Source organism: Streptomyces malachitofuscus (assembly GCF_055571035.1).
In genome coordinates this window covers 1-115,343 of the sequence record NZ_JBVIGA010000001.1, presented here as the reverse complement: position 1 = coordinate 115,343, position 115,343 = coordinate 1, and the positions used below count along the sequence as shown (strand labels likewise).

93 protein-coding genes, 2 tRNA genes and 1 pseudogene (1 of these 96 running past the window's edge) are annotated in these 115,343 nt (G+C 71.5%); 34 read left to right on the top strand and 62 right to left on the bottom strand.

The annotated features are described in order from the left end of the window. Together nadD and ACZ44S_RS00475 are read right to left on the bottom strand one after the other, a co-directional pair. On the bottom strand, positions 1-576 hold the 5' portion of the coding sequence (nadD, locus tag ACZ44S_RS00480) for a nicotinate-nucleotide adenylyltransferase (RefSeq protein ID WP_466922620.1). Its footprint begins 63 nt before the window's first position; the window shows 576 of its 639 coding nt (coding positions 1-576); its start codon is at positions 574-576; the stop codon falls past the left edge of the window. 67 nt (positions 577-643) lie between these two features. Then, on the bottom strand, positions 644-808 hold the full coding sequence (locus tag ACZ44S_RS00475; protein ID WP_164555723.1) for a hypothetical protein: 165 nt from the start codon (positions 806-808) through the stop codon (positions 644-646). A gap of 271 nt (positions 809-1,079) precedes the next feature. On the opposite strand from ACZ44S_RS00475, the gene ACZ44S_RS00470 reads away from it, so the two are divergent. After that, positions 1,080-2,195, top strand: a complete 1,116-nt coding sequence (locus ACZ44S_RS00470; RefSeq protein WP_466922617.1) for a M48 family metallopeptidase — start codon at positions 1,080-1,082, stop codon at positions 2,193-2,195. A 21-nt stretch (positions 2,196-2,216) separates the two neighbouring features. Here the strand turns inward: ACZ44S_RS00470 and ACZ44S_RS00465 are convergent, their stop codons facing one another. From ACZ44S_RS00465 to proB, 5 genes are all read right to left on the bottom strand, one after another. Beyond that, positions 2,217-3,290 carry an SCO2583 family membrane protein gene (locus ACZ44S_RS00465; RefSeq protein ID WP_466922614.1) on the bottom strand — a complete coding sequence of 358 codons (1,074 nt, stop codon included), beginning with the start codon at positions 3,288-3,290 and terminating at the stop codon, positions 2,217-2,219. Positions 3,291-3,377: 87 nt separating this feature from the next. After that, a complete protein-coding gene (locus ACZ44S_RS00460; protein WP_466922611.1) occupies positions 3,378-3,944 on the bottom strand; it encodes an SCO2584 family spore wall biosynthesis protein in 567 nt (188 codons plus the stop codon). Between the two features lie 98 nt (positions 3,945-4,042). Further along, on the bottom strand, positions 4,043-5,329 hold the full coding sequence (locus tag ACZ44S_RS00455; protein WP_466922608.1) for a glutamate-5-semialdehyde dehydrogenase: 1,287 nt from the start codon (positions 5,327-5,329) through the stop codon (positions 4,043-4,045). A 64-nt stretch (positions 5,330-5,393) separates the two neighbouring features. Beyond that, entirely contained in the window at positions 5,394-5,852 is a 459-nt protein-coding gene (locus ACZ44S_RS00450) for a hypothetical protein (protein WP_466923606.1), read from the bottom strand. A gap of 141 nt (positions 5,853-5,993) precedes the next feature. Then, positions 5,994-7,121 (bottom strand): glutamate 5-kinase, encoded by a 1,128-nt coding sequence (gene proB, locus ACZ44S_RS00445; RefSeq protein ID WP_466922605.1) that lies wholly within the window; start codon positions 7,119-7,121, stop codon positions 5,994-5,996. 216 nt (positions 7,122-7,337) lie between these two features. Here proB and ACZ44S_RS00440 point away from each other — a divergent pair, with 216 nt between their 5' ends. After that, entirely contained in the window at positions 7,338-9,458 is a 2,121-nt protein-coding gene (locus tag ACZ44S_RS00440) for a hypothetical protein (RefSeq protein WP_466922602.1), read from the top strand. Positions 9,459-9,500: 42 nt separating this feature from the next. Here ACZ44S_RS00440 and galE read toward each other — a convergent pair whose 3' ends face one another. After that, positions 9,501-10,469, bottom strand: a complete 969-nt coding sequence (gene galE / locus ACZ44S_RS00435; protein ID WP_466923605.1) for a UDP-glucose 4-epimerase GalE — start codon at positions 10,467-10,469, stop codon at positions 9,501-9,503. A 338-nt stretch (positions 10,470-10,807) separates the two neighbouring features. Between galE and ACZ44S_RS00430 the strand changes: the two genes are divergently transcribed. Beyond that, a complete protein-coding gene (locus ACZ44S_RS00430) occupies positions 10,808-13,039 on the top strand; it encodes a bifunctional glycosyltransferase/CDP-glycerol:glycerophosphate glycerophosphotransferase (RefSeq protein WP_466922600.1) in 2,232 nt (743 codons plus the stop codon). A 25-nt stretch (positions 13,040-13,064) separates the two neighbouring features. Continuing rightward, positions 13,065-16,628, top strand: a complete 3,564-nt coding sequence (locus tag ACZ44S_RS00425; protein WP_466922597.1) for a bifunctional glycosyltransferase/CDP-glycerol:glycerophosphate glycerophosphotransferase — start codon at positions 13,065-13,067, stop codon at positions 16,626-16,628. 90 nt (positions 16,629-16,718) lie between these two features. Here the strand turns inward: ACZ44S_RS00425 and ACZ44S_RS00420 are convergent, their stop codons facing one another. The 9 genes from ACZ44S_RS00420 to ACZ44S_RS00380 form a co-directional block, all read right to left on the bottom strand. Then, positions 16,719-17,855 (bottom strand): glycosyltransferase family 2 protein, encoded by a 1,137-nt coding sequence (locus ACZ44S_RS00420; RefSeq protein ID WP_466922594.1) that lies wholly within the window; start codon positions 17,853-17,855, stop codon positions 16,719-16,721. Positions 17,856-18,036: 181 nt separating this feature from the next. Beyond that, on the bottom strand, positions 18,037-19,482 hold the full coding sequence (gene obgE, locus ACZ44S_RS00415; RefSeq protein WP_466922591.1) for a GTPase ObgE: 1,446 nt from the start codon (positions 19,480-19,482) through the stop codon (positions 18,037-18,039). Between the two features lie 103 nt (positions 19,483-19,585). After that, positions 19,586-19,840, bottom strand: a complete 255-nt coding sequence (gene rpmA, locus ACZ44S_RS00410) for a 50S ribosomal protein L27 (protein WP_006132816.1) — start codon at positions 19,838-19,840, stop codon at positions 19,586-19,588. Positions 19,841-19,854: 14 nt separating this feature from the next. Continuing rightward, positions 19,855-20,175: a 50S ribosomal protein L21 gene (rplU, locus tag ACZ44S_RS00405; protein ID WP_006132815.1), complete on the bottom strand. Its 321-nt coding sequence runs from the start codon at positions 20,173-20,175 to the stop codon at positions 19,855-19,857. Between the two features lie 194 nt (positions 20,176-20,369). Beyond that, the gene (locus ACZ44S_RS00400) at positions 20,370-21,431 is read right to left on the bottom strand and encodes an iron-containing alcohol dehydrogenase family protein (RefSeq protein WP_466922588.1); all 1,062 of its coding nucleotides are present in this window, start codon (positions 21,429-21,431) and stop codon (positions 20,370-20,372) included. Further along, on the bottom strand, positions 21,419-22,171 hold the full coding sequence (locus tag ACZ44S_RS00395; RefSeq protein ID WP_466922585.1) for a phosphocholine cytidylyltransferase family protein: 753 nt from the start codon (positions 22,169-22,171) through the stop codon (positions 21,419-21,421). The genes ACZ44S_RS00400 and ACZ44S_RS00395 overlap by 13 nt, the downstream gene beginning before the upstream one ends. Positions 22,172-22,343: 172 nt before the next feature. Next, on the bottom strand, positions 22,344-26,681 hold the full coding sequence (locus ACZ44S_RS00390; RefSeq protein ID WP_466922582.1) for an Rne/Rng family ribonuclease: 4,338 nt from the start codon (positions 26,679-26,681) through the stop codon (positions 22,344-22,346). Between the two features lie 261 nt (positions 26,682-26,942). After that, complete coding sequence (locus tag ACZ44S_RS00385; protein WP_466922579.1) at positions 26,943-27,719, bottom strand: TIGR03936 family radical SAM-associated protein; 777 nt, start codon at positions 27,717-27,719, stop codon at positions 26,943-26,945. 48 nt (positions 27,720-27,767) lie between these two features. Beyond that, positions 27,768-28,835, bottom strand: a complete 1,068-nt coding sequence (locus ACZ44S_RS00380; protein ID WP_466922576.1) for a hypothetical protein — start codon at positions 28,833-28,835, stop codon at positions 27,768-27,770. Between the two features lie 264 nt (positions 28,836-29,099). Here ACZ44S_RS00380 and ACZ44S_RS00375 point away from each other — a divergent pair, with 264 nt between their 5' ends. Then, positions 29,100-29,879, top strand: a complete 780-nt coding sequence (locus tag ACZ44S_RS00375; protein WP_466922573.1) for a hypothetical protein — start codon at positions 29,100-29,102, stop codon at positions 29,877-29,879. A gap of 88 nt (positions 29,880-29,967) precedes the next feature. Here ACZ44S_RS00375 and ACZ44S_RS00370 read toward each other — a convergent pair whose 3' ends face one another. The 12 genes from ACZ44S_RS00370 to ACZ44S_RS00315 form a co-directional block, all read right to left on the bottom strand. Then, on the bottom strand, positions 29,968-31,947 hold the full coding sequence (locus ACZ44S_RS00370) for a TIGR03960 family B12-binding radical SAM protein (RefSeq protein WP_466922570.1): 1,980 nt from the start codon (positions 31,945-31,947) through the stop codon (positions 29,968-29,970). A 73-nt stretch (positions 31,948-32,020) separates the two neighbouring features. Next, a complete protein-coding gene (locus ACZ44S_RS00365) occupies positions 32,021-33,583 on the bottom strand; it encodes a CYTH and CHAD domain-containing protein (protein ID WP_466922567.1) in 1,563 nt (520 codons plus the stop codon). 77 nt (positions 33,584-33,660) lie between these two features. Continuing rightward, on the bottom strand, positions 33,661-34,863 hold the full coding sequence (rodA, locus tag ACZ44S_RS00360; protein ID WP_466922563.1) for a rod shape-determining protein RodA: 1,203 nt from the start codon (positions 34,861-34,863) through the stop codon (positions 33,661-33,663). After that, positions 34,860-37,193 carry a penicillin-binding protein 2 gene (gene mrdA / locus ACZ44S_RS00355; protein ID WP_466922560.1) on the bottom strand — a complete coding sequence of 778 codons (2,334 nt, stop codon included), beginning with the start codon at positions 37,191-37,193 and terminating at the stop codon, positions 34,860-34,862. Before mrdA ends, rodA begins: the two co-directional genes overlap by 4 nt. Before the next feature lie 114 nt (positions 37,194-37,307). Continuing rightward, entirely contained in the window at positions 37,308-37,976 is a 669-nt protein-coding gene (mreD, locus tag ACZ44S_RS00350; RefSeq protein ID WP_466922557.1) for a rod shape-determining protein MreD, read from the bottom strand. Between the two features lie 13 nt (positions 37,977-37,989). Next, on the bottom strand, positions 37,990-38,931 hold the full coding sequence (gene mreC, locus ACZ44S_RS00345; protein ID WP_466922554.1) for a rod shape-determining protein MreC: 942 nt from the start codon (positions 38,929-38,931) through the stop codon (positions 37,990-37,992). 171 nt (positions 38,932-39,102) lie between these two features. Next, positions 39,103-40,122 carry a rod shape-determining protein gene (locus ACZ44S_RS00340; protein WP_006133575.1) on the bottom strand — a complete coding sequence of 340 codons (1,020 nt, stop codon included), beginning with the start codon at positions 40,120-40,122 and terminating at the stop codon, positions 39,103-39,105. 328 nt (positions 40,123-40,450) lie between these two features. Further along, positions 40,451-40,864: a nucleoside-diphosphate kinase gene (gene ndk, locus ACZ44S_RS00335; protein WP_466922551.1), complete on the bottom strand. Its 414-nt coding sequence runs from the start codon at positions 40,862-40,864 to the stop codon at positions 40,451-40,453. 82 nt (positions 40,865-40,946) lie between these two features. Next, complete coding sequence (locus ACZ44S_RS00330) at positions 40,947-41,297, bottom strand: DUF4233 domain-containing protein (RefSeq protein WP_466922548.1); 351 nt, start codon at positions 41,295-41,297, stop codon at positions 40,947-40,949. Between the two features lie 6 nt (positions 41,298-41,303). Beyond that, entirely contained in the window at positions 41,304-42,824 is a 1,521-nt protein-coding gene (folC, locus tag ACZ44S_RS00325; protein ID WP_466922545.1) for a bifunctional tetrahydrofolate synthase/dihydrofolate synthase, read from the bottom strand. A 55-nt stretch (positions 42,825-42,879) separates the two neighbouring features. Further along, the gene (locus ACZ44S_RS00320) at positions 42,880-43,929 is read right to left on the bottom strand and encodes an acyltransferase (protein ID WP_466922542.1); all 1,050 of its coding nucleotides are present in this window, start codon (positions 43,927-43,929) and stop codon (positions 42,880-42,882) included. Positions 43,930-44,076: 147 nt separating this feature from the next. Next, entirely contained in the window at positions 44,077-46,701 is a 2,625-nt protein-coding gene (locus ACZ44S_RS00315; protein ID WP_466922539.1) for a valine--tRNA ligase, read from the bottom strand. 137 nt (positions 46,702-46,838) lie between these two features. Between ACZ44S_RS00315 and ACZ44S_RS00310 the strand changes: the two genes are divergently transcribed. Both ACZ44S_RS00310 and ACZ44S_RS00305 read left to right on the top strand, forming a co-directional pair. Continuing rightward, positions 46,839-47,795, top strand: coding sequence for a hypothetical protein (locus ACZ44S_RS00310; protein WP_466922536.1), 957 nt, complete (start codon positions 46,839-46,841; stop codon positions 47,793-47,795). Positions 47,796-47,831: 36 nt separating this feature from the next. Next, positions 47,832-48,731: a hypothetical protein gene (locus tag ACZ44S_RS00305; RefSeq protein WP_466922533.1), complete on the top strand. Its 900-nt coding sequence runs from the start codon at positions 47,832-47,834 to the stop codon at positions 48,729-48,731. Between the two features lie 73 nt (positions 48,732-48,804). Here ACZ44S_RS00305 and clpX read toward each other — a convergent pair whose 3' ends face one another. The 5 genes from clpX to ACZ44S_RS00280 form a co-directional block, all read right to left on the bottom strand. Next, positions 48,805-50,091, bottom strand: a complete 1,287-nt coding sequence (gene clpX / locus ACZ44S_RS00300; RefSeq protein ID WP_073931885.1) for an ATP-dependent Clp protease ATP-binding subunit ClpX — start codon at positions 50,089-50,091, stop codon at positions 48,805-48,807. Positions 50,092-50,273: 182 nt separating this feature from the next. Beyond that, positions 50,274-50,954, bottom strand: a complete 681-nt coding sequence (locus ACZ44S_RS00295; RefSeq protein WP_466922530.1) for an ATP-dependent Clp protease proteolytic subunit — start codon at positions 50,952-50,954, stop codon at positions 50,274-50,276. A 110-nt stretch (positions 50,955-51,064) separates the two neighbouring features. After that, positions 51,065-51,670, bottom strand: coding sequence for an ATP-dependent Clp protease proteolytic subunit (locus tag ACZ44S_RS00290; protein WP_024887530.1), 606 nt, complete (start codon positions 51,668-51,670; stop codon positions 51,065-51,067). Between the two features lie 353 nt (positions 51,671-52,023). Further along, on the bottom strand, positions 52,024-53,424 hold the full coding sequence (gene tig / locus ACZ44S_RS00285) for a trigger factor (RefSeq protein WP_466922526.1): 1,401 nt from the start codon (positions 53,422-53,424) through the stop codon (positions 52,024-52,026). Positions 53,425-53,589: 165 nt separating this feature from the next. Continuing rightward, a tRNA-Pro gene (locus ACZ44S_RS00280) sits at positions 53,590-53,666 on the bottom strand. A 167-nt stretch (positions 53,667-53,833) separates the two neighbouring features. Here ACZ44S_RS00280 and ACZ44S_RS00275 point away from each other — a divergent pair. Then, positions 53,834-53,907 (top strand) — tRNA-Gly (locus ACZ44S_RS00275). Between the two features lie 94 nt (positions 53,908-54,001). On the opposite strand, the gene ACZ44S_RS00270 is transcribed toward ACZ44S_RS00275, so the two are convergent. Together ACZ44S_RS00270 and ACZ44S_RS00265 are read right to left on the bottom strand one after the other, a co-directional pair. After that, positions 54,002-54,412 (bottom strand): VOC family protein, encoded by a 411-nt coding sequence (locus ACZ44S_RS00270; RefSeq protein ID WP_466922524.1) that lies wholly within the window; start codon positions 54,410-54,412, stop codon positions 54,002-54,004. 60 nt (positions 54,413-54,472) lie between these two features. After that, positions 54,473-54,667, bottom strand: a complete 195-nt coding sequence (locus ACZ44S_RS00265) for a hypothetical protein (protein ID WP_030217669.1) — start codon at positions 54,665-54,667, stop codon at positions 54,473-54,475. Positions 54,668-55,291: 624 nt separating this feature from the next. Between ACZ44S_RS00265 and ACZ44S_RS00260 the strand changes: the two genes are divergently transcribed. Further along, a complete protein-coding gene (locus tag ACZ44S_RS00260) occupies positions 55,292-56,485 on the top strand; it encodes an acyltransferase family protein (RefSeq protein WP_466922520.1) in 1,194 nt (397 codons plus the stop codon). A 13-nt stretch (positions 56,486-56,498) separates the two neighbouring features. On the opposite strand, the gene ACZ44S_RS00255 is transcribed toward ACZ44S_RS00260, so the two are convergent. Both ACZ44S_RS00255 and ACZ44S_RS00250 read right to left on the bottom strand, forming a co-directional pair. Further along, on the bottom strand, positions 56,499-56,960 hold the full coding sequence (locus ACZ44S_RS00255; protein WP_466922516.1) for an HD domain-containing protein: 462 nt from the start codon (positions 56,958-56,960) through the stop codon (positions 56,499-56,501). Between the two features lie 17 nt (positions 56,961-56,977). After that, entirely contained in the window at positions 56,978-58,156 is a 1,179-nt protein-coding gene (locus ACZ44S_RS00250; protein ID WP_190164425.1) for a PP2C family protein-serine/threonine phosphatase, read from the bottom strand. Between the two features lie 163 nt (positions 58,157-58,319). Between ACZ44S_RS00250 and ACZ44S_RS00245 the strand changes: the two genes are divergently transcribed. Then, a complete protein-coding gene (locus ACZ44S_RS00245) occupies positions 58,320-59,573 on the top strand; it encodes a GNAT family N-acetyltransferase (RefSeq protein ID WP_466922512.1) in 1,254 nt (417 codons plus the stop codon). A gap of 6 nt (positions 59,574-59,579) precedes the next feature. Here the strand turns inward: ACZ44S_RS00245 and ACZ44S_RS00240 are convergent, their stop codons facing one another. Together ACZ44S_RS00240 and ACZ44S_RS00235 are read right to left on the bottom strand one after the other, a co-directional pair. After that, positions 59,580-60,407 carry an Fpg/Nei family DNA glycosylase gene (locus ACZ44S_RS00240; protein ID WP_466922509.1) on the bottom strand — a complete coding sequence of 276 codons (828 nt, stop codon included), beginning with the start codon at positions 60,405-60,407 and terminating at the stop codon, positions 59,580-59,582. 44 nt (positions 60,408-60,451) lie between these two features. Then, the gene (locus ACZ44S_RS00235) at positions 60,452-60,937 is read right to left on the bottom strand and encodes a ribose-5-phosphate isomerase (RefSeq protein WP_190164422.1); all 486 of its coding nucleotides are present in this window, start codon (positions 60,935-60,937) and stop codon (positions 60,452-60,454) included. Positions 60,938-61,037: 100 nt separating this feature from the next. Here ACZ44S_RS00235 and ACZ44S_RS00230 point away from each other — a divergent pair. After that, positions 61,038-61,265: pseudogene (locus ACZ44S_RS00230) on the top strand (amino acid transporter); the annotation flags it as partial. Here the strand turns inward: ACZ44S_RS00230 and ACZ44S_RS00225 are convergent. Beyond that, positions 61,252-63,363, bottom strand: coding sequence for a protein kinase domain-containing protein (locus ACZ44S_RS00225; RefSeq protein ID WP_466922506.1), 2,112 nt, complete (start codon positions 63,361-63,363; stop codon positions 61,252-61,254). The pseudogene ACZ44S_RS00230 and the gene ACZ44S_RS00225 sit on opposite strands and share 14 nt — an antisense overlap. 221 nt (positions 63,364-63,584) lie before the next feature. Between ACZ44S_RS00225 and ACZ44S_RS00220 the strand changes: the two genes are divergently transcribed. Further along, positions 63,585-64,316, top strand: a complete 732-nt coding sequence (locus tag ACZ44S_RS00220) for an LPXTG cell wall anchor domain-containing protein (protein ID WP_466922503.1) — start codon at positions 63,585-63,587, stop codon at positions 64,314-64,316. 66 nt (positions 64,317-64,382) lie between these two features. Here the strand turns inward: ACZ44S_RS00220 and ACZ44S_RS00215 are convergent, their stop codons facing one another. Further along, complete coding sequence (locus ACZ44S_RS00215; RefSeq protein WP_466922500.1) at positions 64,383-64,967, bottom strand: biotin transporter BioY; 585 nt, start codon at positions 64,965-64,967, stop codon at positions 64,383-64,385. A gap of 372 nt (positions 64,968-65,339) precedes the next feature. Between ACZ44S_RS00215 and ACZ44S_RS00210 the strand changes: the two genes are divergently transcribed. Beyond that, positions 65,340-66,719 (top strand): amino acid permease, encoded by a 1,380-nt coding sequence (locus ACZ44S_RS00210; RefSeq protein ID WP_466922497.1) that lies wholly within the window; start codon positions 65,340-65,342, stop codon positions 66,717-66,719. A gap of 231 nt (positions 66,720-66,950) precedes the next feature. Beyond that, positions 66,951-67,193: a hypothetical protein gene (locus ACZ44S_RS00205; RefSeq protein ID WP_466922494.1), complete on the top strand. Its 243-nt coding sequence runs from the start codon at positions 66,951-66,953 to the stop codon at positions 67,191-67,193. A gap of 3 nt (positions 67,194-67,196) precedes the next feature. Here the strand turns inward: ACZ44S_RS00205 and ACZ44S_RS00200 are convergent, their stop codons facing one another. Then, a complete protein-coding gene (locus ACZ44S_RS00200; protein WP_466922491.1) occupies positions 67,197-67,844 on the bottom strand; it encodes a mycothiol-dependent nitroreductase Rv2466c family protein in 648 nt (215 codons plus the stop codon). A gap of 137 nt (positions 67,845-67,981) precedes the next feature. Here ACZ44S_RS00200 and pepN (ACZ44S_RS00195) point away from each other — a divergent pair, with 137 nt between their 5' ends. Both pepN (ACZ44S_RS00195) and ACZ44S_RS00190 read left to right on the top strand, forming a co-directional pair. Then, positions 67,982-70,564: an aminopeptidase N gene (pepN, locus tag ACZ44S_RS00195; protein WP_466922488.1), complete on the top strand. Its 2,583-nt coding sequence runs from the start codon at positions 67,982-67,984 to the stop codon at positions 70,562-70,564. A 235-nt stretch (positions 70,565-70,799) separates the two neighbouring features. Beyond that, the gene (locus ACZ44S_RS00190) at positions 70,800-71,852 is read left to right on the top strand and encodes a hypothetical protein (RefSeq protein ID WP_466922485.1); all 1,053 of its coding nucleotides are present in this window, start codon (positions 70,800-70,802) and stop codon (positions 71,850-71,852) included. A 159-nt stretch (positions 71,853-72,011) separates the two neighbouring features. On the opposite strand, the gene ACZ44S_RS00185 is transcribed toward ACZ44S_RS00190, so the two are convergent. Continuing rightward, on the bottom strand, positions 72,012-72,470 hold the full coding sequence (locus ACZ44S_RS00185) for an NUDIX hydrolase (protein ID WP_466922482.1): 459 nt from the start codon (positions 72,468-72,470) through the stop codon (positions 72,012-72,014). A 102-nt stretch (positions 72,471-72,572) separates the two neighbouring features. Between ACZ44S_RS00185 and ACZ44S_RS00180 the strand changes: the two genes are divergently transcribed. Both ACZ44S_RS00180 and ACZ44S_RS00175 read left to right on the top strand, forming a co-directional pair. Continuing rightward, complete coding sequence (locus tag ACZ44S_RS00180) at positions 72,573-73,124, top strand: CGNR zinc finger domain-containing protein (protein ID WP_466922479.1); 552 nt, start codon at positions 72,573-72,575, stop codon at positions 73,122-73,124. Positions 73,125-73,346: 222 nt separating this feature from the next. Next, complete coding sequence (locus ACZ44S_RS00175; RefSeq protein ID WP_466922476.1) at positions 73,347-76,670, top strand: S8 family serine peptidase; 3,324 nt, start codon at positions 73,347-73,349, stop codon at positions 76,668-76,670. A 73-nt stretch (positions 76,671-76,743) separates the two neighbouring features. Here the strand turns inward: ACZ44S_RS00175 and ACZ44S_RS00170 are convergent, their stop codons facing one another. Next, positions 76,744-77,934, bottom strand: coding sequence for a hypothetical protein (locus ACZ44S_RS00170; protein WP_466922473.1), 1,191 nt, complete (start codon positions 77,932-77,934; stop codon positions 76,744-76,746). Position 77,935: 1 nt separating this feature from the next. After that, on the bottom strand, positions 77,936-78,469 hold the full coding sequence (locus ACZ44S_RS00165; protein WP_466922470.1) for an RNA polymerase sigma factor: 534 nt from the start codon (positions 78,467-78,469) through the stop codon (positions 77,936-77,938). 334 nt (positions 78,470-78,803) lie between these two features. On the opposite strand from ACZ44S_RS00165, the gene ACZ44S_RS00160 reads away from it, so the two are divergent. Next, the gene (locus ACZ44S_RS00160) at positions 78,804-79,820 is read left to right on the top strand and encodes an aspartate-semialdehyde dehydrogenase (protein WP_466922467.1); all 1,017 of its coding nucleotides are present in this window, start codon (positions 78,804-78,806) and stop codon (positions 79,818-79,820) included. Between the two features lie 69 nt (positions 79,821-79,889). Here the strand turns inward: ACZ44S_RS00160 and ACZ44S_RS00155 are convergent, their stop codons facing one another. Next, positions 79,890-80,381 (bottom strand): DUF1203 domain-containing protein, encoded by a 492-nt coding sequence (locus ACZ44S_RS00155; protein ID WP_466922465.1) that lies wholly within the window; start codon positions 80,379-80,381, stop codon positions 79,890-79,892. A 174-nt stretch (positions 80,382-80,555) separates the two neighbouring features. Between ACZ44S_RS00155 and pepN (ACZ44S_RS00150) the strand changes: the two genes are divergently transcribed. Further along, positions 80,556-83,138: an aminopeptidase N gene (gene pepN, locus ACZ44S_RS00150; RefSeq protein WP_466922462.1), complete on the top strand. Its 2,583-nt coding sequence runs from the start codon at positions 80,556-80,558 to the stop codon at positions 83,136-83,138. Between the two features lie 64 nt (positions 83,139-83,202). Here pepN (ACZ44S_RS00150) and ACZ44S_RS00145 read toward each other — a convergent pair whose 3' ends face one another. The 3 genes from ACZ44S_RS00145 to ACZ44S_RS00135 form a co-directional block, all read right to left on the bottom strand. Beyond that, the gene (locus tag ACZ44S_RS00145) at positions 83,203-83,745 is read right to left on the bottom strand and encodes an NUDIX hydrolase (protein WP_466922459.1); all 543 of its coding nucleotides are present in this window, start codon (positions 83,743-83,745) and stop codon (positions 83,203-83,205) included. 9 nt (positions 83,746-83,754) lie between these two features. Continuing rightward, positions 83,755-84,738 (bottom strand): adenosylhomocysteinase, encoded by a 984-nt coding sequence (locus tag ACZ44S_RS00140; RefSeq protein ID WP_466922457.1) that lies wholly within the window; start codon positions 84,736-84,738, stop codon positions 83,755-83,757. A gap of 849 nt (positions 84,739-85,587) precedes the next feature. Further along, complete coding sequence (locus ACZ44S_RS00135) at positions 85,588-86,190, bottom strand: TetR/AcrR family transcriptional regulator (RefSeq protein ID WP_466922454.1); 603 nt, start codon at positions 86,188-86,190, stop codon at positions 85,588-85,590. A 69-nt stretch (positions 86,191-86,259) separates the two neighbouring features. On the opposite strand from ACZ44S_RS00135, the gene ACZ44S_RS00130 reads away from it, so the two are divergent. Continuing rightward, on the top strand, positions 86,260-87,153 hold the full coding sequence (locus ACZ44S_RS00130; RefSeq protein WP_466922451.1) for an NADP-dependent oxidoreductase: 894 nt from the start codon (positions 86,260-86,262) through the stop codon (positions 87,151-87,153). A 153-nt stretch (positions 87,154-87,306) separates the two neighbouring features. Here the strand turns inward: ACZ44S_RS00130 and ACZ44S_RS00125 are convergent, their stop codons facing one another. The 7 genes from ACZ44S_RS00125 to ACZ44S_RS00095 form a co-directional block, all read right to left on the bottom strand. Next, complete coding sequence (locus tag ACZ44S_RS00125; RefSeq protein ID WP_466922449.1) at positions 87,307-87,819, bottom strand: hypothetical protein; 513 nt, start codon at positions 87,817-87,819, stop codon at positions 87,307-87,309. A 3-nt stretch (positions 87,820-87,822) separates the two neighbouring features. After that, positions 87,823-88,707: a hypothetical protein gene (locus ACZ44S_RS00120; protein ID WP_466922447.1), complete on the bottom strand. Its 885-nt coding sequence runs from the start codon at positions 88,705-88,707 to the stop codon at positions 87,823-87,825. Positions 88,708-88,866: 159 nt separating this feature from the next. Continuing rightward, the gene (locus ACZ44S_RS00115) at positions 88,867-89,730 is read right to left on the bottom strand and encodes an alpha/beta fold hydrolase (RefSeq protein ID WP_466922444.1); all 864 of its coding nucleotides are present in this window, start codon (positions 89,728-89,730) and stop codon (positions 88,867-88,869) included. A 66-nt stretch (positions 89,731-89,796) separates the two neighbouring features. Beyond that, entirely contained in the window at positions 89,797-90,885 is a 1,089-nt protein-coding gene (locus ACZ44S_RS00110; protein WP_466922442.1) for a peptidoglycan recognition protein family protein, read from the bottom strand. Further along, on the bottom strand, positions 90,885-91,151 hold the full coding sequence (locus ACZ44S_RS00105; RefSeq protein ID WP_466922440.1) for a hypothetical protein: 267 nt from the start codon (positions 91,149-91,151) through the stop codon (positions 90,885-90,887). Before ACZ44S_RS00105 ends, ACZ44S_RS00110 begins: the two co-directional genes overlap by 1 nt. 278 nt (positions 91,152-91,429) lie before the next feature. After that, a complete protein-coding gene (locus ACZ44S_RS00100; protein ID WP_466922438.1) occupies positions 91,430-92,977 on the bottom strand; it encodes a PQQ-dependent sugar dehydrogenase in 1,548 nt (515 codons plus the stop codon). 237 nt (positions 92,978-93,214) lie between these two features. Beyond that, entirely contained in the window at positions 93,215-94,147 is a 933-nt protein-coding gene (locus tag ACZ44S_RS00095; RefSeq protein ID WP_466922436.1) for an EamA family transporter, read from the bottom strand. Positions 94,148-94,298: 151 nt separating this feature from the next. On the opposite strand from ACZ44S_RS00095, the gene ACZ44S_RS00090 reads away from it, so the two are divergent. Then, a complete protein-coding gene (locus ACZ44S_RS00090; protein WP_466922433.1) occupies positions 94,299-94,811 on the top strand; it encodes a MarR family winged helix-turn-helix transcriptional regulator in 513 nt (170 codons plus the stop codon). 13 nt (positions 94,812-94,824) lie between these two features. On the opposite strand, the gene ACZ44S_RS00085 is transcribed toward ACZ44S_RS00090, so the two are convergent. Further along, on the bottom strand, positions 94,825-96,303 hold the full coding sequence (locus ACZ44S_RS00085) for an FAD-dependent monooxygenase (protein WP_466922431.1): 1,479 nt from the start codon (positions 96,301-96,303) through the stop codon (positions 94,825-94,827). 254 nt (positions 96,304-96,557) lie between these two features. On the opposite strand from ACZ44S_RS00085, the gene ACZ44S_RS00080 reads away from it, so the two are divergent. Then, positions 96,558-97,142, top strand: a complete 585-nt coding sequence (locus ACZ44S_RS00080) for a TetR/AcrR family transcriptional regulator (protein WP_466922428.1) — start codon at positions 96,558-96,560, stop codon at positions 97,140-97,142. 143 nt (positions 97,143-97,285) lie between these two features. Here ACZ44S_RS00080 and ACZ44S_RS00075 read toward each other — a convergent pair whose 3' ends face one another. The 3 genes from ACZ44S_RS00075 to ACZ44S_RS00065 all read right to left on the bottom strand — a co-directional run bounded on the left by ACZ44S_RS00075 (position 97,286) and on the right by ACZ44S_RS00065 (position 100,055). Beyond that, positions 97,286-97,561 (bottom strand): hypothetical protein, encoded by a 276-nt coding sequence (locus ACZ44S_RS00075; RefSeq protein WP_466922425.1) that lies wholly within the window; start codon positions 97,559-97,561, stop codon positions 97,286-97,288. Between the two features lie 115 nt (positions 97,562-97,676). Further along, positions 97,677-99,779 (bottom strand): 4-alpha-glucanotransferase, encoded by a 2,103-nt coding sequence (gene malQ / locus ACZ44S_RS00070; RefSeq protein ID WP_466922422.1) that lies wholly within the window; start codon positions 99,777-99,779, stop codon positions 97,677-97,679. Then, the gene (locus tag ACZ44S_RS00065) at positions 99,780-100,055 is read right to left on the bottom strand and encodes a hypothetical protein (protein ID WP_466922419.1); all 276 of its coding nucleotides are present in this window, start codon (positions 100,053-100,055) and stop codon (positions 99,780-99,782) included. It abuts the gene before it with no gap. Between the two features lie 300 nt (positions 100,056-100,355). Here ACZ44S_RS00065 and ACZ44S_RS00060 point away from each other — a divergent pair, with 300 nt between their 5' ends. The 4 genes from ACZ44S_RS00060 to ACZ44S_RS00045 all read left to right on the top strand — a co-directional run bounded on the left by ACZ44S_RS00060 (position 100,356) and on the right by ACZ44S_RS00045 (position 105,962). Next, positions 100,356-103,247, top strand: coding sequence for a beta-N-acetylglucosaminidase domain-containing protein (locus tag ACZ44S_RS00060; RefSeq protein WP_466922417.1), 2,892 nt, complete (start codon positions 100,356-100,358; stop codon positions 103,245-103,247). Positions 103,248-103,369: 122 nt separating this feature from the next. Then, positions 103,370-103,903, top strand: coding sequence for a PadR family transcriptional regulator (locus ACZ44S_RS00055; RefSeq protein ID WP_466922415.1), 534 nt, complete (start codon positions 103,370-103,372; stop codon positions 103,901-103,903). Then, on the top strand, positions 103,900-104,598 hold the full coding sequence (locus ACZ44S_RS00050; RefSeq protein WP_466922412.1) for an ABC transporter ATP-binding protein: 699 nt from the start codon (positions 103,900-103,902) through the stop codon (positions 104,596-104,598). The genes ACZ44S_RS00055 and ACZ44S_RS00050 overlap by 4 nt, the downstream gene beginning before the upstream one ends. Beyond that, positions 104,595-105,962: an FtsX-like permease family protein gene (locus ACZ44S_RS00045; RefSeq protein ID WP_466922410.1), complete on the top strand. Its 1,368-nt coding sequence runs from the start codon at positions 104,595-104,597 to the stop codon at positions 105,960-105,962. Before ACZ44S_RS00050 ends, ACZ44S_RS00045 begins: the two co-directional genes overlap by 4 nt. A 270-nt stretch (positions 105,963-106,232) precedes the next feature. Here the strand turns inward: ACZ44S_RS00045 and ACZ44S_RS00040 are convergent, their stop codons facing one another. After that, a complete protein-coding gene (locus ACZ44S_RS00040) occupies positions 106,233-106,769 on the bottom strand; it encodes an HNH endonuclease (protein ID WP_125506459.1) in 537 nt (178 codons plus the stop codon). A 314-nt stretch (positions 106,770-107,083) separates the two neighbouring features. Between ACZ44S_RS00040 and ACZ44S_RS00035 the strand changes: the two genes are divergently transcribed. The 7 genes from ACZ44S_RS00035 to ACZ44S_RS00005 all read left to right on the top strand — a co-directional run bounded on the left by ACZ44S_RS00035 (position 107,084) and on the right by ACZ44S_RS00005 (position 115,059). Further along, a complete protein-coding gene (locus tag ACZ44S_RS00035) occupies positions 107,084-108,172 on the top strand; it encodes a mechanosensitive ion channel family protein (protein ID WP_466922408.1) in 1,089 nt (362 codons plus the stop codon). Positions 108,173-108,380: 208 nt separating this feature from the next. Next, entirely contained in the window at positions 108,381-109,595 is a 1,215-nt protein-coding gene (locus tag ACZ44S_RS00030; RefSeq protein WP_466922406.1) for an ROK family transcriptional regulator, read from the top strand. A 49-nt stretch (positions 109,596-109,644) separates the two neighbouring features. After that, positions 109,645-110,991, top strand: coding sequence for an ABC transporter substrate-binding protein (locus tag ACZ44S_RS00025; protein ID WP_466922403.1), 1,347 nt, complete (start codon positions 109,645-109,647; stop codon positions 110,989-110,991). A gap of 6 nt (positions 110,992-110,997) precedes the next feature. Beyond that, positions 110,998-111,942, top strand: a complete 945-nt coding sequence (locus ACZ44S_RS00020) for a carbohydrate ABC transporter permease (RefSeq protein ID WP_466922400.1) — start codon at positions 110,998-111,000, stop codon at positions 111,940-111,942. After that, a complete protein-coding gene (locus ACZ44S_RS00015) occupies positions 111,939-112,829 on the top strand; it encodes a carbohydrate ABC transporter permease (RefSeq protein ID WP_466922398.1) in 891 nt (296 codons plus the stop codon). Before ACZ44S_RS00020 ends, ACZ44S_RS00015 begins: the two co-directional genes overlap by 4 nt. 2 nt (positions 112,830-112,831) lie before the next feature. Further along, a complete protein-coding gene (locus ACZ44S_RS00010; RefSeq protein WP_466922395.1) occupies positions 112,832-114,097 on the top strand; it encodes a 6-phospho-beta-glucosidase in 1,266 nt (421 codons plus the stop codon). After that, entirely contained in the window at positions 114,088-115,059 is a 972-nt protein-coding gene (locus ACZ44S_RS00005) for an N-acetylglucosamine kinase (protein WP_466922393.1), read from the top strand. Before ACZ44S_RS00010 ends, ACZ44S_RS00005 begins: the two co-directional genes overlap by 10 nt. Positions 115,060-115,343: the final 284 nt, after the last annotated feature.

Sequence of the window (115,343 nt, the reverse complement as noted above, 5' to 3'; positions counted from 1 at the left end):
CCAGACGGGTTCTCCCTTGGCGACTCTCGCACGGCAGTCCGTGGAGGAGATGGCGAGGGCGGGCACCTCCACCAAGGAGACACCGCCTTCGGGAAGGCCGGCGTCGGTCAGGTGGTGGCCGGGCCGGGTCACGCCGATGAAGTGTGCCAGGGAGAAGAGTTCCTCGCTGTCGCGCCAGGTGAGGATCTGGGCGAGGGCGTCGGCGCCGGTGATGAAGAACAGGTCCGTGTCCGGGTTGAGGGCGCGCAGGTCGCGCAGGGTGTCCACGGTGTAGGTGGGGCCGCCGCGGTCGATGTCGATGCGGCTGACCGAGAACTGCGGGTTCTCGGCGGTCGCGATGACCGTCATCAGATAGCGGTCCTCGGCGGCGGAGACCGCGCGGTGGCTCTTCTGCCACGGCTGGCCGGTGGGGACGAAGACCACCTCGTCCAGGTGGAACTGGGCGGCGACCTCGCTGGCCGCCACCAGGTGCCCGTGGTGGATCGGGTCGAAGGTGCCGCCCATCACACCCAGACGGCGCTTGCCCTGCTTGGCCGGGCCGCTGCCGGGACCGGTAGGCATGTCCTGCTCTCCCATGCGTGCAGACCCTACCGGCCCGGCCCGGTCGCCCCGTCCGCCAGTGCCCTGCCGGGCAGCGGCGGGATCAGCGGTCGCGGTTGAAGCGGGTGGTGATCCACAGCAGGAGGAGCAGGGCGAACAGGGCCCCGCCACCGGTGAGGTAGGGGCTCAGGCTCTCGTGGTTGCCGCCGTGCTCTCCGCCCTCGGCGGCGAGGGTGACCAACTGGGCAGCGGTGCTGGGGAAGCTCATCTTCGGCAGAACCTATCGCGTGTGGGCGGGATAAAGACGTCCGCTCATCGTAAGCGGGAGCTTCCGCGGCGATCACGCCGACTCCGCCGTTGCGGGCGCGAGCGGTCACGGCCCCGCGGCGCCGGGCAACCACACGCGGCCCCCGGCCGTCCTTCCCGCTGTACCGTCCGCACTGCCCGTCCGAGGCGTCTGCGCCTAGGCTGGGCTTCGCCGCGGGGGAGCAGAGGGCCGCAGGCGGCCCTCGAAGGTCACAGACGCCCATGGGGGAAACATGTCCGACGGCCATCAGCACAACGGGCACGAGAGCGTGCCGAGCAGGCAGCGCAGGCGCTTCCCCGGAATCTCCTCGCGTGCGTACGAACATCCGGCCGACCGCTCCGCGCTGGTGGCGCTGCGGAAGCTGAGCGGCTTCGACACGGTCTTCAAGGCCCTGAGCGGTCTGCTGCCCGAGCGCAGTCTGCGGCTGCTGTTCCTGTCCGACTCGGTGCGGGTCTCGGACCGGCAGTTCGCGCACCTCAACGACATGCTGCGGGACGCCTGCTACATCCTGGACCTGGAGAAGGTCCCGCCGATGTACGTCAACCAGGACCCGAATCCGAATGCCATGTGCATCGGCCTGGACGAGCCGATCATCGTGGTGACCACGGGTCTGGTGGAGCTGCTCGACGAGGAGGAGATGCGGGCGGTCGTCGGGCACGAGGTCGGGCACGCGCTGTCCGGGCACTCGGTGTACCGGACGATCCTGCTGTTCCTGACGTCGCTGGCGGTCCGGGTCGCGTGGATCCCGCTGGGCAACTTCGCGATCATGGCGATCGTGACGGCGCTGCGCGAGTGGTTCCGCAAGTCGGAGCTGTCCGCGGACCGGGCCGGACTGCTGGTCGGTCAGGACCTGACGGCGTCGATGCGCGGCCTGATGAAGATCGCGGGCGGCAACCACCTGCACGAGATGAACGTGGACGCCTTCCTGGAGCAGGCCGAGGAGTACGAGGCCGGGGGCGATCTGCGCGACTCCGTGCTGAAGATCCTCAACGTGATGCCGCGCTCGCACCCGTTCACCACGGTGCGCGCCGCCGAGCTGAAGAAGTGGGCGGCCTCCCGCGACTATCAGCGGATCATGGACGGCCACTACCCGCGCCGTGACGAGGACAAGGACGCCTCGGTGCGGGACTCCTGGCGGGAGTCGGCGAGCAGCTACGCCGGTGAGGTGAAGAACTCCAAGGACCCGCTGATGAAGCTGGTCAGCGACATCGCGGGCGGTGCCGGTGATCTGGGCGGCCGGGTGCGCCGCGGCTTCGGCGGCTTCACGTCGGCGCCGAAGCCGGGACCGCGGGAGCCGGGTGCGCCGTCGGACACGGACGGCGGGGAGCCCCCGCGCGACGGTGCCTGAGGTCCGCCTGCCGGGCGTCGTTCACGGGGTCGGCTGCGCGTCCGCCGCCAGCGCGCCGCACAGGGCCGGGGCGCTGTCCGTGGCGTAGGGGTCGGTGCCGGCCGGCCCGCCCTTCTCGGCCGTCTGTCCGGCGAGCAGGGGGCGCATCCGGGCGGCGGCGTCCTGTGCGCAGGACAGGGGTCCGGCCTGGACGTGGGCGGTGACGAGTTCCGCCTGGTGCAGGCGCAGGTCGTCGCGGTCGAAGCGGAAGTGCAGTTCGCGGCGGACCGTGAACAGTGACACCTCGGCGTCCTGTCCGGCGCCCGCCGGGCGCAGTGCGTAGACGAAGGTGTGGTCGGCGGTGACCTCGAGGGTGGCGGAGTCGGCCTCGGCGGCCTGCAGGGTGCCGTGGGCCCGGATCTTGTCGTCGGCCAGTTCCACGCGGGAGGGGTCGAAGCGGACCAGCCATCCGGTGGGCGCGTGCCGGCCGTCGGCGACGGGCCGGTCGAAGCTCCGGTCGAACTGTTCCAGCTGGCCGGAGTCGAGCAGCACCCGCACGGAGCGCGTCTCGCCGCCGGTGAGCACGCCCGGGTCCAGGGAGGACCGCACGACGTAGTCCTTCGCGGTGAGCAGGGCGGTCACCACCTGGCCGTCGGAGAAGTGCGCGGTGCGCCGGGACGCCGGGAGCGGCACCCCCTCGGCACCGGTGCGGAACTGCGCCGCGGGGCTGTGCGCGTACAGCCGTTCGACGTCGGCGGTGCCGGGCACCTCGCCCCGCGGGGCGAGCGGGACGACGGTCATCCGCAGGGGCTCGGCGGGCGCGTCGGCGGCCGGGGTCCGGTAGGGGTTCCGGATGCCCATGTAGACGGCGGTGCCGAAGGCCACGGCGATCAGCAGGACCAGGACCAGCGCCTGCCGGGACAGGCCGCCCTTGCGCCGTGGCGGGCGGCGGCGCACGGCCGGGGCATGGTCGGTGATGCGCTCCTGGGCGGAGTACTCCTGGAGCCGGGCAGCGCGGACGAAGGACTCGTCGAAGACGACGGACCTGTACTCGTCCTCTCCGCCTCCGGGGGCTCCCTCGGGCGTCCCCTCGGGCGGGTCCGAAGGCCCTCCCATATCTTCAGGGTAGGTTCGGCGGACGCCCGGTAAACGCCCGCACGGACCGGAACTTCTGACAGGTCCTCACCAAGCGGACGCCGGCTCTCAGGGGGTGGCGCGCGGGATCACCGGGACGGTCGGCCGGGAGTAGTCGGCCGACGCGGAGGGGGTCGCCGCACCGCCCCGGTCGACGCCGGTCGTGGCCGGCGGCGGGACCGGGTCCTGACGGTTGGAGGAGGAGCCCCGGTAGACCGCCGAGAAGGCCAGCGCGACCATGCCTATGCCCATCACCAGGGCGAGCATCCAGGCGACGGGGCGGTGCCAGCGCACCGGCCCGCCGTAGGCGCCCGGGGAGCCGCGCTCGTCCTCCAGGACGTCGGCGTCGTCGTCCGGGTCGTCGTAGCCGGGGTCACCCCGGTAGCCGCCGTACCCGTCGTCGTAGCGCTCACCGCGCGCACGGGCCCGGCGGGCTTCGGCCTCGGAGGCCTCGGCTCTCGCCTCGGCGGCGGCCAGGAGACGTTCGACGGCGGTCGGCTCATGCACCTCGGCCGCACGCACGAAGGCCTCGTCGAAGACCACGGAGGCGAACTCTTCGTCCGACACCCCGCGGTCGTGGTCGTCGTCGGGCTCCCAGCCGTCAGGGAACGGCGTGCCCCCCACGTCCTCCGGCACGGATCCAGAGTAGACCTGGGGGGTCATTTTGGGCAGACGGTATGGAAATTCATCCGTCTGCTGAGACGCGCCCGGCGGCCGCTCCCCCGGTGTGCGCTTCAGCGCCGTACGTGGCCGTCGCCGGTGACGATGTACTTCGTGCTGGTCAGCTCGGGCAGGCCCATGGGGCCGCGGGCGTGCAGCTTCTGCGTGGAGATGCCGATCTCCGCGCCGAAACCGAACTGGCCGCCGTCGGTGAAACGGGTGGAGGCGTTCACCGCGACCGTGGTGGAGTCCACCAGCTGGGTGAAGCGGCGGGCGGCCTGCTGCGACGTGGTGACGATGGCCTCGGTGTGCCCTGAGGTCCACAGCCGGATGTGCTCGACGGCCCGGTCGAGGGAGTCGACAACGGCGGCGGCGATGTCGTGGGAGAGGTACTCGGTCTCCCAGTCCTCCGTGGTGGCCTCCACGACGGTGGCGCGGGAGTCCTTGGCGTACGCCATCACGCGTTCGTCGGCGTGCACGGTCACCCCGGCGTCGGCGAGGGCGTCCAGGGCGCGCGGCAGGAACTGGGCGGCGATGTCCTGGTGGACCAGGAGGGTCTCGGCGGCGTTGCAGACGCCGACCCGCTGGGCCTTGGAGTTGATGAGGATCTCGACGGCCGTGTCGAGGTCGGCCTGCGCGTCCACGTAGACGTGGCAGTTGCCGGTGCCGGTCTCGATGACCGGGACGACGGACTCCTGGACGACCGTGTTGATCAGGGAGGCGCCGCCGCGCGGGATGAGCACGTCGACCAGGCCGCGGGCGCGCATCAGCTCGCGCACGCTCTCGCGGCTCTCGCCGGGGACCAGCTGGACGGCGTCGGCGGGCAGGCCCGCGCCGTGCACGGCGTCGCGCAGCACCCGCACCAGCGCGGTGTTCGACCGGTACGCCGAGGAGGAGCCGCGCAGCAGGACCGCGTTGCCGGACTTCAGACAGAGGGCGGCGGCGTCGACGGTCACGTTCGGCCGGCCCTCGTAGATGATCCCGACGACACCGAGCGGCACCCGGACCTGGCGCAGGTCGATGCCGTTGGGCAGCGTGGAGCCGCGGACCACCTCGCCGACCGGGTCGGGCAGCGCGGCCACGTCCCGTACGTCGGCCGCGATGGCGCGCACCCGCTCCGGGGTGAGGGTGAGCCGGTCGATCATGCCCTCGCTGGTACCGGCCTCGCGGGCCTTGGCCACGTCCTGGGCGTTGGCCTCGACGATCTCGCTCGCACGGACCTCCAGCGCGTCCGCGATGGCGAGCAACGCGTCGTCCTTCGCGGCACGCGGCAGCGGCGCGAGGGTGGCGGCGGCGCCCTTGGCCCGGTAGGCGGCCTGGTTGACCGGGGACATCGAGTCGTACGGCGAGAGCGTGGTCATGTGGGGAAGGGTAGTGCGGCCGGCGGGCACCACCGGCCGTCATCCCGAACCATGAGACACGGGTTCAAAACGGGTGGACACCGACAGGGGTGGCCAGGACCGGTCCGTATCCCGCGGCGACGCGCTGTTGGTAGGTGGGCCGGTCGATGACCTCCAGGCCGACGATCTCCCAGGGCGGCAGGCCCGCGGTCTGCCGGTGCTCGCCCCACAGGCGCAGCGCCACGGCGGCCGCGTCGTGCAGGTCGCGGGCCTCCTCCCAGTAACGGATCTCCGCGTGGTCGTCGGCATAGCGGCTGGTGAGCAGGAACGGGTGGTCGTGGGCGAGCTGCTCCAGGGCCCGCCGCACCTCGGTGACCGGGGCCGGCGCCCCGGAGACACTGAGGGTGACGTGCCACAGGCGCGGGAGGTCGCCGGGGTCCCCGCCCGGGAAGCGGTCGCCGGCCGCGACGCTGGTCAGGGCGCGCTCGTCGCCCGCCGCACGGGAGCCGGAACCACCGTGAGACGCCGTCGTACCGGGGCGCACTCGTCTCACGACGGCCTCCTCCACACGCGGACCACCCGGGGGTCGGGCGGGCTTGTCCCTGCGACAAAGTTGAGCAGGCCGCCGGGGATCGCGGGGCGATTTTGCGGAACGTCCACCACCGCGGGCGGACGTTTCGGCACATTACGGATGCAGGACCACCAGATCGTCCCTGTGTACGACCTCGCGTTCGTACTCCGGACCGAGATCCCGGGCGAGCTCGTGGGTGGAGCGGCCGATCAGCAGGGGGATCTCCTTGGCGTCGAAGTTGACAAGACCCCGGGCCACGGCCCGTCCCTCGCGGTCCCGCAGCTCCACCGGGTCGCCCGCGCTGAACTCCCCCTCGACGCCGGCGATCCCGGCCGGCAGCAGGGACTTGCGGCCTTGGACGACCGCGTGGACGGCACCGTCGTCCAGGGTGAGCGAGCCCCGCGGGGTGGAGGCGTGCTGGAGCCAGAGCAGGCGGTCGGCGGAGCGACGGCCGGTGGGGTGGAAGTAGGTGCCCGTGTCGCCGCCGGAGAGGGCTTCGGCCGCGTGGACCGCGCTGGTCAGCACCACCTGGATACCGGCGGCGGCGGCGATCCGGGCCGCCTCGACCTTCGTGACCATGCCGCCGGTGCCGACGCCCGCCTTTCCGGCGCTGCCGATCTCGACGTGGGCGAGGTCCTCGGGGCGCCGGACCTCCGCTATGCGCGAGGTGCCGGGGCGGGCGGGGTCGCCGTCGTAGACGCCGTCCACGTCGGACAGCAGCACCAGCAGGTCGGCGCGGACCAGGTGGGCGACGAGGGCGGCGAGCCGGTCGTTGTCACCGAAGCGGATCTCGTCGGTGGCGACGGTGTCGTTCTCGTTGACGACCGGGAAGGCACCCATCGCCAGCAGCTTGTCGAGGGTGCGGGAGGCGTTGCGGTGGTGGGCGCGGCGGCTCATGTCGTCGCTGGTCAGCAGCACCTGGCCGACCCGTACGCCGTAGCGGGCGAAGGAGGCGGTGTAGCGCGCGACCAGCAGGCCCTGGCCCACGCTGGCGGCGGCCTGCTGGCGGGCGAGGTCCGTGGGGCGGCGGCGCAGCCCCAGCGGGGCGAGCCCGGCGGCGATGGCACCGGAGGAGACCAGCACGACCTCGCGCTCGCCACCGCTCCTGGTCTTGGCCAGCACGTCGACGAGCGCGTCCACCCGGTCGGCGTCCAGACCGCCCGCCGCGGTGGTCAGCGACGAGGAGCCGACCTTGACGACGATCCTGCGTGCCTCGCCCACGGCCTGCCTCGCGCCTGCCACCTTGCCGCCCGTCCCCTCGTGCCGATCACTTCACCCGTCAGGCAATCTACGCGAAGCGGAGCGAAGGACGCTCGGCGGTCCAGGGTCCAAGACGACGAGCCGCGGCACATAGCAGATCCGCGCGCCGAGGCTTCCCGGACACGCGCGTGTCGTACGGAGGTCGGCGGGCGTTAACCCGGGCGCACGCCCACGCACGACGACCCTGGAGTGACCGCAGTGCCCGATCCCACGTCCCGTCGGCGGTTCAGGGCGGGATTCCGCCGCCACCGCTCCCCACTGCTCCGTCCGCCCGGCCGTACCGTCCTCGCCAAGGTCCTGGTGGCGGCCGTCCTCGTCGGCGCCTGCGCGGTCCAGGCCGTCGCGGCCCTGTCCCCGCACGTGCCGTCGCTGGTCGCCGCGACCGCCCTGTCCCTGGTCGTCGAGGGTGTGCTGTACCGCTGGCAGCGGGGTGTGCTGTCGGTGTTCGCGAAGGCCCACGCGGACATCACCGTGCGCCATGTGGTGCGCGATCTGCTGCTGGTCGTGGGTCTGCTGCGGCTCGGGGAACAGGACCGGGAGACGGGGTACGCGGTGGTCGTCGCGGGGCTGCTGGCGTTCTACGTCCTGCACTGCGCGGTCCAGGCGGTGTCCGTGCTGGTCCGCCGCACCCGCACGCTGCCGGTGGTGACCCGGAACATCGACGCCTCCGCGCTGCGGCTCTCCCCCGCCCCTCCGGTGCTGCTGCGCCGCCCCGGCCACCGGCTGCTGGTGTTCGGCCTGCCCGCGACGGCAGGACTGGCGGCGACGGCGGTGACCGACGAGACCCGGTGCGCGGCGGCCGGTGTCGCGCTGTCACTGGTCCTGACCCTGGCCGGGCTGGGCATCCTCCTGCTGCGGCTGCTGCCCGGGCGGCGCCCGGCCGGCGAGCAGGAGGTGCTCGACTGGTTCGACGCGTGGCTGGCGGAGTACCGGCCGACGGTCGGGCTGTACTTCTCGGGCGGGGTGTCCTCCGCCTACCAGGCCGACATGTGGCTGGAGCCGCTGGCCCGGCTGGACGCCCGGCCGGTGATCATCCTGCGGGAGCGGTTCATGGTGCCGAAGATCGCGGCGACCGACCTCCCGATCGTGTGCCTGCCGAAGGTGCCCACGCTGATGCGGCTCGAGCACTCCACGTTGCAGGTGCTGCTCCACCCCTCCAACTCCGGCAAGACCTCACAGGTGCTGCGCATTCCGACGATCAAGCACGCCTTCGTCAACCATGGGGAGAGCGACAAGCTGTCGTCGTGCAATCCGTACGCGAAGGCGTACGACGAGGTGTGGGTGGCCGGTCCGGCGGCGCGCGAGCGGTACGCGCTGGCCGAGGTGGGGGTCGAGGACAAGGACGTGGTGGAGATCGGCCGCCCGCAGCTGGACGCCGTGCGCCCGTACGCGGGCCCGCCGGCCGGGCGCCGCACGACCGTGCTGTACGCGCCGACGTGGGAGGGCTGGGACGGCAACCCGGGCAACACCTCGGTGATCGCGGCCGGTGAGAACGTCGTGCGGGCGCTGCTCGCGGACCCGGACGTGCGGCTGCTGTACAAACCGCACCCGCTGACCGGCTCGGTGGACCCGCGGGCGGGCGCCGCGGACCGCCGCATCCGGGAGCTGATCCGGGCGGCCAACCGCTCGCGCTGCTCCGCGCCGTCGGCGGAACTCGTCCGTCTCACCGCGGAGTTGGACCGTCTGACCACCGCCGAGTTCCGGGCGGGCGCCGACCAGGCCGAGCGGATGCTCGCCCAGTCCGCCCCCGCACCGGGCCGGGCGGAGGCGGTGGCGCGGGCGACGGCGGCCTGGGAGGAGGCCTACTGGGCGTCGTTCCCCGAACACGAGCACCGGATCATCGACGACGCCCGCCCCTCGCTCTACGCCTGCTTCAACGTCGCCGACCTGCTGATCAGCGACGTGTCCAGCGTCATCACCGACTTCCTGGCCGGCGGCAAGCCCTACGCGGTCGCCAACACCGGCGACCTCCCGGAACCGGCGTTCCGCGCGGCCTTCCCGACGGTGGCGGCGGCGACAATCCTGACCCCGGACGCGACCGGGGTCCCGGCCCTGCTGGAGTCGGTGCGCCACCCGGAGAAGGACGAACTGGTCGCGGCGCGCGCGGAGTTGAAGCTGCGGCTGCTGGGACCGGCGGAGCCCGTGTCCCAGCAGCGCTTCGCGGCGGCGGTGCGGGCGCTGTGCTCGGCCGCCCAGGGACACCGCGGGCGGATGACGGTGCGCCAGGAGGCCGAAGTCCCGGGCCAGCGGCGCGAGTACGACCCGCGCGTCACCGCTCCGCCCGCCGGTCTGCCGTCCGGAGCGGCACCGCGGGGATAGGGGGTGTCGGACACCCCCTGGGTCCGTTCCGCTCCGTTCCGCCTACCGCCGGTGCCGCCACCCCTGCCAGGCCGACTCGATCATCTCGTCCAGGCCGTGCCGGGCCGTCCAGCCCAGTTCCTCGCGGATGCGGTCCGCCGAGGCCACCACACGGGCCGGGTCACCGGCGCGGCGGGGGGTCACCTCGGGGGCGACGTTCTCGTTGCCGGTGACCTTGAGGATGCGGTCGACCATCTCCCGTACCGAACTGCCCTCGCCGCGGCCGATGTTCAGGGTGAGGGCGGTGCCCTTGGGGGCCGCGTCGAGGCGGCGGGCGGCCGCGAGGTGGGCGGAGGCGATGTCCTGGACGTGAATGTAGTCACGGACGCAGGTGCCGTCGGGGGTCGGGTAGTCGTCGCCGAAGATGCGGGGCGCCTCCCCGGCCTCCAGCCGCTCGAAGACCATGGGGACGAGGTTGAAGACGCCGGCGTCGGACAGCTCCGGGGAGGCCGCGCCCGCCACGTTGAAGTAGCGCAGGGAGGCGCCGCGGACGCCGTACGCGGTGGCCGCCGCCTTGATCAGCCACTCGCCGATGAGCTTGGTCTCGCCGTACGGGCTCATCGGCGCGCAGGGGGTGTCCTCCGTGACGAGGTCCACATCGGGCATGCCGTAGACGGCGGCGGAGGACGAGAAGACGACCTTGTCGACACCGGTGGCGGACATGGCTTCCAGCAGCGTCTGCACGCCGGTGACGTTCTCGCGGTAGTAGTGGAGCGGTCGCTCCACGGATTCGCCGACCTGCTTCTTGGCGGCGATGTGCACGATCCCTGTCACAGCATGGTCACGAATTGCCTGCTCCAGCAGGTCACGGTCCACGACGCTGCCGACGACGAGAGGCACGCCGTCGGGCACCCGGTCCCTGCTGCCCGTGGACAGGTCGTCGTAGACGACCACGGACTCGCCGCCGTCGCGCAGGGCACGCACCACATGCGCGCCGATGTATCCGGCTCCACCGGTGACCAGCCAGCTCATGCTCATGCCTCCAAGGTCGCAGTCACTGCATGCAGAGTGTTCCGCGGGCCCCGGAAAATCGAATCCGGCCATTCGTGCACAGGGGGACCAACAGGTCGGATCGGGCGGCGGTCCACATGCTCAGCATGCGCACAGCGGCGAACAAGAAGCTCCTGGAATCGGTCGATTCCGTCACCGGGCGGTCGCCGGGCGACGGACCACCTCGCCCACGGAAACTTCGCATGAATCCTTTACGCTGATGCGGCGACGCCCTCCAGGTCCATGGATGCCCGGAGCGCGGCCAGGCCCCAAGCCCAAGCCAAAGCGCACGCGGTCAGTTCTCGGAACAGGTTGTAAGGATGCCCAGACTCTCCCTCGTTGTCCCTGTGTACAAGGTGCAGGGCTATCTGCCCGAGTGCCTGGATTCCCTACTCGGGCAGGACTACACGGACTTCGAGATCATCGCCGTCGACGACTGCTCGCCGGACGGGTCGGGCGCCATCCTGGACCAGTACGCGGCCAGAGACCCCCGCATTCATGTGATTCACCTCACCGAGAACGTGGGGCTGGGGCGCGCGCGCAACGCGGGCCTGGAGCGCGCCGAGGGCGACTACGTGCTGTTCCTGGACAGTGACGACACGCTGTCCGACGGTGCGCTGGCGGCGATATCCGACCGCCTCGACGCCACCGGGGACCCCGAGATACTCGTCTACGACTACGCGCGCACCTACTGGGACGGTGAGGTCCGCCCCAACCAGCGGGCGGACCTGCTCAAGAGCGAGGGTCCGGACGTCTTCCGCCTCGCCGACCGCCCCGAGCTGCTCAATCTGCTCCAGATCGTCTGGAACAAGGCCTACCGCCGCGACTTCATCGCCCGCACCGGCCTCACCTTCCCTCCGGGGTACTACGAGGACGCCCCCTGGACGTTCTGCTCGATGATCAGCGCCGAACGCATCGCCGTACTGGACCGGGTCTGCGTCCTGTACCGGCAGCGCCGCGAGGGCGGCAACATCCTGAAGACGGTCAGCCGCAAGCACTTCGACGTCTTCGACCAGTACGGCCGGGTCTTCGACTTCATCGCGGCGCACCCGGAACTCGACGAGTGGCGCGGGCCGTTGTTCCGCAAGATGGTCGACCACTATCTGACCGTGCTGGAGCGTCCGGGCCGGCTGCCGCAGTCCGCCCGCGCGGAGTTCTTCCACCGCGCCTCGGCCGACTACCGCGCCCACCGGCCCGAGGGCTTCCAGCGCCCGGCGGGCGGCCGCGGCCACAAGTACGCGATGCTCGAGCGTGACGCGTACGCGGCCATGGCCGGTGCCACCGCCGCCGTGAAGTTCCGGCGGAGGGTGCGGAACCGCGCGGCGGCCGCGATCAGCCGGTCCAAGCGCAGCGCGGTCGGCATGTTCTACCAGTCGCAGCTGCGGCTGCCCCTCGACGAGAACCTCGCGCTGTTCTCCGCCTACTGGAGCCGCAGCGTCTCCTGCAACCCCGCGGCCATCGACGCCGAGCTGGCCCGGCTCGCCCCCGGGATCCGCCGCGTGTGGGCCGTCCGGGCGGACGCCGTGGACAGCGTGCCCAAGGGCGTGGAGTACGTCCGGGTCGGCTCGCGCGAGTACTGGGCGGCCGTGGCACGTGCCAAGTACCTCGTGAACAACGTGAACTTCGCGGACTCCGTGGTGAAGCGGGAGGGCCAGATCCACCTGCAGACGCACCACGGCACCCCGCTGAAGACGATGGGCCTGGACCAGCAGAAGTACCCGGCGTCCACCCACATGAACTTCACCAAGCTCCTCGAGCGCTGCGACCGCTGGGACTTCAGCCTCAGCTCCAACCGCTTCTCCACCGCCGTGTGGGAGCGGGTGTACCCCTGCTCGTACACCACGCTGGAGACCGGCTACCCGCGCAACGACTTCCTGGTGAACGCCACGGCCGACGACGTCCGCCGGGCCCGTGCCGCGCTGGGACTGTCCGCCGGCACCAGGGCCCTGCTGTACATGCCCACCCACCGCGAGTACCAGCCCGGCTTCACCCCGGCCCTCGACCTCGCGCGGCTCGCCGACGAGCTGGGCCCCGACGTGACGCTGCTGATCCGCGGCCACTACTTCTACGGCAGCTCCCCCCACGTCGACGAACTGCGCCGCAGCGGCCGCATCGTCGACGTGTCGGGCCACGGCCGGGTGGAGGAGCTGTACCTGGCCGCGGACGCGCTCATCACGGACTACTCGTCGGCGATGTTCGACTACGCGGTGCTCGACCGGCCGATCATCATCTACGCCCCCGACTGGGACATCTACTCCGCGGTCCGCGGCACCTATTTCAACCTGCTGGAGGAGCCGCCCGGTTCGGTGGCCACCACCCAGGCCGAGCTGATCGGACTGCTCGGCTCGCGGGAGTACGAGGGACCGGACGCCGCCGAGCGCCGCGCCGAGTTCCGGCTCCGTTTCTGCGAGTTCGACGACGGTCACGCAGCCGAAAGGGTGGTGCGGCGCGTCTTCCTCGGCGAGGAGAGCACGTTGCCGTTCGTCCCGTTCGCCGAACGCCCCCACGCACCGACCCCCGACCAGGCGCTCGAACTGGTCGAGCGGGCCTGACCCCCAGGAAGGAGACCACCAAGCCATGGCCCCTCGGCTCAGTGTCATCGTCCCCATCTACAACGTCGAGCGCTATCTGCCCGCGTGCCTGGACTCGCTCGCCGCGCAGACCTTCCGGGACATCGAGGTCCTGATGGTCGACGACGGCTCCCCCGACGGCTCCGCCGCCATCGCCGAGGCGTACGCGAGCCGCGACGAGCGCTTCAAGCTGATCCGCAAGGAGAACGCCGGACTCGGCGCGGCCCGCAACACGGGCATCCAGCACATGTCGGACGCGTCGGAGTACCTCACCTTCGTCGACAGCGACGACCTCATCCCGCCGGACGCCTACCGGCAGATGCTCGCCAGCCTGGACGATTCCGGCTCGGACTTCGCCACCGGCAACGTCTTCCACCTCAAGGGGGAGAAGACGTGGCAGGTGCCGCTGCTGAAGATGCTCGCCGGTGAGGCCCGCAAGGGCACCCACATATCCAGGTACCCGAAGCTCATAGCCGACCGCATCGCCTGCAACAAGATCTTCCGGCGGAGCTTCTGGGAGAAGGAGGGCTTCGTCTTCCCCGAGGGGATCCTCCACGAGGACATCCCCGTCGTGCTGCCCGCCCACTACCGGGCGGAGGCCGTCGACATCATCGGTGAGCCGACGTACTTCTGGCGGCTGCGCGAGGGCGAGTCGGCCCCCTCGATCACCCAGCGCCGCAAGGAGCCCCAGGCCATCCGCGACCGGGTCACCGCGGTGAGCATGGTCAGCGACTACCTGGCCCAGCAGTCGGGCCCCGAGTTCGCCGAGTACAAGCGCCAGTACGACGACCGGGTGCTCCGCGACGACCTGCGGCTGTTCATGCGGGTGCTGCCGGACGCCACCGTCGAGTTCCACGAGGCGTTCCTCGAGGCCGCCAACCGCTACCTCGACATGGTGGACCCGAAGATCGTCATGGCACTGCCGACGGATCTGCGGGTGCAGTGGCTGCTGGTCCGCAAGCACGCCATGCCGGAGCTGATCGCCCTGCTGGCCTCGCAGCGCCGCAAGGAGCCGGTGGAGGTCTCCGGCACCTTCCGCAAGTACGCGAGCTTCCGCACGCTGGAGGAGAGCGGCTTCGACCTGCCGAAGTCGGCGCTGCGCATCGACGGCGACCTGGACCTGCGCGCCCCGCTGCGCTCGGTGACCTGGCAGGACGGCAAGCTGGTGCTGTCCGGCGACGCCTACATCGACAAGATCGACGTGTCGACCAAGCGGAGCAGCGTCAAGATCGTCCAGCTGAAGCGCAACGGCTCGCGCCGGCGCGTCTTCCTGCCGGCCAAGAACATCCACCGGCCCGAGTGCACCACCGACTCCGGTCAGCAGCGCTACAACTACGACTGGGCGGGCTGGGAACTGGCCCTCGACCCGGCGAAGCTGCGCAAGGGCGGCACCTGGCAGGAGGGCCTCTGGCACGTCGGCATCAACGTCTACGCCTCCGGTCTGGTGCGCCGCAGCGGCATCTGGACCCGCGGCGGTTCGGCCGCGAACTTCCCGCCCTACCAGTGGCTCGACGAGGACTTCCGGCTGCTGCCGACCGTCGAGCGCAGCGCGCTCAAGCTGCGCGTCGAGAAGGTGCGCGCCCTGATCACCGACCGCCGGCTGGACGGCGACGCGGTGGAGATCAGCGGTGACATCCGCGTCCCGCTGAAGACCGGGGAGACGGTGACGTTCCGTCTGAGTCACGGCAAGAGCGGCGAGGTGCGCACGTACCCCGTCGAGGTGGCGCAGCAGGGCAGCACCACGACCTTCCGTACGAGGGTGCCGCTGGCGGACGTGGCCCTGCTGAGCACCAGCACGGTCGACGACCAGGCCCAGCCGGACCGCCGCCGGTGGAGCACGGTGCTGGTGGCCACCACCGGGGACGGCACGGAGCGCCAGTTCAGCAGTGTGGTCCGGGAGGGCCTGGAGGACCTGTCCTTCGATCTGCCGGCCTCCTTCGGCGAGGAGGGCGCCCACCGCGAGATCGCCCTGACGTCCGGCCACAACGGCTATCTGAAGATCACCGGCCGGACCCGCCGGGCCGTGATCACCGACGTCCGCCTGGAGAACGGCAAGCTCGTGGTGGACGGCCGCGGCAGCCGGGAACTCGTCGGCTCCGACCTCGTCCTCAAGGCGACCAACCGCTACGACGAGCGCACGGCGCCCGCCGACTGGTCCGAGGACGGCACGTTCACCGTGGCCTTCGACCCGTCGGTGATGGGCGGCTCCGGTCAGGTGCCGCTGAAGGCGGGGCGCTGGAACCTGCTGCTCCGCTCCTCGAACCCGGACGTCCCGGACGCCCAGTTCGTCATCGACCGGCTGGCCCTGCCCCGGTTCCCGCTGCACAGCGTGCTGGGCGGCCGCCGCTACTGGTTCGAGAACCGCTGGAGCGACTACCCGCAGCTCAACTGCCGCTCCGAGCTCAGCGACCTGGAGCGCGGCCCGTACCGCCAGCTCCAGCTGCGCCGTGAGGTGTACGAGCCCGGCCGCCGCCAGCCGCTGCGCGACCAGGTGTTCTTCCTCAGCTACAACGGCAAGCAGTACTCCGACAGCCCCCGCGCGATGCACGAGGAACTGCTGCGCCGCGGCAGCGACATGAAGTTCCTGTGGGCCGTGCGCGACGGCCAGGTGGTCCTGCCGCCCACCGCGGACAAGGTGCGCATGTGGGGCCGTGAGTGGTTCGAGGCGCTGGCCACCTCCCGGTACATCGTCACCAACGGGCACCTGCCCGAGTGGGTGGAGCGCCGGCCCGGTCAGGTCATCGTGCAGACCTGGCACGGCACGATGCTGAAGAAGATCGGCCACGACATCGAGACGCTCTACTTCGACCGCGAGTACCAGAACCGTCTGGCGCTCGAGGCGAAGAACTGGAGCCTGCTGGTCTCCTCCAACCGGTTCTCCACGCCGATCCTGAAGCGGGCCTTCTCCTACGACGGGGAGATCCAGGAGGCCGGTTACCCGCGCAACGACTACCTGTACTCGCCCGACCGCGACAAGATCGCGGAGAAGGTGAAGGAGACGCTCGGGATTCCGAGCGGCAAGAAGGTCGTGCTGTACGCGCCGACCTGGCGGGACGACCAGTCGCACAGCGCCGGCCAGTACCTGTTCGACCTGCGGATCGACCTGGAGGACGCCCGTCGCCGGCTGGGTGACGACCACGTGCTGCTGATCCGGCGGCACTCCAACGTCGTCGACGCCGTGCCCGGCGCCGGCAACGGCTTCGTGTGGGACGCGTCGGAGTACCCGGACATCGCCGACCTGTACCTGGCGGCGGACATCATGATCACGGACTACTCGTCGGTGATGTTCGACTACGCCCACCTCAAGCGGCCGATGCTGTTCTTCACGTACGACCTGGAGCACTACCGGGACACGCTGCGGGGCTTCTACTTCGACTTCGAGAAGGACTCGCCCGGACCGCTGATCTCCACCTCCGAGGAGCTCGTCACGGCGATCCGCGACATCGACCAGGTGTCGGCGGAGTACGAGGAGCGCTTCGCGCGGTTCCACCACCTGTTCTGCGACCTCGACGACGGCGAGGCATCGAAGCGGGTCGTGGACCGGATGCTCGAGCAGGCCAAGGAGGTCTGAGCGGGCCCGCTCCCGGGAGCGGAGAAGAGCGACGGCCGGACGCGATGCGTCCGGCCGTCGCCGTTTCCCGCTTCCCCGGGCCCTGGCGTCTCAGTGCCCGGCCTTCCCGGCCGGACGCGTGCGGCCGGCCAGCGCGACGGTCAGGGCGCGGATCCGGCCTCGCAGACGCGGGCGCGTGTGCGGTACCGGCGTGACGGACGGGCACTCCGCCGCCGGTCGCGGCCTGGGCACCAGGGCGCACAGCGCGGTGAGCTCCTCCACCGCTCCCTGGGAGAGCAGCAGGCAGCGCAGCCGGGAGAGCGGCGGCAGCTCGGCCACCAGTTCCGGCGGGGCGTACTCGCGCACCAGCTGCCCGGCGAGCTCCACATGCAGGGCCCGTGTCTCGTCCGGCAGGTCGGCGAAGGACTCCTTGAAACGGCCGAGTATCTCCAGGGTGAGCCAGCGGTACAGCAGGCTGTTGCGCCGGCTGCCGGGTGGCACATGGTCCACCACCACGCCCAGTACGTCACGCAGGTTGGCGTAGAAGGGGGCGGGGTCGGGGACCTCGTGGGTCAGGTGCGGGAAGCCGTCCCGGTGGATCAGGTGGTAGCAGTCGTAGTCGGCCACCACGGAGATCGACCGGGCGTGCAGATAGGCCGGGACGACGAACATCTGCTCCTCGGCCAGCCGGACCCCCTCGGCGAAGCGCAGCCCGTGCTCCTCGACGAGGCTGCGACGGAACAGCTTGTGCGCGGTGAGGGTCCACACGGCCTTGCAGGAGAAGAGGTCCCCGCCCTCGACGTTCTTGCGGAACGGTGTGACCGGCGCCTTGCGGCCCACTCCCCTGATGCGTCCGAGCACCACGTCGGAGTCGCCCCGCCGGGCGGCCCCCACCATCCGTTCCAGCGCCTCGGTGCCGAGGCGGTCGTCGGGATCCGCGAAGAACAGGAACTCGCCGGTGGCGTCCTCGATGCCGCGGTTGCGCGGCCCGCCCGGGGCGCCGGTGTTCTCCTCCAGCCGCACGACGCGGACGCGCCCGGGGTGCCGTGCCGCCCAGGCGTCCAGTAAGTCCGCGCTGCGGTCCGTGGACGCGTCGTCCACGGCGACGATCTCGAGGCGGTCGAATCCCAGGGACTGGTCCGCGATCGACTGCAGACATTCCTCGAGGTGATCAACCGCGTTGTAGACCGGGATGACCACGGATACGGTGGGCCCCGGTACGGGCTCGGTGTTCAAAGTGCCCCCCACGAGCAGCGTTTCTGATCACCGTAACTCCCGATTTCTCCCGTCCCGTTTCGACGACCCGTCGGCCAGTGCAAGATCTCGTAACAGTTGACGCTCCGTCAATTCCCGTGTGTGCGGCCGGACATGGAGGTGCCCCGGGCCGATGACTCGTCCCGGGGCACCTCCCGCACGGAGCGTCCGGGATCTAGAACGGCTCGAAGTCGTCGTACTCCCGCTCGGACTCGTCCCGTTCGGCCTGGCGGTCGCGGCGGCGCTGCGCGGCCGGGCGGGGCGCCTCGAAGCGGTGGTCCTCGCCGCGGCGGCCGAGCATCTCGGCACCGGCGGTGACGGTCGGCTCCCAGTCGAAGACGACGGCGTTCTCCTCGGGTCCGATGGCCACACCGTTGCCGGTGCGGGCACCGGCCTTCATCAGCTCCTCCTCGACACCGAGGCGGTTCAGCCGGTCGGCGAGGTAGCCGACGGCCTCGTCGTTGTTGAAGTCGGTCTGGCGGACCCAGCGTTCGGGCTTCTCGCCGCGCACCCGGAACAGCGGCTCCCCGCCGACCTCCTCGCGGGTGACGGTGAAACCGGCGTCGTCCACGGCCTTGGGCCGGATGACGATCCGCGTCGCCTCCTCCTTCGGCCTGGCGGCACGCGCCGCGGCCACCAGCTCGGCGAGCGCGAAGGACAGCTCGCGCAGCCCGGTGTGGGCCACGGCGGACACCTCGAAGACGCGGTAACCGCGCGCCTCGAGGTCCGGCCGCACCATCTCGGCGAGGTCCTTGCCGTCGGGTACGTCGATCTTGTTGAGGACGACGATCCGCGGCCGGTTGTCGAGACCGCCGTACTGCCGCAGCTCCTCCTCGATGATGTCGAGGTCGGAGACGGGGTCGCGGTCGGACTCCAGGGTGGCGGTGTCCAGCACGTGCACCAGCACGCTGCACCGCTCCACGTGCCGCAGGAACTCCAGGCCGAGACCCTTGCCCTGGCTGGCGCCCGGGATCAGTCCCGGCACGTCGGCGATGGTGTACACGGTCGAACCGGCGGTGACCACACCGAGGTTGGGCACGAGCGTGGTGAAGGGATAATCGGCGATCTTCGGCTTGGCGGCGCTGAGCACGGAGATCAGGGACGACTTGCCGGCGCTCGGATAGCCCACGAGCGCCACGTCCGCGACGGTCTTCAGCTCCAGGACGATGTCCTGGAGGTCCCCCGGCTCACCGAGGAGCGCGAAGCCGGGCGCCTTGCGCCGCGCCGAGGCGAGGGCGGCGTTCCCGAGCCCGCCGCGTCCGCCCTGGGCCGCGACGTACGAGGTGCCGTGCCCGACGAGGTCGGCGAGGACGTTGCCCGCCTTGTCGAGCACCACGGTGCCGTCCGGCACGGGCAGGACCAGGTCCTGGCCGTCCTTGCCGCTGCGGTTGCCGCCCTCGCCGGGCTTGCCGTTGGTGGCCTTGCGGTGCGGCGAGTGGTGGTAGTCGAGCAGGGTGGTCACGGACTGGTCGACGGTGAGGATCACATCGCCGCCGCGTCCGCCGTTGCCCCCGTCGGGGCCGCCGAGCGGCTTGAACTTCTCACGATGGACGGAGGCACAGCCGTGACCTCCGCTACCCGCGGCGACATGCAGTTCGACGCGGTCCACGAAGGTGGTCATGGAATGTGCCTCCAGTTACTACGGGGTTGTCTCTTGGGTAACACGCGAAAGGCGGACCCGCTTCCCGTCGGGGAAGTGAGGTCCGCCTCGCGAAAGTGTCCGATCAGGCGACCGGAACGATGTTCACGACCTTGCGGCCACGGCTGGTGCCGAACTGCACCGAACCGGCCTGCAGCGCGAACAGGGTGTCGTCGCCGCCACGGCCGACGCCGGCGCCCGGGTGGAAGTGGGTGCCGCGCTGGCGGACCAGGATCTCGCCCGCGTTGACGACCTGACCGCCGAAGCGCTTCACGCCGAGGCGCTGAGCGTTGGAGTCACGACCGTTGCGGGTGGACGATGCGCCCTTCTTGTGTGCCATCTCTCCTCAGTCCCTTACTTCGCAGCCGCGGGGATCTCAGTGACCTTGATCGCCGTGTACTGCTGGCGGTGGCCCTGACGACGGCGGTAGCCGGTCTTGTTCTTGTAGCGCAGAATGTCGATCTTCTGGCCCTTGTGGTGGTCCACGACCTCGGCCTGAACCTTGATGCCGGCCAGCACCCACGGGTCGCTGGTCACGGAGTCGCCGTCGACGACGAGCAGGGTCGAGAGCTCGACCGTGTCGCCGACCTTGGCGGTGGAAATCTTGTCAACCTCGACGATGTCGCCGACAGCAACCTTGTGCTGGCGACCACCGCTGCGCACGATGGCGTACACGCGGATCTCACTCTCTCACTCGTAGAACGGCACCCCCGCAGGCCAGCCGCCCACGCACACACGCGGACGACCTCTCCCGATCGCGGTCCGCGTCCGGGAGGAAGAGGTTTACGGGGATGTGGCGGTCCCGATGGACACGCCGACGGTCAAGGTTACGGGGCCCGGCCCACGGGGGTCAAACCGGACCCCCTGCGTCAGCCGCCGACCGACGCGACGTAGTCCGCGTACGCGTCCTTGATCTGCGCCGGCGACAGCTCCAGGTGCTCCAGGATCGTGTAGCGGCCCGGGCGGGTCTCGGGGGCGAACCCGACGGCGCGGACGAACTCCTCGTCGTCGAAGCCGATCTCCCGCGCGACGACCGGCAGCCCGTGCCGGCGGAGCGCGTCGGCCATCATCCGGGAGCTCTCGTGGTCGCCCCGCAGATGCATCGCGAACGCCGCGCCGATGCCGACCTGCTCGCCATGGCTGGCGGCACGCCGGGGATACAACAGGTCGAGCGCGTGACTGATCTCGTGGCAGGCCCCCGAGGAGGGCCGGGTGTGCCCCGCGATCGACATGGCGATGCCCGACAGCACCAGGCCCTCGGACAGCACGGTCAGGAAGCCGTCGTCGCCGCAGCCACCGGGGTGGCGCAGCACGGCCTCACCGGCCTGCCGGGCCATCGCCGCGGCGAGGCCGTCCACCTTCTCGCCGTTGACGCGGTGGGACAGTTCCCAGTCGGCGACCGCGGAGATGTTGGACAGCGCGTCCCCGATCCCCGACCGCACGAACCGGATCGGCGCCTCGCGTATCACCGAGAGGTCGATGAGCAGCGCGATGGGCGTGGGCACACCGTACGAGCCGCGGCCCGCGTCGTTGTCCAGGATGGAGACGGGCGAGCAGATGCCGTCGTGCGAGAGGTTGGTGGCCACGGCGACCATGGGCAGCCCGATGCGCGCCGCGGAGTACTTCGCGCAGTCGATGACCTTGCCGCCGCCGAGTCCGACGACCGCGTCGTAGCGGCCGGACTTCATCTTGTCGGCCAGCCGCACCGCGTCGTCGATGGTGCCGCCACCCACCTCGAACCAGTCGGCCCCCGGCAGGGCGGGCGACAGCCGCTCCCGCAGCCGGGCCCCGGAGCCGCCGCTGATCGCCACCGCGAGTCTGCCCGACTGGGAGATCCGCTGGTCCGCGAGGACGTTCGCCAGGTCGTCGAGGGCGCCCGGGCGGATGTCGACGACGACCGGCGAGGGGATGAGCCGGGTCAGTACTGGCACGCGATCTCCCGTCCGCGGGCGAGGTCGTCGTGGTTGTCGATCTCGACCCACTTGACGTCGCCGATCGGCGCCACGTCGATCCGGAAGCCGCGGTTCACCAGCTCCTGGTAGCCGTCCTCGTAGTACAGCTGCGGGTCGCGCTCGAAGGTCGCCTTCAGCGCGTCCGCCAGCTCCCCGGCCGCCTCGCCCTCGATCAGCGTGACACCGATGTACTCACCGGTCGCCTCCGCCGGGTCCATCAGCTTGGTGATCCGCGTCATCCCCTTCTCGGGGTCGACGACGACCTTCATCTCCTCGTCGGCGAGCTTCTTCACCGTGTCCAGCGCGAGGATGATCCTCCTGCCGTCACCGCGCGCGGCCAGCAGGGTCTTCTCCACCGACACCGGGTGCACCGTGTCGCCGTTGGCGAGGATCACACCGTCCTTGAGGGCGTCACGCCCGCACCACAGCGAGTAGGCGTTGTTCCACTCCTCGGCCTTGTCGTTGTCGATGAGCGTCAGCTTCAGCCCGTACTTCGCCTCCAGGGCCGCCTTGCGCTCGTACACGGCCTCCTTGCGGTAGCCGACGATGACACCGACCTCGGTCAGCCCGATCTCGGCGAAGTTGGCGAGGGTCAGGTCCAGGACCGTCACCCCGTCCGGGTCGCCCTCCGCGCCCACCGGCACCAGCGCCTTGGGCAGGGTGTCGGTGTAGGGGCGCAGACGGCGTCCGGCGCCGGCCGCAAGCACGAGGCCTATCATCGCGGTTGTCTCCTTACGTTCCCCGGGTCCGACCGAGTCGGGGATGTGTCATCTCGGCGGCAGAACTGTCTGACGGGCACGTCCGCGCGCTGTGGGCGCAGGTGGGCGCTGCCCTTGGGAAAGGGTGTGGTCCTGTCCACGGGGGACAGGACCACACAGCGTAGACGGCCGCTCAGCCCTCGTCGGTCACGGCCGTGACCGAGGACGGCGGCTGCTGGTCCGCGGCCGCGGTCTTCTTCGGCGCCGCCTTCTTCGCGGTCGTCCTGGCGGTCGTCGTCTTGGTGGCGGCCGCCTTGGTGGTCTTCGCCGCCTTCTTGGCCGTCGTCTTCTTCGCGGCGGTCTTCTTGGCCGTCGTCGTCTTCTTCGTGGCGGCCTTCTTCGCCGTGGCCTTCTTGGCCGCCTTGCGGGCGGTCTTCTTGGCCGGAGCGGCTTCCTCGGCGGCCTCGCCCTCGGCACCCTCGCCGGCGGGCTCCCCGGCCGGCTCCTGCGCCGGGGCCGACGGGACGACCGTCACGGCCGCGTCCTCGGAAGCGGTGGAGGTGCTCGGCTTGCGCACCGCGCGACGGCGCGGACGGGCCGGGGCCTCGGGCTCCGCCGGGGCAGCCGCCTCGGCCGGGGCGCTCACCTCGGCCGGGGCCTCCTCGGCCTGAGGCGTCTCCTCCGCCTTCGCGGTCTCGGTGACCGTCACCACCGCGGCCTCCGCTCCCGCCGGGGAACCGGCCGGCGCGGACACCTTGCGGGTGGCCCGACGACGCGTGCGGCCCTTGGGGGCGGCCTCCTCGGCGGCGGGCTCCGGGACCACCGCGTCCTCGACGGCGGCGGGCTCGGCCAGCGCCTCGGCGGCCGACTCCGGCTGCACCGGACGCGCCACCTCCTGCGCGGCGGTCACGTCCTGGGCCGTCGGGACGGCCTCGGGCTCGGTCTCCACGGCCGGCGCGGGCTCCTGTGCCTTGTGCCGGCCGGCCTTCTCGGCCTCCCGCTTCGGGGCCCCCGCCGGGGCGGACACCCGTCGGCTCGCCCGGCGGCGCGTACGCCCACGGGTGGCCGCGGCCTCCGCCTCGGCCGCGCTGCTGTACAGCTCCTCGTCCGGGGTGAACTCGGGGGCCGGAAGCGCGACGGGCTCCGCGGCCTCGGCGGCGACCTCGGCCACCGACTCCGCCTCGGCCTCCTGCTCGGGCGTCTCGACGGCCACGGCGGCCTCGTGCTCGTGCGGCTGCTCCGCCGCACCGGCCCGCGCCCGCTTGCGGCGCTTGCCGCCGCCACCGACGGCGGACGGCTGGTCCAGGTGCACGATGACACCGCGCCCGTTGCAGTGGACGCAGGTCTCCGAGAACGACTCCAGCAGGCCCTGGCCGACCCGCTTGCGGGTCATCTGCACCAGGCCCAGCGACGTCACCTCGGCGACCTGGTGCTTCGTACGGTCCCGGCCCAGGCACTCCAGCAGGCGCCGCAGCACCAGGTCCCGGTTGGACTCCAGCACCATGTCGATGAAGTCGATGACGATGATGCCGCCGAGGTCGCGCAGCCGCAGCTGACGCACGATCTCCTCGGCCGCCTCCAGGTTGTTCCTGGTGACCGTCTCCTCGAGGTTGCCGCCCTGGCCGGTGAACTTGCCGGTGTTGACGTCGATGACGACCATCGCCTCGGTCCGGTCGATCACCAGCGAACCGCCGCTGGGCAGCCAGACCTTGCGGTCCAGCGCCTTGGCGAGCTGCTCGTCGATCCGGTACGTGGCGAAGGCGTCGACCTCGCTGGTCCACCTCGACAGCCGCTCGGCCAGGTCCGGCGCCACGTGCGACACGTACCCGTGGATGGTCTCCCAGGCCTCGTCACCGCTGACGACGACCTTGGAGAAGTCCTCGTTGAAGATGTCCCGCACGACCCGGACGGTCATGTCCGGCTCGCCGTACAGCAGCGTCGGCGCGGTGCCGCCGTTCTTGGACTTCTTCTTGATCTCCTCCCACTGCGCCTGGAGACGCTCGACGTCGCGGCGCAGTTCGTCCTCGCTGGCGCCCTCGGCGGCGGTGCGCACGATGACGCCCGCGTCCTCGGGGACGACCTTCTTGAGGATGGTCTTCAGCCGGGACCGCTCGGTGTCGGGCAGCTTGCGGCTGATGCCGGTCATCGAGCCCTCGGGCACGTACACGAGGTAGCGGCCCGGGAGGGAGACCTGGCTGGTCAGACGGGCGCCCTTGTGGCCGATCGGGTCCTTGGTCACCTGGACCAGGACCGACTGGCCCGACTTCAGCGCGGACTCGATGCGGCGCGGGCCGCCCGACATGCCGAGCGCCTCGAAGTTGACCTCACCGGCGTAGAGCACCGCGTTGCGGCCCTTGCCGATGTCGATGAAGGCGGCCTCCATCGACGGCAGCACGTTCTGCACCTTGCCGAGGTAGACGTTGCCGACGTACGACGTCGCCTGCTCCTTGTTGACGTAGTGCTCGACGAGCACCCCGTCCTCCAGGACGCCGATCTGCGTGCGGTCGCCGTGCTGGCGCACCACCATGACGCGCTCGACGGCCTCACGGCGGGCCAGGAACTCGGCCTCGGTGATGATCGGCACGCGCCGGCGGCCCTGCTCGCGGCCTTCGCGGCGGCGCTGCTTCTTCGCCTCCAGACGCGTGGAGCCCTTGATGGACTGCACCTCGTCCGACGGCTCGGACGCCTTGCGCGGCTCGCGCACCTTGACGACCGTGCGCTCCGGGTCGTCGCCGGAGGACTCGCCCTCGGCGGCGCCGTCACCGGCCCGGCGACGGCGGCGGCGACGGCGACGGCTGCTGCTGGAGCCACCGGAGTCCTCGCGGTCCTCGGCGTCCTCCTCCGCCTGCTCGGCGGTGTCCTCGGCGTCCTGGGCGGCCTGCTCGGCGGAGATGCGCTCGGTGTCGGCGTCCCCTTCGCCGGACTCGTCGCCCTCGGCCTCCGTCTCGGCGGACTCGCCGCGACGGCGGCGACGGCCACCGCGGCGACGGCGACGGCGGGAACCGGAGGACTCGCTGTCGTCCTGGTCCTCGGTGTCGGCGTTCGCGTGGTCCTCGGCCGGCTCCTCGGCCTCCTCCGCCTCGTCCTCGGCACGAGCCGCGGGGGCTTCCTCGGCGGCCGGGGCGGCCTGCGCGGTCTCCTCGGCGTCACCCGCGCCCCGGCGCCGGCGACGGCGGCGGGAGGCTGCGGGCTGCTCCTCCGGCAGCTCCTCGGTCTCCTGCGGCTCCACCGGCTCGGCAACCTCGGCCGCCGCCTCGGCGGCGGCACGCTCGGGGGTCTGGAAACGGGGCTCGGTGAACACCGGCGGCTGGAACACGGCGACGGCGGGGCGCGCGGGGCGCCGCGGCGAGTTCTCCGCCTCCTCCGCCTCCTCGACCTCGGCGGCCCGGGCGGTGCGCGCGGGTTCGGCGAACCCGGCGGCGGCCTTGCGGACGACGCGACGGCGACGGCGCGGCGCGGCCTCCTCGGCGGGGGCCTGCCCGGCCTCGGGAGCTTGGGCGGCGGGCTGCTCGACGGGGGTCTCGTCCTGCTTGTCGTGCTCGGTCACCAGGGCCTCCTCGGCGGTCGGGGCGGCCTGCTCGGTCTCCTCGGCGCCGCCCTCCGCCGTCGCGGCGGTCACCGGCGCGCCGGCCGGAGCGGACGCACTGCGCGAGGCGCGGCGCCGGGTGCGGCGGGGAGCGGTGTCTTCGCCGGCCTCGGAGGCTTCGGCGGCGACGGGGGCCTCGGATGCCTCGGCGGGCGCGGCCGTGGTCTCCGCGGGCGCGGTCACCGTGCGGGTGGCCCGGCGACGGGTACGGCGCGGAGCGGCGTCGGCCTCGGCGGCCTCGCGGGCCTCGGGGGCGTCCTGCGTCCCAACGGTCTCGGCGGCCTCGGCGCTGTCCGCGGGCGCGGTCGTGGTCTCCGCGGGCGCGGTCACCGTGCGGGTGGCCCGGCGACGGGTACGGCGCGGAGCGGCGTCGGCCTCGGCGGCCGGGTCGGCCTCGCGGGCCTCGGGGGCGTCCTGCGTCCCAACGGTCTCGGCGGCCTCGGCACTGTCCGCGGGCGCGGCCGTGGTCTCCGCGGTCTCCGCGGTCTCCACCGGCGAGGTCACGGAGCGCGTCGCCCGGCGACGGGTACGGCGCGGAGCGGCGTCGGCCTCGGGGGCGGGCTCAGGGACGGCCTCGGCCGCCGGAGCGGTCCCGGACGCGGCCGGAGTCGTCGGCACGACCGTCTCCGCGGCCTCCGCGGACGCCGGTGCCCCGGCGGGCGCGGCCGCACGGCGGACCACACGACGACGCCGAGGCGCGGCGGCCTCGGTCTCCTTCTCCGCGCTCTCCCGGTCCTCCACGAGCTCAGCGGGCTCGGGCGACTCAGGGACGTCGGCACTCTCCGCGGCCGGTATGGCCGGCTCGACGGTCTCGGCCGTCGTACCGGCCGTGGCGGCGGGCGGACCCGCCGGGCGGGACGCGGCACGGCGCCGCCGCCTCGGCGGCAGGGTGTCGCTCGGAGTGTTCGGTTCGGAGCCCTCGGTGGGCTCGATCGGTTCGAGCATGCGGGCGTTTCTCCCGTCAGGCTCCCGGGCGCCGCACCTGGTCCGGCGATGCCGGTGACGTCCGCGGCTCGCGCGATGCGCGGTTGCCGCCGTCCGGGGCGCGGGCGCCGCTCGGGAGCTCTCTGTGTCCTGTCTCGCCGGTTCCGTACGCCGAATGCGTACGGCCTGGCGAAAGTCTTCTGGTCGGTGCGCTGCCCGACCCAGGTGGCTCCCGAGTTCAAGGGCGGCGCTTACGACGTACGTCCCTGCGCGGGACCTTCCTTACGCCGGCGCCGGCGCGGCGGCAGTGGCGCCGGCCGGATGCGGCTCGGTCGCTGCTGCCTCGCGGTCGGGCGCGAGCGGGTCGGTCACCGTGCCGGTCTCTTCATCGAACAGCCCCTGCGCCAGCCTGGTCACCGCTGCGGGGACCGGCGGCGCCAGGTCGGCCACGGCGCGGAGACCGGACAGGACGTCGTCGGGTCGTACGGCAGGCGTCACGTGCCGAACAACCAGGCGCAGTATCGCACAGGGCTGGTCGGTCGGCCTATCAGCCGGCGACGAGTGCGTTTCCACGCTCTCCAGGTGGGCCACCGCCGAGCGGGCGTCGAAGGTGCGGACGCCGTTCTTGGTGCGGCGCTGGACCTCCACGGCCTGGGCCGCGTTGAAGACGTCCACCGCGCGGCGGGCGTCCTCGGGGGCGACGCCGTCCAGCCGCAGCTCCCACACGGAAGCCGTGAGCCGGTCGGCGAGACCCGACGAGCGGGCCTCGACCGCCTCGACGATGTCGAGCCCGGCGGGCATCGACTCGTCGAGAAGGGCCCGGAGCCGCTCGGGGTCGCGCGGCTCGGTGAGCGCGATCTCCAGGTACTCCGCCTCACTGCCCGTGCCGGTGGGTGCGGCATTGGCATACGACACCTTCGGGTGCGGCGTGAACCCCGCCGAGTACGCCATCGGCACCTCGGCGCGGCGCAGCGCGCGCTCGAAAGCACGCTGGAAGTCACGGTGGCTGGTGAACCGGAGGCGGCCGCGCTTGGTGTAACGCAGTCGGATGCGCTGCACCGCGGGTGCGGGCGGCGGGCCTTCGGGCTGTCGCTTGCCCAGTGTTCTTCAGTCCTTCGTGAGAGCGGTCGTACTGCTACCAAGAGTACGTGCCTCCCGGCCGGTAGGTTCCCGCCGGTGCGCGAGCTGCGGTTCCTCCCGTCCGCCCAGCAGCATCCGGCGGAAGTCGGCACGGGCCTGGCGGACCGAGGCACGGGCGGACTGAAGCGCCTGCCGGGTGGCCCGGCCCACGGCACGCGCGGCCTGGCCGGCGGGCCGCAGCACGGCGTCGCGCACCGCATGTCCCACCGGGGTCAGCACACTGCGGTACACCCAGCGCGCCGGCTCCACGAAGATCCACCGGAAGAGGGCCGCGAGGGCCCGCCCCACGGCGAGCGAGACATACCCGGCGACCCGCCAGGCGTGCCCCAGCGCCGCCCCGATCTCCCGCGCGACCACACCGAGCACCCGTCCGGCCGGCGCCAGCACCCAGCGCCACACCGCGAGCGCGGGCAGCACCAGCAGGATCCGCGCGATCCAGTACAGCCCCGTGCCGATCCCGACGGCGATCACCGTCACCAGCCACACGCAGCCCCGGCCGCACCACACGAGCCCCCGGCCGCACCAGGCGAGCGCTTGCCCCACCGGTGTCAGCACCCACCGGTACACCCACACCGACGGCACGACGAGGAGATGCCTCCCCAGCCACACCACTCCCGCCCACAGCCCTGCCCCGGCGGCGGCGAGCGCGTGCCCGACCGGCGTCAGCACACGCGCGTACACCCATGTCGCGGCATGCCCGAGGGGAGTCAGCACATATCGGTAGAGCCACACGGCCGGAAGGACGAGAAGCACCCTCCCCAGCCACGCCACTCCCCTGCCCAGCGGCACGAGCACATACCGCCACAGCCCCACCCACGGCCACACGAACACCGCGCGCCCCACCCACAGCAGCGCCCGCCCGACCGGCCTCAGCACCGTGTCGTTCAGGAACCGCCCGGCGACCACCAACGCGTCCCACAGCATCCGTACGGGCACGACCAGCACCAGCACCAGGATCCGCAGGGGAACGCGGATCGCCACGACGAGGCACCCCTCACCGCCCGCGGGCCGCTCCGACGACTTCTCAAGCTCCATACCCGCAAGGACGCCGCAGCCGCCCGCGCGGATCCCGCAACGCCGGAAAAGTATTTCTCATATGCTGAACGCCAGTCGAAAAACCGCAATTACGAGGCTTATACAAAGCAATTGTCACCACGGCCGTTCACTCATTCGCCGCGCATCCAAGTGAAACAGCCGCCGTTAGTCGCTGTATGAAGGAAAGCAGGTCAGGGCCGCTCCAACTCCACGTCGCAGAAACGCTGTTGACCGTCGCCACCGGCCCGACGAATCAATCCTGACATGAATGATGAACGCTACGACCATCTCTGGTACGGCGCCGACGTCCCGGACCAATTCCCCGAAGCGGGCACCGGACGGCACCGGGCCGGAGCCGTCTACGCGGATCCCGTGGAACCGGCCGTGCCCCCCTGGGACCCGGCCGAGGAGCTGGCCTATCTGCTCCAGGAGGCCCGCAGCGAGGAGTACGGCAGAACCGTGCCACCCCCGCGCGAGGAGGCCTCGGTCACCGCGCCCCCTGCCGGCAGCCCCATGGGCAACCTGCAGGAGATCACCGCCGAACTGCCACCCCTGCGCGCCCCGCGCGGACACCGCAAACCCCCGCGCAAACGCCCCGACGCACTGCGCGTCGCCAGCTATGTCATCGCCGCCATGGCAGCGGTCACCGTGTCGATGGTGAGCGTCTTCAGCGGCGTGGTCACCTACGAGCCCCTGCTGCTGGTCACCACGGCCCACAGCAGCGGCAGTTCGTCGGCCTGGTGGCCCATCCTGGTCTACGGCCCCTGGCTCGCGGGATCCCTCTCCATCCTCCGCGCGGCACTCCACCAACGCCGCGCGCTGCACTCCTGGTTCGTCGTCCTGCTCTTCTCCTCCGTCGCGGTTCTCCTCTGCGTGGCCCAGGCCCCCCGCACCATCACCGACACGGCCGCGGCGGCCCTGCCGGGCGTCGCCGCCCTGGCCTGCTTCCAGCAGCTGGTCCGCCAGATCACCCTCACCCGCCCGCCCCGCCGCACGGTCGCCCCCCGCCACCGCATCCGCCCGTACGGCCACGAGACCCCGTAGCGCCGGCCCCGGCCACGAACACGAAGAAGCGGCCCCCGCCATCGGCGGGGGCCGCTTTCTGTGGGGCCGCTTTCAGTGGCAGCCGCTTTCAGTGGGAGTGACCACTCGACGCGGGCGTGGGAGCGGCGTTCTTGACCGTCAGCGGCAGCAGCTTCTTGCCGGTCGGGCCGATTTGAATACTGGTGTCCATCTGAGGACACACCCCGCAGTCGAAGCACGGGGTCCAGCGGCAGTCCTCGACCTCCGTCTCGTCGAGGGCGTCCTGCCAGTCCTCCCAGAGCCAGTCCTTGTCGAGGCCGGAGTCGAGGTGGTCCCAGGGCAGGACCTCCTCGTAGGTGCGCTCACGGGTGGTGTACCAGTCGACGTCCACGCCGAACTCGGCCAGGGCCTTGTCCGCGCACGCCATCCAGCGGTCGTAGGAGAAGTGCTCGCGCCAGCCGTCGAAGCGGCCGCCGTCCTCGTAGACCGCGCGGATGACCGCGCCGATGCGGCGGTCGCCGCGGGAGAGCAGGCCCTCGACGATGCCGGGCTTGCCGTCGTGGTAGCGGAAGCCGATGGAACGGCCGTACTTCTTGTCGCCGCGGATCTTGTCGCGGAGCTTGCCGAGACGCTCGTCCGTCTGCTCGGCGGAGAGCTGCGGCGCCCACTGGAAGGGGGTGTGCGGCTTGGGGACGAAACCGCCGATGGAGACCGTGCAGCGGATGTCGTTCGAGCCGGAGACCTCTCGGCCCTTGGCGATCACGCGGGTGGCCATGTCGGCGATCTGGAGGACGTCGTCGTCGGTCTCGGTGGGCAGGCCGCACATGAAGTACAGCTTCACCTGGCGCCAGCCGTTGCCGTAGGCGGTGGCGACGGTCCGGATCAGGTCGTCCTCGGAGACCATCTTGTTGATGACCTTGCGGATGCGCTCCGAGCCGCCCTCGGGGGCGAAGGTGAGGCCGGAGCGGCGGCCGTTGCGGGTCAGCTCGTTGGCCAGGTCGATGTTGAAGGCGTCGACGCGGGTGGAGGGGAGGGAGAGGCCGATCTTGTCCTCCTCGTAGCGGTCGGCCAGGCCCTTGGCGATGTCGCCGATCTCCGAGTGGTCGGCGGAGGACAGGGAGAGAAGGCCGACCTCCTCGAAGCCCGTGGCCTTCAGGCCCTTGTCGACCATCTCGCCGATGCCGGTGATCGAGCGCTCGCGGACCGGGCGGGTGATCATGCCCGCCTGGCAGAAGCGGCAGCCGCGGGTGCAGCCGCGGAAGATCTCCACGGACATGCGCTCGTGGACGGTCTCGGCGAGCGGGACGAGGGGCTGCTTGGGGTAGGGCCACTCGTCGAGGTCCATCACCGTGTGCTTGGAGACACGCCACGGGACGCCCGACTTGTTCGGTACGACGCGGGCGATACGGCCGTCGGGGAGGTACTCGACGTCGTAGAAGCCGGGGACGTACACCCCGCCGGTCCGCGCGAGGCGGAAGAGGAGTTCCTCGCGGCCGCCGGGGCGGCCCTCCTCCTTCCAGGCGCGGATGATCCGCGTGACCTCGAGGACGGCCTGCTCGCCGTCGCCGATGACCGCGCAGTCGATGAAGTCGGCGATCGGCTCGGGGTTGAAGGCGGCGTGGCCGCCGGCCATGACGATCGGGTCGTCCAGCGTCCGGTCCTTGGCCTCGAGGGGGATGCCGGCCAGGTCCAGGGCGGTGAGCATGTTGGTGTAGCCGAGCTCGGTGGAGAAGCTCAGGCCGAACACGTCGAAGTTCCGGACCGGGCGGTGGCTGTCGACGGTGAACTGCGGGACGTGGTGCTCGCGCATCAGCGCCTCGAGGTCCGGCCAGACGCTGTAGGTGCGCTCGGCGAGGACGCCGTCCTGTTCGTTGAGGACCTCGTAGAGGATCATGACGCCCTGGTTGGGCAGTCCGACCTCGTAGGCGTCGGGGTACATGAGCGCCCAGCGGACGTCGCAGGAGTCCCAGTCCTTGACCGTGGAGTTGAGCTCTCCGCCGACGTACTGGATCGGCTTCTGCACATGCGGGAGCAGAGCTTCGAGCTGCGGAAACACTGATTTCACAGACTCGGCGGCTTCGGCAGGCATCTCGCGAACCTTTGTGTGCTGACAGGGGTGACCATCCAGCGTAACCCGGCCGGAGGGGTCCCCCGTACGCCGTTCAGAGGGCGGTGCTCTTCCTGATCGAGGTCCAGGCTTCGGGGAGGGCGGCCTCGGCGACCTGTGCGCGGTGTTCCTCGCGGCCGTGGAGGACGCCGTAGGTGAAGGTGTTCTCCCCTGCCGCGTGGGCGACGGCGGCGAGCTCGCGCAGGGTCTGTCGGGCCATGACGCTGTCCTGGTGGTCGCCGAGCAGGCCCTGGAGCGACTTCATGGCGCCGACGAGGTCCTTCGCGGGTCCGCCGAGTGCGGGGGCGGCGGCCTCGGCGGCGTAGCGGGTGCGCTTGGTCTTCTTGCGGGCCTCGTGCAGGGCGACGTCGCGGTCGGTGCCGGGTGGGAGGTCGAGGGCCCGGGTGACGAGGCCTGTGAGCTTGTCGAAGTCCTTGCGTACGGCCTTGGTGAGGGTCTTCGCCGGCTTGGTTCCGGCCTTCTTGTCCAGGGGCGGGTCGGCGAGGAGGGCGTCCAGGGTGTCGAGGAGGGTGAGGTAGCGGCGGGAGTCGAGGATGCCGGTGATGCGGCCGTGGGCTCCGCTGTGCCGGGCCCGGGACCAGGCGGCGAGGCGGTCGGCGACCGGGCCGTGGACGAGGGTGCCGGGCAGTTCGCCGAGGGCGGTGGTGAGGCGTTCGGCGAGGACTTCCTGGTCGCGCTCCAGGCCGAGCTCGCCGGCCAGCCATTTCAGGTCGGTGGCGACGGGGTCGGTCGTCTCGCGGTCGAGGACGGTGCGGTAGGTGCGGAAGGTGCTGCGCAGGCGGCGGGTGGCGACTCTCATGCGGTGGACGGAGTCGGGGATGTCCTGGCGTACGGCGGGGTCGAGCTCGACGAGGGCGTCGCGCTGGGCGCGGACGTAGGCGAGGACGTGGTCCGCGGCGGTGACGGGCTGTCCGGCCGGCCGTGAGCGCCGTTTCTGTTTCGGGGCCGCTTCGGGTGCGACGGCGGGGGTGGGTGCGGTCGCGGGGGTCGTGGTGCCGTCCGGGGCCGTCTCGGCCAGGGCCCGGGCCAGTTTGGAGGCCGATGCGGAGGGGCGTACGCCGGCCTTGCGCAGGCGTTTTTCGACCTTGTCGAGGAAGGCGGGGTCGCCGTCGTCGGCGAGTTCGACCTCGATCTCGGTCCACCGGGCGGTGCCGCCGTCGCCGGTGAGGCGCTGGGCGTGGACGGTGTCGACGCTGACCTCGGCGAGGAGCCGTCCGTCGGTGTCGAGGAGGTGGCGTACCGCACGGTCGGAGCGGAGCCGGACCACGGGCAGCAGTGCGTGGTCGCGGACGCGGGAGCGGACGAGGGCGGCGAGTTCGTCCGGGAGGGTGTCGGAGAGCGGGGCGCGGATCTCGTCGCGTACTCCGGGGGCGACGGGGAATTTCAGGTGCCAGCCGGCGTCGGAGCCGCCGGTGCGGCGGCGGAGGGTGACGGCGGACGCGGCGAGGCGTTCGTCGGCGGTGTCGTGGTAGGTGGCGTCGAGGTGGGTGACACCTCGGTCGAGGACGGATGCGACGCCGGGGACGCGGGTCAGGTCGGGCAGGCCTTCCTGGTCCGACTCGTATTTCCGCTCGATCTCGCGCTTGGTGTCCGCCATGATTCGAATCTAGCCGCCAGGGGTGCGGAGCGGCAGTGGGCCGCTCCGCACCGGTGATGTGCGGGCCGGGCGGGGTGTTACGCGGACATCGGGCGTTGTATCCGGATCGATTGCAGCAGGCCCACGGCCAGCCAGACGGCGAACATGGAGGAGCCGCCGTAGGAGACGAACGGCAGGGGCAGTCCGGTGACCGGCATGATGCCGAGGGTCATGCCGATGTTCTCGAAGGTCTGGAAGGCGAACCAGGCGACGATGCCGGCGGCGACGACGGTGCCGTACAGGTCGGTGGTGTCGCGGGCGATGCGGCAGGCGCGCCAGAGGATGATGCCGAGCAGGCCGATGATCAGTGCGCCGCCGACGAAGCCGAGTTCCTCCCCGGCGACGGTGAAGACGAAGTCGGTCTGCTGCTCGGGGACGAACTGGCCGGTGGTCTGGGAGCCGTGGAAGAGGCCGGAGCCGGTCAGTCCGCCGGAGCCGATGGCGATGCGGGCCTGGTTGGTGTTGTATCCGACGCCGGCGGGGTCGAGCTCGGGGTTGGCGAAGGCGGCGAACCGGTTGATCTGGTACTCGTCGAGGATGCCGAGCTGCCAGACGGTGACCGCGCCGGCGGCGCCCGCTCCGAGCAGCCCGAAGACCCAGCGGTTGGAGGCGCCGGAGGCGAGCAGCACCCCGAGCACGATGACGACCATGACCATGACCGAGCCGAGGTCGGGCATGAGCATCACGATCAGCATGGGGACGACGGCGAGGCCGAGTGCCTGGAGGACCGTGCGGTGGTCGGGGTAGGGCTTGTCGCCGGCGTCGACTCGCGCGGCGAGCAGCATCGCCATGCCCAGGATGATCGTGATCTTCACGAACTCGGAGGGCTGGAGCGAGAAGCCGCCGGGGAGTTTGATCCAGCTGTGGGCGCCGTTGATGGTGGAGCCCAGCGGGGTGAGGACCAGCAGGATCAGGAAGACCGAGGCGCCGTACAGCAGGGGGACGGCGGTGCGCAGGGCGCGGTGGCCGAGCCAGAGGGCGCCGACCATCAGGGCCAGTCCGATGCCGGTGTTGAGCCAGTGCCGGACCAGGAAGTAGTAGGGGTCGCCCTGGTTGAGTTCGGTGCGGTTGCGGGTGGCCGAGTAGACCAGGAGCGAGCCCAGCAGGGAGAGCAGGATCGCCGAGAGCAGTATCGGCCAGTCGAGGCGGCGGGCCAGGGAGTCGCGGGCGAAGACCCGTGTCCAGCCGGCCCGCTCGGGTCCGTATCCGGAGACCTGGAAGCTGTTGACGCCGCCGGTCATGACGCCGCCCCGCGTGACGCGGTCCTGCCGGACCGGTGGCGGGAGCGGGCGCGGAGGCGCCCGTCGCCGCGGCGCGGTCCGCCGCCCCGTCGTCGCTCGCGGCGGCGGGTGTCGCGGTTGGTGTTCTCCGGTGAGGGGACGGTGCCGGCCTGCTGCGGGTCGGCGGGGTCGCCGTCCTGCGGGGTGGTGGCGGTGGCGCCGGGCGAGGGGGTCGCGCGGTCCTTGGCGGGGTCCTTGGAGACCTTCGGGGACTTGATGGTGCCGTCGGTGCGGACCTTGGGGAGGGTCTTCTGCGGGGTGGGCAGCAGTGCCTTCTTCTTGTCGATCTCGCCGTCCTCGGAGACGCCGTACAGGGCGTTGTAGATGTTGCGCACGGCGGGGCCCGAGGCGCCGGAGCCGGTACCGCCCTGGGAGATCGTCATGACGATCGAGTAGTCCTTGGTGTAGGTGGCGAACCAGGAGGTGGTCTGCTTGCCGTACACCTCGGCGGTACCGGTCTTGGCGTGCATCGGGATCTCGTCCTGTGGCCAGCCCCCGAATCGCCACGCGGCCGTACCGCGGGTGGCGACTCCTGCGAGGGCTTCGTCCATCTGGGCGAGGGTCTTCTTGCTCGTCGGCAGCTTGCCGTGCGCCTTGGGCTCGATCTCGGTGACGGTCTTGCCGTCGGGGCTGATGACGGCCTTGCCGATGGTGGGGTCGTAGAGGGTGCCGCCGTTGGAGATGGCGGCGTAGATGGTGGCCATCTGGATGGGGGTGACGAGGGTGTCGCCCTGGCCGATGGAGTAGTTGACGGAGTCACCGGCGCGCAGCCGGTTGCCTTCGAGGCAGTTCTCGTAGGCGATGCGCTCGGCGTAGCTGCCGTCCTTCTTGCCGGTCTTGCACCAGGCGTCCTTGTTGGCCTGCCAGTAGTCCTTCTTCCACTGGCGGTCGGGGACGCGGCCGGTGACCTCGTTGGGCAGGTCGATGCCGGTCTTCTCGCCGAGGCCGAACTGGTGGGCGGTCTTGTAGAACCAGTCGTTGGGGTCCTTCTTCGGCTTGTTGCCGCCGTCGCGCTTCCACTCCTCGTGGGAGAGCCGGTAGAAGACGGTGTCGCAGGAGACCTCCAGGGCGCGGCCGAGGCTGATGCCGCCGAAGCTCTGGGACTCGAAGTTCTTGAAGACCTGCCCGCCGATGGAGTACGAGCTGGAGCACTCGTAGGGGCCTTCGAAGGAGTAGCCGGCCTGTATGGCGGCGGCGGTCGGGATCACCTTGAAGATGGAGCCGGGTGCCGACAGGCCCTGGGTGGCGCGGTTGAGCAGCGGGTAGTTGGACTTCTTGCCGGTGAGGGCCGCGTAGTCCTTGGCGGAGATGCCGCCGACCCAGGCGTTGGGGTCGTAGGTGGGGTTGGAGGCCATGGCGACGACGCGGCCGGTCTTGGCCTCCATGACGACGACGGCGCCGGAGTCGGCCTCGTAGTTGCGGTTGGTGTTGCGGTCGTGCTGTTTGCGGGCTTCCTTCATCGCCTCGTTCAGCTGGTACTCGGCGATGCGCTGGACGCGGGCGTCGATGCTGGTGACGAGGTTGGCGCCGGGCTGGGCGGGGTCGGCCTCGGCCTGGCCGAGGACGCGGCCGAGCTTGTCGACCTCGTAGCGGGTGACGCCCGCCTTGCCGCGCAGCTGCTTGTCGTACTGACGCTCGATGCCGGAGCGGCCGACCATGTCGGAGCGCAGGTAGGGCGAGTCGGTGTCCTGCGCCTTCTGGATCTCCTCGTCGGTGACGGGTGACAGGTAGCCGAGGACCTGGGCGGTGTTGGCCTTGCCCGGGGAGGTGTAGCGGCGCACGGCCTGGGGTTCGGCGGTGATGCCGGGGAAGTCCTCGGCGCGCTCGCGGATCTGCAGGGCCTGCTTGGGGGTGGCCTCGTCGGTGATGGGGATGGGCTGGTACGGCGAGCCGTTCCAGCAGGGCTGGGGGGTCTCGGCGTCGCAGAGCCGGACCTTCTCCCTGACCTCCTTCGGCGACATGCCGAGGACGCCGGCGAGTTTGGTGAGGACCGCCTTGCCGTCGTCCTTCATCTTCAGCAGCTCGGTGCGCGAGGCGGAGACGACCAGCCGGGTCTCGTTGTCCGCGAGGGCCACTCCGCGGGCGTCCAGGATGGAGCCGCGGACGGCGGGCTGGACGACCTGCTGGACGTGGTTGCCGGAGGCCTCCTTGGCGTACTGGTCGCCCTCGCGGATCTGGAGGTACCACAGGCGCCCGCCGAGGGTGCCGAGGAGGGAGATGACGAGGACCTGGATGACGACGAGGCGGATCTGGACCCGCGGGCTGCGGCCGGTCTCGGGGATGTTGGTCACGCGGTTTCCTCCTCTCTCAGAGCGCGTGCGGGTGTGCGGGTACGAGGGATGAACGGCCGGTACGGGTCCCGGCGTTCCGTCGACGTTCACCCGTTCTGGTGAAGTTCCGCCAGGTCACAGGCGCTTGACCCCCTTGATGCGTCCGGCGCGGGCCATCCGGGCCCGGGCCGCCTTGACGCGCAGTCCGCTCTTCTGGCCGCCGATGCGCAGTCCGGTGCCGCCGGAGAGCCAGCCGGAGGAGATGTCGCCGGACTTGGCGGAGCCCGTCTCGGCGAGCGGATCGTGCTCGGCGCGCCGGGCCAGGGCCATGACGCCGGGGACGACGAACGGCGCGAGCAGCAGGTCGTACAGCGCGGCGGTGAACAGCAGCGAGCTCAGGCCCACATGGCGGGCGGCGGTGTCGCCGACGAGGGCGCCGACACCGGCGTAGAGCAGGGTGGAGCCGACGGCGGCGGCGACGACCACGACCATGGGGCCGGTGGCCGACTTCACCTGGCCGCTCTCGGGTTTGACGAGTCCGGCGAGATAGCCGATGACGCACAGCACGAGGGCGTAGCGGCCCGCGGCGTGGTCGGCGGGCGGGGCGAGGTCGACGAGGAGACCGGCGGCGAAGCCGACGAGGGCGCCGCCGACATGGCCGTAGACCAGGGCGAGGCCGAGGACGGTGAGCAGCAGCAGGTCGGGGACCGCGCCCGGGAGGTGGAGGCGGGCGAGGACGCTCACCTGGATCACCAGGGCGACGACGATCAGCGAGCTGGAGAGCAGGATCCGGTTGACGCGCATGGGGTGACAGCTCCTACTGCTCTTGCTGGTACTGGCCGTCGGCAGGGGCCGAGGGAGTGACGGTCACCGTCACGGTCGGCGTGGGGGTCGGCTCGGGCTTCTTGGGCAGCACCGTGTCGCGCGGGTCCTTCTCGGGGGCCTGGACGACGACGCCGACCACGTCGAGCTTGCTGAAGCTGACGTACGGCGTGACGTAGACGGTGCGGGTGAGGTCGCCGCCGGAGGGGTCGACGCGGGAGACGACGCCGACGGGGACGCCGGGCACGAACGGCTTGTCGGCCTGCGAGCCGAAGGTGACCAGGCGGTCGCCCTTCTTGATCTCGGCCTTGCCGTTGAGCAGTTCGACGCGCAGCGGGCGGTCGCCCTGGCCGGAGGCGAAGCCGAGTTCGTCGCCGGCTTCCATGCGGGTGCCGACGGTGAAGTCGGGGTCACTGGCGAGCAGCACCGTGGCGGTGTTCGGGCCGACGGTGGTGACGCGGCCGACCAGTCCGTCGCCGTTGAGTACGGTCATGTCGCGCTGGATGCCGTCGTTGGCGCCGGCGTCGATGGTGATGGTCCAGGAGAAGCCCTGGGCCGCTCCTATGGCGATGACCTGGGCGCCCTTGATGCCGTACTGGCCCTTGCCGGAGATCTTCAGCAGCTTGTCGAGCTGGTCGAGGCGGCTGCGGTTGCGGTCGTCGCTGCCGAGCTCGGCCTTGAGCGCGGTGTTCTCCCGCTCCAGGTCGGCGAGCCGGTCGTGCCGGTCGCCGGACTCACGGACGGCGGTGACCGCGTTGCCGATCGGGTCGACCGCGCTGGACACGCCGTTCTCGATGGGGCCGAAAACGGTCGCCGCGGCCTGCCGGGCACCGTCGACCGGCGAATCCTCCCCGCCGCGGATGTCCACCGTGATCAGTGCGAACGCGATGGCGATCAGCAGCACCAGGAGCAGCCGGCTCTCTTTCGTGTCCCTCACGTGCGGCGGCCGTGCCTTCCTCGTCGAGAACGGGTATGAGGTGTCGTCTTGTTCAGGTGTGGGGTGGCGTGTTCAGGGGCTTTCGGGGCTTGTGGGGGAGCCTATGCCCCTATGCCAGCGATCCGCCGTACGAGAGGGGAACATCCCGTACGGCGGAGTCGAAGAGCCGGGTCATCTGCGGGGCTGGGCGTCCAGCACCTGCTGGAGCGCCTCGAACTCCTCGACGCACTTGCCGGAACCGAGCGCCACGCTGTCCAGCGGGTCCTCGGCGATGTGGATCGGCATGCCCGTCTCCCGGCGCAGCCGCTCGTCGAGGCCGCGCAGCAGGGCGCCGCCGCCGGTCAGCACGATCCCCCGGTCCATGATGTCGCCGGAGAGCTCCGGCGGGCACTTGTCGAGGGTGGTCTTGACCGCGTCGACGATGGCGTTGACGGGTTCCTCGATCGCCTTGCGTACCTCGGCCGCGGAGATGACGACGGTCTTGGGCAGTCCGGACACCAGGTCCCGGCCGCGGATCTCGGTGTGCTCGTCGGTGTCGAGGTCGTACGCCGAACCGATCGTGATCTTGATCTGTTCGGCCGTCCGCTCACCCAGCAGGAGGGAGTACTCCTTCTTGATGTGCTGGATGATGGCGTTGTCCAGTTCGTCGCCCGCGACACGGATGGACTGGGCGGTGACGATGCCGCCGAGGGAGATGACCGCGACCTCCGTGGTGCCGCCGCCGATGTCCACCACCATGTTGCCGGTGGCCTCGTGGACCGGCAGCCCGGAGCCGATGGCGGCGGCCATGGGCTCCTCGATGATGTGCACCTGGCGGGCGCCGGCCTGGGACGACGCCTCGATGACGGCGCGGCGCTCGACGCCGGTGATGCCCGAGGGCACGCACACGACGACCCGCGGACGAGCCAGATACCGCCGCTTGTGGATCTTCAGGATGAAGTAGCGGAGCATCCGCTCGGTGATCTCGAAGTCGGCGATCACGCCGTCCTTCAGCGGACGCACGGCAACGATGTTGCCGGGCGTGCGCCCGATCATCTTCTTCGCTTCGGCACCGACCGCGAGGATGCCACCGGTGTTGGTGTTGATCGCGACCACGGACGGCTCGTTGAGTACGATCCCGCGACCCCTGACGTACACCAGCGTGTTGGCGGTCCCGAGGTCGACAGCCATGTCACGGCCGATGAACGACATTGAGTTCCCCATCAGGATTCGTCTGGCCTTCCCACGAGCTTTTGAGGGCTTTTCAGGTTGGCGAGGTGGGTGCGGTGACGTGAAGGCTTCCATGGTAGACGCGCCTTCGCGAACACTGTGCGAGGGTCTTCGCCATTGTCATCAGATGGCGTGTCGCCCTGCTTGTGGAGACGGGCCATCGGGGGCATCCGTTCCCCCGAACGCCGCGCATATGCCAAAAAAAGGTCCGGGGGCAAAGCCCCCAGACCATCAGGCACACGGCAAACGCCGCGTATGCGGCCGCGATGTGATCGTTATGCGCGGGATACCCGCGGCCTGCTGTACGCGCTCACGCGCGGCCCGGGAAGAAGATCTTCACCTCGCGCTCGGCGGACTCCTCGGAGTCGGAGGCGTGGATCAGGTTCTCCCGGACGATCACACCGAAGTCGCCGCGGATCGACCCGGGCTCGGCGGCGATGGGGTCCGTGGGACCCGCCAGCTTGCGCAGCCCCTCGATGACCCGCTCGCCCTCGACGATCATCGCCACGACCGGGCCGGACGCCATGAACTCCACCAGCGGCTCGTAGAAAGGCTTGCCCTTGTGCTCGCCGTAGTGCTGCTCCAGCGTGTCCTGGTCCAGGGTGCGCAGTTCCAGCGCGGTGATCTGCCAGCCGGCCTTGCGCTCGATACGGCTGATGATCTCGCCGGTCAGGCCACGACGGACGGCGTCGGGCTTGAGGAGGACGAGGGTGCGCTGGGTCACGACGGAGCTCCTTGTGCGTGAAGTGCTGAAGTGCGTGAAGTGATGCGGAGTGATGAGGTTACCGGGCGTGTCGCGGCATCTGTCACGCAGCGTCAGGTTGGTCGGCCCGGGCGGCGAAACGCTCCTTCGCTTCGTCCACCTTTCGCCCGAAGTGCACCGAGGCCCACCACAGCAGCGCGAAAATCGCACCCATGAAGAACATCATCGGGACGAAGACCCCGGAGGCGATGAGGGCGATCTGCAGCGCCCAGCCCAGGGCCACTCCGCCCGGCCGCGTGATCACCCCGCACAGGGCCACGCACAGGAACATCGCGATGCCGCAGACCGTCCACACCGTGCCGGTGGACAGGTCCGCGTCCTTCATCGCGACCAGTCCGGCGAAACCGATGATGAAGAACTCGCCGATCAGCGTCGAAGCACAGAGCGTACGCACGGGAACTCAGCCCCTCCTCAGGAGCAGTCGGGCCTCGCCGACGGTGATGACGGAACCGGTGACGAGGACACCGCCGCCCGTGAACTCGCCCTCCTCCTCGGCCAGCGTGATCGCGGCCTCCAGCGCGTCCGGCAGCCGCGGCTCGACCTGGACGCGGTCCTCGCCGAACACCTCCACGGCGACCGCGGCCAGTTCGTCGGCGTCCATCGCGCGGTGACTGGAGTTCTGCGTGACGACGATCTCGGCGAAGACCGGCTCGAACGCCTCCAGCAGCCCGCGCACGTTCTTGTCGCCGCTCGCGCCGACCACACCGATGAGCCTGCTGAACTGGAACGCCTCCCCGATCGCCTCGGCCGCCGCCCGCGCACCCGCCGGGTTGTGCGCGGCGTCCAGGACGACGGTCGGCGAGCGCCGTACGACCTCCAGCCGGCCCGGGGAGGCGACGGCGGCGAACGCCTTGCGCACGGTGTCGATGTCGAGCGGCTCGACGCGCTGCGCGCCGACGCCGAAGAACGCCTCCACGGCGGCGAGCGCCACGGCCGCGTTGTGCGCCTGGTGGGCGCCGTGCAGCGGGAGATAGACGTCGGTGTACTCACCGCCCAGCCCGCGCAGGGTCACCTGCTGGCCGCCCACCGCGACCTGCCGGGCGACGACGCCGAACTCCAGACCCTCACGGGCCACCGTCGCGTCCACCTCGACGGCCTTCTTCAGCAGCACCTGAGCGGCGTCCACCGGCTGCTGGGCCATGATCACCGTCGCGTCCCGCTTGACGATGCCCGCCTTCTCGGTGGCGATCTCCGCGGGTGTGGTCCCGAGCCGGTCGGTGTGGTCGAGGTCTATCGGCGTCACCACGGCGACGCCGGCGTCGATCACGTTGGTCGCGTCCCAGCTCCCGCCCATCCCGACCTCGACGACCGCGACGTCCACGGGAGCGTCGGCGAAGGCGGCGTACGCCATGCCGGTGAGCACCTCGAAGAAGGACAGCCGGTACTCCTGCTGGGAGTCGACCATCTCGACGTACGGCTTGACGTCCTGGTACGTCTCGATGAACCGCTCCGCGGAGACCGGCGCCCCGTCGAGGCTGATCCGCTCGGTGACCGACTGGACGTGCGGGGACGTGTACCGGCCGGTACGCAGCTCGAACGCGCCGAGCAGCGCCTCGATCATGCGGGCGGTGGAGGTCTTGCCGTTGGTACCGGTGATGTGGATCGACGGGTACGAGCGCTGCGGCTCGCCCAGCACGTCCATCAGCGCGGAGATCCGGGCGACCGACGGCTCCAGCTTCGTCTCGCCCCAGCGGGTGGCGAGCTCCCCCTCGACCTCGCGCAGGGCCCGGTCGACCTCGGGGTCCTCGGGCCGCGCGGGCGCGTCCGCCTGCGGCGGGCCGCCCTGGGTGCGCAGGGTGCGGCTGCCGGCCTCGATCACCGCGAGATCGGGGTCGCGGCGGGTCTCCTCCTCCACGAGCTCCGCGAACTCGTCAAAGGTGTCGTCCGGGTCGGGACCTGCTGATTCTGGGCGCTCGCTCACGGTCCCCAGTCTACGGAGCCGCCGGGCCCGCGCCGGGCAGGCCCCGGCTCCCGCGTCAGCCGAGCCATTTCCGCAGCCCGAGCCTCCCCCACAGGACACTCACGGCGAAGGACAGCACGGCGGCGGCGACCGCCGTCACAGCGAGCGCCGCGGGCGCCCACCACCCCGCCGGGAGCCCCTCCGCGACCGGCCCGGCCAGCAGCATCACCCACAGCAGATGCACCAGATACGTGCCGAACGAGGCATCCGACAGCCGCACCAGCACCCCCCGCGCCCGCTCCGGCACCCGCACCCCGGCCACCGCCCCGAGCACCGCAAAGGTCAGCGCGGCCACCGCCGCACTCCCATACGCGGCGGGATGCCGCACCGTGAGCTGGTACACGGTGAGGGCGGCCAGGCCGGCCGCCGCGCCCGCGAGCCACAGCGGGCGCGGGCCGCGCCGCCGGGCGGCGAGCAGGGCAGCGCCCGCCACGGCGTACCCCAGCGAGGACAGCGACACACTCCACTCCCAGGAGGGCAGCGCCGGCCCGGTCAGCGTCCGCAGGTCCCCGGTGGCCGCCGGTGCGACGGCGAAGGCGACGAGCAGCACCAGCGACCGGCGGGGCACGGCGCGCTGCCGCAGGACGAGCACGGCGCAGCCGAGGAGCAGCAGGAGCGGTACGTAGGTGTAGAGGTACCAGAGGTGGAAGGCGGCCTCGACGGAACCGAAGAGCGCCCGCAGCGCCTCCCAGGGGCCGCCGTCCGGGGGCGGCCCGGTCACGTACTGCCAGAGGAGGTAGAGCACCGTCCACACCGCCATCGGACGCAGGATCCGTCCGAGCCGGGTGAGGAGCCGGCGCTCGTCGGGCACCGGCGAGCCGGCGAGGGCGGCCCACCCGGCCATCGCGAAGAAGGCGGGCACGGCGAACCGGCCGGCCGAGTCGCCGACGACGCCGGTCGTGCGGTGCCCCGCGTCGAGGAACTCGGCGGAGGTGTGCACCAGGACGACGGCGGCGGTGCACAGGACGCGCAGCAGGTCGATGTCGAACCGCCGGTCGGCGCCGGGGCCGTCCCGCGCGGTCGGCTCGGCGGGCAGCGGCGCGGCGGAGGGCGCGGTTCGGGGCATGGCGGGCGTGCTCCTGACGGCGGCGGCCAGTTCGGCCTGGCGGTGGGCGAAGCCGCAGGTTCCCGCGGGCGGGTTACACGCCCCCCACAACGACGTGAACGGCCCCCGACCGGAGGGGTCGGGGGCCGTGGGCGCTGTGAACCCGTGTCAGGCGGCGGGCAGGCGGTCCAGCTGGGAGCCGATGCGGACGATGTCCTCCTCCGCCTTCGCCAGCCGCGTGCGGATCTTGTCCACGACGTGGTCCGGGGCCTTCGCCAGGAACGCCTCGTTGCCGAGCTTCGCCGTCGCCTGGGCCTTCTCCTTCTCGGCGGCGGCGAGGTCCTTGGCGAGCCGCTTGCGCTCGGCGGCGACATCGATCACGCCGGACAGGTCCAGCGCGACCTCGACACCGGCGACGGGCAGGGTCGCCGTCGCGGTGAAGGAGTCGCCCTCCGGCTGCAGGCGCAGCAGCTGCCGGATGGCCGGCTCGTGCGGGGCGAGCGGCGTGCCGTCGAGCGTCAGCCGGGCCGGAACCCGCTGGCCGGGCTGCAGCCCCTGGTCGGCACGGAAGCGGCGGACCTCGGTGATCACCGACTGCAGTGTCCCGATCTCCCGCTCGGCGTCGGCGTCCCGGAAGCCGCTGTCGGCGGGCCAGTCGGCGACGACGACCGACTCGCCGCCCGTCAGAGTCGTCCACAGCGTCTCGGTGACGAACGGGACGACCGGGTGGAGCAGCCTGAGCGTGACGTCGAGGACCTCGCCGAGGACCCGCTTGCTGACCTCGGCCGGCTCGCCGCCCGCCTGGAACGTCGTCTTGGACAGCTCGACGTACCAGTCGAAGACCTCGTCCCAGGCGAAGTGGAACAGCGCGTCCGACAGCTTGGCGAACTGGAAGTCGTCGTAGTACGCGTCGACCTCGGCGACGACCGAGTTCAGCCGGGAGAGGATCCAGCGGTCGGTCGGCGACATCCTCGACGCGTCGGGCAGCGGGCCCTCGACCGTCGCGCCGTTCATCAGGGCGAAGCGGGTGGCGTTCCAGATCTTGTTGGCGAAGTTGCGCGAGCCCTGGACCCAGTCCTCGCCGATCGGCACGTCGACGCCCGGGTTGGCGCCGCGCGCGAGCGTGAAGCGCAGGGCGTCGGAGCCGTACTTGTCCATCCAGTCCAGCGGGTTGACCGCGTTGCCGAAGGACTTCGACATCTTCTTGCCGAACTGGTCGCGGACCATGCCGTGCAGGGCGATGGTGTGGAACGGCGGGGTGCCGTCCATCGCGTAGAGGCCGAACATCATCATCCGGGCGACCCAGAAGAAGAGGATGTCGTAGCCGGTGACCAGGACGGAGTTCGGGTAGAACTTCGCGAGCGACTCGGTCCGCTCGGGCCAGCCGAGGGTGGAGAACGGCCACAGGCCCGAGGAGAACCAGGTGTCGAGGACGTCGGTGTCCTGGTGCCAGCCCTCACCGGCCGGCGGCTCCTCGTCCGGGCCGACACAGACGACCTCGCCGTTCGGCCCGTACCAGACCGGGATTCGGTGGCCCCACCACAACTGCCGCGAGATGCACCAGTCGTGGAGGTTGTCGACCCAGTCGAAGTACCGCTTCTCCATCTCCTGCGGGTGGATCTTGACGCGGCCGTCGCGGACGGCGTCACCGGCCGCCTTCGCCAGCGGGCCGACCTTGACCCACCACTGCATGGACAGCCGCGGCTCGACGGTGGTCTTGCAGCGCGAGCAGTGGCCGACCGAGTGGACGTACGGCCGCTTCTCGGCGACGATCCGGCCCTCGGCGCGCAGCGCGCCGACGATGGCGGAGCGGGCCTCGAGCCGGTCCAGGCCCTGGAAGGGGCCGTGGGCGGTGATGACCGCGTGCTCGTCCATGACGGCGATGGCGGGCAGGTCGTGCCGCCGGCCGATCTCGAAGTCGTTCGGGTCGTGTGCCGGCGTCACCTTGACGGCGCCCGTGCCGAACTCGGGGTCGACGTGCTCGTCCGCGACGACCGGGATGGAACGGTCGGTCAGCGGCAGCTTGATGAGCTTGCCGACGAGGTGCTTGTAGCGCTCGTCGTCCGGGTGAACGGCGACGGCGGTGTCACCGAGCATGGTCTCCGCGCGGGTGGTGGCGACGACGATGGTGTCGTCCCCGTCGCCGTACTTCATGGAGACGAGCTCGCCGTCGTCGTCCTGGTACTCGACCTCGATGTCGGAGATCGCGGTCAGGCAGCGCGGGCACCAGTTGATGATGCGCTCGGCGCGGTAGATCAGCTCGTCGTCGTAGAGCCGCTTGAAGATGGTCTGGACGGCCTGGGACAGGCCCTCGTCCATCGTGAAGCGCTCACGCGACCAGGCGACGCCGTCGCCGAGGCGGCGCATCTGACCGCTGATCTGGCCGCCGGACTCGCCCTTCCACTGCCAAACGCGCTCGACGAACGCCTCACGCCCGAGGTCGTGACGGGACTTGCCCTCCTTGGCGAGCTCCCGCTCGACGACGTTCTGCGTGGCGATGCCGGCGTGGTCCATGCCGGGCTGCCACAGCGTCTCGAAGCCCTGCATGCGCTTGCGGCGGGTGAGGGCGTCGATGAGCGTGTGCTCGAAGGCGTGCCCGAGGTGCAGGCTGCCGGTGACGTTCGGCGGCGGGATGACGATGGTGTAGGGCGGCTTCTCGCTCTTCTCGTCCGCCTCGAAGTAACCGCGCTCCACCCAGCGCTCGTACAGCGGCCCCTCTACATCGGCCGGCGCGTACTGGGTCGGCAGTTCGGTGGTGGGCGCTGGTGGCTGCTGCTGAGCGTTCTCGGTCACGCGGCTCAGTTTAGAGGCGTCACGGGCCTGTCCCGAAACGCGTTTCGTTTGTAACGGTGCGACCCCCGCCGACCTGAACGTGTCACTCCTGAGTCAGGATGTCAGCAACGCATAAGCATCTGGAGGGGAACCCAGAGATGAGCTACAACCAGCCGGGCCCGTACGGCGGGCAGCCCCAGCAGCCCGGACCGTACGGCCAGCCGGGTCCTTACGGCCAACCGCCGCAGGCTCCGGGGCCCGGCTACGGCTACCCCCAGCAGACGCCCCCGGCCGGCCAGCCCGGATACGGCTATCCGCAGCAGCCCGGCCAGCCCGGGGTCCCGCCCCAGCAGCCCCCCTACGGCCAGCAACCGCCCTACGGCCAAGCCCCGTACGGCATGCCGCCCCAGCCGCCGGCCCCGGGCGGCGGCGGCAAGAAGGCCGCGATCATCGTCGGCGCGGTCGCGGTCGTGGCGGCCATCGGTGTGGGCGCGTACTTCGTGATCGGCGGGGGCGGCGGCGCGGGCGGCCTGGAGGACGACGGACCGCACAAGCTGTCGACGCCGCAAACGCTGATGAGCGAGTACACCCGGGTCGGTGAGGGCGGCGAGGACGCCAGCTCCAACACGGTGGACGACCTGGCCAAGGGCGGCGTCAAGGACGGCAAGTCCGTCGGCGCCTCCTACTCGACGGCCGACTTCAGCGGCTACGACCCGCAGGACCCGACCACGCTCCCGGACCAGTCCGAGCTGCTGACCGCGCGGGGCGTGTCGTTCATCGGCGCCTACGGCGAGGTCACCGACCCGGAGGCGGCACTCGACAAGATCTTCGCGTCCCTCAAGAAGGAGACGGACAAGGGGTCGAGCAACGAGCTGATGTCCGAGCTGGTGGGCGAGCCGGAGTCGGTCGACATCGACGGCGCGGCGATGAAGTGCCAGGCCGCCAAGGGCACCAACAACCTCACCAAGAAGGAAACGACCAACTGGTTCTGCGCCTGGGCCGACTACAGCACGATCGCTATCGTCTCGCCCGGTGACAACACCAAGGACATCACCAAGAGCGCCGCCTCGGACATCACGACCAAGATCCGCAACGAGGTCCGCGTCAAGGCCTGACCGCCGGCGCATCGCCACCTGGAGGGGAATCCAGTAATGAGTCACAACCAGCCGGGCCCGTACGGGGGACAGCCCCAGCAGCCGGGGCCGTACGGACAGCCGGGTCCCTACGGCGGCCAGCCGCCGGGGGCACCGCAGCCCGGCTACGGCTACCCGCAGCAGGCACCCCCGCCCGGGCAGCCCGGCGTTCCGCCGCAGCAGCCCCCGTACGGCCAGGCGCCGTACGGCATGCCGCCCCAGCCCCCGGCCCCGGGCGGCGGCAGCGGCAAGAAGACCGGTCTGATCATCGGCGCGGTCGCGGTCGTGGCGGCGATCGGTGTGGGCGCGTACTTCGTCTTCGGCGGGGGCGGCGGTGCGGACATCGCGGACGACGGGCCGCACAAGCTGGAGCCGCCGGCCTCGGTCGGCGAGTACAAGAAGGGCGGCTCCGGTTCGAGCGACGGGGGCCCGACGGGGGCCGAGTCCGCCGCCGACCTGGAGAAGCTCGGCATCAAGAGCGGCACGGTGGTGAAGGCGTCCTACGCCAGCGGCTCGTCCACCAAGCTGGGCAAGGCCATGGCGTTCAACGGCGCCTACGGGGAGATCGGCGACCCGGAGGCCACCATCGACAAGGGCTTCGCCACCGCCCACGAGAACTCCAAGGACACCGGCGACAACGCGGGTGAGCCGGAGGCGGTCACCTGGAAGGGCAGCCCCGAGACGGTCGAGCCCAACGGTCTCGACGGTGCCGTCATGAAGTGCCAGACGGCCTCCATCTCCGAGGGCGACCAGAAGCTCGAGATGCCGGTGTGCGTCTGGGCCGACCACAGCACCTACGGCGTGGTCAACGGGCTGGACCTGGCCGCGGCGCAGAAGGGCGGCAGCGGCGGTCTGGCCACGGACGACGTCGCCTCGTTCGCCACCGAACTGCGCTCCGCGGCGCGGGTCAAGGCCTGAGCACACCACCGCAGGAACGCCGAAGGGGCCCCGGATCGACCGGGGCTCCTTCGCGTTGCCGGTGCGGTGGCGGCTACGCCGTCTTCTGCTCGCCCGAGCCCCGGCCGCGGGCGTCGCGCGGGATCAGGGTGGGGTTGACGTTGGAGAGGACCACGTCGGCGGTGATGACGACGCGGGCGACGTCCTTGCGGGACGGGACCTCGTACATCACACCCTGGAGGACCTCCTCCATGATGGCGCGCAGGCCGCGGGCGCCGGTCTGGCGGAGGATGGCCTGGTCGGCGATGGCCTCCAGCGCCTCGCGCTCGAAGTCCAGCTCCACACCGTCGAGTTCGAAGAGGCGCTGGTACTGCTTCACCAGCGCGTTGCGCGGCTCGACCAGGATCTGGAGCAGGGCCTCACGGTCCAGGTTGTGGACGCTGGTGATGACCGGGAGCCGGCCGATGAACTCGGGGATCATGCCGAACTTGACCAGGTCCTCCGGCATGACCTCCTCGAACTGGTCCTTGGACTCCCGCTCCTGCTTGGAGATGATCGTCGCGCCGAAGCCGATGCCCTTGGCGCCGGCCCGGCCCTCGATGATCTTCTCAAGACCGGCGAAGGCACCGCCCACGATGAACAGCACGTTCGTCGTGTCGATCTGGATGAACTCCTGGTGCGGGTGCTTGCGGCCGCCCTGCGGCGGGACGGAGGCCGTGGTGCCCTCGAGGATCTTCAGCAGGGCCTGCTGGACGCCCTCACCGCTGACGTCACGGGTGATCGACGGGTTCTCACTCTTGCGGGCGACCTTGTCGATCTCGTCGATGTAGATGATCCCGGTCTCGGCCTTCTTGACGTCGTAGTCGGCCGCCTGGATCAGCTTCAGCAGGATGTTCTCGACGTCCTCGCCGACGTATCCCGCCTCGGTGAGCGCCGTGGCGTCGGCGATCGCGAAGGGGACGTTCAGCATGCGGGCGAGGGTCTGGGCCAGCAGGGTCTTGCCGGAGCCGGTGGGGCCCAGCAGGAGGATGTTGGACTTCGCCAGCTCGATGGCGTCCTCACGGCCCTGCGCGCCGCCGTTCTCGCCGGCCTGGACGCGCTTGTAGTGGTTGTACACGGCGACGGAGAGGGCCTTCTTGGCCGCCTCCTGCCCCACCACGTACCCCTCGAGGAACTCGTAGATCTCGCGGGGCTTGGGGAGCTCCTCCCAGCGGACCTCGCTGGTCTCGGCGAGCTCTTCCTCGATGATCTCGTTGCAGAGATCGATGCACTCGTCGCAGATGTACACACCGGGCCCTGCGATGAGCTTCTTGACCTGCTTCTGGCTCTTGCCGCAGAACGAGCACTTGAGCAGATCGCCGCCGTCACCGATGCGTGCCACGGTGTGCTTCCCCTTCGCCTGGGAGACGACCGGACGTCCGTGTCCGGCGGCTCCTGGTGCTGCCTTATGTCCGACGGTACCTTGCCGAGCCCCCCGTTCGGGCCCCCCTTGGCACGGTTCACTTTGACGTGGACCGTGCCAAACCGTGCCAAGGGGCGGCAGACGTTACACCCCGCCCCGCGTCAGCGCAGGCTGGAGTTGTCCATCTTCCGGGTGGTGATGATCTGGTCGATCAGGCCGTACTCCAGCGCGTCCTCGGCCGTGAGGATCTTGTCGCGCTCGATGTCCTCGCGGATCTTGTCGATCGGCCGGGTGGAGTGCTTGGCCAGCATCTCCTCCAGCTGCGTACGCATCCGGAGGATCTCGTTGGCGGCGATCTCCAGGTCGGAGACCTGACCGCGGCCGGTCTCGCTGTACGGCTGGTGGATCAGCACGCGCGCGTTCGGCAGGGCCATGCGCTTGCCGGGGGTGCCGGCGGCCAGCAGGACGGCGGCGGCGGAGGCGGCCTGGCCCATGCAGACCGTCTGGATGTCCGGCTTCACGTACTGCATCGTGTCGTAGATCGCCGTGAGCGCGGTGAAGGAGCCGCCGGGGCTGTTGATGTAGACCGAGATGTCCCGGTCGGGGTCCATCGACTCCAGGCACAGCAGCTGGGCCATGACGTCGTTGGCGGAGGCGTCGTCGATCTGGACGCCGAGGAAGATCACCCGCTCCTCGAAGAGCTTCGCGTACGGGTCGTACTCGCGGATGCCCTGGGAGGTGCGCTCGACGAAGCGCGGGATGACGTAGCGGGACTCGGCCGCGGGGCCGGTGTACTCGGCGCGCGTACGGTCGTACAGGCCGCTGCCGGGGAAGTCGTTCACGGTGTCTCCTGGAAAGGGGCTGAGGCGGTCGGCCGGGGCTGCTGGGGCTGTGCACCGGGCCCGGGGGCCCGGCGGGGCGTTACGGGGCCGCGAGGGCTCCGTGCGGCCGCTCAGGCCCCGGTGCCGCCGCCGCCCGGCATGCCGGCGGCCGTGGCGATCACGTCGTCGATGAGGCCGTACTCCTTGGCCTCGAAGGCGTCGAACCAGCGGTCGCGGTCGGAGTCGCGGGTGATCTGCTCGACCGTCTGGCCCGTGTGCTGGGACGTCAGCTCGGCCATGCGCTTCTTGGTGTGCAGCAGACGCTCGGCGTGGATCTTGATGTCCGAGGCCGAACCGGCCAGACCGGCGGACGGCTGGTGGATCAGGATCTCGGCGTTCGGCAGCGCGAAGCGCTTGCCGGGGGTGCCGGCGCTCAGCAGGAACTGGCCCATGGAGGCCGCGAGGCCCATGGCGATCGTCACCACGTCGTTCTTGATGTACTGCATGGTGTCGTAGATCGCCATGCCCGCCGTGATGGAGCCGCCGGGGCTGTTGATGTACAGGTAGATGTCCTTGTCCGGGTCGGAGGCAAGGAGCAGCAGCTGTGCGGTGATCTTGTTGGCAATGTCGTCGTCGACCGGCTGGCCGAGGAAGATGATCCGCTCGCCGAGCAGCCGGTTGTAGACCTGGTCGCCGAGGCCACCACCGATGGAAGGCTCGCCGGCGGCTGAGGGCATCAGATTCGTCACGTATCCACCTGCTCGTCTTACGACGGCGCCGGGCCGTCTCACGTGTCCCTACGGGGTCGGAGCCGTATTCGGTGACTCACGTCCCCTGGTATTCAAGGACCCTAACGCGGGGACTCCGCCGGGGAATCCCGGTAACGGGGGTGTTCGCCGGGGGCGTAGAGAGGTGCCTGTTCGGTTTGCGGCGGCTGCGGGCCGTCCGTGGCCGGTCGCGCCCGCGCGGCGGAGCCGCACACCGAGACGGCCTCGCGCCCCTGAGGTGGGTTCCCCGACGCCGGACAGGAAGGCCCCGGGGTGTTGTACACCCCGGGGCCTTCCTGATCACGTCAGAGGGGACGCGAGGGTCAGCCCTCGGTCTTCTCCTCGGCGGGGGCCTGCTCGGTGCCCTCGCCCTCCGCAGCGGCCTCGGCCGACTCGGCGGACTCGTCCTCTTCCTCGTCCTCGAGGTCGACGATCTCGCCGTTGGTGTCCTTGACCGTGGCCTTCTCGACCACGACGGCCAGGGCCTTGCCGCGGGCGACCTCGCCGACGAGGAGCGGGACCTGGCCCTGCTCGACGACGGCCTGGGCGAACTGGTCGGGCGACATGCCGGAGGAGGCCGCGCGCCGCATGAGGTGCTCGGTGAGCTCCTCCTGGTTGACGTTGAGCTTCTCCTGCTTGACGAGCTCGTCGAGCACGAACTGGGTCTTGATGCCCTTGACCGCGGCCTCACGGGTCTCGGTCTCGAACTCCTCCTCGGTCTTGCCCTGGATCTCCAGGTACTTCGCGAGGTCGAGGCCCATCTGGCCGAGCTGGTGGTGCTCGAGGTTGTGCTTGCGGGTGTTGATCTCGTCCTCGAGCAGCTTCTCGGGGACCGGGACCTCGACCAGCTCGAGCAGCTTCTCCAGGACCCGCTCCTGGGCCTGCGTGGCCTGGTCGTACTGCTTCATGTTCTCCAGGCGCTTGCGGCTGTCCGCGCGCAGCTCCTCGAGGGTGTCGAACTCGGAGGCGAGCTGAGCGAAGTCGTCGTCCAGCTCGGGCAGCTCGCGCTGGGCGACCTGGGTGACCTTGACGGTGACCTCGGCCTCCTTGCCGGCCGCCGAGCCGCCCTTGAGCTCAGAGGTGAAGGTGGCCTCGCCACCGGCCTCCACGCCCTTCACGGCGTCGTCGATGCCGTCCAGCAGCTCGCCGGAGCCGATGGTGTAGGAGACGCCGTCGGCCACGCCGTCCTCGAGGACCTCGCCGTCGACCTTGGCCTGCAGGTCGATGGTGACGACGTCGCCGTCCTCGGCGGCGCGCTCCACCGGGGAGGTGGAGGCGAAGCGCTCGCGGAGCTGCTCGACCGACTTGTCGACGTCCTCTTCGGTGACCTCGACGGCGTCGACCTCGACCTCGATGCCGGAGTAGTCCGGGATCTCGATGGCCGGGCGGATGTCGACCTCGGCGGTGAAGTTCAGCGTCTCGCCGTCCTTCAGCTCCGTGATGTCGACCTCGGGCTGGCCCAGCGGGCTCAGCTCGGCCTCGTTGACGGCGTCGGTGTAGAACTTCGGAAGGGCGTCGTTGACGGCCTCCTCCAGCACCGCACCGCGGCCGAAGCGCTGGTCGATGACCCGGGCCGGGACCTTGCCCTTGCGGAAGCCCTTCACCGTGACCTGCTGGTTGATCTTCTTGTACGCCGCGTCGAGGCTGTCCTTGAGCTCCTCGAAGGGCACCTCGACAGTGAGCCGAACCCGGGTCGGGTTCAGGGTCTCCACGGCGCTCTTCACGGTTCGGTCTCCTTGTGGCTGACTTCTCGGGTTCTGCCGGGACCAGAACGGTCCGGCCGATTCGCCGCCCGGAGGACTTCAGAGACACACAGGGCGCGCAGCTTGCATAGTAACGGCAGCGGCTACGGCACCCAAAAGGCGATCACCGGTGCGTGAGCAGGTGGGTGGTCGGGGTGGCGGGATTTGAACCCACGGCCTTCCGCTCCCAAAGCGGACGCGCTACCAAGCTGCGCCACACCCCGTCTGGTGCGACACGTAGGGTACATGCACCCAGGCCGGATCGGCCGCCGCATTTCCCGGGCGTGGTGCGGCGTCGGTGGCGGGCCGGAAACGGGGTGTGCGCCGGAGGCGTACGACCCGCTACGATGCCTGTCAGTGCCGCGGTCGCCCGACGCGCGGCGCACTCCGTGCGGGCGTAGCTCAATGGTAGAGCCCCAGTCTTCCAAACTGGCTACGCGGGTTCGATTCCCGTCGCCCGCTCCACATGGCTCAGGGCCAGGTCAAAGGATCCTTCCTCCGCCTGGCCCTGATTCGCTTTCCGGGGCACCCGCCCGTCCGCGCCGGTTCGGCGTACCGATCAGTTGCGCTCGGGCCAGACCGGGCCCTGGTCGGTCCAGATGACGCCCTTGTTGCGGCACAGGCAGAAGGGGTGGCCGATCGGGTCGGTGTAAACCCGCCAGCCGTAGCCGTTGGGGCCTATGCGGTCCTGCCTCAGCGTCGCGCCGAGGTCGAGGACGCGGCGCTGTTCGGACTCGATCTCGTCCACTTCGAAGTCGAGGTGGAACTGCTTGGGGTGCTCGCTGTCGGGCCACTGCGGAGCGCGGTAGTCGTCCACCCGGATGAACGCCAGCTCGATCTCGCCGAACCGGATGCCGGCCCAGTCCTCGGAGCTGTCCTCCTTGACCGGACGGCCCGTCACCTCGGAGTAGAAGGCCGCCAGCCTCATCGTGTCCGGGCAGTCGATGATGAAGTCGGTGAGTCGCAGCATCTCGCGATCTTGTCACAGGCACACCCGACTCGGACGGGGTGCGCGCGGGGCGGGGCGGGGTCAGAAGCTGATCGAGTTGATCATCTCCGCTATCGAGTCCAGGAACCGCTGGATGTCGTCGGCCATGCCGGTGGAGGCGAGGAAGAAGCCGAAAAGGACGGCGACGACCGCCGGCCCGGCCTTGATGGAGCCGCCTCTCAGCAGCACCACCAGGATGATCGCCAACAGCAGCACCACTGACAGTGAAATGGCCACAACTGATCACACCCTCGGTCGGTTCGGCTTCCCCGGCCCGGGCGACGCGACCCCGCGCACCCCGCCAGAACCATCGTGCCACCAACAGGGCCCCGTCATGCGACGGCTGACGCATCGTCCGCGTCACGGTGTCCCGGCAGGTGTGCACACGCCCGTCCCCGAGGGCCAACGGCACCTGGTCGCACGACAATTCGAAGTGACACCCGCACAGGGAATTCGGGAGGATCGTTTCCGTCTCCACACAACGCGTTCGCAGGTAATTCGAATTGCCACCGCAGATCACCCAACGAGCCCCGGGGTCAGCCAGGAAAGGCTGACGAAGCCGGACATATCGCCGGAGTCGCCTGCCGGTCTTATGCACCGCTTAGTGCGGAACTGTCATGACATAGAGGGGCCATGAGACGACCGAACGGTGCGTCTACTTGATGTGTTGACCATCACCCGAGCGGCATGCGCACTTTCTTCAATCCGGGGTACCCGAACCGAATAACCAGGAATGACGTCGGGCGTTTTACGAAATCCCAAGGACAACGCTAGGGTGCCTCAGATGTTCCACGCTGCCTCGTCCCCCGCAAGCGCAGCGAGCTCACCGATCGTCTCCCCGAGCCCCTGCCGGGAGGGTCAGTGACGAACTCGCAGCGACCGTACGGCAACCACAGGACGCCGCTCCCCCCGGCACAGTCGCCGGCGGACGGAGTGCCGAGCCCGCGCACCAAGAACAGGGAGAGCGACCGGCCGGCGCCGTCCGGCAAACAGCGCGACGCGTTCTTCGACAACGCCAAGTTCCTGGCGATCGTGCTGGTGGCCGTGGGTCACGCCTGGGGTCAGATCCTGGACGACGGAGCGGTGGAGACCGCGTACCGCGTCCTGTACACGTTCCACATGCCGGCGTTCATCCTGATCTCCGGCTACTTCTCGCGCAGTTTCGATCTGCGCCCCAAGCACGTGAAGCGGCTGATCACCGGTGTGATCGTCCCCTATGTCGTCTTCGAGACGGCGTACTCACTGTTCCAGCGCTACGGGAACGACGATCCGGACCACGGCATCACGCTGCTGGACCCCACCTACCACCTGTGGTTCCTGTGCGCGCTGGTCGTCTGGCGGGTGACCACCCCGGTGTGGCGGACGATCCGTCATCCGCTGGCTGTCTCGCTGGCCCTCGCCGCCCTCGGCTCCGTGTCGCCCCAGATCGGCGACGACCTGGAACTCCAGCGGGTGCTGCAGTTCCTGCCGTTCTTCGTGCTGGGCCTGCTCCTTCGGCCCGAGCACTTCCAGCGGGTGCACCGCCGCTCGGTGCGCCTGATGTCCCTGCCCGTGCTGGCCGCGGCGACGGCCGTCGCCTGGTGGTCGATGCCGCACATGAAACTCGGCTGGCTCTACCACAGCAGTGCCGCGGAGGAGCTGGGCGCGCCGTGGTGGGCGGGTCCGGTCATGGTGTTCGGGACGCTCGGCTGCTCACTGCTGCTGACCGCCTGCTTCTTCGCCTGGGTGCCGCGCCGGCACATGTGGTTCACGGCGCTCGGCGCGGGCACGATCTACGGCTATCTGCTGCACGCCTTCCTGGTGAAGGCGGGCAACTACGCGGGCTGGTTCGACGACCCGGTGTTCGGGGAACCGCTCGGCGTGATCGGGCTGACCGTCCTCGCGGCCGCCGCCGTCACGGTGCTGTGCACCAAGCCGGTGCAGCGGACCCTGCGGTGCGTGGTGGAGCCGAAGATGGCGTGGGCCTTCCGGCAGGACCCGGGTGAGACGGCCCGCGACCGTGAGCGGCGCACCGGCACCGAGGTGCGCACGCCGGGCGAGAAGGTCCCGGTCTAGCGCCCGGACCGGCTCATTCGCCCAGACCGAGAAGTGCGCGCATGTGTGCGTACTTCTCGGTCAGCCGTTTCCGCGTGGGTTCGTCGAGGACCGCGAGGCGGGCCGGGTCGGCGTTGTGCGCCAGGTCCGCCTCCTTCACCAGCAGCGCGCCGGGGGTGGCGAGGATGCGGGCCGCGTACGCCTCGGGCGGCTCCCCGGACCGTTTGGTGACCGCGAGGACGATGTCCTTGGTGCGCCGGGTGAGCGCTGCCTCGTGGAGCCACTGTTCCGTCAGCCTGTCGTCCTCGACGGCGTCGTGCAGCCAGGCCGCCGCGATCTGTTCCTCGTCGCCGCCCCGCGCCCGTACGCCCTCGGCGACGGCCCGGAGGTGCTCGGCGTAGGGGCGGCCCGCCTTGTCGGTCTGGCCGTCGTGTGCGGCGCGGGCGACGGCCTCCACCCGGTCCGGGGTCAGCGGGATGCGCGGTGTCTGGGTCACGCCCCCAGTGTGCCGGGTCAGCGGGCCGCGGCGGCCGTGGGGCCTTCCCGGCATATGAGCAGCAGCGCCCGGTCGTCGTTGACGTCCTTGGCGACCGACTCGATGAGGTGCCAGGCGGCGCCGTGGAAGCCGCCGGCGACGTAGCGGTCGGCCTCGCCGGTGAGACGGTCGATGCCCTCGACCATGTCCCGGTCGGAGGTCTCGACCAGACCGTCCGTGAAGAGCATCAGGACGTCCCCGGGGCGCAGCGAGCCCTTCACCGGGTCGAACTGGGCGCCGTCGTACACGCCCAGCAGGGGGCCGTCGGCGGCCTTCTCCTCCCAGCGGCCGCTGCCCGCGCTGAGCTGGAGGCCCGGCGGGTGCCCGGCGGAGTAGAGCTCGTAGTCGCCGGAGTCCAGGTCGAGCACCAGGTGGATGGAGGTGGCGAAGCCCTCGTCCCAGTCCTGGCGCAGCAGATAGCCGTTGGCGGCCGGGAGGAAGGCATGCGGGGGCAGGCTGCCGAGCAGACCGCCGAAGGCGCCGGACAGCAGCAGGGCGCGCGAACCGGCGTCCATGCCCTTGCCGGAGACGTCCGTCAGCACGACCTCCAGGGTGCGCCCGGAGTTGGTGCGGGCCGCGACCACGAAGTCGCCCGAGAACGACTGTCCGCCGGCGGGGCGCAGGGCCATCTCGCGGTGCCAGCCGTCGGGCAGTTTCGGCAGCTTGCTCTGCACCCGGATGCGTTCGCGCAGGTCGAACAGCATGGTGCCGCCGCGCCGCCAGGGCACGCCCACCCTGCTGCGGAACTGGGCGACGAGCAGTCCGAAGAAGCCGCAGGCCGCGACGACGAGGACCACGCCGGGGGTGACCCGTGCCGCGCCCTCGGTGTAGGGGCCGAGCCGTACCGCCTCCACGATGAGTGCGGTGGCCGCGGCCGCGTACAGGCCGAGCAGACTCGCCGGGCGCAGCAGCAGTCCGCCCGCGACGATCGGGATGACGAGTGCGGACGGCGCGCACCACACGGAGTTGGCGAGTGTCCCGGCCGCGATGAGCGGAACGGTGAGCAGCAGTCCGGCGAGCGCGATCCAGTCCGAGCCGTCGCCGCGGAAGTAGTCGACGGCGGCCCGGCGCACGCCGACGCGGGCCCGGTGCCACTGCTTCTTCAACCGGGCCGTGAACGTGTCGGCTTCCGCGCGCCGCTCTCGTCCTGCTGCCATTAGTTCGGGACCCTATCCATCGGACCGGCCGCTTGGCACGGGAGGTCCTGGTTGTCCCCCCTGACGGGGACCGGACTCACAGTGAACTTCACGGGACGCATGCGTGGGGCCGCACGGGAGAAATTCCCTCGCTCGTCCCGCATTGCCCTGGTAGGCATGGCTCATGGCGATCGAGCAGACGGGCCCCGCGCCCGAACTCCGGGCACTGAAGCCGGACGAATGGGACAACATCTACGCGAATCTCATCCGTGCCTTCGGCGGGCCCCAGGAGGCGCCCGAGGAGCGGGAACTGTGGAACTCGCTCACCGAGTTCGACCGCTTCCTGGGCGCCTGGGACGGCGACGAGTGCGTGGGGTCGGCGGGCGCCTTCTCCTTCCGGCTGACCGTGCCGGGCGGTGCGTCCGTGCCCGCCGCCGGCGTCACCATGGTCGGCGTGGCCGCCACCCACCGCCGGCGCGGGCTGCTGACGTCGATGATGCGGCGGCAGCTGGACGACGTGCGCTCCTGGGGCGAGCCGCTGGCGGTGCTCACGGCGTCCGAGCCGGCGATCTACGGCCGGTTCGGCTACGGAGCGGCGACCTTCCAGACGGACGCGACGATCGACACCCGGCGCGCCGGCCTGTCGGTGCCGGCCGGTACCGATGACGTACGGCTGCGCTATGCGGAGCCCGCCGAGGTGCTGGACGCCTGTGAGGCGGTCTACGCCCGGCTGGTGCCGGGCCGCCCGGGGATGCTGGCGCGCCGGCCCGGCTGGGAGCGGCTGGGGGTGCTCGACCCGGAGAGCGACCGGGGCGGGGCGTCGCCGCTGCAGTGCGTGGTCGCCGAGCGGGACGGGGAGACGGTCGGGTACGCGCGGTTCCGTGTGAAGCCGTCCTGGGGACCGGCCGGGGCCGACGGCGAGGTGGCCCTCAGCGCCCTGGAGGCACTGGATCCGGCGGCGAAAGCCGCGCTGTGGCGGTTCCTGTTCGAGATCGACCTGACGTCGACGCTGGTGGCACGCGGGCGGCCGGTCGACGACGGCTGGCAGTACCTGGTGTCGGACATACGCCGCTGCCGGCCGACCCTGCGGGACGCGCTCTACGTACGTCTGGTGGACCTCGGCGCGGCGCTGACGGCGCGGACGTATCAGGCGCCCGTGGACGTCGTGTTGGAGGTGGCGGACTCCTTCTGCCCCTGGAACGCGGGCCGTTGGCGGCTGACCGGGGACACGAAGGGCGCGTCCTGCGAGCGTACGGAGGATCCGGCCGACCTCGCCCTGTCCGTGAGGGAGTTGGGGGCGGCGTATCTGGGCGGCGTGAGCCTTTCGGCGCTGGCCGCGGCGGGCCGGGTGCGTGAACTGCGGCCGGACGCACTGGCGGAGGCGTCCCTGGCGTTCGGCAGCGCCGGTGCGGCGCCCTGGCTGCCGCACGGCTTCTGAGGGATCTCAGGGGCGCTGGCAGGCGGGGCACCAGAAGAGGTTGCGGGCGGCGAGGTCGGCGGTGCGGATCTCGCCGCCACAGATGTGGCAGGGCAGGTGGGCCCTGCGGTAGACGTACACCTCGCCGCCGTGGTCGTCGACGCGCGGCGGGCGGCCCATCGCCTCGGGGGTGTGCTCGGGGCGGACGGTGTCGATGCGGTTGTTGCGGACGCCCTCGCGCATGAGCGCGACCAGGTCGGCCCAGATCGCCTCCCACTGGCCCGCGGTGATGTCCCGGCCGGCCCGGTAGGGGTCGATGCCGTGCCGGAAGAGGACCTCGGCGCGGTAGACGTTCCCCACGCCGGCGACGACCTTCTGGTCCATGAGGAGCGCGGCGATCGTCGTACGGCTGCGGCTGATCCTGCGGTAGGCGTGGGCCGGGTCGGCGTCCGGGCGGAGGGGGTCGGGGCCGAGGCGGTCGTGTATCGCCCGCTTCTCGCCGTCCGTGATCAGGGCGCAGGTGGTGGGGCCGCGCAGATCGACGTACGAGGCGTCGTCGGCGAGGCGGAGGCGGACGGTGTCGGTGGGCGGCGGCGCCGGGGCCGGGCCGAAGGTGACCTTGCCGAAGAGCCCGAGGTGGATGTGGACCCAGTCGGTGTGCCCGGCCCCGGGGCCGCCGAAGCCGAGGAAGAGATGCTTGCCGTGGGCGTCGGTGGTGTGCAGCGGGGTGCGGTCGAGGAGGGCGGCCGCGTCGGTGAACTTGCCCTGGGGGCTGGTGACGCGGAGGGGGTCGCCGGTCGCGAAGGCCCCGGCGTAGTCCGCGGCCAGCCGGTGGATCGTGTGACCCTCGGGCACGGGTCCCCCCCTCGTTCGCTCTTCTGCCTCGTCCCGCGTTCCGCCTACTGCTGGGGGTGGTGGGCCGGGATCGGAGGGAGATCGCCGGTGGTCTCGTAGGCGGAGAGCATGTCGATCCGGCGGATGTGACGCTCGTCTCCCGAGAACGGGGTGCTCAGGAAGGTCTCGACGAACTTCGTCGCCTCGTCCTGGCTGTGCATGCGGGCGCCCACCGCGACCACGTTGGCGTCGTTGTGCTGACGCCCCAGCGCCGCCGTCTCCTCGCTCCAGGCCAGGGCCGCCCGTACGCCCTTGACCTTGTTGGCGGCGATCTGCTCGCCGTTGCCGGAGCCGCCGATCACGATGCCGAGGGAGCCCGGGTCCGCGGCGGTCCGCTCGGCGGCGCGGAGGCAGAAGGGCGGGTAGTCGTCCTGGGCGTCGTAGATGTGCGGGCCGCAGTCGACGGGCTCATGACCCGCCGCCTCGAGCCACTCGACGAGGTGGTTCTTGAGTTCGTAGCCCGCATGGTCGGAGCCGAGATACACGCGCATGCGACGAGTGTGACACGGCCGCTGCGGGGAGGCGGCGCGGGGTGGCGGCGCCCGGCGGAGACGCGCGGCGGATCGCGTAAGGAGAGTGAGCGATTCCGGGAAGATCATCGAGGCGGAGGCGCCGGAGAAGCTGGTCGTGCGGATGTGGCTGTACCCGTATCCGACGTGGGCCGGCGCGGCGCTGATCGTGTTCGTGCTGGGCTGCATGCTGACCGACAGGGAGCACAACGGCCGGACGACGGTGCCGCTGTCGCTGCTGGTCGCCGTCGTCGTGGTCGCCATCGCGTTCGTGCGGCAGCGGAGTTCCGCCGTGGTCAAAGCACGGTGAAGCTCTTCTTCACCTCCTCGTACGTCCTCAGCGCCGCCGCCCCGTTCTCCGGCCGGTACCAGGTGTTGATCTGGTACGACTTCCCGTCGACGTTGAAGCCCAGCAGCCGGGCGTGCCAGGGGACGCCCTTGAGGGTGAACGTGTACTCCCAGACCACCGCCGGGTGACCGCGGAACGTCGTCTCCTCCAGACGGATCTTCACGTAGTCCTGGCCCTGGTGGGCGTTGCGTTCGGACGTCTGCCAGGTCTCCAGCAGATCGCCGCGGGCGAGGGAGGACTTGGCGGCGAGTTCCTGGCCGCCGTCCGGTGCGGTGTAGTGGATCTCCGCCCCCGTCTGCACGTCGCGCCGCCAGCCCTCGGGCGGTACCCAGGCGAACCCGCCCGCCTCGCGGCGTGCGCCGGGTGGGAGGGTGGCGGGGCGGGAGGTGCCCTCGACGGTGGGTGAGCCGCCGCCGGTGACGGCCGACGCGCTCGCCGGGGTGTCGGCCCGGTCGCCGTGTCCTCCCTCCCCGGACCTCGTCACCAGGACGACGGCCAGGGCGGCCGCGGCGGTCCCGACGACGGCGGCCACCACGACCCGCCGCCGTCCGCCACGGCGCCGGTCCGACGCGGCCGGGGCGGTCCCGCCCGCGGGCCGGGGAACCGAGGACGGCCGCTGCTCGGTGACCGCCCGGGCCAGTTCGACGGCGGGCCCTCCGCCCGCGGCCCCCGGGCCCGCGGCTCCGCCCGCCGCCCCGGGAACCGGAGACACGCCGCCGAGCCCGGAGCGATCCGGACCCACACCAAACTCCGGACCATGCGGCCCCCCACCGGGCCGAAGGCCCCCTCCCCCAACTCCGGAACCTCCGCCCGCACCCTCGGGACCCGCAGACACACCCCCGAGCCCGGAGCGCTCCGGACCGACACCAAGCTCCGGACCATGCGCTCCCCCACCGGGCCGGAGGCCCCGTCCCCCCACTCCGCCCTCCACTCCGGGACCCGCAGACACGCCCCCGGGTCCGTCTCCGGGGCCGGGGCCCCGGGCCGCGGGTCCGGAACTTGAGCCTTCGTCGGTCGCCTCGGAAGCGTTCGCCGCGGCCCCGGCTCCGGGACCGTGCGGTGTGTGGTCCGGGCGGGAGGTCCGGTTCTCGGAGGCCGGAGCTGGGGGTTCGACTGCGGGGCCAGGGAGCCCGGGGTCGGCGCCGGGAGCGGAGTCGGGCGGGATGACGTCGGGTCCGGGGTTCTCGTTCACGGCCTCGGGAGCCGGAGGTCCGCCTGCGGGCCCGGGGGCCGGCTCACCCGCCCCGGGGGTGCCTGCGGCGGGGGGCGGGGGCGCCGGGAGGGACGGGAGCGTGGGGGGCGGGGGCGGGTGGGCGATGGGGGTCAGGGTGGAGCGCAGGGTCTCGAGACCGGGGCGGGCGTCGGGGTTCTTGTCGAGGAGGGCGGTGAGGATCTCGCGCAGCGGGCCCGCCGCCGTCGGGATCTCGGGGGGCTCGTAGAGGACGGCGTGCAGGGTGGCCAGGGTGGTGGCGCGGGCGAAGGGGGAGTGACCGGCCAGGGCCGCGCACAGCGTGGCGCCCAGGGACCACAGGTCGGACGGCGGCCCCTGCGGCCGGCCGGAGACGCGTTCCGGGGCCATGTAATCGGGGGATCCGACCAGCATCCCCACCATGGTGAGTGCCTTGGCATCCTGGATCGCGGCGATACCGAAGTCCGTGAGGACCATACGGCGCCGCTGCCCCTCCTCGACCAGCACGTTCCCGGGCTTGATGTCCCGGTGCAGCACCCCCCGCGCGTGGACCTGCGTCAGTGCCTCCAGCAGCCCGAGGCCGATGTCCGCCGCACCGCGGGGCCCCAACGGCCCGTCCTCCGCGATGATCCGCTCCAGCGAGCGGCCGTGCACCAACTCCATGACGATCCACAGGCGTTCGCCCTCGTCGACCACGTCGTAGACCCGGACGACGTTGGGATGGTCGATCCGGGCGGTCGCCCTCGCCTCGCGCAGGCTGCGTTCGCGGCGCGTGCCCGAGTCCTCCGCGTCCAGGCCGGCCATCCGCATTTCCTTGACGGCGACCTGCCGGTCGAGTATTTCGTCGGCGGCCCGCCACACCCGCCCCATTCCTCCCTGACCAATACTCTGGACCAGCCGATATCGCCCCGCCACGAGTATCCCTGGAACACCGCCGTTGTTCGCATTTCCCGGCAATGGGCTGCACCCCCTCCGCGATGCGCCGCGTGGAACTCAATGGTCACACTTCAGGCCGTCCCAGCATAGTGCGGACAAATCTTGTGGTACCTCTTCGAGTACTGCGAATTCAGGCGCAGGCAAGGGGGGCGAACATGAGTTCTCGTCGCACGCACCGCACGACGATCACCACGGGATCACTGGTCATAGCATCCTTCTCGGCGGTCCTGATCCTTTCGGGAACGGCCGGAGCGGACGATCAGGGGCCAGGGAGCAGCAAAGGGGGAAAGGCCGTCGACCAGGCGCCGACGGGTGTCGAACTGACGACACTCCTGCCCGAGAAGATCTCGGTCGACAACAGTTCGAAAAGGACGGAGATCACCGCCACGGTGAAAAACGGAGGAACCAAGGAAAGCGGAAGGATCAGCCTGCTCGTCGTCGGATTCGACGGTCTCACCGTCAAGGACGTCAAGGGCTGCTCCCCCCTCGCCGAGAACAATCTGCCGGAGGGTGCGAACAGCGGATTCTCCTGCCCCGTCGGCAATCTCACGGCGGGCGCGTCGACGTCGTACGCGGTGGACGCGACGTACGACCTGGGCAAGGCCGGGAAGATCTGTCTGCCCGTGCAGAACGCGGACGGCACCAAGACGTTCTGGCAGCAGGGGCCGGTGCCGTTCGGCACCACCAACCCCTCCCCGGACGCTCCGGCGACCCCGCTGCTCCTCGGCACCGACAACCAGCCCGTCAGCCCCGGTGCCGATGAGCTCCCGAAGACCGGGCCCGTCGAGCAGCCGGCGGTGCTGGGGGCGGCCGGTGCCTCGATGGTCGCGGCCGGCGCGGCGGCGCTGTGGTGGTCACGGCGGCGGAGCGAGGACGCGCGCGGCTGACGGCACCACGCACAGAGGCCCGCCGGCGGTCGGCCGGCGGGCCTCTGTGCGTGGACCGTGCGGCGGTCAGCGCTTGTTGACGAACTTCCAGGCCGTCGGCAGCACGCCCATCGCCAGGAGCGCCTTCAGGGCGTCACCGATGAGGAACGGGGTGAGGCCGGCCGCGATCGCGGCGGAGGCGGACATGCCGGTGGCGAGGGCCAGGTAGGGCACGCCGACGGCGTAGATGATCGCGGAGCCGAGCACCATGGTGCCCGCCATCCGCCAGGCGGAGCGGTCCGCACCGCGGCGGGCGAGCGCGCCCACGACGACGGCGGCCAGCAGCATGCCGAGGATGTAGCCGAAGGACGGCATCGACATCCCCGACCTGCCCTCCGCGAACCACGGGACGCCGGCCATGCCCACCAGCGCGTACACCGCGAGGGAGGCGAAGCCGCGGCGGGCGCCGAGGGTGGTGCCGACGAGGAGCGCCGCGAAGGTCTGGCCGGTCACCGGCACCGGGGAGCCGGGCACGGGCACCGCGATCTGGGCGGCGAGGCCGGTGAGCGCGGCACCGCCGAGCACGAGCGCGGCGTCCCGGACGCGGGAGGCCGGGACGAGGTCGGCGAGGACCTGTCCGGAGCGGGCGGACGTGACGGTGGCGGTGCTCATGAGGTCTCCGCGGGATGAGGGCGGTTGGGGACACCGTGACGCTATACCGGCGGCCCCGCGCTGATCACCGTCAGCGCTCGACAAAGGCTCGAACACGGACTTGGTGGGCTCCGGACAAACAACGGCCCTCATCGGGGGTGCGAGGTGACGCCGGTCACGGAGGTGAGGTGGCGTCGCCGACACCTGGCACCGGAAGGGCGACTGTAGGGAACCACCAAAGGCATGGCCGGGCATGCCCGGGCGCCAGGTAACCGGACTGTCACCGTCCGTATGACCGCCGTCCACATGCTGGGCGGCTTCCCCGTGCCCGCGGGGAGGGCACCCAGACTGGGCGGCGTTTTTGTCATCTCCCGCATTGGACGAACAGCGCCCATGCCCAGCACCACCGTCGAGTCGCCCCCGAAGCCGGACGGCGCCTCCCTCTCGCACGGCCTGAAGCAGCGCCATCTGTCGATGATCGCCCTCGGCGGGGTGATCGGCGCCGGGCTGTTCGTCGGCTCCGGCGCGGGGATCGCCGCCGCCGGCCCCTCCATCGTCCTCGCCTACACCCTCTCCGGCCTCCTGGTGATGCTGGTGATGCGGATGCTGGGCGAGATGTCCGCCGCGTATCCGTCCTCGGGTTCGTTCTCCGCGCACGCCGAGCGGGCCATCGGCCCCTGGGCGGGCTTCACCGCGGGCTGGTCGTTCTGGGTGCTGCTGTGCACGGCGGTCGGCCTGGAGGGCATCGGCGCCGCGAAGATCGTCACCGGCTGGCTGCCGGGCACGCCCGAGTGGGCGTGGGTGGCGCTGTTCATGGTGGTGTTCTGCGGGACGAACCTCGCGGCGGTGAAGAACTTCGGCGAGTTCGAGTTCTGGTTCGCGGCCCTGAAGGTCGGTGCGATCACCCTGTTCCTGGGGCTCGGCGTCCTGGCCGTCGCGGGCGTGCTGCCGGGCACGGACTCCCCCGGCACCTCCCACCTCACCGACTTCCTCCCGGGCGGCGGCGAGGGCCTGGTCATCGGACTGCTCGCCTCCGTCTTCGCGTACGGCGGTCTGGAGACGGTGACGATCGCCGCGGCCGAGTCGGAGAACCCGGTCAAGGGCGTGGCGAGCGCGGTCCGTACGGCGATGTGGCGGATCGCGCTGTTCTACATCGGCTCGATGGCCGTCATCGTCACCCTCGTCCCGTGGGACTCCCCGGCGGTCGTCGAGAACGGCCCCTACGTCGCCGCCCTGGACACCCTCGGCATCCCCGGCGCCGGTCAGCTGATGAACGTCGTGGTCCTGGTCGCGCTGCTGTCCGCGATGAACGCCAACATCTACGGCGCCTCGCGCATCGGCTACTCGCTGGTCCAGCGCGGCCAGGGCCCGAAGGCGCTCGGCCGGGTGTCGGGCGGGGTACCGCGGATCGCCGTGCTGGCCTCCTCGGTCTTCGGCTTCCTGTGCGTACTGCTGAGCTACTGGCGGCCGGACGACGTCTTCGCCTGGCTGCTGAACATGATCGGGGCGGTGATCCTGGTCGTCTGGATCTTCATCGCCGTCTCCCAGCTGCGGCTGCGCCGCCGGCTCGAGCGCGAGGCGCCCGGGAAGCTGGTGGTGCGGATGTGGGCGTACCCGTGGCTGACGTGGGTGGCGCTGGCCGGCATGGCGGCGGTCTTCGTCCTCATGGCACGGGAGCCGGACACCCGTGTGCAGCTGTACTCGACGGGCGGGATGACGCTGGCCCTGGCGGCGGTCGGATACGCCTGGCAGCGGGCGCGCGCCCGGAGCTGACGCCCCCGCCCGACGGCCCCCGCGTGGACACGCGGGGGCCGTTTCGCGTGCTCGGGCTCACGGACGACCCTTCCCGCTGCTAGCGTGTAGTTGCAACCTTGTTGCAATAAGGGCGTCTGCCTCGTGATCGTCTTCTCACCGTTCACCCGGCAGGCGGAAAAGGGGAAGCCCTCGCGAGGACGTGACTCGCGAGGGCTTCCGGCGTACGGCGGTCCGGGGCATCGTTGCGCAATGGCGACACCGAGGACGATGACCGCATACTGCTGGACCTGCGACGGGGACCAGCAGCACCGCCAACTGGACAAGAAGGAGCAGGACTGGCTCAGGGAACGGCTGGGACGGTCCGGGGTCGGCGAGTTCTGGCTCTGTGTGAACGTGCTCGACCCCGACACCGGGAAGCAGTGCCGCAATCTGCGCACGGGCTTCAACAAGAAGCCGTTCGCCGAGCCGGTCAAGGTACCCGTGCCGGACTGACCGTCACAGGTTGCTGAAGTCGGGCCCCTTCGTCCGCGTGCGCTTGATCTCGTAGAAGCCGGGGACGGAGGCCACCGCGAGGGTGCCGTCCCACAGGCGGACGGCCTCCTCGCCCTTGGGGGCGGGAGTGACGACCGGGCCGAAGAAGGCGATCTCCTCGCCGTCGGGGCCGGGGACGGCGATGACCGGGGTGCCGACCTCCTGGCCCACCTTCTCGATGCCCTCCTTGTGGGAGGCGCGCAGCTCCGGCTCATAGGGGGTGGAGTCCCAGTGCTCCATGAGGGAGTCGGGCAGACCCACGTCCTTCAGGGCGGCGGCGACCGTCTCCTTCTCCGTGCCCTCGCCCCGGTTGTGGATACGGGTGCCGAGCGCGGTGTAGAGGTCGCCGAGCACCTCGGGGCCGTGCTCCTGCTGGGCCGCGATGACCACCCGCACCGGACCCCAGGCCTTGACCTCGAGCATCTCGCGGTACTCGGCGGGAAGCTCGTCGAGCTTGTCCTCGTTGAGCACCGCGAGACTCATCAGGTGCCAGCGGACCTTGATGTCGCGCGCCTTCTCCACCTCCAGCACCCAGCGGGACGTCATCCAGGCCCAGGGGCACAACGGGTCGAACCAGAAGTCGACGGGCGTCGCGGGGGACTTGTCCGACATGTCACTCCTCGTGAAGACGGTATCTCCGAGGGAGAACGCCGCAGCTCGTCCCGGCCATTCCCGGCTGCCCCGCGTCAGGGGCACATGGCAGGATCGGTGCTGTTCATCCATGTCGACGACGCATGAGGAGTCCGCCCGTGCCCGGTGAGAATCTTGCCCGAGACGAGGCCCGGGAGCGGGCAGCCCTGCTGTCCGTCGACGGGTACGAGGTGTCCCTCGACCTGCGGTCCGCGGTCGGCGAAAGCGGCGGGGAGGGTCCGCGCACGTTCCGCTCCGTGACCACCGTGCGGTTCCGCTGCGCCGAGCCGGGCGCGAGCAGCTTCGCCGACCTGATCGCGCCGAGCGTCACGGCCGTCTCCCTCAACGGGCGGGACCTCGATCCGGGGGAGGTCTTCGACGGCACGCGGATCCTTCTGGAGGACCTCGCCGCCGAGAACGAACTCGTCGTCGACGCGCAGTGCGCCTACTCCCGCACCGGCGAGGGCATGCACCGTTTCGTCGACCCCGAGGACGGCGAGGTGTACCTCTACACCCAGTACGAGCCGGCCGACTCCCGGCGCGTCTTCGCCAACTTCGAGCAGCCCGACCTCAAGGCCCCGTACCGGTTCGAGGTGCGGGCGCCCGAGGGCTGGACCGTGTGGAGCAACGGCGCCGGTGAGCTCACCGACGGTGTGTGGCGGTTCGCCGAGACCAAGCCGATCTCGACGTACATCACCTGTGTGGTCGCGGGCCCGTACCACTATGTGACGGACACCTACGAGCGGGAGTTCGAGGACGGCACGCGTCTGCGGATCCCGCTCGGCGCGATGTGCCGCAAGGGTCTCGCGCCGCACTTCGACGCCGACGACGTGTTCCTCGTGACCAAGCAGGGCCTGGACTTCTTCCACGACCACTTCGACTACCCGTACCCGTTCGGGAAGTACGACCAGGCGTTCGTGCCCGAGTACAACCTGGGCGCGATGGAGAACCCGGGGATGGTCACCTTCCGCGAGGAGTTCATTTTCCGGGGCAAGGTCACGCGGGCGTCGTACGAGGGCCGGGCGAACGTCGTCCTGCACGAGATGGCGCACATGTGGTTCGGCGACCTGGTCACCATGGAGTGGTGGGACGACCTGTGGCTCAAGGAGTCCTTCGCCGACTTCATGGGCGCGTTCTCGCTGGTCGGCGCGACCCGCTTCACCGACGGCTGGATCACCTTCGCCAACCGCCGCAAGGCGTGGGCCTACCGGGCGGACCAGCTGCCCTCCACGCACCCGATCACCGCGGACATCCGCGACCTCCAGGACGCCAAGCTCAACTTCGACGGCATTACGTACGCCAAGGGCGCCTCGGTGCTCAAGCAGCTGGTGGCGTACGTCGGTCAGGACGCGTTCCTGGAGGGCGCCCGGCGCTACTTCAAGCGGCACGCGTACGGCAACACACGCCTCGGTGACCTGCTGTCGGTCCTGGAGGAGACCAGCGGGCGGGACATGGGCGCGTGGGCCCGGTCCTGGCTGCAGACGGCGGGCGTCAACTCGCTGACCCCGCAGGTGCTGCTGGCCGCCGACGGCCGGATCGACGAGCTCGCGGTCGTGCAGGAGGCGGCCGAGTCGCATCCCGAACTGCGCCCGCACCGGGTGGCGGTGGGCCTCTACCGGCGCACGGGGTCCGGCACCCTCGAGCGGTACGCGCAGGCCGAGACGGACGTCGAGGGCCCGCGCACGGTCGTGGCGGAGCTGGCGGGCGCGGAAGCGCCGGAGCTGGTGCTGGTCAACGACGACGACCTGACGTACTGCAAGACCCGCTTCGACGAGACGTCGCTGGTGACGCTGCGGGAGCAGCTGGGCGCGCTGACCGACCCGCTCGCCCGCGCCCTGTGCTGGTCGGCGCTGTGGAACATGACGCGGGACGCGCTGCTTCCCGCCCGGGAGTTCATCGACCTGGTGCTGAGGTTCGCCGACCGGGAGTCCGACATCGGCGTGCTGCAGATGCTGCACGCGTGGGCCGAGTCGGCGGCGGTGCACTACACCGCGCCCGAGCTGCGGGAGCAGGCCGGCCGACGGCTCGCCGAGGGCGCGGTCTCCCAGCTGTACGCCGCGGAGGCCGGGAGCGAACACCAGCTGGCCTGGGCGCGGTTCTTCGCCCACACGGCCGACGCGCCGGCCGACTTCGAGCTGCTGACCTCGCTGCTGGACGGCACCTCGACGGTCGAGGGACTGGAGGTGGACCAGGAGCTGCGCTGGGCGTTCCTGGAGCCGCTGGCCGCACACGGGGTGGCGGACGAGAAGCGGCTGGACGAGGAGCTGGCCCGGGACGACACCGCGTCCGGCAAGCGGCACCACGTGCGCTGTCTGGCCGCCCGTCCGTCGGCGGCGGTCAAGGCCCAGTGCTGGGCGCAGGTGGTGGAGTCCGACACGCTGTCCAACGCGCTGGTGGAGGCGACGATCGCGGGCTTCGCCCAGCCGTCCCAGCGGGAGTTGACCGCCCCGTACACGGAGAAGTACTTCGCGGCGATCGAGCGGGTGTGGACGGAGCGGTCGATCCAGATCGGCATGCACGTGGTGCGGGGCCTGTTCCCCTCCTTCCAGGACTCGCAGGAGACGCTGGACGCGACGGACGCGTGGCTCACGGCCCACGAGGACGCCGCCCCGGCACTGCGCCGCCTGGTCCTTGAGACCAGGGACGACCTGGCCCGTGCGCTGCGCGGCCAGGAGTGCGACCGGGCCGCCGCCGGCGGCTGAGGTGCGTACGCCGGAGCCGCGCGCCTCTGCGGACGCGTAGCTTTGGCCCATGATGGGGCGTTCCGTCATCGTTACGGAATCCAGTCAACAACAGCCGTGACCCCTGGCCCGGACACGAACGGACCAGGGGTTTTCGGTATCCGAACAGGCGTCCTTTAGCCCACGCTTGTCCTCATTTGTCGACGAGCCTGTAACAGGGGTTCAGGGACCGCCCGGAGACGGGAAATTGCCGGGCATGAACCACAACACCCCGCTCTCCCCCCGCCCCCTGCACCACCTCTCCACCGGCACCGGACGGCGTGTGCTGACCCACGCACAGCTCCGCGCCCACGGCGTCTCGGCCGCGGAGGCCGGTGAGCAGTGCCGCCCCGGGGGGCCCTGGCAGCAGCTCCTGCCGGGCGTCGTGCTGCTCCACCCCGGCCCGCCGACCAGTGAGGAGCGCCTGCACGCGGTGCTGCTGTACGCGGCGCGGGAGCGGACCGCGAGCGTCCCCGTCCAGCCCGGCGCGGATGCGTCGCCCGCGTCCCCCTACGGCGAGGTGATGATCAGCGGGCTGGCCGCGCTGACCCTGCACGGCTTCTCCTCCGCTCCCCCGCTGCCGTCCCTGGCTGCCTTCGACGTCCTGGTCCCACGGTTGCGCCGGCTGCGCTCGACGGGCTGCGCCCGCGTCGTCCGCACGGCCGCCCTGCCCGTCCCGGAGCAGGTCACGGGCCTGCCGGTGGCGCCGGTCCCGCGCGCCCTGGCCGACGCGGTGGCGGGTCTGGAGGACGCGGGCACCGTGCGACGGCTGCTGACGGAGGCGGTGCGGGGCGGCCACTGCGAGCCGGCGGCGGTGGTGCGGGAGCTGACCGGCGCGAAGCTGCTGAACCGGCCGCACGTGGTGGACGCGGTGGACTCGCTGCTGGCCGAGGGCCGGACGCTCGCGGAGGCACGGCTGTACCGCATGGTCCGCGATCACGGCCTGCCGGACCCGTGCTGGAACGTCGACCTGCGCCTCCCGGGCGGCCCTCATCTGGGCGGTGTGGACGCGTACTGGCCCGACCAGGCGGTGGCGGTCGAGCTGGACACCCGTGCGCCCCGCCCGGGCCGGCGCCCCGAGGACGACGCCGAGTGGGCGGACTGCACCCGCAAGCGCGAGCACCTGGAACGCCTGGGCATCACGGTCGTGCACCTCACCCCGCGCAAGCTCCGGGACGCGATGGAGCAGCAGGCGGCGGTGGTCCGCACGGCCCTGATGGCCTCGGCCGACCGCGACCCGGCGGCGTACGTCGTGGCCCTGCCGCGCTAGGGGGTGCCGTGCGGACCTTGCCGGGGATCGCGGCCCCCGGCACGCACTTCCCCGCTGTCCGGAGGGCAGGGGCGGCCCCGCGGCGGCGTAGGGTCCACCTGCGGCTTTCCTCCCCCGCGAGCCGTCGCTCTCCCCCGAACCGGTCCGCCGCGCTCGTGGCTATCCCTCGACGGGCTCCACCCGACCCGCGGCCGGACGTTCGCGCCACAACCGCAGGGCGATGTCGACCAGGCCGACCCGGACCAGGCCCGGGACGGCGTCGAGGGGCTGCCAGGCGGCGAGTTCCGTGGAACCGCCGACTTCGTTGCACAGCTCGCCCCCGATGACGCGGCCCTCGTAGACCAGCCGTACGCCGTGCTGGTCGACGGCGCGGCCGAGGCGGCCGGGAAAGGTGTGACGGGTGGAGTCCACGCCGAGCAGTCCGGTGACCTCGATCAGGTAGCCGGTCTCCTCCTCGACCTCCCGGCGCACGGTGTCATAGGGGTCCTCGCCGTGCTCCATGCCCCCGCCCGGCAGCACCCACTCGGGGACGCCGCCGGGGCCCGGGGACCGGGCGAGCAGGAACTGTCCGTCGCGCACCACCACGGCGTAGGCCGCCACCCTCAACTTCTGTCGCATCAAGGGACGTTATCCCGGAGGCGGGAGGTCCGGCAGGACTCTCCGCAGGGCTCGGGCAACCGGTCACGTACCCTTGAGAGGTTAGCTCGGAAGGGAGCCCCCATGTCCGACCCGGAGCGCACCGACCCGCGGCCGCTCACCGGCGAGCCGCTCGCACTCGACCTGCTCAACACGCGGTGGGTCCGGGGTGCCGGCACGCAGGACCTGCTCGCGGGCACCGACGGGCTCGCGGTGTGGCTCGACGCCAACGGACTGGGCGGCCGGTTCCCCGCCGACGCGGCGACCCTGCGGCACACCCTTCGGGCGCGGGACGCCCTGCTGGCGGCGGTGGAGGAGGACGCGTCCGGCCAGGGAGCCGAGGCCGTGGACGCCGTGCTCGCGCACGGACGGATCCGGGCCACGCTCACCGCGGACGGGCCGGGCGAGCGGCCCGAGTTCGACGACGCCTCCTGGGGCCCGGCCTGGCTCGCCGCCCGCGACTACCTCCGGCTGCTGAACACCGCGCCCGACCGGATCCGCGCCTGCGCCCACGAGGCGTGCACGCTGCACTTCTTCGACACCTCGCGCAACGGCACCCGCCGCTGGTGCTCCATGGCGTCGTGCGGCAACCGGGCGAAAGCATCCCGGCACTACGCGCGCACCAAGGACGCCTGACCCTACGTGCGCATGGGCGACTTGTCGGCTTCGGGCTCCATCTCCCCATAAGCACACCGGGGGTTTTCCCCACACATCCATTTCCTTTCGGCCAACCCTCCCCAAACATCTGCCCCTTGCGTAAGGCTCGACGATCGTCCGGGCTCATGTTCCGGACCGTCGCGGCCAGGGTCGATCGGCTCCGGTCGCTCCTGATCGTTCCTTTACTTACAAGGGATGCCGATGACCCACACCCCCCAGCGCGACCCCATATCGGGCACGAGACGCGCCGCCCGCATAGCCGTGGCCGCCGGCCTCGTCGCCGCGCTCGCCGCGGCCGGGCCGGTACCGGTGGCCCTCGCCGCCGACACGCCGCCCGCCGCGCCGGCCGACGCCGACGTCAAGTCCGCCGACGACAAGCTCGGTGCGGACGACGCGGACCTGCTCGCCGAGGCCAAGGCCGACGGCGCCAAGCACGTCACGATGATGATCGCCACCGCGCCCGGGAAGACCGAGCAGGTCGCCGAGCAGCTGGACGCCGTCAAGGGCGGCTCGGTCGGCCGGACCGACGACAAGCTCGGCTACGTCCGCGCCACCGTCCCCACCGGCAAGGCCGACGCGGCGATCGCCGCCGCCACCAAGCTCTCCTCCGTGCACGGTGTCGACCTGCGCGACGAGATCCCGCTGGACGACCCGACGCCCGCCGCGGACACCACCGAGCGCGCCACGGGCAAGGACCGCGGACACCGCGGCCGGACCTACAGCGGTCCCGACCGGCGGACCCCCGCGAAGAACCCGTACAACCCGTCCTTCGAGACCGGCGCCGTCGAGTTCGTCGAGGACAACCCGAAGGCGGACGGCCGCGGCGTCACCATCGGCATCCTCGACTCCGGCGTGGACCTCGGCCACCCGGCGCTGCAGAAGACCACCACGGGCGAGCGCAAGATCGTCGACTGGGTGACGGCGACCGACCCGATCGTCGACAACGACCGGACCTGGCGTCCGATGGTCTCCTCCGTCTCCGGACCGACCTTCACCTACGCCGGCACGACCTGGACGGCACCGGAGGGTTCCTACCAGGTCAGCACCTTCCTGGAGTCGTACACCACCGGCGGCGACGCGGCCGGTGACGCCAACCGCGACGGCGACACCACCGACTCCTGGGGCGTGCTCTACGACGCCGCCGCCGGCACGGTGCGCGTCGACCTGAACAACAACCAGGACTTCGGCGACGACACCCCGATGAAGCCGTACAAGGACGGCTTCCAGATCGGGTACTTCGGCACCGACGACCCGAAGACCGACGTCGCCGAGCGCCAGCCGTTCGTCGTGGAGATCCGCAAGGACGTCCCGATGGACCCCTACGGCGGTGACTGGGTCGGCAAGAAGGCCGACTTCGTCAACATCGGTGTCATCGAGGGGTCGCACGGCTCGCACGTCGCCGGCATCACCGCCGCCAACGGCCTGTTCGGCGGGCGGATGGACGGCGCCGCCCCCGGCGCGAAGCTGGTCTCCTCCCGCGCCTGCACCTGGTCCGGCGGCTGCACCAACGTCGCGCTCACCGAGGGCATGATCGACCTCGTCACCAAGCGTGGCGTCGACATCGTCAACATGTCCATCGGCGGTCTGCCGGCGCTCAACGACGGCAACAACGCCCGCGTGGAGCTCTACAACCGCCTGATCGACACCTACGGCGTCCAGCTGGTGATCTCCGCGGGCAACTCCGGCCCCGGCGCCAACACCATCGGCGACCCCAGCCTCGCCGACAAGGTCATCTCCGTCGGCGCGTCCGTCTCCCGCGAGACCTGGGCCGCCAACTACGGCTCCCAGGTGCGCACCAAGTACGACATGATGCCCTTCTCCTCGCGCGGCCCGCGTGAGGACGGCGGCTTCACGCCGACGCTGGTCGCGCCCGGAGCGGCGATCAACACCATCCAGACCTGGCTGCCGGGCGCCCCGGTCGCCGAGGCCGGCTACGACCTGCCGGCCGGCTACGGCATGCTCCAGGGCACCTCGATGGCCTCCCCGCAGGCCGCCGGAGCCTCCGCGCTGCTGCTGTCCGCCGCGAAGCAGAAGCGCATCGACCTCACCCCGGCGAAGCTGCGCACCGCCCTCACCTCCACCGCCGAGCACATCCGCGGTGTGCAGGCCTACGAGGAGGGCGCCGGCCTCATCGACATCGAGGACGCCTGGGACGCCATCCGTGACGACGCCACCGCGCACCAGTACACGGTGAAGGCGCCGGTCGACACCGCGATCGACCAGTTCCTGAAGACCCCGGGCTTCGGCACCGGCCTCTACGACCGCGAAGGCGGCCTGAAGGCGGGCAAGAAGAAGACGTACGACGTCACAATCACCCGTACGTCCGGACCGGACCGCGCGATCCGCCACGAGCTCGACATCGAGAACAACGAGGGCCGCACCTTCCGGATCCTCGGCGACGACGACATCCGGCTGCCGCTGAACAAGCCGGTGACCGTCAAGGTGCAGGCCGCGCCCGGCTCGGCCGGCATCAAGAGCGCGATCCTGGAGGTCGACGACCCGCGCACCGAGGGTGTCGACCGGCAGATCCTCACCACCGTGGTGGTCTCCGCGCCTCTGGAGCACACGTTCTCCGCCTCGGGCACGGCACAGCGCAACAGCACGACCTCCTACTTCGTCACCGTGCCCGAGGGCGCGAGGACGCTGGAGATCGCGATGAGCGGGCTGAAGGACAAGAGCCAGACCCGGTTCATCGCCATTCACCCCTACGGCGTCCCGGCCGACCCGACGTCGACGATCAACTGCTACCCGAACTACGACAACCCGGCCAACACCTGCCGCCCCGACGTGCGTTCGTACACGGACCCGCAGCCGGGCGTCTGGGAGATCGAGGTCGAGTCGCGCCGCACGTCGCCGCTGCTCGACAACCCGTACAAGCTGGACGTCGCCGTGCTCGGCGCGGCCTTCGACCCGGAGACCGTGACCGTGCCCGAGGCGAAGGTCGGCACGCCGGCCGCCGTCTCGTGGAAGGTGACGAACGAGCTCGCCGCGCTGGAGGGCAAGCTGGTCGGCGGGCCGCTCGGCTCGTCCAAGACCGACCGCCCGGCGATCGCGACGGGTGAGACGCACACGACGAAGGTCGAGGTGCCCGAGGGTGCCGCGTCCCTCGACGTGACCATCGGCAACGTCTCGGACGCCTCCGCCGACCTGGACCTGACGGTCTACGACAAGGACGGCAACCAGGTCGCCCAGTCCGCGGACGGCGACTCGGAGGAGTCGGTGTCCATCGCCTCCCCGGCGGCCGGTGAGTACACCGTCGAGGTCGTGGGCTACTCGGTCCCGGCCGGTTCCACGGACTACGACTACCTGGACGTGTTCTTCGCCGCCTCGCTCGGTTCCGTCGGCGTCGACGGCTCCGCCGCGGTGAAGCTCGGCACGGGCGACTCGGCCACCGTCTCCGGCGAGGTCACCGTCGCGGCGGCGGCTCCCGAGGGACGGGCGTTCTTCGGGCGCGTGCAGCTGGTGAACGCGCGCGGCACGGTCGCGGGCGTCGGCAACGTGGCGATCGAGAAGGTCGTTCCGTAACGGGCCGGCCGGCACGTCAGGGGCGGGCGTCCGTACGGGCGCCCGCCCCTTCGCCGTCCCTCGGCCGTCCCCCTCAGCCGCAGGTCAGGGAGCGCGAGGCGGGGAGCGAGGCGAGGATCCGGGCCCGCTCCCGGGCGATCTCCGCCTCGCCGACGATCACCGCGTCGGGGCGGTCGCCGTCGAGGGGCATGCCGACCAGTACGCGGTCGCCCGGGCTCAGCGGGGTCGCCTCGACGACGTCCTGGAGGAACGTGACCTCCTCCCCTTCGCCCTTGTAGTACCGGCTCACCCGCACGGTGACGCGCTCCGTGCCGGCGGGCGCCCCCGGCACCTGCTCCACCGCCGCCACCGACCCCTCGGCGACGAGACGCGCGCACGCGAGGTAGCGGGGGCCGCCGAAGGCGACACCGCCCCCGTCCTTGGCGTCGGCGGCGGCCTTGCTCCCCGCCGAGTCGTCCGCGCCGCCGACCGCGCCCTGCGACACGAGCCAGCCCATGCCGAGAACGAACCCGGCGGCGGCAGCGGCGACCAGCCCCCCGAGGACGGCCTTCCCGACCCGACGCCGCCCCCGGTACGGCCCACGGGAGCCATGGCCACCCACCCGGCGCCGGTTCCCCGGCACGCCGCCGGTCGCCGGCCCCACCCGGGGACCGGGCGACGTCCCGGCGCCCTCCCCCACACGGGGCTCGAGCCCGTCACCGGCCTCCGGACCACCGACCCCCGCCACATCCCCCGTCTCCGGCCCGCCCCGGAGGCCCGGCGACGTCCCGGCGCCCTCCCCCACGACAGGTTCCAGCCCCTCACCGACCCCCGGCGCACCGCCCGTCTCCGGCCCGCCCCGGGGGTGCGGTGGAGTGACGGGTCTCCGGTCGACGACGGGCTGGGGGATCGCCCCGGGCTCCTGTCCCGTCCCGGGGCGGGCAGGCGGGGAGCTCAGCGGGACGGGGGGCGTCGTCGGGTTCCCGGGTTCCGGGGAGGCTGGTGGGTGTGGCCCCGTGGTGCGGGCCGGTCCGGGGTCGGTGGCCGGCCGCTTCCCGGGGTGAGCGGCCGTGTGTCGCCCCGAGGGAGCGGCCTCCCCCGGGCCGGCGAGGGCGTCACCGATGGCCGTCAGCTGTTCGCGGAGGACCGCGAGATCGGCGACGGCCGCCGCGTGCCCGGCCAGGAACGCCGGGTCCCGCCGGGCCTCCTCCGGCAGCGGCTCGTCGAGGAGGGCGGCCATCAGAGCGTCCATGCCGTCGTACTCGGCCTCGTCGTGGGCGGTCATGTCACACCACCTCGTCATCGTGCAGGCGGGCGCGCAGCGCACGCACCGCCGTGTGCAGCCTGCTCTTGACCGTGCCCTCCGGAACGCCGAGCTGATCGGCTATGGAACGCACCGGCAGGTCGGCGTAGAACCGCAGCACCACGACCTGCCGCTGCGCGTCGGGCAGCTGGTCCAGGCCGCGGGCGACGGCCAGGGAGAGCAGGCTGGTCTCCTCGCCGGAGGGCGCCTCCGCCGGCCGCAGCGCGGCCAGCCGCTCCCCGAGCCGCTCCTGGCGGCGTTTGGCCCGGTGCCAGTCCATGGCGAGGTTGGAGGCGACGACCGCCGCCCACGCCGAGACGTCCCGCGGCGCCTCCCGGCCGCTCGCGGCACGCTCCAGCAGCCGCAGACGGACCTGCTGCACCCCGTCCGGCAGGTCCGCCTGCGGCACCCCGCCCAGTGCGAGCACCGCCCGCACCCGGCGTTCCTGCGCCGCGTCCAGCGGGTCGTCGTCGACGACGTACGACCCCCGGCCGCGCCGGGCCCTTCCGCGCAGCACTGGCCACCCCCCTCACGCTGTTTCTCCTACGACGCCGCTCCCGCCCGGAACGTTCGCGCGACTTTTCCGGATACCGCCGAGGCGTACGTCACATCTCCGTGTGGGCGAGGGCGGACCGGGCAGGGGACCTTGCGGTCCACGCCCCCCATGGGCTGAATTCCTGCAGCTCAGCGGGGTGACGGCCGAAGGTCCGCAACCTGCGCGCACCGCCCCGTCGTCCCAGTGGGCGGGCAAAGCGGCAAAGAATTGGACAGGCGGGCCGTGGTCGGCCGCATCATGGAAGAGCCTCGGCCAGGCACATCAGGTACGTATCAGGACGCAGTAGGGAGTCGCCGTGAGGGTCGGAATCGTCGGAGCCACCGGTCAGGTGGGTACGGTCATGCGCAGGATCCTCAAGGAGCGGAACTTCCCGGTCACGGAGCTGCGCCTGTTCGCCTCGGCCCGTTCGGCCGGCACCGAGCTGGACGGCGTGACGGTGGAGGACGCGTCCACCGCCGACTACACCGGCCTGGACATCGTGCTGTTCTCCGCGGGCGGCGCGACCTCGAAGGCGCTGGCCGAGAAGGTCGCCGGGCAGGGCGCCGTGGTGATCGACAACTCCTCCGCCTGGCGCAAGGACCCCGAGGTCCCCCTCGTCGTCTCCGAGGTCAACCCGCACGCCATCGCGAACCGCCCCAAGGGCATCATCGCCAACCCGAACTGCACCACGATGGCCGCGATGCCGGTGCTGCGTCCGCTGCACGCGGAGGCGGGCCTGGAGGCCCTGGTCGTCGCCACCTACCAGGCGGTGTCCGGCTCCGGTCTCGCGGGCGTCGCGGAGCTGCACGGCCAGACCCAGAAGGTGGTCGACGAGGCCGACAAGCTGACCCACGACGGTGCGGCGGTCGACTTCCCCGAGCCCGGTGTCTACAAGCGCCCCATCGCCTTCAACGTGCTGCCCCTCGCCGGCAACCTCGTCGACGACGGTCTATACGAGACCGACGAGGAGCAGAAGCTGCGCAACGAGTCCCGCAAGATCCTCGAGATCCCCGCGCTCAAGGTCTCCGGCACCTGTGTGCGCGTCCCGGTCTTCTCCGGCCACTCGCTGCAGATCAACGCCCGTTTCGCCCGCCCGATCAGCGTCGAGCGCGCGACCGAGCTGCTCGCGGACGCCCCCGGTGTCGTCCTCACCGACATCCCCACGCCGCTCCAGGCGGCCGGCCAGGACCCGTCGTACGTCGGCCGCATCCGCTGCGACGAGACGGTGGACAACGGTCTGGCGCTGTTCGTCTCGAACGACAACCTCCGCAAGGGCGCGGCGCTGAACGCGGTGCAGATCGCGGAGCTGGTGGCGCAGGAGCTGCGCGGCTGACGCCGACGACGTGAGAGGCGGGCGCCCCAGGAGGGGCGCCCGCCTCTTGTCCGTCCGGGCTGCGGCACGTCAGCCCCGCCGGACTTCGTACAGGAAGCAGCCGTGCTCGACGGCCCGTACGTGCACCAGCGCCACCGCGGGGTCGGCGAACGCCTCGCCCAGGGCCGGTGCGAAGTCCTCCGGTGCCTCCACCAGGCGCCCGCCCAGGATGCGGCCGTCGGCGGAGTAGCGGCGCAGGGTGCGGTGGGCGTGGGTGAACGGGAGGTCCCCGCCCGTCGGACCCGCGCACTCCTCCGCATGGATGAAGACGGGCCCCTGCTCGTCGTAAGCGCCCGGCTCCGCGCCCGTCTCCGCCGCCCAGCGGCGCAGGGGCGCGTACGACACGAGCGCGAGCCGTTCGCCGGGGCGGCTGCGGCGCAGGCAGCAGCGGAGCGGGGCACCGCCCTCGTCGTCGGTGAACGGGACGGCCGGGCGGCCCGCGTCGTCCCGGGCCAGCAGTTCCCGCACGACCGACGCGGGGACGGCACGCGCGCGGGGCGCGAGGGGTGTCTGGATCGTCATGTCCTCCAGGCTCGTCCGCGCCGGCGCACGCCGCTGGCGGTATTCGGACGCCGCGGTGAGACCGCCGGCGCAGGACCGACACAGGGGTATCCCCATGATCCGGCTCGGTCATCGCCTCAGCCGGATTCCGCGTGGAAGGATGGCGCAACCCACACATAACGAGGAGATGACCGCGTGCCTGGCACAAACCTGACTCGCGAAGAGGCGCAGCAGCGGGCGAAGCTGCTGACCGTTGACTCGTACGAGATCGATCTCGATCTCTCCGGCGCGCAGGAGGGCGGGACCTACCGGTCCGTGACCACGGTGCGCTTCGACGTCGCCGAGGACGGCGACGGCGCCGAGTCCTTCATCGACCTGGTCGCCCCGGCCGTGCACGAGGTGACCCTCAACGGTGACGCCCTCGACCCCGCCGAGGTCTTCGCGGACTCCCGTATCGCCCTGCCGGGCCTGCTGAAGGGCCGCAACGTCCTCCGTGTGGAGGCCGACTGCGCGTACACCAACACGGGTGAGGGCCTGCACCGCTTCGTCGACCCCGTCGACGACCAGGCGTACCTGTACACCCAGTTCGAGGTGCCGGACGCCCGCCGGGTCTTCGCGAGCTTCGAGCAGCCCGATCTGAAGGCGACGTTCCAGTTCACCGTGAAGGCGCCGGAGGGCTGGACGGTCATCTCCAACTCGCCCACGCCGGAGCCGCGGGACAACGTCTGGGTCTTCGAGCCGACGCCGCGCATCTCGTCGTACGTCACGGCGCTGATCGTGGGCCCGTACCACTCCGTGCACAGTGTGTACGAGAAGGACGGCCAGTCCGTGCCGCTCGGCATCTACTGCCGGCCCTCGCTCGCCGAGTACCTCGACGCCGACGCGATCTTCGACGTCACCCGGCAGGGCTTCGCGTGGTTCCAGGAGAAGTTCGACTACACGTACCCGTTCGAGAAGTACGACCAGCTGTTCGTGCCGGAGTTCAACGCGGGCGCGATGGAGAACGCGGGCGCGGTGACGATCCGCGACCAGTACGTGTTCCGTTCGAAGGTGACGGACGCCGCGTACGAGGTGCGGGCCGCGACGATCCTGCACGAGCTGGCCCACATGTGGTTCGGCGACCTGGTCACCATGGAGTGGTGGAACGACCTGTGGCTGAACGAGTCGTTCGCCACCTTCGCGGAGGCCGCCTGCCAGGCCGACGCGCCCGGCTCGAAGTGGCCGCACTCCTGGACCACGTTCGCCAACCAGATGAAGACCTGGGCCTACCGCCAGGACCAGCTGCCGTCCACGCACCCGATCATGGCCGACATCCGCGACCTGGACGACGTGCTCGTCAACTTCGACGGCATCACGTACGCCAAGGGCGCGTCGGTGCTGAAGCAGCTCGTCGCGTACGTCGGCGAGGACGAGTTCTTCCGGGGCGTGCAGGCGTACTTCAAGCGCCACGCGTACGGCAACACGCGCCTGTCCGACCTGCTGGGCGCCCTGGAGGAGACCTCCGGCCGCGATCTGAAGGCGTGGTCGAAGCAGTGGCTGGAGACGGCCGGCATCAACGTCCTGCGCCCGGAGATCGAGACGGACGGCAATGGCGTCATCACCTCCTTCGCCGTCCGCCAGGAGGCCCCCGCGCTCCCGGCCGGGGCGAAGGGCGAGCCGACCCTGCGCCCGCACCGCATCGCGATCGGCCTGTACGACCTCGACGAGGCGAGCGGCAAGCTGGTGCGCGGCGAGCGCGTCGAACTGGACGTCGACGGCGAGCTGACCGCCGTACCGCAGCTGGCCGGCAAGCGCCGCCCGGCGATCGTGCTCCTCAACGACGACGACCTGTCCTACGCCAAGGTCCGCCTGGACGAGCAGTCCCTGGCCTTCGTGACCGAGCACCTGGGCGACTTCGCGTCGTCGCTCCCGCGTGCGCTGTGCTGGGCCTCCGCCTGGGACATGACCCGGGACGCGGAACTCGCCGCGCGCGACTACCTGTCGCTCGTGCTGTCGGGCATCGGCAAGGAGTCCGACATCGGTGTCGTGCAGTCGCTGCACCGCCAGGTGAAGCTGGCCCTCGACCTGTACGCCGACCCCGCCGCCCGCGAGACCCTGCTGGCCCGCTGGACCGACGCCACGCTGGCCCACCTGCGGTCCGCCGAGCCGGCCAGTGACCACCAGCTGGCGTGGGCGCGCGCCTTCGCGGCGACCGCCCGCACCCCGGAGCAGCTGGACCTGCTGGAGGCGCTGCTGGCCGGTACGCAGACCGTCGAGGGTCTGGCCGTGGACACCGAGCTGCGCTGGACGTTCGTGCAGCGGCTGGCGGCGGTGGGCCGGTTCGACGAGGCGGAGATCCAGGGCGAGTACGAGCGGGACAAGACGGCGGCGGGCGAACGTCACGCCGCCACCGCGCGCGCGGCCCGCCCCACCGAGGAGGCCAAGGCGGAGGCGTGGGCGTCGGTCGTGGAGTCCGACAAGCTGCCGAACGCCGTCCAGGAGGCGGTCATCGCCGGTTTCGTCCAGACCGACCAGCGGGAACTGCTGGCGCCGTACACGGACCGGTACTTCGAGGTCCTGGCGGACGTCTGGGCCTCGCGCTCGCACGAGATGGCCCAGCAGATCGCGGTGGGCCTCTACCCCGGCATCCAGGTCTCCGGCGAAACCCTCGACAAGACGGACGCCTGGCTGACCGCCGCCGAGCCCAACGCGGCCCTGCGCCGCCTGGTCTCGGAATCCCGCGCGGGCGTGGAACGCGCCCTGCGCGCCCAGACGGCGGACGCGGCGGCGGCTTCCTAGCCGGTACGCACAGGAGGGCGCCCGGTGCCGCGACACCGGGCGCCCTCTGCCATGCGCAGCCCGGTCAACGCAGCGCGTCCCACACGCGCTCGCGCAGGCAAGCGTCCCGCATGGACGCCACGTCCCGCCACGCGGCGGCGGTGACCTCCTCGGTCTGCAACTCGACGACGTCGGCCGACGTGCGGAAGAGGAAACGGAAGTCGAAGTGCCGGTGCTCCGGCTCACCCTTGGCGGGGTTGGCCGGGATGCGGTGGGCATCGATGTGCACCGGACGTCGCCCCACCGGAGTGACCGCCGACAGCGGGATACCGGTCTCCTCAGCCAACTCCCGCTGCGCGGCAGCAAGGAGACTGCTGTCGTCGGTCTCGACATGACCACCCGGCAGAAGCCAGCGGTTCAGGGCGCGGTGATGAAGGTGAAGCACACGCCCAGCCGTATTGCCGAGGACCGCTCCGGCAGTCACATGGCCACGGAACTCCTGGCGACTGCTGAGGTCTGCGTCACGGTCCAGAAGCTCGGACAGTGCGCTCAACTGCTCCCTCTCGTCCGGGTGCGCAGTGAGATACGCGTCGAGCGTCGCACGAATGTGATCGGCGGTGATGGGCATGGAGTCTCCTCACCTGTTGAAGTAGTCGAGCCAGATTCCGGCGATGGCGGCCCGCTCGGCCGAACCGACCTCGTGCATGCCCGGGTCCAGCCCGCCACGTGCGAGGGCTGATGAGGCAGCGAGAATTTCGGCCTGTACGAGGAAGATGAACGGTCCGACGCTCGCTCCGTGGATGAAGTTGACGGCGTTGCCGCCGTTGAGCAGGTAGAAGTAGTGCCCAGTCGTCAGATACCGGGTGACGTTCGGTCCCACATGGGCCCGCTCGTACACGTCGTTCACCCCCGCGAGTTCGAGTTCGTCCTCGCTGCTGGTAACGGTGGCGACGTACGCACCGTTGCGCAGACGGCCGAAAGCCTCGTTCCGCAGCGAGAGCGCACCACTGGCACACAGGACCAGCCCCGCGTCCTCCAGCCCCGCCTCCAGCTCGCGCACCACCGCGAAGCCCTGGGAAAGAGCCTGCGTACGCCGTACCGGGTCGATGTCGTGGACCGTGACACGCACACCTTTCGCGTGCAGCAGACGCGCGATACTCGACCCCAGCTTGCCGAAGCCGATGACGAGGGCGGCGCGGCCGTGCAGGATGTCGCCACGGCTGCGCATGAGCGCCTCGGTCGAGAACACGACGGACTGTCCGACCAGGAAGTCTTCCGGTTCTTTCAGTGGTGAGCGGGCCACCGAGACGACCGGGCAGGGCAACTTGTCGATGTCGGCGTATCGGCGGTGGCCGTTCTCGGTGTCCTCGACCACGCCGACGATGCTCCCCGAGAAGTCTTCGCACAAGGCGTGGAGCGAGGGCGCGAAGTAGCCGCCCACATCGAGCAGGACGACACTCCGTCCGGCCGCCCTCGACTCGACGTACCGTAATGCGCGCTCGGGGTCGGCGAACAAGTCGCGCGACAGCTTGTCGCATACGTACCCGCGGCTCTCGACCGCCCGCATCGCCTCGGGATGGGCGGACTTCGGTTTGGGCAGCACTGCCCGGAGCTCGGTCATCTCCGCCACCGCACGGACAAACGCCGGGCGCTCGGGCAACAGATGTGTGATCAGGAGTGAGGCCGGTCTTTCGGCCGGAGCAAAATTCCCCGCGGGTGCGGGGGCAGTGGGCGGCGCGGCCCTTGCGGGGCGCGGTGGGGGGACCATCCCCGCGGGTGCGGGGAGCAGGTCGCCCGCACCATGCGGATCTGGTGCTCGGCGGGACCATCCCCGCGGGTGCGGGGAGCAGTGTGTTCGCGGCCAGCTGCCCCATGACGGGGATGGTCCCGGGTCCGGGAAATCGGAGTCGCCCTGCTGCCGCTGCTCCCCGCACCCGCGGGGATGGTCCCAGACGGGCTCGGTCGGCGGCACTCCGACAATCCTGCTCCCGCACCCGCGGGGATGATCCCGTCGTGCCCATCCCGGTGATCCCGGCCATGGTCTGCTCCCCACACCCGCGGGGATTGTCCCGCGACGACGGACGGGACCCGTTCCCCGGGCGACTGCTCCCCGCACCCGCGGGGATGGCCCCGTGCTCCGGCCCGTGCAGCCGATGACGTCCGTCTGCTCCCCGCACCCGCGGGGATGGGTCTCGCGTCCTGATAGGTGTCACGAGCTGGTAGACCTGCTCCGCGCTCGCGCAAGCAAGCGTCCCGCGTGAACGCCACGGCCGGCACGCGGCCGCGGTGACCTCCTCGGTCCTCGGTCCGGCACTCGCCCCGTGGCCCCCGCGAGCTCGGGTGCCCCGCCTCCTCCAGCTGCGCATCGCCGCGACATCCTGGGAAGGGACACCCGGTCGACGTGCGGACCGTGACGTGCACACCTGTCGCGTGGAGCAGACGCGCGACAGTGGACCCTGGTTTGCGCCGCTCAGCCTGACAGAGGAACCCGGACGCCGGTGTCGGCGGCCTCCCATGCCGCTTCGATCATGCGGAAGATGTCGTCCACGGCGGCCTGCGGGTCGTCCGCCTCGCGGGCCAGCGCGAAGGCGTCCACCACGAACCTGGCGATCGCCCGGCGGACCGTGTCGCTGCGCGGCGGGCCGGGTTCGTCGGCGAGGGCCGTCGCCAATGCCTCCGCGTGCCGCAACCGCATCGCCCCCTCGTACTCCCGCAGGGCGGGCGAGGTGTCGATCATGTGCCAGGCGGGAGCGGCGTCGTCCGCCAGGCAGTGCCGCACCAGGGCATGGATCTCGCGGCGCAGCGCGGCGACGAGGGACTCGCCGGGCGCCCGGTCGGTAACCGCGCGGGCGAGGCGCTGCTCGAAGTCCGCGTCCCGTTCGAACACCAGGGCCTCTTTGGAGGCGAAGTGGGCGAAGACGGTGGTGACGGCGACGTCGGCCTCGGCGGCGACGTCACGGATACCGACCGCGTCGTACCCGCGCTCCAGGAAGAGCCGCAGGGCAGTGTCGGCGATCTTCTGGCGGGTGGCGGCCTTCTTGCGTTCTCGGCGTCCGGACGGCTGCTCGGGCATGATCTGACGCTACCAGATGCAAAACCATAACCGTTTTTTTAAACTAACGGTTAGCGTTAGGGTCGCAGCATGAAGAAAGTGAGCTTCGCCGAGTTCGGCGGCCCCGACGTCCTCCGCCTCATCGACGCTGAGGAGCCCCACGCGGGCCCCGGCCGGATACGTGTCGCCGTACGGGCGGCGGGGGTGAACCCCGTCGACTGGAGAATCCGCGAGGGCCAGATGCGGCCGGCCCTTCCGGCCGGGCTGCCGTCCGGTGTCGGACTGGACGCGGCCGGAGTGGTGGACGAGGTCGGCGAGGGCGTCGAAGGGGTCCATATCGGCGACCGCGTGTTCGGCGAAGGCGTCGACACCTACGCCGAGTTCGCCGTACTGCACGCCTGGGCCCACATGCCCGCGGGGCTCTCGTTCGAGGAGGCGGCCGGCTATCCCTCGGTTATGGAGACCGCGCTGCGCATCCTCCGCGAGTCCGGTGTCCGCCCCGGACAGACCCTGCTGGTCAGCGGCGCGTCGGGAGGGGTCGGGTCGGCGGTGCTGCAGATCGCCCGCGAGCGCCGCATCACGGTGATCGGCACGGCCGGGGCGGCGAACCAGGAGTACCTGCGCAGCCTGGGGGCGCACGCCACGACGTACGACGAGGGCTGGGCCGAGCGGGTAGGGGCGTTCACCGAGGTGGACGCGGCCCTCGACCTGGCGGGCGCGGGCGTGATCCGGGAACTCGCCGAGCTCACCGGGGACCCGGCGAAGGTGATCTCCATAGCGGACCTGACCGCACCGGATCTCGGCGCCCGCTTCTCCAACGTGGCCGGCAGCGTGCCGGACGCCCTAGAGGAGACCGTCCGCCTCCTCGGAGAGGGCAGGCTGCACATCCCGGTCACGAAGTCCTACACCCTCGCCGAGGCCGCGTTCGCCCACGCCGACAGCCAGGCGGGGCACACACGGGGGCGGCGGGTGATCGTCGTCTGACCGCCGCTCGCGTCTCGGAGTCCCGCGCGGGCGTGGAACGCGCCCTGCGCGCCCAGACGGCGGACGCGGGAGCGTAGCCCCGCACGCGCAAAGCAGGGGCACCCGGCACCACGCCGGGCGCCCCTGCCTTCGACCACTCCGGCGTCGGCTCGTTCAGAGAACGTCGCGCAGGTCGACCAACGGCAGGCCCTGTACGAGACCGGGCACGAGGTAGGTGCGGTAACGGCCCTCGGCGAACATGTCCCGCAGGTAAATCCCGGGGAAGTCCAGCGGATCGCGTCGGTTCGCCAGCGCGATCCGAACCCGGTAGCGGCTGTCTCCGTCAAGAACCAGCACGTCGCACCAGTCCGCCTCCGGTGCTTCGAGGCCGATCACGGTGATGCGGTCCTCGGCCATCTGCCCGACCCAGGCAGCCAGATCCTCCAACAGCCACGCCATGTTCATCCAGGACGGCGCACCGGCAGCGGGCTGCCAGTCATATGTACGGCGCCCCTCACGCCCGGTCTCGGGCGGCTCGCCCTCCGCATACACGGGTGGCTCCGACGCCCCGTCGATCTCGCAGAAGGTGATCTGCCGTGACTGGACTGTGAGTCCGGTGACACGGAAGCGGTCACATCCGAGGTCGAAGGCGACTTCCGACGCATGGGTGAGGAATTCGCTGTCCACGCCTTACCGCAGTCCGGAGTAGGGCCCGACGTAGCGGTACCGGTCCTCAGTGACGGCTGCTGGAATCGTCTGCTTGAGCGGACTGTGGCCGGCGGCCAGTTTTTCGCTGCCGGTGGCCGCCGGCAGCGCTCGTGCGGTGTGCAGCATCGCGGTGGCCGACAGGGGTGCATAGGAGCTCACGTACATCTCGCTTCCGTCCGAAATATCGCCCGCTTCCTCGGGGACACTATCGTCCAGAGGTGTGTTCCCGTCCTCTACATCGCCCTCTTCCACCACCTCACCCGGGGGAGTCTCGCTGTTGTCAGGAGCGTCCTCCTCCGCTATGACGACACCGTTCCCTTCTTCCGTGACGATGCCATCCTCGGCTGCTGACGAGCGTCGGTTCTCCTTCGCCAGGGCCGTACTGACCCAGTTCGGGCATCGCACGACGCCCTTGCAATACATTGTGATGACGCCCTTGTCATGGCCGTCACGCTGCACCTTCTCGTTGACCGAGAGGATCATCTTGTACTGCTTGACGAGGCGGCACCTTCCGTTGGTGCATTTGTACTTACCCGCATAACCCGTCATGTGATACGTCGTCGTATTCCCGACGCGATCGCGGTTCGGTGACTTCGCGATGTACTCGACCGCAGCGTACTTCGTGATGTTGTGCTTCTTCTTGACCTTGTTCCAGCCGAAGCCCTTGTCCTCCGCGCGCTTGTAGTAGCCGACCCGCAGAGAAGCCTTCCCCGGACCGGAGTAGTCGAGGTGCTTGAGGATCTTGTAGGCCGGGTTGGGTGCGGCGGTCCCGGCTTCGCCGTTGGTCGTAGCGGCTGCCGGTACGGCGAAGCTGCCGAGCATGACTGTGGCCGCGACGACAGCCGCATTGGCCTTGACTCGGTTCACTCTGGTCTTCCCCCTTTTTTGGTCTGCGCCGCACTGAGAAAGTCGGCACAAGGGGAGACCGTAAGCAGTACATAGTCATGATTCAAAGGAACATCAGGAACCAACAGACGTTTTCAGACACCACTCATCGCAGGTCCGATCGAAACGGCGCTTCACGCTTCAATCAAAAGCGGAACGACTCAGGAACCCGGTTACCGTGCGGACGAAGTCGTCGGGGTCGTCCACCCATGGGTTGTGTGCGGCGCCTTGCTGTACGACGTGCTCGCCGCGTGGGAAGAGACCCGCCACCTTCGCCGCCGAGTCCGGGCGGGGAGAGCCGTCCAGGGCCCCGGAGAGGACGAGGACGGGAGCGTCGAGGGCGGCCAGAGCCGTGCGGGCGGCGTCCTCGCCGTCGAAGGCGCCCGGGGCCAGATAGGCGGCCGCCGCTTCCTCGTCGAACGCCTTGGCGCATGCGGCGGCGTGTGTCTGCGCGGCCGCGTCCCAGCGGCCGTAGGACAGGCGGTCGAGCAGGTCGAAGTCCGCGTCGTCCGCCTTCCCGGACACCGCCCGTTCGAAGGCCGGCCGGACCTCGTCGTACCAGGGCTCGTCCCGGCGCAACTCCAGCGCCTCGCGGCGCCGTTCGACGGGGAAGTCGATTCCGGCGGTGCGCGCACGCGCGCAGACCAGGACGAGGGAGCGCACCCGCTCCGGGTACCGGGCGGCGTAGGCCAGCACGAGGTCACCGGCGGCCGAGTGGCCGAGGAGGTCCATCCGCTCCAGGCCCAGGGCGGACCGGAGCGCCTCGATGTCCTCCGCCTGCCGGTCCACCCGGAGGCCCGTGAGGTCGGCGGGCCGGTCCGAGTCCCCTGTGCCGCGCAGGTCCAGCAGCACCAGCTCCTGCCGGACGGCCAGCCCGCCGAGGTCGCCGAGGTAGGCGGAGGGCATCATCGGACCGCCGGGAACGCAGACGAGCGGTTGCCCGCCCCCGGAGCCCTTCCGGTGGTAGGCGAGGCGGGTCTTGTCGGGTGCTTCGAAAGTCGGCATGAGCCGGATGCTCGCAGGCGGGGCGGTGATCCGCTACGGCATTTGCAAGCACCCGCCGCGAAGCCGTCAGGTCACCGGAATCGTCCAGGCCGCCTGCCAGGTCGTCGGCCCCACGATGCCGTCCGCGACCAGCCCCTTCTCCTGCTGGAAGGCGACACAGACCTTCCGCGACCCCGCGCCGTACACGCCGTCGACGTCTATCGTCCAGCCGCGGTCCCGCATGCGCTGCTGCCATGTCCTGACGGACGAGTGCGTGGTGTAGGGCGGGTAGGTGAACAGGGCTCCGGGCCAGTCCGGCGCGTTGCCCAGATAGTCGACACTCGTGTCACCCCCACCGCCCGTGACCGGCGCGTTCCACGTCGCGTACCAGGTCTGCGGACCCACGACACCATCGACCGCCAGCCCCTTCTCCTGCTGGAAGGCGATGCAGACGCGGCGGGACTGAGGACCGTAGACCCCGTCCACCGTGATCGACCACCCGCGTTGCAGCATGCGGCGTTGCCAGACGGCGGCACTCGGGTGCTGCATGAGGGGCGGGTAGTGCAGGAGCGCACCGAGGTAGTCCGGCGCGGTGCCGGTGTCGTCCTGGTCGTGATCGGGCTGTGTGGGCGGCCATGTCGTCGGCGTGCCGGGTTCCAGAGAACCGTTGGTGACGTAGGTGTACAGCTTGCCGGGGCATGCCGTCGCGTAGAGATTGCGGTGGCCGAGGATCTCCCCGCCCGCGTTGCCGGTGCTGCGCACCAGACTGATGCCGAACCGGATGGCGTCCAGCATTTCGTGGGTGATGGGGTCGTAAGGGTCAGGGGCGCCGGCCAGCACCCGGCCACCGACCAGGCCGAGAATGGCGTAGTAGTTGCTGTTGCCGCTCGCCGATCCGTTCGCGCCGGTTCGCACCCCGACGCCGCGCCCCTCGAAGAGGTAACCGTGCTTGCAGGCGACGTACCCGTAGGCGATGTCGTCGTACTCGCCGCCCATGTGGTGGTTTTGGATGCCGCGGACGGCGGAGTAGCAGCTGCTGTGACTGCCGATGAGATTGGGCTGTCCACCGGTGTGATGGATGGCCACGCCACCGCGCCACGGGGTGAAGTCGTGGGACACCGCCTTGGGGGCCCGTGCGCCCCACTGCGACCGGCGGATGAGTCGGGATGTGGCCATTACTGCTCACCTCCCGTGCACTGCACCCAGCCGTTCAGCGGTTCCCGGGAGACGCCCTGGGCGAACCAGTAGTCCGAGACCTCGGGAATGATCGCGTCCGGGTCGGACGGCGCCAGCATGTCCCGTGTCGTCTCCTCGGCGCGGGCCGTTCCAGCGGCGCCCAGCGGCAGTACGGCGGCGGCAGCCACCGCTCCGGCCCCGAGGAAGAACGTGCGTCGCGTCGTTCTGCCGTTCTCGTTCTCGTCCGGACCGACCGGCTCGATCATCGTGCGGCCTCCCTTTGGTCGCTGCAAGAGGGCTTGCCCTCAGGTCGTAGGGCCCGCCCGGAACCACCGGCCTCGTGCGAACCGACGTGCGGCGCACTCGGTTGCGCATGGTCCGGACCCCCTGGGAGCAGAAGGTACGGTCAGGGCTCCGGCACGGCGTCACACGTCGGGTGGAAACTCCCCGCAAACCTGTGCGGTAGTCGGTGCGTCTTCTACAACTTCCGCGGTACTGGCACAGGTTGGCCAACCTGCCCGACGCCCGCGAGCGACGGGGCTCCTCAGCGGCCCACCGCGCAGGCGTCCCCGTTGAGCATGAAGCGCGCCGGCGGCGACGCGTCGCCGGTGTGCTCGGTCAGATAGCCGAGGGTGACGCTCGCGCCGGGGGCGATCGTGGCGTTGTGCGGGGCGTTGACCGCCGTGATCGTGTTGCTGCCCTGCGTCAGCGTCGTGTTCCAGTCGGAGACGACCGTCTGGCCGAGGGCGAGCGGGAACTGGAGCTCCCAGCCGTTCACCGGGGTGTCGCCGGTGTTGGTGACGGTGAGGTCGACCGTCATGCCGGTGCCCCAGGCGGTGACCGTACGGTCCACCCGGCAGGCGGGTTCCTCCTGTGAGAACGACACCTTGTGCAGGCCGCCGGGGAGGTCGTTGACCACGTAGAACTCGCCGTCCGCGGTCGTGCCCACCGACGTCACCTGGGTGGGCATCTCCCCGATCTCGGCCTGCTCGTAGCCGCCGTCGCCGTCGGGGCGCAGCGCCCACACGGTCGAGGAGCAGTAGTCGGTGGCGATGTACGTACCGCCGACCAGGTCGGCGTACTCCCGGCCCCGGTACACATGGCCGCCGATGACCGAACAGCCGCCGGTGTAGGGGGAGTACGTGAAGACGGGCTCCGTGTGCTCCTCACCGGGCACGCAGTCGCCGTTCGCGAACTTCTCCAGGCCCTCGTAGCAGGACCAGCCGAGATTCAACCCGCCCTCACCGGGGGCGAGGTGGTCGATCTCCTCCCAGCGGCCCTGGCCCACGTCGCCGATCCACATCGAGCCGTCTGCGGCGTCGAAGGAGAAACGCCACGGGTTGCGCAGCCCGTACAGCCAGATCTCCCCGCGGGCGCCGGGCGTGTCCACGAACGGGTTGTCGGCGGGGACGCAGTACGGGAGCGGGTCGCAGCCGCGGCTCACGTCGATGCGCATGATCTTGCCCAGCAGGGTGTCCAGGCGTTGCCCGGAGCGGAAGGGGTCGCCGGAGCCGCCGCCGTCGCCGATGCTCCAGTACAGGTTGCCGTCGGGGCCGAACGCGAGCTGGCCACCGTTGTGGTTGCTGTACTCGGCGTGCTCCTGGGAGAGCAGGACCTCCAGGCGGGAGTCGTCGAGCCGGTAGCGGGCGAGGGTGACCGCGCCGTCGGGCGGGGCCGTGTACGCCAGGTACAGGGTCTGGGTGTCGGCGAAGTCGGGCGGGAGGGCGATGCCGAGCAGGCCGCGCTCGTTGCCGGACTCGTCCACGGCCGAGGTGATGTCGAGGAGGGGGCTCGGGGCCAGGCCGGTGTCCGGGTGGTAGACGCGGACGGTTCCGGACTTCTCCGTGATGAACAGGCGGTCCGTGCCGTCGTCGGGGGCGGCGATCGCGGTGGGGCGCCTCAGGCCGGAGGCGACCTGGGTGGTGGTGGCGCTGAGGGAGGGCAGCGGTACGGCCGACGTGGCCCCGGTCGGCGTGGTCGCGGCCGGCGCGGGGTCCGCCGGCGCGGTGTCCGCCACGGCTGCGGGCAGGGGGGCCAGCACGGTCAGCAGGAGGGCCAGGAGGAGAGGCCCGGTCCATCGGCGTCTTGGCATGTCGGCTCCAGAGACGGGGACGCTTGCACGGCGGTGGTGCGGCGAGGGTGCGCTCCGGTGCTCGGGGTGCAGGGGTGGCGCGGCGCTGCGGGCTCGGTGGTGCGGCCGGTGGTGCGGCCACCGGTGTGCGTGGGAGCGCTCCCGCGAGTACGGCTTCCAGGCTGCGCGCCGTCACACGGGGCAGCAATGATTGAACGCGCCACTTTCTCCCCGCATGGCTCAAACGTTGCGCCCGCCTCAGCACCGGGCCTTCGGCGGCTCCACGGACGCGAGCACGGGTCGGGAGGGCTCGGGCGCCGCGGACGCCGCGCCGGGCCGCGTGGTGATCTGGCCCGCCACCGTCGCACCGAACGCCAGCGCCATGCCCGTCAGCTGCAGCGGCGTCAGCGACTCGCCGAGGGCCGCCCAGCCGACCACCGCCGCCGTGAGCGGGGAGAGCGGGCCGAGGAACGTGACCTGGGTGGCGGTGAGACGGCCGATACCCCGGAACCAGAGCCAGTACGCGATCGCCGTGTTCGCCAGGGCGAGATAGGCGTAACCCCCGGCCGCCGGGGCGTCCAGGGCGGGCGGGGCGCCCTCGGCCAGGAAGGCGACCGGCGCGATGAGCAGACCGCCCGCGGTGAGCTGCCAGCCGGTGAGGGCGAGTGGCCCCACGCCCTCCGGGCGGCCCCACCGCTTGGTGAGCACCGTGCCGGCAGACATCGACGCGGTGGCGGTGAGGGCCGCGAGGACGCCCAGGACGTCCAGGGCACCGGCCGCCTTCAGGACGACCAGGCTGACGCCGAACGCGGCCACGACGCCGGTGAGGACGTTCCGGACCGTCGGCCGCTGCCCCAGCAGCAGGGCCGAGAGGGCGACCACGAGCAGCGGGCCGACCGAGCCGACGACCGCCGCCATGCCACCGGGCAGCCGGTACGCGGAGAGGAACAGCAGCGGGAAGAAGGCGCCGATGTTGAGCGCGCCGAGCACCGTCGCCTTCCACCACCAGGCACCGCGCGGCAGCACCCGGGCCAGTGCGAGGAGGACCAGTCCGGCGGGCAGGGCACGCATCAGGCCGGTGAAGAGCGGGCGGTCCGGCGGGAGGAACTCCGTGGTCACGGCATAGGTGGTGCCCCACGAGACGGGGGCGAGGGCGGTGAGGGCGATGAGGGTGGCTCGGTTCGCGGACATGACGGGCGCGCCTCTTCCGGTCGGACGGTCGCTGCAGGAGGACCCCTGTAGGTCAATGGCAAGTAGCTTAGCGCTAAGTAACTTGCCATGGAGCAGCTTTCTGTCGATCCACTTTCTTGCGGGCGAGCCAGGTGCGGCGGATACTGCCGCCATGAGCACACCTCCCGGGCAGCGCCCCACGGACGCCGTCGACGCGATCATCGAGCAGTGGGCGCAGGTGCGGCCCGATCTCGACACGGCCGGCATGGAGGTCTTCGGGCGCATCTACCGGCTCGCGCGCGCCATGGGCGACCGGATGGAGAAGGCGTACGCCCGGTACGGGATCTCGCGCGGGGAGTTCGACGTCCTGGCCACGCTGCGCCGGTCCGGGGAGCCCTACACCCTCTCCCCCCGGCAGCTCTCGGGGACACTGATGCTCACCACCGGCGGGATGACGGGCCGCCTCGACAAGCTGGAGCGGGCCGGCCTGCTGCGCCGCTCCCCCGATCCGCACGACCGGCGCGGGCTCCAGGTCACGCTCACCGAGGAGGGGCTGCGCCTGATCGACGAGGCCGTCGGCGCGGGCCTCGCCGAGCAGACGGAGGCGCTGTCCGCCCTCGACGAGCAGCAAGCCGGCCAACTGGCCGGCTTGCTTCGGGAGTTGCTCATCGCGACGGAACGGTGACCGCCCGGCCGCCTCACCCGGAGTGGGCGGCCAGCGCGCTCTCGATCTCGGCAGGCCCGGCGGATTCGGCGGCCCACGCCACGTACCCGTCGGGGCGCACCAGCATGGTCGTACGGCGGCTCTCCGAGGCCCAGCGCTCCGCGGTCAGCCATCCCTTGCGGGCGCCCTCGACGTCGTACGGCTCGGGCGTGATCAGGACGAAGCGGCCGCCGCGCAGCGCCTCGTACAGCCGGCCGCTCCGCAGCGCCACGTCGGGGACCCGGGTGCCGGTGAGGCGGTGGGCGCCGCGCGGGGCCGGGTAGGCGTAGCCGATGCCGGAGATCTGGGCCAGCGCCTTGGCCCTGGCGGGCCGCACGGCGTTGAGGACCACGGTGACCAGGGCACGCACGGCACGCAGGGCGGGGTTCGTCGCCCGCGCCAGCCGGACCAGCCCGCCGCTGCTGCGCAGCACGGCCTTGCCGACCGGGTGGCGTTCGGCCTGGTAGGTGTCCAGGAGACCTTCGGGCGCCCTGCCCTGGACGGCGGCGGCGAGCTTCCAGCCGAGGTTGGCCGCGTCCTGCAGGCCGGTGTTCATGCCCTGGCCGCCGGCGGGCGAGTGGACGTGCGCGGCGTCACCGGCGAGGAAGACCCTTCCGACGCGGTACTCGGGTGCCTGCCGTTCGTCGCTGTGGAAGCGGGAGAGCCAGCGGGCGTCGTGCATGCCGTAGTCGGTTCCCAGGGCGCGCCGTGCGACCTCCTTGACCTCGTCGAGCTCGAGCGGCGCGTCGTCGGGGACCTCGTGCCGGCGGTTCCAGCCCATGACCCGGTACCAGCCGTCGCCGAAGGACGCGATCATCGCGAAGGAGTCTCCCGCTCCATTGACGGTGAGCACGCCCGGCGGGCGCTCGGCGAGCCGGACGTCCGCCAGGAAGAGGGACTTGATGACGGAGACGCCGGGGAAGGGCAGACCGACCGCCCGGCGCACGGCGCTGCGGTGGCCGTCCGTGCCGACGACGTAGGCCGCGCGGCGGGTGACGACGGTGCCGTCCGGGACGCGGACGTCGAGGTCGACACCCTCGGCGTCCTGGCGCAGCCCCACGACCTCGTGCTCGAAGAGGAACTCCACGCCGAGCTCGCGCGCCCTCTCCTCCAGCAGCCGTTCGACCTCGTACTGCGGGGTGATGAGCAGGTACGGGAAGCGGGAGGGGAGGGTGCCCAGGTCGAGGGAGAGGCGGCGGAAGAGGCGCAGTTCGGTGATGGTGCTGCCGGTGGCGAGCAGGGGCTCGGCGAGGCCGCGGGCGTCGAGCTGCTCCAGGGTGCGGGCGTGCACACCGAAGGCGCGGGAGAGGTTGCTGATGCCGTGGGGGCGCCTCTCGACGACGGTGACGGGGACGTTGGCGGCGGCGAGGTCACCGGCGAGGAGCAGCCCCGTGGGGCCGGAGCCGACGACGATCACCGGGCGCGCGGGGACGGGGGTCCGGTCGGGGGTGGGTGTGGTTCCGGTGCCGCTCATGGGGGCCTCCTGGGTGCCAACGTTCGTTTGCCAACGCTTGGTGGCCAACGTTTGGTGGCCAACGCTTGTTGACAACAGTAGGCCGCTGGCGCGGCGGGGTCAACATTTGTTGGCCTACGCATGTTGGCATGCGACCCGCGGCCCACCTCCGTCGGCCCACGATTGTTGGCATACAAACGTTGACCTACAAACGTTGACCTACAGCCGTTGACCTACAGCTGTTGACCTACGGTTGTTGACCTACAGTTGTTGGCATGACAGCCGGCAAGACCCCCGCACCGCCCCAGCGCCGCTCCGAAGCCACCCGCACGGCCATCCTCGAAGCCGCTCGCGAGCGCTTCGCCGCGGACGGCTACGAGCGCGCCACCATCCGCGCCATCGCCAAGGACGCGCACATCGACCCGTCGATGGTGATGCGCTACTACGGCAACAAGGAGGGCCTGTTCGCGGCCGCCGTCACGATCGACCTGCGGCTGCCGGACCCGGCGGCACTGCCCCGGGACGAGGTGGGCCGGGCCCTGGTGACGCACTTCCTCGCCATGTGGGAGGAGAGCGAGGTGCTCACGGCCCTGCTGCGGGTGGGCACGACCAACCAGGCCGGGGCCGAGCGTATGCAGGGCATCTTCCGGGAGCAGGTCCTCCCCCTCGCCCAGCGGTTCTGCCCCGACCCCGAGCAGGTTCCGGCGCGCGCCGCGCTGGTCTCCTCACAGCTGCTCGGGTTCGCCCTCACCCGTTACGTCCTGCGGTTCCCGCCGGCCGTGGCACTGGACATCCAGGAGGCGGCGGCCTGGCTGGCTCCCACCGTCCAGCGCTATCTGACGGCACCGTTCCCGCAGTGAGCGCGGCCCCGTGCCGCCCGCCGCGGCGGCGCCCCGTGGGAAACACCGAGGGCGCCGCCCTCGTCACGTACGGCGGATGCGCGTACGCACGAACGGGGCGGCGCCCTCGGGGAAGTGCGCGGGGCCGGTGAAGCGGCCCTGGATCAGGCCTTGGCCTCGGCCTTGGTGCTGATGTTGGAGCTGGTGACGTCCTTCTTCTTGTGCGACTTGTCGCCGATCATCACCAGCGCGGCGATGCCCAGGAACAGTCCGATCGGAAGGAAGACGTAGAGGCCCAGCGTCTCGATGACGCTCAGGCCCGGACCGGGGTCGTCGCCGTCGTCGCGGGTGAGCGCGAGCGCGGGGGACGACATGAGCAGCATCATCAGCGTCGTACCGGCTGCCAGGGCGCCGGCGCGCAGGGCGTTCTTCTTGTCCACGCTCCCAAACTATCGAACGGGGTTCAGTGCCGCGCGGCCGGGGTGTCGTAAGAGGGTGCTCCCCGCTCCCGCTTCCACTCCCGCTCCCGCCTGCCCGCGGCGGCGGGGCATGGCGTCACTGGTCGGACTGTCCGAGCACGTCCATCAGCGCCCGCAGCCGCGCCGACCCCGCCAGCTCCTCCAGCGTCACCGGCCGTCCGTCGGCGTCCGCGATCGGAAGGCGCCAGTTCGGATACTGGTCCCAGGTGCCGGGCAGGTTCTGCGGCCGTCGGTCCCCGACGCCGTCCGGCAGCCACACGCCGATCATCCGCGCCGGTGTCCGCAGCAGGTACCGGTGCACCGCCTGGATCTCCGCCTCCTCCGAGGCGGCATCCGACACGTCCTCCGAGGCACCCTCCGAGGCGTCCCTCCGCAGCAGGTCCAGCCGCCGCAGCAGCTCCCGCCACTCCCCCACGTCCGCCGCCGCCTCCGCCCGCTCCTCCTCCAGGGGCCGGGTCAGCAGCCCCAGGCGGTCCCGCAGCTCCACGTGCTCGCCGCTGAGCCGGGCGGCCGTGGACGGCAGGTCGTGCGTGGTCGCCGTGGCCAGGCAGTCGGCGCGCCAGCCGTCCGGCGGCAGCGGGCGGCCGTCGCCGTCCCAGTCCCGCTCGAACCACAGCACCGACGTGCCGTACACGCCGCGTTCACGCAGCGCCTCGCGCACCCCCGGTTCGACGGTCCCGAGGTCCTCGCCGATCACGACCGCCCCGGCGCGGGAGGCCTCCAGGACGAGCACGGCGAGCATCGCCTCGGCGTCGTAGCGGACATAGGTGCCCTCCGTGGGCGGGTGGCCCTCGGGGACCCACCAGAGCCGGAACAGGCCCATGACGTGGTCGATGCGCAGGGCGCCCGCGTACCGGAACAGGGCCCGGAGCAGGGCGCGGAAGGGCGCGTAGCCGGAGTCGGCGAGGCGGTCGGGCCGCCAGGGCGGCAGGCCCCAGTCCTGGCCGCGCGCGTTGAAGGCGTCCGGGGGCGCTCCGACGGACATGCCGGCCGCGAAGTACTCCTGCTGCGCCCAGGCGTCGGCGCCGCCGGGGTGGACGCCGACGGCGAGGTCGTGGACGATCCCGACCGGCATGCCCGCCTCGCGCGCCGCGCGCTGGGCAGCGGTGAGCTGGGCGTCGGTGAGCCAGACGAGGCGGGAGTGGAAGTCGACGCGGTCGGCGAGGTCGCGCCGGGCGCGGGCGGTGCCGGCCGAGCGGGGGTCGCGCAGGGGGGCGGGCCAGCGGTGCCAGTCCGGGCCGTGGACCTCGGCGAGGGCGTTGTAGGTGGCGTGGTCCTCCAGAGCCCGGCCCTGCGCGGCGAGGAAGTCGGCGTAGGCGGCGCGGCGGCCGGGGGCGAGCGGGACCGCGTGCACGAGTTCCAGGGCCTCCCGCTTGGCCTCCCAGACCGCGTCCCGGTCGATCAGCGCGCCCTTGTCCAGCACGGCCTCGCGCAGTCGCCCGGCCCGCTCGAGCAGGGCGCGTAGGCGGTCCGGGTCGTCGGTGTACGCGAACTCGGGGACGTCCTCGACGCGGAGGTGGACCGGGTCGGGGAAGCGGCGTGAGGAGGGGCGGTAGGGGGAGGGGTCGGTCGGCGGGCCGGGGACGGCCGCGTGCAGGGGGTTGACCTGGATGAATCCGACGCCGAGGGTGCGTCCGGCCCAGCCGGCGAGTTCGCCGAGGTCGGCGAGGTCGCCCATGCCCCAGGAGCGGCGGGACAGCAGGGAGTAGAGCTGGACCAGGAGGCCGTGGGCGCGCCCGGGCGGCCGGGGAAGCCCGGGTGGGGCGACGATCAGGTGGGCGCGGGCGGTGCGGCCGTCGGGCGTGGTGGCGGTCAGCTCGTGCACGCCGGGCGGGAGGCGCTCGGCGGAGGCGCGGGTCTCGCCCTGTTCGGTGCGGACGAGCAGCCGGGTGTCCCCGGGGAGCGCGGCGAGGGCCCGCGGGGTGGCGGTGCCCCAGCCGACCACGGTGGGGGGCAGCAGCCGTTCGCCGAGTTCGCCTTCGCGGGCGGTGAGGGCGGCGCGGACGGCCTCCGGGGTCGCCGCGTCCACGCCGAGGGCGGCCAGCGCGAGGGTGACGGCGGTGGCCGTGGCCGCGACCGTGCGGTCCGGGGAGGGGCTGTAGGAGGTGGCGACGCCGTGCAGGGCGGCGAGCCGGGACAGGTCCTCGGAAGGGGGCTCAGCCGGCCGTGGCGCGGTCACTTACGGCTCCGGGCGGTACTGGGCCGGGAAGGAGTCGAGTCCGGAGGCGTCGGAGGAGTCCATGAAGGCGTCGGACTCGCTGGTCAGGGGGGCGGCTTCGGCGAGCGGCGGTTCGCTGGTGAGGGGCTCCGCGTCGGGCAGCGGGGGTTCGCTGGTCAGGGGGAGTTCGGTGCAGGGACCCTCCGCGCTGAAGACGCAGAGGTGGAGGTCGTCGGCGGTCGGCTCCGCCTCGGGTTTGGACAGGGCGGGGGAAGGAACGTACGCCGGTGCAGCCACAGTTGGCCTCCTCGTCGAGCACGGTGCGCGGATCACGCGGGCGTGCGGGTGCGGGTCGTGCGGGTTATCTCGCAGCCCTACCCAGCGGGCGCGATGCCAGACGCACAAAGTCTCCCAACGTGCTCCTGCTCACATTCTCACCCTGCCCCGTCCCTCCACAGTGGGACAAATGCGCCACAACGTCCACTCTCATTGACACGTTCACCGCAGGAATGGTGGGCTCTGGATTTCTCGGTAACGGAATGGACACGGCCGCCGGTGATCGGGCGGGCGGCCGCCCCGAGCGACAGGGAGTGCCCCGTGCAGCTGCGGCGTGGGAGGACGGCGAACGCCAGGAGGGCCGCCCTGGCGTTCGCCGTTCTCGCGGGAACCCTGGGCAGCGCGCCGATCGCCGTGGCCGCGCCGCCCGCCCCCGGGACGACCACGTCTCCCGCCACCGACACGGCCGCGGCCGCGGCCGCGGCCGGGAGCCTCTCCGTGTGGCCACGCCCCCATTCCCTGCGCGCGAACGGCGCGGCGGTCGAGGTGACCGACGAGGTCGCGCTGATCACGGACGAGGCGTCCGACCCGTACGCCGTCCGGGCGGTGCGGGAGCTGCTGGGGGAGGCTGGGGCGCGCCGGTTCACCGCCCCCGGCGCACAGGTGCCCGAGGGAGCGCTGGTGGTGCGCGTGGGCGGGGAACGCACCCCGGGCGACCCCCGGCACGCCCTTCCGGCCGGCGGCTACGCGCTGACCGTCGGCAAGGGCTCCGTCTCCCTCTCGGGCGCCGACGGGGCCGGACAGTTCCACGCCGTGCAGACCCTGCGGCAGCTGCTGCGCCCGGACGGCACGATCACCGCGGCCGTCGTCCGCGACTGGCCGGGCACCGCCGTGCGCGGCATCACCGAGGGCTTCTACGGCACCGCGTGGACGCACCGGCAGCGGATGGCCCAGCTGGACTTCATGGGCCGCACCAAGCAGAACCGGTACCTCTACGCGCCCGGCGAGGACCTGCTGCGGCAGGCCCGCTGGCGGGAGCCGTACCCGGCGGAGCGGCGCGCGGAGTTCCGGGAGCTGGCCGAGCGGGCCCGGCGCAACCACGTCGCGCTCGGCTGGGCGGTCGCTCCGGGGCAGGCGATGTGCTTCGCCTCGGACGAGGATGTGCGCGCGCTGACCCGCAAGCTGGACGCGATGTGGGCGCTGGGGTTCCGCGCCTTCCAGCTGCAGTTCCAGGACGTCAGTTACAGCGAGTGGCACTGCGGGGCGGACGCGGACCGGTTCGGGTCGGGCCCCGAGGCCGCCGCCCGCGCGCAGGCGCACGTGGCGAACGCCGTCGCCCGGCACCTGGCGGGCCGTCACCCGGACTCCGCGGCCCTGTCGTTGATGCCGACCGAGTACTACGAGGAGGGGTCGACCGCGTACCGCCGGGCCCTCGCCGGTGCCCTGGACGCGGGTGTCGAGGTGGCGTGGACGGGGGTCGGGGTGGTGCCGAGCACCATCACCGGCGGTCAGCTCGCGCAGGCACGGGAGGTGTTCCGGCACCCGCTGGTGACCATGGACAACTACCCGGTGAACGACTACGCCCCCGGCCGGATCTTCCTCGGCCCCTACCAGGGGCGTGAACCGGCCGTGGCCGCCGGTTCTGCGGCTCTGCTCGCCAACGCGATGGAGCAGCCCGAGGCGTCGCGCATCCCGCTGTTCACGGCCGCCGACTTCGCCTGGAACCCGCGCGGCTACCGCCCCCAGGAGTCCTGGCGGGCCGCGATCACCGACCTGGCCGGCGGTGACGCCCGGCGCGAGGCGGCCCTGACCGCGCTCTCCGGGAACGCCGCGTCCTCGGTGCTGGGCGGCAAGGAGTCGGCGTATCTGCGTCCGCTGATGGAGGAGTTCTGGCGGACCCGGGCGACCGCGCGCGGCGCGGACGAGACCGAGGAGGCCGCCCGGCTGCGTACGGCCTTCACCGCCCTGCGGAAGCTGCCGGAGCGGCTCTCCGGCACCGCGCTCGGCACCGAGGTCGCGCCCTGGACCGAGCGGCTGGCCCGCTACGGCGACGCCGGTACGACGGCGCTGGACATGCTGCGCGCGCAGCGGGCCGGGGACGCGGGCGCCGCCTGGGCCGCGTACCGGAGGCTGGGCGGGCTGCGGGACGGGGCCGGATCCGCGCGGGTGACCGTCGGCGAGGGCGTGCTGGAGCCGTTCCTGAGCCGGGCGCAGAAGGCGTACCGGAGCTGGGCGGGCATCGACCACGAGCCGCCGACGCGGTCCGGCGGCGACCGTGCGCTCGACCTCCCGGACGCCCGCGCGATGGACGCCGTCACGGTGCTCACCGAGCCGGGGACGGAAGGCGCCGTGGAGGTGCGCGTGCCCGGCGAGGGATGGCGCCGTCTCGGCACGCTGTCCGGGCAGGGCGCCACCGAGTTGCGCACCGGCGGCGATCCGGTCGACGCCGTCCGGGTCACCGGTGCCGAGCCGGCCCGGGTCCGGCATCTGGTCCCGTGGTTCGCGGACGAGCCCGCCGCCTCCCTGGAGCTGCCCGACGACCGCGCGGACGCCGACATCGGCGGCACCCGGCGGCTGACGGTCACCCTCGGCTCGCTGCGTCCCGACGAGGTGCGCGGCCGACTGACCGTGAAGGCGCCGAAGGGCCTCGACGTCCGGGTGCCCGAGAAGGCGCTGACCGTTCCGCGCGGTACGCCGGTGGAGGTTCCGGTCGAGGTGACCGTGGAACAGGACACGCCCGCGCGGTCGTACGACGTCCGGTTCGGCTTCGGGGACGCGACCCGCACGCTGACGGTCCACGCCGTGCCGCCCACCGCGGGTCCCGACCTGGCCCGTGCGGGCCGGGCGAGCTCCTCGGCCGACGAGACGCCCGACTTCCCGGCCTCGGCGGCGAACGACGGCGACCCGGAGACGCGTTGGTCCTCCCCCGTCGAGGACGACGCCTGGTGGCAGGTGGAGCTGAAGCGTCCGGTGCGGCTGGGGAAGGTGGCGCTGCACTGGCAGGACGCGCATCCGTCGGCGTACCGCGTGGAGGTCTCGAAGGACGGCCGGAACTGGCGCAGGGCGGCGGAGGTCCGGGACGGCAAGGGGGGCCGGGAGACGGTCCGCATGGACGAGCGGGACGTACGCCACGTCCGTGTGCAGGGCGAGAAGCGCGCGACGCGGTACGGGTATTCGCTGTGGTCGGTGGAGGCGTACGCGGTCGCGGACTGAGCGTCCGGGCGTCCGGCTTCCCACGGGACGCCTGACCTCGGCACTTCTTCGTGCCGCACTTCGCCCGAACTTTCCGCGCGGAACTATTCACTCAGTACATGTACTCAGTACATACTGACGTCATGAGCACCCGTCACATCCTGCTGGGCCTGCTCGTCTCGGGGCCGAGCCATGGCTACGACCTCAAGCGACGCCACGACGAACGGTTCCCGCAGGCCCGTCCGCTGGCCTACGGGCAGGTCTACACGACCCTGCAGCGCCTGGTCCGGGACGGCCTCGCCGAGGTCGAGGGCACCGACTCGGACGGCGGACCCGAGCGGACGATGTACCGCGCCACGGACCAGGGCACGCGTGAACTGACCGTGTGGGCGGGGGAGATCGCCCCGCCCGCGCCGTTCGTGACCAACGAGATCTTCGCCAAGGTCGTGGTGTCGATCCTGTCCGACGGCGACCCCGCCGGGTACCTGCGCGCCCAGCGCGCCGCCCATATGGAACGGATGCGGGAGCTCACCGCGGTGAAGGCGGCACCGGGTGCGGACCTGACGACCGTGCTCTCGGCGGACTTCGCCCTCAACCACCTCGACGCCGACCTCCGCTGGATGACGACCACGGCGGCCCGGCTCACCACCCTGACCGCGGAGGTCGACACAGCATGAGCGACGGGGACAACACGGCGGGGCCGCTGCTCACGGGCCGCGGACTGGTCAAGGCGTACGGCAGGACCGAGGCGCTGCGGGGCGCCGGCATCGCGCTGAACGCCGGCGAGATCCTCGCGGTGACCGGCGCGAGCGGCAGCGGCAAGTCCACACTGATGCACTGCCTCTCCGGCATCGTCCGCCCGGACGCGGGCTCGGTGACGTACGCCGGCCGGCATCTGGAGGACCTGCCGGAGAAGGAACTGAGCGAGCTGCGCCGCACCCGCTTCGGGGTGGTGTTCCAGTTCGGCCAGCTGATCCCGGAACTGACCGCGGTGGACAACGTGGCACTGCCGCTGATGCTGGCCGGCACCGGCCGCGCCGAGGCCCGGTCGACGGCCGGGGAGTGGCTGGAGCGGTTCGGGGTGCGGGCTCAGGGGGAACTGCGGCCCGGGGAGATGAGCGGCGGTCAGGCGCAGCGGGCGGCGCTGGCCCGGGCGCTGGTCACCGGACCCGAGGTGGTCTTCGCGGACGAGCCGACGGGCGCGCTGGACTCACTGGCGGGCGAGCAGGTGATGACGGCCCTGGTGCACACGGCCCGTGAGGCCGGCACGGCGGTGCTGCTGATCACGCACGACGCGCAGGTGGCGGCGTACGCGGACCGTGAGGTGCAGCTCCGGGACGGCGTCGTGGCGCCGCTGGGGGTGACGGCATGACGACCTCCCTCGGCGCCGATCTGCGGCTCGCCTGGCAGCTCACCCGCGGTTCCGACCGGCGGGAGTGGTGGCGGATCGCGCTCACCGCCACCGGGGCGGCGCTCGCGACCGGGTTCGCGCTCACCGCCGGCGCGCTGGCCTCCCTGCGCGGCGGCCGCTCCAGCGTCTCCCTCGCCGCCGGCCTGCTCAACGAGCCCGGTACCCGGTCCGGGGTGATCCTCGCCCTACTGCTGCTCCTCGTCCCGGTGCTCGGGTTCCTCGGCCAGTGCACCCGCATCGGGGCCGTGCACCGCGACCGGCGGCTGGCCGGGCTGCGGCTGGCGGGGGCGACCCCGGGGCAGGTACGGCGGATCGCCGCGCTGGAGACCGGGCTGGCCTGTCTGCTCGGGTCGGCGGCCGCGACGGTCGTCTCGGTGCCGGTCCTGACCGCGGTGTGGGAGCGGCCCGCCGCCCTCACCTGGGTGGTGCTCGCGCTGGTCGCGGTCGCCGTGCCGGTGCTGGGCGCGACGGCGGGGGTGCTGGCGCTGCGGCGGGTGGTGGCGTCGCCGCTCGGCTGGGTGCGCCGGGTCGGCCCGGCCCGCCCGGGGCGCGGTCCGGGACGGCTGTTCCTGCTGTCGCTGCTGCCGGTGGCGGGGGCGGCGCTGCTCGCGGCCACCACCTCGTCGGACACCACCCGGGGCCCGGGGCAGTGGCACACGCCGATGGCGGTGTTCGGCGGGCTGCTCGCGGTCGGCGCGGGTTCGGTGTGGCTGTCCGGGGCCACCTGCCGGGTCCTGGGGCGGAGACTGGCGGTCCGGGCCCGTTCGGCGGCCACCCTGATCGCGGCGGAACGGCTGCGCGACGACCCGTGGGCGGCGGCCCGTGCGCACGCCGCGGTGCTGCTGGTGACGGTCGCGGGCACCGGGTTCATGGGCGTACGGCACACCATGGTCGACGCGCTGCGCCGGGACGATCAGCTCGGGGAGTCCGTCGGGTACTACATGACCGGGCTGAACCTGACCGCCGCCGCGCTCGCGGTGGGTCTGCTGATCACCCTGTCCGCCCTCGCCGTGGGCACCGCCGAGTCGATCGCCACCCGCCGGCGGAGCCTCGCCGCCCAGGTCGCCGCCGGGGTGCCGCGCGCGGTGCTGAACCGGGCGCTGCTGCTGGAGACCGCGCTGCCGCTCGCGCCGTCCCTGCTGGTGGCGGGCGTCGGCGGCCTGACGGTCGGGGCCGGGTACTCCACGGTCACCGGGGCGGACGTCCTGCCCTGGTCCGCCCTGCTGGTCCCGTTCACGGTCTACGCCTGCTGCCTCCTGGCCGCGGCCACCGCCCTCCCCCTCCTGCGCCGCACCCTGCGCCCGTCGGAACTCCGCCACACCTGAACGGCTCCGGCCCCGGGGGAACGGGGGTTCTCCGGGGCGGGAGCGCCCCGCGCGGGGAGCGGGGTCACCCGGTGCGCAGTCCTGGAGCCCGTCGAGCCGGAGTTCCGGCGCCCGGCCCCGCCCCCTCCCGCGCCACCGGCCGCACCGAGCGAGGACGCCTGCCGCGCCGGACCGGACGGTGGCCGACGCGGTGGCCTCCGCCCTCGGTGCCGGACGCTGCGGCGGGCCGAGTACCGGGTCCTGCTGCCGATGCGAAAGGCCCGGATCGGGTCAGGCAGAGATGCCGTCGATCCGGGCCATGGCGTCGTCCGCGCCGTACGGTTGCAGGTACGGCAGCCAGCGTGGGTCCCTGTGGCCCGTGCCGATGATGCGCCAGGCCAGACCCGTGGGCGGAGCGGGTTTGTGGCGCAGGCGCCAGCCCAGCTCGATCAGATGGCGGTCGGCCTTCACGTGGTTGCAGCGGCGGCAGGACGCCACCACGTTGTCCCAGACGTGCTTGCCCCCGCGACTGCGCGGGATGACGTGGTCGACGCTGGTTGCGACGCCACCGCAGTACATGCACCGGCCCCCGTCGCGGGCGAAGAGCGCCCGGCGGGTGAGGGGAACGGGCCCCCGGTAGGGGACCCGCACGAAACGCTTGAGCCGGACCACGCTGGGTGCGGGGACTGTGACGGTCGCGCTGTGCAGATAGGCGCCGGTCTCCTCGAGGCAGACTGCCTTGTTCTCGAGGACGAGCACGAGCGCGCGGCGGAGCGGTACGACACCGAGCGGCTCGTACGACGCGTTGAGGACCAGGACATGCGGCACGGATGGCCTCCTTGTACGCCGGCGGCGCGTGGCTCGCGCCGGGACGATCCGTAGTCAGTTTCCCCTCATGCCTGGTGGAAGCGCCACCATGTCCCGGTAACGGGCTGGGAGTGTTTTCGACCACACCCCGGTTCATCCCCAGGATCATGGCCTGTTCAAGCGCAGGTGAGGACGGTCTCTTCTTCACACACGCGGCCGTTCCCCCCACAATGCCCCGTTAGTGTGGTGGTTCTGCCCGTCCGGTGACCCGATCGTGACCTTGCCGGACTTGACCGCCGCGCCGGGGGCAGATCGTGCACCTGGAGGTACCTGCCGTGTCCTTGTCCGTCGCCTTGTCGGCCGCCGATCCGTCGCCGACGCCCTCGGAGTCGGGGACCCCGCGGGTGCCCTCGCTCCAGGACGCCCAGGAGAGCGCCACCAACGCCGCCGGCTGGGTCGAGGAGAACTGGTCGACATGGCTCGCGATCGGGCTCAGGGTCCTGCTGATCCTGGTGATCGCGGTGGTGCTGAGAGTCGTGGTGCGGCGGGCGATCACCAAGATGGTCGACCGGATGTCGCGGACCGGCCAGGCGGTGGACGGCACCTCGCTCGGCGGTCTGCTGGTCAACGCCGAGCGGCGCCGACAGCGCTCACAGGCGATCGGCTCGGTGCTGCGTTCGGTGGCGTCGTTCCTGATCCTGGGCACGGCCGCGCTGATGATCCTCGGCACCTTCCAGATCAATCTGGCGCCGCTGCTGGCCTCGGCCGGTGTCGCGGGCGTCGCGATCGGTTTCGGTGCGCGCAACCTGGTGACGGACTTCCTGTCGGGCGTCTTCATGATCCTGGAGGACCAGTACGGCGTCGGCGACTCGGTCGACGCCGGGGTGGCCTCCGGCGAGGTGATCGAGGTCGGGCTCAGGGTGACGAAGCTGCGCGGGGACAACGGCGAGATCTGGTACGTCCGCAACGGCGAGGTCAAGCGCATCGGCAACCTCTCCCAGGGCTGGGCGACCGCGGGTGTCGACGTCACCGTCCGTTCCGACGAGGACCTGGACCGGGTGAAGGCCACGCTGAGCGAGGTCGCCGAGAAGATGGGCAAGGAGGAGCCCTGGAACGAGCTCCTGTGGAGCCCGATCGAGGTGCTCGGCCTGGACTCGGTGCTGCTGGACTCGATGGTGGTCCGCGTCTCGGCGAAGACCATGCCGGGCAAGTCCCTGACCGTGGAGCGGGAGCTGCGCTGGCGCATCAAGCGCGCCTTCGACGCGACCGGCATCCGTATCGTCGGCGGTGCCACGGCCACGGAGGACATGCCGGCCGCCGACCCGACGGCCGGCATGGCGGCCCCCTCCGCCTACGCCAGCTCCGTCTCCCCGCAGTCGATGGCCGCGTCCCCGCTGCCTCCCCCGACGAGCACCACGAAGTAACCGCCGGCCGGCACAGGGCGGCACCCGGAACTCCCGGGTGCCGCCCTTTCCCGTTTCCCCCCTTGACGCCCCCTCCGGGCCGGGCTTACGTTCCTCCCCATCCGACAGGAAACTTTCCTAACAGTGATCGACGCGAACGCTCCGGGATGGACGTCGCACACCGGCCGCTGAGAAGCTGGGCGGCGAGGAAGGGCAGGTGTCGCACCCCATGGCAGGAACCGCCGGTACGCCGGGCACCCCGCGTGTGCTGCGCGCCATGAACGACCGCACCGCCCTGGACCTCCTGCTGGAGCACGGCCCGCTGTCCCGCACCCGGATCGGCAAGCTCACCGGCCTGTCCAAGCCGACCGCCTCCCAGCTCCTGGCCCGGCTGGAAGCGGCCGGGCTGGTCCTCGCCACCGGCACCACCGAGGGCCGCCCGGGCCCCAACGCCCAGCTGTACGAGGTCAACCCCTCCGTCGCCCACGCGGCCGGGCTCGATGTCACCCCCCAGCGGATCCGCGCCGCCGTCGCCGACATCACCGGCCGCACGGTCGGCCTCCACCTGGTGCCCACCCCCGGCCGCCGCACCGCGGTCCCCGTCGTCCAGCAGGTCACCGACGCCCTGGACGGCGCGGTGAAGGCCGCGGGCCTGTCCCGCTCGGACGTCCACCGCCTGGTCATAGGGACCCCGGGCGCCTTCGACCCGAACACCGGCCGCCTCCGCTACGCCTCCCACCTCCCCGGCTGGCACTCCTCCACTCTGCTCGACGAGCTGGCCGCCGCACTGCCGATGCCGTTCGAGTACGAGAACGACGTCAATCTGGTCGCCCTCGCCGAACAGCGCCTCGGCGCGGCCCGCGACCACAGCGACTTCGTGCTCCTGTGGAACCAGGAGGGCCTGGGCGCCGCCCTGGTGCTCGGCGGCCGGCTGCACCGCGGCTGGACCGGCGGCGCCGGCGAGGTCGGCTTCCTGCCGGTGCCGGGCACACCCCTGGTCCGCCAGGTCACCAAGGCCAACAGCGGCGGCTTCCAGGAGCTGGCCGGCTCGCAGGCGGTTCCCCGGCTCGCCCGCGAGCTCGGCATCGGGAACATCCCGCAGGGCCCCTACACCGAAGCGGCGGCCGCCCTCCTCGAACGCGCCGCGGCCGCCCCCGACGACGGATCCCACCGCCGCCTCCTCCAGACCTACGCCACCCGCCTGGCCACGGGCCTCGCCTCCCTGGTCTCCGTCCTCGACCCCGAACTCGTCGTCCTGAGCGGCACCGGCCTCACCTCCGGCGGCGAGGTGCTGCGCACCCTCGTCCAGTCCGAACTGGAGGAACTGGCCGCGCCCCGCCCCCGTCTCGTCGTGGGCGACGTCCGTGAACACCCCGTGCTGCGCGGCGCGCTGGAGAGCGCGCTGGCGACCACCCGCGACGAGGTCTTCGACACCTCCCGCTAGTCCCGCTCCACCCCGTTCCCCTCCCACCCCTGCCCCAGGGAGCACCGTCATGCCCGGAATATCCAGAAAAGCAACACTCGCCCTGGCCGCCACCGCCTCCCTCACCCTGCTCACCACGGCCTGCACCGGCCAGGCGGGTTCCTCGGCGGACGGCGCCACGGACGACCCGAACGCCGAGACCACCATCACCTTCTGGCACGGCTGGAGCGCCCCCGCCGAGGTGAAGGCCGTCCAGGCCAACGTGGACCGCTTCGAGGAGGCGCACCCCAACATCAAGGTGAAGGTCGTCGGCAACATCAACGACGACAAGCTCAACCAGGCGCTGCGCGCGGGCGGTTCGAGCGGCCCCGACGTGGTCTCCTCCTTCACCACGTCCAACATCGGCAAGTTCTGCTCCTCGGGCGCCTTCCTCGACCTGAAGCCCTTCATCGAGAAGTCCGAGCTCGACCTCGAGGCGACCATCCCGAAGCCGATGCTGGACTACACCCAGTTCGAGGGCACCCGCTGCGCCCTCCCCTTGCTCGGTGACGCCTACGGCCTCTACTACAACAAGGACGCCTTCGAGAAGGCCGGCATCACCCGGCCCCCGAAGACCTGGCCGGAGTTCGCCGAGGTGGCCAAGAAGCTCACCGAGCCCCGGGGCGACACCTACGACCAGCTCGGCTTCATGCCGACCTACCACGGCTACGAGACGGTCGTCGACCACTACATGTCCCAGTGGGACCACGCCTACTTCGACGCCGACGGCAAGTCGAACATCGCCAAGGACCCGGCCTTCGCGGAGATGTTCACCTACCAGAAGAAGCTCGTCGACGACCTCGGCGGCTTCACGAAGCTGGAGAAGTACCGCCGCACCTTCGGCGACGAGTGGGGCGCCGAGCACCCCTTCCACACCGGCCAGGTGGCCATGCAGCTGGACGGCGAATGGCGCCTGGGCATGGCCAAGGACGCCGGCGTCGACTTCACCATCGGCACCGCGCCGATGCCGGTCGCCGACGACGAGGTGGACGAGTACGGCAAGGGCTTCCTCTCCGGCACGATCATGGGCATCGCCCCGCAGAGCACGAAGCAGAACGCCGCGTGGGAACTGGTGAAGTACATGACGACCGACACCGAGGCCGTCGTGGCGTTCGCCAACGCCATCCGCAACGTGCCCTCCACCTTCGCGGCCCTCGAGTCCCCCGGCCTCAAGACGGACCCGGCCTTCAAGACCTTCCTGGACATCGCCCAGCACCCCGAGTCCAACACCCCGCCGGCCTCCGTCAACGGCTCGACGTACCAGACGACGCTCCAGGACTTCGGCTACCAGTACGAGTCGGGCAAGGCGAAGGACCTGAAGGCGGGCCTCGCCAGGACGGCACGGCAGATCGACCGAGACATCGAACAGGCGAAGTAGCGCCCCATGCCCACCCATACACTCCGCGCGAAACACCGCGCCTCGACGCTGAGAACGCTCGCCTTCCTCTCTCCCTGGCTCATCGGCTTCGGCGTCTTCTTCGCCTACCCCCTGGTCTCCACCGTGTACTTCTCCCTCATGAAGTACGACGGCTTCGGCGTCCCGGAGTTCCAGGGCCTCGACAACTGGACGTACGTCTTCCAGGACTACCCGATGTTCTGGCCGGCCCTGCGCAACACCCTCTGGCTGGTCCTGGTCATGGTGACCTGCCGGGTGGTGTTCGGCCTGGGCATCGGCCTGCTCATCACGAAGATCAGAACGGCCACGGGCGCCTTCCGCACCCTCTTCTACCTCCCCTACCTGGCCCCGCCGGTGGCCGCGACCCTGGCCTTCGTCTTCCTCCTCAACCCCGGCACCGGCCCGGTCAACTCCGTACTGGAGGGAATGGGCCTGCCGGCCCCGGGCTGGTTCACGGACGCCACCTGGTCCAAACCGGCCCTGACGGCACTCGCCCTCTGGGGCGTGGGCGACCTGATGGTCATCTTCATGGCCGCCCTGCTGGACGTACCGAAGGAGCAGTACGAGGCGGCCTCACTGGACGGGGCGAGAGCCTGGCAGCGCTTCCGCTTCGTCACCCTCCCCAACATCTCCCCCATCGTCCTGTTCGCCGTCGTCACGGGCGTGATCCAGACGATGCAGTACTACACACAGCCCCTGGTGGCCGGAAAGGTCGCCTCGGGAATCATCGGCGGCTCCGGCCAGCAGTTCGAACCGGGCTACCCCGACAAGTCCACCCTGACCCTCCCCCAACTCGTCTACAACCTCGGCTTCCAGCGCTTCGACTACGGCGCGGCCTGCGTGGTGGCCCTGGTCCTCTTCGCCCTGTCGATGGCCTTCACAGCCCTGCTGATGCGCCGCCACGGCGGCCTCATCACGGCAGGTGACAGATGACCCAGCTGCTGAACGCACCCGCACCACCCCTGACGGCACCACCGGAACAACGCCCGCCCCGCCGCAAGGCCCTCCTCGAATGGATCGCCGTCCACGCCCTCGGCGTGGCGGCCGCGCTCTTCTTCACCCTGCCGTTCGTCTTCGTGGTCCTCACCTCGCTCATGAGCGACCAGCAGGCCCTCACCCGCGACCTGGTCCCCGACACCTGGCAGTGGGAGAACTACCGCAAGGTGTGGGACACCCCCGGCTTCCTCACGTGGTGGCGCAACACCCTGCTCTACGCGGGCCTCGGCACCGTCCTCACGGTCGTGTCCTCACTCCCGGTGGCCTACGCGCTCGCCAAGTTCCGCTTCCGGGGCCGCAACCTGTCGGTCATGCTGGTGATCTCGATGATGATGCTGCCCCCGCAGGTCGTCGTCATCCCGATGTACCTGTTCTGGGCGAAGCAGCTGGACCTCTCCGGCAGCCTCTGGCCCCTCATCATCCCGATGGCGTTCGGCGACGCCTTCTCCATCTTCCTCCTGCGCCAGTTCCTCCTCACGATCCCCGACGAGTACCTGGACGCGGCCCGGGTCGACGGCTGCGGCGAACTCCGCACCCTCCTCAGGGTCGTCCTCCCCATGGCCAGGCCCGGCATGGCCGCCGTAGCCCTCTTCCAGTTCTTCTACGCCTGGAACGACTACTTCGGCCCCCAGATCTACGCGTCGGAGAACCCGGCCGCGTGGACCCTCTCCTACGGTCTGGAGTCCTTCAAGGGGGCCCATCACACCGACTGGAACCTCACCATGGCGGCGACCGTGCTCGTCATGGCCCCCGTGATCCTCGTGTTCTTCTTCGCCCAGAAGGCGTTCGTCGAGGGCGTCACCCTCACCGGAGTAAAGGGTTAAGCATGAAACTCACCGTGGTCGGCGGCGGCTCGACCTACACCCCCGAACTCATCGACGGCTTCGCCCGGCTGAGGGACGCCCTCCCCCTCACCGAGCTGGTCCTCACCGACCCGGCGACCGACCGCCTCGACCTGGTCGGCGCCCTGTCCCGCCGTATCTTCGCCCGCCAGGGCCATCCCGGCACCATCACCACCACCACGGACCTGGACGCGGCGGTCGACGGCGCCGACGCGGTCCTCCTCCAACTGCGGGTGGGCGGCCAGGCGGCCCGCATGCAGGACGAGACATGGCCCCTGGACTGCGGCTGCGTCGGCCAGGAGACCACCGGCGCCGGCGGCCTGGCCAAGGCGCTGCGCACGGTCCCGGTCGTCCTGGACATCGCCGACCGGGTACGCCGGGCCAACCCCGACGCCTGGATCATCGACTTCACCAACCCCGTGGGCATCGTCACCCGGGCCCTGCTCCACTCAGGTCACAAGGCACTGGGCCTGTGCAACGTGGCGATCGGCCTGCAGCGCAAGTTCGCGGCGCTCCTGGACACCGACCCCGCCGCCCTCCACCTGGACCACGTGGGCCTCAACCACCTCACCTGGGAGACGGCGGTACGCAGGGAAGGCCCCACCGGCGAGAACATCCTCCCCCACCTCCTGACCGCCCACGGCGACACGATCGCCGCCGACCTCCGCCTCCCCCGCCCCCTCCTGGACCGCCTGGGTGTGATCCCGTCCTACTACCTGCGGTACTTCTACGCGCACGACGAGGTCGTACGGGAACAGCGCACGAAGCCCTCCCGGGCGGCCGAGGTGGCGGACATGGAACGCCGTCTCCTCGCCCTCTACGCCGACCCGGCCCTCGCCGAGAAGCCGGCCCTGCTGTCAAAACGCGGCGGCGCCTACTACTCCGAGGCGGCGGTCGACCTGGCGGCGGCCCTGCTCCGCGGCGCCGGCTCCCCCCACCAGGTGGTCAACACCCTCAACAACGGCACCCTCCCCTTCCTCCCCGACGACGCGGTCATCGAAGTCCAGGCGACCGTGGGCCCGAAGGGCGCGACCCCCCTCCCCGTCGCACCCGTCGACCCCCTCTTCGCGGGCCTGATGGCCAACGTGACGGCCTACGAGAACCTGGCCCTGGAAGCGGCCCTGCACGGCACCCGGGACCGCGTCTTCCGCGCCCTGCTCGCCCACCCTCTGATCGCCCAGCACGAGTACGCCGACCGCCTCACGGACGACCTCATCGCACACAACCGGGAGCACCTCACGTGGGCCTGACCGCAGGTGTCCTCGCCATCGACGCCGGCAACAGCAAGACGGACGTGGCGGTGATCGCCCCGGACGGAACGGTGCCGGCGACGGCCCGGGGCGAGGGCTTCCGCCCCCCGGCGGTGGGCCTGGACCGGGCGATGAGCACCCTCGCGACGACCGTCACCAGAGCCCTGACCACAGCGGGAGCATCCGCCCTCTCCCACGTCTCGGCCTGCCTGGCCAACGCCGATCTGCCCGTCGAGGAGGAACAGCTGACGGCGGCTCTGGCCGACCGCGGCTGGGGCAGGACCGTGGAGGTGCGCAACGACACGTTCGCGATCCTGCGCGCAGGGGTGACGGAGCCCCGGGGCGTGGCCGTCGTCTGCGGTGCGGGCATCAACTGCGTGGGCATGCGCCCCGACGGGCGTACCGCCCGCTTCCCGGCGATCGGACGGATCTCCGGTGACTGGGGCGGGGGTTGGGCGCTGGCGGAGGAGGCCCTCTGGCACGCGGCGCGTGCGCAGGACGGACGCGGGGCGCCCACGGCACTGGCGTCCGCGCTGCCGGCGCACTTCGGTCTGCCCGACATGCCCGCGCTGATCGAGGCACTGCATCTGGAGAAGGTGGCTCCGGCACGCCGCCACGAACTGACGCCGGTGCTCTTCGCTACCGCGGCGGAGGGAGACGGGATCGCACGCGCGATCCTGGACCGCCAGGCGGAGGAGATCGTGACGATGGCTGTGGTCGCGCTGAGACGGCTGGACCTGCTGGACGAGGAGACGCCTGTGCTGCTGGGCGGGGGTGTGCTGGCGGCACGGCACGCTCTGCTGCTCGACCGGATCCATGACCTGCTGGCCGAGCGGGCGCCGAAGGCGGTGGCCCGGGTGGTGTCGGTGCGGCCGGTGCTGGGGGCGGGGTTGCTCGGTCTGGACCGTGTGCGGGCGCCGGCGTCCGCGCGGGATCGACTGCGCGAGCACTTCGGGGGGTAGGCGCGATCGAGGGCGGCTGCCCAACCCGGGTTCTGCCGGACCGGCTTGGCGCCCCGGCACTCGCGCGGTGCCCGGTGTGGGTGTGGGCCGGGGGGTGGTTGCGCAGCCCGGCGCTTGCGGGGTGCCGTCGCGCCCACCCGTGCCCCCCCTGCGGCACGACTGCCCGCGGATGCGGCGGCAGGCCGCCGACGGCGGGGAGGGGACGGGGCGGGGGTGTCCGCCCGCAGTGGCTGGCGCGTCCGCACCCCGCACCCCCACCAACAAGCCCCATCGCGCCAGTCCGA

What these genes read in the sequence shown, in the direction of transcription:
- ACZ44S_RS00210 (WP_466922497.1), top strand. Translation starts at nt 65,340, where the DNA reads ATGCCCAGCACCACCGTCGAGTCGCCCCCGAAGCCGGACGGCGCCTCC.
- ACZ44S_RS00085 (WP_466922431.1), bottom strand. Translation starts at nt 96,303, where the DNA reads ATGAGCGGCACCGGAACCACACCCACCCCCGACCGGACCCCCGTCCCC.
- ACZ44S_RS00310 (WP_466922536.1), top strand. Translation starts at nt 46,839, where the DNA reads ATGAGCTACAACCAGCCGGGCCCGTACGGCGGGCAGCCCCAGCAGCCC.
- obgE (WP_466922591.1), bottom strand. Translation starts at nt 19,482, where the DNA reads ATGACCACCTTCGTGGACCGCGTCGAACTGCATGTCGCCGCGGGTAGC.
- ACZ44S_RS00290 (WP_024887530.1), bottom strand. Translation starts at nt 51,670, where the DNA reads ATGCCCTCAGCCGCCGGCGAGCCTTCCATCGGTGGTGGCCTCGGCGAC.
- ACZ44S_RS00105 (WP_466922440.1), bottom strand. Translation starts at nt 91,151, where the DNA reads ATGATCGAGCCGGTCGGTCCGGACGAGAACGAGAACGGCAGAACGACG.
- ACZ44S_RS00115 (WP_466922444.1), bottom strand. Translation starts at nt 89,730, where the DNA reads ATGCCGACTTTCGAAGCACCCGACAAGACCCGCCTCGCCTACCACCGG.
- ACZ44S_RS00395 (WP_466922585.1), bottom strand. Translation starts at nt 22,171, where the DNA reads ATGATAGGCCTCGTGCTTGCGGCCGGCGCCGGACGCCGTCTGCGCCCC.
- ACZ44S_RS00190 (WP_466922485.1), top strand. Translation starts at nt 70,800, where the DNA reads ATGAACCACAACACCCCGCTCTCCCCCCGCCCCCTGCACCACCTCTCC.
- ACZ44S_RS00365 (WP_466922567.1), bottom strand. Translation starts at nt 33,583, where the DNA reads ATGGCGGACACCAAGCGCGAGATCGAGCGGAAATACGAGTCGGACCAG.
- ACZ44S_RS00340 (WP_006133575.1), bottom strand. Translation starts at nt 40,122, where the DNA reads ATGTCGTTCATCGGCCGTGACATGGCTGTCGACCTCGGGACCGCCAAC.
- ACZ44S_RS00100 (WP_466922438.1), bottom strand. Translation starts at nt 92,977, where the DNA reads ATGCCAAGACGCCGATGGACCGGGCCTCTCCTCCTGGCCCTCCTGCTG.
- rpmA (WP_006132816.1), bottom strand. Translation starts at nt 19,840, where the DNA reads ATGGCACACAAGAAGGGCGCATCGTCCACCCGCAACGGTCGTGACTCC.
- ACZ44S_RS00270 (WP_466922524.1), bottom strand. Translation starts at nt 54,412, where the DNA reads ATGCTGCGACTCACCGACTTCATCATCGACTGCCCGGACACGATGAGG.
- ACZ44S_RS00030 (WP_466922406.1), top strand. Translation starts at nt 108,381, where the DNA reads ATGGCAGGAACCGCCGGTACGCCGGGCACCCCGCGTGTGCTGCGCGCC.
- ACZ44S_RS00225 (WP_466922506.1), bottom strand. Translation starts at nt 63,363, where the DNA reads ATGGGGCGGGTGTGGCGGGCCGCCGACGAAATACTCGACCGGCAGGTC.
- ACZ44S_RS00130 (WP_466922451.1), top strand. Translation starts at nt 86,260, where the DNA reads ATGAAGAAAGTGAGCTTCGCCGAGTTCGGCGGCCCCGACGTCCTCCGC.
- ACZ44S_RS00245 (WP_466922512.1), top strand. Translation starts at nt 58,320, where the DNA reads ATGGCGATCGAGCAGACGGGCCCCGCGCCCGAACTCCGGGCACTGAAG.
- ACZ44S_RS00380 (WP_466922576.1), bottom strand. Translation starts at nt 28,835, where the DNA reads ATGGAGCTTGAGAAGTCGTCGGAGCGGCCCGCGGGCGGTGAGGGGTGC.
- ACZ44S_RS00010 (WP_466922395.1), top strand. Translation starts at nt 112,832, where the DNA reads ATGAAACTCACCGTGGTCGGCGGCGGCTCGACCTACACCCCCGAACTC.
- ACZ44S_RS00470 (WP_466922617.1), top strand. Translation starts at nt 1,080, where the DNA reads ATGTCCGACGGCCATCAGCACAACGGGCACGAGAGCGTGCCGAGCAGG.
- ACZ44S_RS00430 (WP_466922600.1), top strand. Translation starts at nt 10,808, where the DNA reads ATGCCCAGACTCTCCCTCGTTGTCCCTGTGTACAAGGTGCAGGGCTAT.
- ACZ44S_RS00220 (WP_466922503.1), top strand. Translation starts at nt 63,585, where the DNA reads ATGAGTTCTCGTCGCACGCACCGCACGACGATCACCACGGGATCACTG.
- ACZ44S_RS00175 (WP_466922476.1), top strand. Translation starts at nt 73,347, where the DNA reads ATGACCCACACCCCCCAGCGCGACCCCATATCGGGCACGAGACGCGCC.
- ACZ44S_RS00205 (WP_466922494.1), top strand. Translation starts at nt 66,951, where the DNA reads ATGGCGACACCGAGGACGATGACCGCATACTGCTGGACCTGCGACGGG.
- ACZ44S_RS00055 (WP_466922415.1), top strand. Translation starts at nt 103,370, where the DNA reads ATGAGCACCCGTCACATCCTGCTGGGCCTGCTCGTCTCGGGGCCGAGC.
- ACZ44S_RS00370 (WP_466922570.1), bottom strand. Translation starts at nt 31,947, where the DNA reads ATGCCTGCCGAAGCCGCCGAGTCTGTGAAATCAGTGTTTCCGCAGCTC.
- ACZ44S_RS00015 (WP_466922398.1), top strand. Translation starts at nt 111,939, where the DNA reads ATGACCCAGCTGCTGAACGCACCCGCACCACCCCTGACGGCACCACCG.
- ACZ44S_RS00235 (WP_190164422.1), bottom strand. Translation starts at nt 60,937, where the DNA reads ATGCGCGTGTATCTCGGCTCCGACCATGCGGGCTACGAACTCAAGAAC.
- ACZ44S_RS00215 (WP_466922500.1), bottom strand. Translation starts at nt 64,967, where the DNA reads ATGAGCACCGCCACCGTCACGTCCGCCCGCTCCGGACAGGTCCTCGCC.
- ACZ44S_RS00140 (WP_466922457.1), bottom strand. Translation starts at nt 84,738, where the DNA reads ATGACCGAGCTCCGGGCAGTGCTGCCCAAACCGAAGTCCGCCCATCCC.
- ACZ44S_RS00020 (WP_466922400.1), top strand. Translation starts at nt 110,998, where the DNA reads ATGCCCACCCATACACTCCGCGCGAAACACCGCGCCTCGACGCTGAGA.
- ACZ44S_RS00155 (WP_466922465.1), bottom strand. Translation starts at nt 80,381, where the DNA reads ATGACGATCCAGACACCCCTCGCGCCCCGCGCGCGTGCCGTCCCCGCG.
- ACZ44S_RS00375 (WP_466922573.1), top strand. Translation starts at nt 29,100, where the DNA reads ATGAATGATGAACGCTACGACCATCTCTGGTACGGCGCCGACGTCCCG.
- ACZ44S_RS00320 (WP_466922542.1), bottom strand. Translation starts at nt 43,929, where the DNA reads ATGCCCCGAACCGCGCCCTCCGCCGCGCCGCTGCCCGCCGAGCCGACC.
- ACZ44S_RS00145 (WP_466922459.1), bottom strand. Translation starts at nt 83,745, where the DNA reads ATGCCCATCACCGCCGATCACATTCGTGCGACGCTCGACGCGTATCTC.
- ACZ44S_RS00185 (WP_466922482.1), bottom strand. Translation starts at nt 72,470, where the DNA reads ATGCGACAGAAGTTGAGGGTGGCGGCCTACGCCGTGGTGGTGCGCGAC.
- ACZ44S_RS00250 (WP_190164425.1), bottom strand. Translation starts at nt 58,156, where the DNA reads ATGGCAGCAGGACGAGAGCGGCGCGCGGAAGCCGACACGTTCACGGCC.
- ACZ44S_RS00455 (WP_466922608.1), bottom strand. Translation starts at nt 5,329, where the DNA reads ATGACCACGCTCTCGCCGTACGACTCGATGTCCCCGGTCAACCAGGCC.
- ACZ44S_RS00110 (WP_466922442.1), bottom strand. Translation starts at nt 90,885, where the DNA reads ATGGCCACATCCCGACTCATCCGCCGGTCGCAGTGGGGCGCACGGGCC.
- rodA (WP_466922563.1), bottom strand. Translation starts at nt 34,863, where the DNA reads ATGACCGGCGGCGTCAACAGCTTCCAGGTCTCCGGATACGGACCCGAG.
- galE (WP_466923605.1), bottom strand. Translation starts at nt 10,469, where the DNA reads ATGAGCTGGCTGGTCACCGGTGGAGCCGGATACATCGGCGCGCATGTG.
- ACZ44S_RS00200 (WP_466922491.1), bottom strand. Translation starts at nt 67,844, where the DNA reads ATGTCGGACAAGTCCCCCGCGACGCCCGTCGACTTCTGGTTCGACCCG.
- ACZ44S_RS00095 (WP_466922436.1), bottom strand. Translation starts at nt 94,147, where the DNA reads ATGTCCGCGAACCGAGCCACCCTCATCGCCCTCACCGCCCTCGCCCCC.
- ACZ44S_RS00045 (WP_466922410.1), top strand. Translation starts at nt 104,595, where the DNA reads ATGACGACCTCCCTCGGCGCCGATCTGCGGCTCGCCTGGCAGCTCACC.
- ACZ44S_RS00080 (WP_466922428.1), top strand. Translation starts at nt 96,558, where the DNA reads ATGACAGCCGGCAAGACCCCCGCACCGCCCCAGCGCCGCTCCGAAGCC.
- ACZ44S_RS00390 (WP_466922582.1), bottom strand. Translation starts at nt 26,681, where the DNA reads ATGCTCGAACCGATCGAGCCCACCGAGGGCTCCGAACCGAACACTCCG.
- ACZ44S_RS00475 (WP_164555723.1), bottom strand. Translation starts at nt 808, where the DNA reads ATGAGCTTCCCCAGCACCGCTGCCCAGTTGGTCACCCTCGCCGCCGAG.
- ACZ44S_RS00025 (WP_466922403.1), top strand. Translation starts at nt 109,645, where the DNA reads ATGCCCGGAATATCCAGAAAAGCAACACTCGCCCTGGCCGCCACCGCC.
- ACZ44S_RS00090 (WP_466922433.1), top strand. Translation starts at nt 94,299, where the DNA reads ATGAGCACACCTCCCGGGCAGCGCCCCACGGACGCCGTCGACGCGATC.
- ACZ44S_RS00170 (WP_466922473.1), bottom strand. Translation starts at nt 77,934, where the DNA reads ATGACCGCCCACGACGAGGCCGAGTACGACGGCATGGACGCTCTGATG.
- ACZ44S_RS00135 (WP_466922454.1), bottom strand. Translation starts at nt 86,190, where the DNA reads ATGCCCGAGCAGCCGTCCGGACGCCGAGAACGCAAGAAGGCCGCCACC.
- ACZ44S_RS00305 (WP_466922533.1), top strand. Translation starts at nt 47,832, where the DNA reads ATGAGTCACAACCAGCCGGGCCCGTACGGGGGACAGCCCCAGCAGCCG.
- mreD (WP_466922557.1), bottom strand. Translation starts at nt 37,976, where the DNA reads ATGCGCGTCAACCGGATCCTGCTCTCCAGCTCGCTGATCGTCGTCGCC.
- ACZ44S_RS00180 (WP_466922479.1), top strand. Translation starts at nt 72,573, where the DNA reads ATGTCCGACCCGGAGCGCACCGACCCGCGGCCGCTCACCGGCGAGCCG.
- ACZ44S_RS00425 (WP_466922597.1), top strand. Translation starts at nt 13,065, where the DNA reads ATGGCCCCTCGGCTCAGTGTCATCGTCCCCATCTACAACGTCGAGCGC.
- ACZ44S_RS00465 (WP_466922614.1), bottom strand. Translation starts at nt 3,290, where the DNA reads ATGGGAGGGCCTTCGGACCCGCCCGAGGGGACGCCCGAGGGAGCCCCC.
- ACZ44S_RS00050 (WP_466922412.1), top strand. Translation starts at nt 103,900, where the DNA reads ATGAGCGACGGGGACAACACGGCGGGGCCGCTGCTCACGGGCCGCGGA.